We start from the raw sequence: 115,343 nt of genomic DNA, 5'->3' as shown, positions 1-115,343 counted from the left end.
CATCACAATGTTGTTTTGCGTTAACTCCGCGCCTTTTGGTAGGCCTGTTGTACCAGAGGTGTAAAGGATTACACACACGTCGTCTGCTTCACGAGGCACGTAGTCAGCAAGCGGCTCTACATTTTGGGTGAAAGTAGCAAGTGTCGGTAAACCATTGTAGTCTTGCAGGCTTTGGTCTTGAGTCATCACGATCATCTTTTCACAGCCCTCGACCGCTTCAAACGCTATTTTGCCTTCTTTCACCATTGGCAACTCGGGCGTGCCTTCAAAGCAAAAATAGAACTTAGCTTTTGAATCCTCAAGGTGGTACTTAATCTCGCGTGATTTTAACAGGACGTTAAGTGGCACTGCGACCGCTCCTGCTTTCTGAATCGCAAAGTAAACCAAAGGAAAAAACGGTAAGTTTGGACAACTGATGGCAACTCTATCACCAGCAGCTACACCATTTTGAATCATTGCATTGGCAATCTTTCCCGCCATAGCGTCAAACTGTGCGTATGTAAGTTCTATGTCACCACACACTAACGCTATTTTGTCTGATTTAGTGGCAGCGTTACGTTGTAGAGCAGCAGCTAGGTTCATCATTTTTGCTTCACCTTTTTTGTTTTTCTTGAGTTACCTTGAGGATTAATACACGCGTTTAAAATTCTCGTTTCAAAGCTATTACTCAATAGGCGAAGTTTTATGTCAACAAAACACTTCCAAAATGTTAACTAATTGTGATCTGCTCAATAAGAAATCGAATTTTACAAAATTTACCCAAGACAACCATACGCACTCAAGTCCATATTAAAAATACATTAATCGCTACCCATAAATAGATATAAGGAATAAAAAATCAATCACACCAAGCAACACGAAATTATATGCTAATACATGGCGAGTAGTAGAATTAGAGCGAAGGACGTAGATGAAAACCTAGTCCCATGTCCAGTGCCGGCGATGAAAGCCCTTCTCAGTAGAGCCATTACTCTCTATGGCTGGCGCTGTGGGTCATACATTGCAAAAGATTTAGGGAGGAAAAACTCACACGCTTGCCTGTCAGCGGTCGTAGGTTGACCCCACGCTTCACAAAGGTCTTTTACGTTGTCTTTGGTTCGGGTGAACTGCTTACAAACGCCGCAACGTGGTGCTTTTGTCGGTTTACTGGTCATTATTTTTCCTCCCACACGTACTATTACAAACTGTAATCGAACACCAGGCTTGGGTAGTTGATTTGAGCCAGATCTACAACCAATCATTCAACAAAGTCACGGATGATCACAGTGAAAGTCTATACCCTTATTTTCTATCGGTGGTTATCGCGAGCTATCAAAACTAAACTAGTAAAACCCCAACCATTAAGGAAAACGAAAATGATTCAACAAGGTCAAGCACTACCAGCAGCGACTCTCAGCCAACTGACGGCTGATGGAATGGTTAATCATCAAGTTACTGAGCTGTTTGCCAACAAAAAAGTGGTGTTGTTTGCTGTTCCGGGTGCGTTTACCCCTACCTGTTCTGAGTCTCACCTGCCCGGTTTTGTGGTTCTAGCGGACCAAATTAAGGCAAAGGGCGTCGACATTATCGCGTGTGTTTCCGTGAACGACGCATTTGTTATGCAAGCGTGGGGCGAAGCTCAAAATGCAAACGAAATCATGATGCTGGGCGATGGTGATGCGAGTTTCACTAAAGCGTTAGGTCTAGAAATGGATACAGCCGCTTTCGGTGGTATACGTTCTCAGCGCTACGCAATGGTGATTGAGAATGGCGTCGTAACACAGCTTAATGTTGAAGAGCCTAAGACATTTGAAGTGAGCAGCGCTGAAGCGATCTTCGCTAGTTTGTAGTCCTCTTCCAGAGGCCGCTGAGATGTTCAGTGGCCTTTGTCATCCCATGCTCCTCTCGCCAATACTAGCCGTGAGAACCTCTACCTTACGTATGATTTTCAGTGAGCAGCGCTCGCCCAATTGTGAATTATCCTAAGCGCAGTTTTATCTTTGATGTAGAGACCTTAAACCTTAACTTTATAAGTTAAGTCTTTGACTTCGTCGCCAGTCATGCCTCTAAATCCCCAGCAGTGTGCCGGCTGCTCTTTTATGATGATCTCGATATCCACTGGCGAGATACCGAGTGCTGATTCAATATTGCTAAACAAGGCTTTGATCAATGCTTTTTTCGTGTCGACTTGGCGCCCTTCCATCATGTTAATTTCAATGACAGTGTACGCATCTGAACGGCCGCTTGGATAAAAGAAATCGGTTTTATCCATCGGCATAAACCGGTGGGCTCGCTTGTCTTCAGGAAACCCCAATACCTGAGTCATCGACCGTTGAATCACGTCTGATAATTTGCCCGTAATGGGAGTCAACTGCTCACGTATTCCATATATGACAATCAAAATGCTTCCTTAAATATATTGTGTATAGGTACATCGATTACGTTACTACATCATCTAGCTAAAAGCGTCGGCATGCGCTTACATAAGTCACTAATGTAGCTAGGTAAGTTCTTAGATACAACGCATTCATTGGTACGTTTAGAGAATTGAATAAGGAAAGATTGGAGGTACGCAAGGGAGTGGGATGATATTCAATACATAGAACCAAATCGCTCTATGTATTGAAAGAAGTAAAGTGGTCTGCGGTTTACTTGTAAAACGCTTCGACTTCACCTTTTAATTTGATCAGCATTGGATTACCAAAGCGATCTTTTGCTTTAGGTGAAGCAATTTTTACCCAACCTTCACTAACACAGTATTCTTCAACATCTGTACGCTCTTTGCCGTTCAGACGGATACCGATGTGATGCTCAAAACACTCAGCAACAAAGTGAGGGCTACGAGGGTTACCCGCAAGGCGGTCTGGAAGTGTTGGTTTTGCGTTATTTTCGCTCATTTTAATGACCTGAAACAGTTAACTAGTGCGCCATTCTAGCCAATGCCTGCCAAGCACTCAACAAACTTCCACGCCTTTTATTAGTGCCGTTCCCAGCAAACACACAAAAAGACCAAGCAGATAGGCTAGAGTTTTTGATACTTCCAAATGAAGGAGGATTTTACTCATACGCGGTTGCGAGAATAAATCTTAGAAATCAGTCTGGAGTTTGAAAAGGAAAAGATGAAAACAACAAGGAATAGTCGCTGGATAGAGGTTAATGAGCCATAAAAGCAAAGAAATAAACGAGACCAACAATAACGTGGTCTCATTTAGCATTCACTTAAGCCGTTTCTATGTGCGATAGAGCACTTTAGTTATTAATTCAATTACCCAAACACAAAAAAATCTATCAATCAGACCAAGTACCACATTTAACTGCCCTGCCGCATTAGTCCTACCATCCACTTTAGGCTGTGCTCTGTACCTACCGTCACCTGACGGAAACCATGACAAAAATATCAGGCTCATGCAAGCATAAAGCACAGGCTTAAAGTGAATGTGAAAGAAGGCGCAGAGTCAATCACAACGGCGCACATTTATTACTTCTTTTAAGCACTCTCAATGGTAGGAAACCATGTTAAACAAGAAAGAACCCATCAAGAGCACTTAAAAGAAATGAGCCACTCGTAAACGTTGAGCAGCTCAAAGGAAGACATGTCAAGATTGATGCTTACGATAGATATCATACAGGCACCTCCGAGGAAGGTCTTGGCGTGACCAAAAGAGTGCTTGATGACTGCCATTTAAAGCATCACACAGCCCACTCATCTTGAATGAGCTGGAGGTTAGTTAGTATAGGTTTTCTTCAAGCCTTGCCCACTGCTCTTGCAGCGTAGGCTCTTCAACCTCATAAGCCGAGACATATCCATCTAGACTGTCAGGAGTCTCCATAGCCATAGCCATCGTGGCAACCCAAGCGCGGTAGTCATCACCTTGTGGGCTTTTCTCTGAGTAGCGAGGGTCACTCATTGCTTTCACGATGTCATCAGTTGTCATCTTAACGTGCTGAAGACCACTTGATGCCTGAATACGAAGGTTCTGCTGGTAGACGCTGTCTGTATAAGCAGTGTTTTCCCATGAGTCAGAGCCAATAGCTGCATGAGCTTCGCCGATGTTTATGTTGCCATTGTAATCACGCGACACGTTCATTGTTGACATAGCCATTGCCTGAGCAAACTCTGCGTGGTACTCATCATGGTCTGGGTGATTGGTTCGTGAGTAGGCTGGATGCTGCATAGCACGAAGCATGTCAGATTCAGTTTGGATTAGTAGCCCGAATACGCGGGTGCGAGGTGTTTGATTTGTCATAGTTTTGATTCTCTTAATTGATTGTTTAGATATAAAGTAAGTGAGTGAAGCTAGCCGTCGCCTGTAAAGACGCGGTATTACCTCGGTGCGGTGGCTCAGTAACGGTTCGTGTGATTGATGTAGACAAACACTTCTTCGATAAACTGAAGCCACTTATGGTGTTGAATAGAGTCGTTGATGCCGTGAGCGTTGAGCAGCTCTGAGACGTCGTTGAATGTGATTGTGTCCTTCTCCTTTAGAAACGGAATGAGGACGTGCAGAGTACGCGCAGGCATAGCTAGAGGTGACTCGCGGAGGAGCTTGTTTATAGTCCTCGTGAGTAACGCAGAGCTTGCACTTGCTGGCTTATGTAGGACACCATCTTTGTACAGCTTGTTAACCTCTTCTTGTAGACGTGCCAGTACTCGCTCTTGGTGCATGTAGGAATGAAGGACAAACATGATTAAGCAGCCTTCAGCAGTTCACTGAGTGAGACTTCATACATTGCTAGAGTGTTGAGCATCAAGCGTTCTTGAGTTGGTGTGTCAGCGTAGCACTCCGTGAAACCACTAAAGACAGTCGGAGGGACTAAGCTGCTAGGAAGAACGGCATGAAGCTCAGCTTCAAGCTGACGTGCAGATATCTCGACAGGAACCATTGAGTGTAGGATGTCGATGGTATGCTGACCGTCTATTAGTACACTCCTGCGGTGATACAGGTGAGTAGTACTACCTAGCTTCAACCAACTGATACCAGTGTCGCGGCATGTCATGCGCATTAAATACACAACAGCTTCGTCGAGCATATGCTTTTGGTAGAACCTTGCGTCACTTGCGCGCCTAATAGCTTTACCCTTTGCTGAGCGGTCGTACCTTAAACGACGAGCTTTGCCAGCGTCAGACTTGTTGTACTCGGCCTTCTTCGCTTTGGTTTTTGGATTAGCTTGATAAGCTTTCATGCATTCCACACAGCAAGCGTTGTTCGTATAGCGCTCAGCAACATGCCCTCGTTTACAAGGTTTACCTGTGAAGTAAAACGTCTTGTCAGACTCCAAAGCCTCGGCGCGTGTTACGATAGATTTAATCGGTGTTACTTGTTCTGTTGTTTGTTTCATTAATGTTCTCTTTCAAGTTAGAGCCATCGAAGCAAAGCGCACCCACGCAATAGCACAAGCAGTTAGAACAACTACTACGTGGCAATGCTTGAATGACTCTGACTTCAAAGTGCTTGTTGATGATTGGTCTGATTGACCTTGGTTGATTAAGATTGGTCGTGCGTGACCGTGGTGAGTTTCGATGTTGTAGTCTTCGAATTAACTTTAAGTGTTGCTTGGTTAACGACACCGTAGACTGCGCAAAAAGCGTTCTAGGTGTAACCTTAGATAAACTATTGGAAGTCTTGAAGATGATTTATGCGTGGCTTATCGTAGATGCTCTCGGTTTACTTTAAGCTGTTGATATGAGTATAGTGTTCTTCGTTATTAGCTAAATACCTAACCGGTACAAACCAAGGACGTGATATGGATAATTCGTTAATACTTGTAAAGTTAAGTGATGAGCAAATTGAACAAGCTAAATTGGTCAATGGACAACGCAAGAGAATAACCCATGCATTACTTTGTGGTTCTTATGGGCAAATATTCGGGACGGAACAACAGTGCTTAAAATACTACACTGCGTGGAAAGACGTCTTTCAAGAGCTGTTTATCGAATCAAAAACTGTGCAAGCTTGTGACGTGCATAATTACGAATCAACTTTTAACTTGGTTAACATCCTCATGTCTGCTTCTGATAAACGGAAACAGTCTGATAAAAGCAAGCAAGCCACTCAGATTGAGAGACCATCAAAAGTAGAAAAGAAAGGTTTTTGGGCACGTATCTTTGGATAGTTCAAGTAGAGTTATGAGTTACTACAAGAACTACCTAAACCTTACACAAAGTAGTTCTTTAAGCCTATTTAAAGAGACTATTACTTATAATGATAACAACTCATTTAAGCGTCTTTATGTATTACTATAAGTAAGCTTAATGTCTTATCTTAAAGATATTATTAATTAATAATAACAAATCATTTAAGCGTCTTTATGTATTACTATAAGTAATCTTAATGTCTTATCTTAAAGCTATTAATACTTACTGATTAATAACTATTAAGGTAAAGCTTTAAGTATCAACGCCCTATACCAACACCCACAAAACAGCCGTATCAAAGCTGAATGTCCACCTGACGTGCTCGTCTAGTAGAACCTAACCCGTCGCAACGGTTGACAACTTAATGCCTGTTAGTGTGGTGCGGATGAATGTCCTGCCTAATGTAACTTGCCCAAGGTCGCATAAGGTCTCCGTCTTCTAAGCCGACGAAGCGTGAGGTTGAAAGCCTTTCATCCTGTCACCAGCGCGTTACTCTGGTACATGAGGATTACTTGCACAGCCTTTGAGAGTGGCGCTGTGTTACCTGAAGAGTGTCTATCTCTTCTTATAATCAGGGTATATTACAGAAATTTAACACCATACAGATAAACCATTGATTTTAAGTGTTAAATATATATTGCACATACTCAATATACATCTGTGAAGTGTGTGATGCTTACTGAAGAGCTTCTATCTCTTCTTATAATCAGGGTATATTACAGAAATTTAACACCATACAGATAAGTCATTGATTTTAAATGTTAAATATATATTGCATCAGGTTAGCTATGTACCCGTTCAGAGCTGTCCTTATATGCTAACTATCTAACCGCCATCGTTAGACGCAAGCAATCAGACCATAGAGCTACATGTTATTCGTCATGCCAACCAATGAATGTTACCGTGAGAGCGTCTTAAACGCTCCCAGAGAAGCGGTAGGCTTTACCCTATGGAATCGTATGGGTTTGCATATCGCCTGACCAAACGCTTCTCAGTGCTTCTGGTGCATCAGGGGTAATTAAGGATAAGACTGACAAGACAAGCATCATATGCATTACTCAGCCAGCCGCCTCGTGAGTTGGTGGTCTTTCGTAAACAGTAAGCGCAAAGAAAAGATAGCGTGGTGTTGGAACACAAGGTTGGACATTATGGGGAGAAGAGAGAGTATTGTGTGAGCATGATGTCACGCATTGAGAATGAACTGAAGGATAGGCTTAGTAAAGGGCGTAAGCTTAAAGGATAGCTTTGAGACGCCCATTCACAATGATAGATAACCTTTGAAAAGGCAGGGGATGGAAACCTTGAGGATGACGCCAACTCAGCGAAGACCTAGAGCTTCCATCCGTCGATACACAGACTGACGAGTCGAACCTAACTGCTTAGCAATAGCTGATACTGACAGACCTTCAGCAACTAAGCGTTTTAATTCGTCCTCGTTCAGAGATGTCTTTGGCCGTCCCATATGTTTACCAAGCGCTTTCGCTGCGGCTATACCTTCACGCTGACGTTCGAGAATAAGTTCACGTTCCATCTGTGCGACAGAAGCAAGTATACCAAGAACCCCCTTTTGTGCTGCCGTCATTGAGCCGTTAAAGCTCATCCCTTCTTTATGAAAGACAACACTAACACCTTTAGCGTTAAGAGTCTCAACAAGCATAACCGCATCGCCTGCACCAGAGCGGCACACACGGTCAAGACTGTGAACATGTAGCGTATCTCCTTCACGCAGATACTGGATACAAGCTTGAAGCTCAGGACGCTCAACCGTCTTTGCGCTTGTCTTCTCGGTAAACACTCGGTCAAGCTCAACATCAACCAACTGTCGGCTTGTCGATTGCTCTAAGGTAGACACACGGATATACCCCACATGCTGACCTTTGTGCGTTGATTTAGACGAGTGAACCACTTCTTCAGCTTCCCACTTAGACAACGTTAAGCGAGCTGTTGCTGCCGATGTGCAGAACGTATCGCCTGTCACTGGGTTAGTTGCTCTGAGCAAACCTGTTGGTAGCTTTGTAAGCTCGACGCTCAGTCCATTCGCCAACTTGATGTAAACTGTTTCATTGGTCTTGATGTGATTAGCGTTAAAGTAGTTAGTCATTGTCAGTACCACAATGTGTCCGTAAGTCCTTAGAGCTTTCAGTTTATCCATGTACGAAACTACAAGTCAAGACTTTCGGACAGTTAAACGGACAATGACCGAAAGGTATACTATCGGACATGTCAGCAATGAGGTGATGACAGCGCAGCGAACAACTCGGTGGTTCATTAGTTGTTAGCTATGCGCCTACGCCTAAGAGTGTGCTTGGTGAGTGCTTAGTGTTGACATAAAGAAGAAACCACACCCCCCTTGCAAGCAAACACTATGGCCTGTCGCAGAGGGGGACGGGGGGGGAAAATGAGAAAGTATATATAGATAATACCCGCTCACATTTTATACAATTTTTTTGTTCTGACCTTTAGCTAACTCGACGCTGATAGCGGTTGATGTCTAGCTCAATCTCAGTGAATGACCCATCATCTTCCCTAACGAAACTGCTTCTATAACCTTCGCAGACTTCAATCTCAATCAGCTTGCCATTGTTTAGTTCGATGGTAATAACACCATGCATTGGCGTATTGCTAAACTCTGTTAGTTGCTGTGTATAATAACTGTCGGCCTGACTAAAAGTTATCGACTTTAGCTTCCTGTTCAACAGAGCGTTAGCTTTAAAGCGAGCACCATCGTCGTTAGCCACATCTTCCAGAACTTGTTGAATTGTCTCAAGTTCATTTTCACGAACGAGACTCTTTGCTTTCTCAGTTGTCAGCTCTTGGTTTAGTGATTCAACTAGACGTTCTAGCTCAGCTTCACGCGTCTCACATTCAGCTAATCGCTTAGCCAACCTAGCGCTGCTCGGAGCTAGCAGAAGAGCTTCTTCAGCACTCTCAGCCATCTTCTGAACGTCCACCAGCTCCGCCTTCGTTAACTCGATGCGCTGCTCCAAGTCTCGTATAGACTGCGCTGAGTCCTGCGTCGAGTTTAGTTCCCAGTCGATGTTATGCAGTGCAATCATAACAATGCTCTCAACGTTTCCGTAGTGCCAGTTCTTAGACTTACAATCAGCAGACCGAAGCTGTGAACAACGTAAAGAGCTGTACCTTTTGCCCTTCACTATAGATGAGTTAAGTGCCATACCTGAACCGCACTGACACTTAAGCAGACCACGGAAGAGGTTAGCCATTGCGTTATTGCTTAGCCGACCTGAAGATGTCGCCTTGCTTGTCCTAAGCGTCAGACATCGTGCGTACAGCTCTTTGGATATGATTGAGGGATAATAGTCTTTAATGACTTCACCATCAGGGACATCTTTACCATTCAATCTCTTCAATGGCTGTAGCTCTCCGATGACAGCTCGGTTCTTTAAAAGGTTACGGACAGTTATGTAAGTCCAAGTCTTTGAGCTTCCCCAATAAGGAATGCCCTGCTCATTCAGCTTTAATGCGATTGGTTTTGTACTATACCCCTCCGAGTATAGCTTGAAGACCATCTGTACAACCTTGACGCGTTCATCAATGAGTTCGAAATGAGACTTGTCGGCTGACACATGAAGCCATGCAGGACATTTACGAGTAACAATGACGCCCTGACGCATCAGCTCCTTAGCTTTGTCTTTGACAGCAAGGATACGCACGGACTTCATAGCGCTTTCCTCATATGCTCTCTGAGCGACCATCATCCACTGCATAAGGTCAAGCATTGCGTTCTGACCATCGTCAGTATACAGCTTGTTATCAGACAATGTATAAACGTGTACTCCTAGGTCTAATAGTTCAAGGAGTAACCGTAGTGCTTTCTGTACACCTTCACGGCTTAACCTGTCGCCATTCTCGACGATAAGAACAGAGCCTGCTTCTATAGAGCCATTACGCGCCAGTGTCAGGAACTCAGAAAGCGCCCCTGATTGTCGATTTAACCCCTTCCAAGCAGACACACCAAGGTCACTAAAGGTCTGCTCTGAGAGTGTCCAACCGTGCTCTAAACAAGCCTGTTCGATGGCTTTACGCTGACGCTCTTCGCCGTGACCTTTAAGTTGTTTCTCGGTAGAAAGGCGTGTGTAACTGTATGCTATTGTTGTCATGTCGATACCCTGATTTATTACTGACTCCTTATAAACAGTTGTTATTCAGAGTCGAAAGTTCAGGGAATACGATATAGAACTTTCACCACATGCCAACCGAACTTAGTTTTTACCAAATGCGGGACCAGTGTTTCACCAGAAAAACAAACTTTATCAAATTGAGGCACCATTTGACCGCGTTTGAATTCGCCTAGGTCGCCGCCACGTTTGCCAGACGGACAAGTTGAATATTTTTTTGCCAGCGTTTGAAACTTCGCGCCTTTTTTCAACTGCTTGATGATGTCTTCTGCCTGCTCTTTATGCTTCACAAGGATATGAAGTGCTGCTGCGGTATTCGCCATAGTATTGCCTTTGGTACCTATATTAATCGGCGCGATTGTAGCGAATTCAATGCGTATATTCACCCTTCAATGTAGGATGGCATACACTAAAAGGCGATTAAGCGCTCATTCAGCATCGAATTTCTCGCTTCTTCATTGAACAAGTCGTTAAATACATTACTATCTAATAAAACCCACAACTTTTGTGCACACGAGAATTTTCATGGCTAAGATCGCAAGCAAAGCAAATCAATCGCAAGGTATGTTGATGTTTACACTAACATCTAACAAGCAATTGTTCGCAATCGGCACGCTCAAGGTACGAGAGATTGTCCCGTTCCAACCTACGACTCAGATCCCCTACTCACACCACCATGTCGTCGGTACCATTACGCTCAGGAATAAAACCATCCCGGTAATTAATATGCCGGCAGCGATTGGTTTTAGGCCCATTCAGCCAGAGGAGTATCAGTCGTGCTATCTCATAGTGACTGATTGCTTACGTACCGTTGTAGCCTTTATGGTGCGCTCGATTGAGAAGATCATCGACTGTGACTGGAAGAGTATTGAATCCGCGCCGAAGTCGACTGGCAGCAACGTTTTTGTCACTGGTATTACACGCTACAACGATAAGATCGTTCAGATGCTAGATGTTGAATTATTACTGTCGAAGATCTACCCGCAATACGAAACAACTTATATCCCAATGCTGACGGACATCGAGCGCGAACGACTTAAAGCACTGAACATACTGTTGGTCGATGACTCGTCTATTGCACGTAAACAGCTTTCTGATGCACTAGATAGTATTAATATTCCGTATCAGGTGTGTAATAACGGCCTAGAAGCACTCGACCTAATGCGAAGCGAAGCCGCGCAGGGCAATCCGGTTAACCTTCTGGTCAGCGATATTGAAATGCCTGGGTTAGACGGTTATGAACTGTCGTTCGAAATACAAAGTGACGGTGGACTGAGCAATGCCTATATCATTCTGCACACTTCATTATCGAGCGAGATATGTGTTGAACGAGCTAAGCAAGTTGGTGCGCATGAAGCACTTGAGAAGTTTAATGCCGGTGATTTAATCAAAGCCATGTTGCGCGGTGCGGCCAAACTTGAAACAGGCTGTGTTACTGAACATATCGATGTCGACGTCTAGTCTTACCTCTCAAAGCCGCTGGCTTCGTTGCTAGCGGTTTTAACTCTACTCGGTAGAAAGTCTCATTTTTGAGTTTTAACACTGACAAATAACGTCGTTAGCGTCTATTTTATTGATATCAAATCAAGCAACTAGCTGATAAATCAGCTAACCTTATTGCGATTTCACTTCTAACTTAACTCTTATTCAGAATGACAGATGATGATTACAAGAGATCGACTGCAAATCTAAAAAAAGCGGTTCCTCTTATGATGAAGCACCACGTAGCAGCGACCCCGGCTAATTACGCTTTGTGGTATACCTATGTCGATAATGCCATTCCTCAACTGACTCGAGACCTTGATGAAGTGCTCGACTTGTATGGCGTATGTCCACCTGCAGCCGGCGCTCAGCTTTACAGCAATTACGTAGCAAAACGAGCAGATACCAACATCAAAGATTTGCGCTCAAATATCGAGCTTTTGGTTGGTCAAGTCGCGTCCACAATGGCAGACACTTTAGTCGACACTTCGCAGTTCTCAGAAATGATCGACAAAAGCTTCAAAGACATAGAAAAAGTTGAAGACGAAAACATGTCGCTTGAAGAAGTGATGAAAGTCGTTCGACAACTGGTCGATGAATCTAAAGAGATTCGCCACTCCACCAAGTTCCTCAACAACCAGCTAGAGAACGCAAGTGAAGAAATCCAGCGTCTGAAGCAGCAACTTGCAGACGTTCAGAAAGATGCATTGTTCGATAACCTGACGAGCTTATATAACCGTCAGTCATTCGATGCAGACCTTCGCACCTTATGTAACTCTGGTCGCAGCTTGAGCTTGGTTCTAACCGACGTTGATAACTTTAAGAGCTTTAATGACAATTACGGCCATCTGTTTGGTGATTCGGTTATTAAGGGCATCGCGAGACGTTTACAACTCAGTTCCCGAGACGGTATCCATGCTTATCGCTTTGGCGGTGAAGAGTTTGCTCTTATCGTACCGAACAAACCACTGCAGGTTGCCTGCAACTTCGCAGAAAACCTGCGCCGTTCGATAGAGAAACTGACCATCAAAGACCGCCGCACTGGCAAACAGGTTGCGAACATTACTGCTTCTTTCGGTGTTGCAGAGCTTCAGCCTGGAGAAGGGCCGGAAGCTCTGATTGAACGAGCAGACGATATGCTTTATGAGGCCAAAAACCTTGGCCGAAACAAAGTGATGCCAGCGTAACTCGCGTTGCTTACCATGTAATCAGCTGCTCGGTTTTTATAAAATGGAGCAGCTAATACAAATCCCACCAAAACGCACTAATCTCATTTTTAATTTCTGCTTTAGCTAACGCTTTTGACAAGCGCCAAACAAAACTTATTCACTCTCCCCTATACTGCAATTAAGTGTTTGACCCTTAACGGAGAAATAATAATGAAAAGAACACCTATTTTCTGCGCAATTGCTGGCGCGGTGTTGTTGGCGGGATGTTCAAGTGAACCGGATGAATACGAAGTAAAAGACTACCAGTCTGTGGCTAACCCAGCCTCTGTCTACTGTGTTCAGCAAGGTGGTGAGTTGGAAACGGTGAATGAAAACGAGATGCGAGTGACTTACTGCGTATTCTCTGATGAAGACCGCACCGAACAGTGGGAATACTACCGCAACAACCACGATGAAGAAGGCAATCCTAAGCAGTAATTAGTGTGCTTGAGTGACCACCTCTGGGTCCAATTGACGATTCAAGGTGGTCAGTTCTTGGTGAAACTGCGCTAAATACTCTGTGACCCTCTGCTTAGAACACGTCTCATCAACGCTCTCTATCACCTTTTGCATCACTTCTAGTCTATGAACCAACTTTGGTTCTTGGATAAGCGCAGTCAATACAGACATCGACCGCTGAGCGGTTTGAGTCACTTGGTGTAAAAGTCCTTGCTGAATAGGGAAGTAAACGCCTCTTACCACACCCTCTAAGAAAACCCGAAACACAGTCAACTCATCGAGCGCGAGGAATACCTGCCCAGCTTGGTTAGCGTGCGGATAAGGCACGCTACAGTGATGTTGAACATCAGTCGAAATCGAAACGTGTAGCCCCGCTTGCTGACACTTCTCCAGCAACACTCGCAATAAACCTTGCTCATCCATTAATTCTTGGATTTGAAAGATGCGTTGTAGGTGGTAGTCATTGCTGACAAATACCGCATTAACTCGCTGCCCTTGCTGCAATAAACCACTAGAAATCAGTTTGTGTGCGGCATTGTGGATATTTTCAATGGTATTGAGTGACTGATCTTCAAGCAGTGTTTTATAAGATGACTGAGAAGTGTGGGTATTAAGCTGTTGGTAGTACTGATACATCGCCGAGGCTTCGGAGAGCGTTTGTCCTTTGGTCACGCCGCCACAAAACACCAAAACACTAGTCGCTGTGCTAAAACGTGCGAGGAAAGCTGGTAACGCCTCCACTCGTGAACGCCCTTCCGCCGTCAATGCGTTGTTTTGTAATCTTTTGCCAAGAACCAGAATGACATCGCGAATACACTCTTTATTGCCACTTCTCAATTACGAACTCCTATTCAAAGATAGCTGTACAAAATCAACTTTTGTCTGTAGCTTAAACCGAGTTAACAGTATGTTAACTATTATTAAGAGAGCCTGACCAACAGGCCATTACGCATGTCGATAACGTAGGAAAGAAGTCAATGCTGTCAATCTTTGATATTTTCAAAGTGGGAGTCGGTCCTTCCAGCTCACACACCAATGGCCCTATGATTGCAGGGTATCATTTTACTCAACAACTTGCTCCAGCCATGAGCCAAGTTACGCGCGTTCAAGTTGATTTGTATGGTTCTTTATCTTTGACGGGTAAAGGCCACCACACAGATCGTGCCGTCATTCTTGGCTTGATGGGAAACAAGCCCGACACGATCAAAATGACCAGCGCCAAGCAAGCGCTACAAAACGTGCTAGATGGACAAGGACTCACGCTACCATGTGGACATAACATCGAGTTTTTGTACGCCAGCGACTTGCTGTTCCATAGTGAAAATCTTCCCCTGCACGAAAACGGAATGCAAATTACCGCGTTTGATGCGTCAGGCAAAGAACTGGCGAAAGAGACATATTATTCAATTGGTGGAGGCTTTATCGCAACAGCAAAAGAGCTTGAACACGGTAGCGAGGAAGAGCCCGTCAGCGTTCCTTTCCCGTTTAAAAGTGCCGATGACATGCTCGCTGCAGCGGAAAAGCACGGCTACAGCTTGGGTGGAATGATTCTACAAAACGAACTGAGCTTTAATACCCAAGATGAAATCGATCGTAAAGCTGAGCAGATTTGGAAAGTCATGTCACTTTGTATGCAGCGCGGCTTTGAAACCGAAGGCATTCTTGAAGGTGGATTAAATGTCACGCGACGTGCTCCTAACTTATTGAAAAAGCTTGAGGCTAACGCAGCGATAGAAAACGACCCGATGGAGATCATGGACTGGATTAACCTATTTGCGTTCTCTGTCAGCGAAGAAAATGCCGCAGGCGGACAGGTAGTGACCTCTCCAACCAACGGTGCAGCAGGCGTGATACCAGCCGTGCTGATGTACTACCACCGTTTCATCAAAGAGCTGGATTTAAAACAGATCAAAGACTTCCTCGCTGTCGCTGGGGCGATCGGGATTCTCTACAAAACCAACGCGTCTATCTCGGGTGCTGAAGTGGGTTGCCAGGGTGAGATTGGCGTCTCCTCATCAATGGCAGCGGCGGGTTTGACCGCTCTACGCGGCGGCAGCAACGAGCAAATCTGTATCGCTGCTGAGATTGCTATGGAACACTCGCTGGGCATGACTTGTGACCCAATCGGTGGCTTAGTTCAAGTACCTTGTATCGAACGCAATGCGATGGGCGCAATGAAAGCGATCAACGCATCACGTATGGCCTTAAAACGCACCAGCAAATGTTTGATCTCACTCGATAAGGTCATCGAGACCATGTATCAAACAGGCAAAGACATGAACAAAAAGTATCGCGAGACATCATTAGGTGGCCTAGCGGTGATCCACATGGCGCCACCGTGTGAATAAGTCATTCTTGCGGTGTGAGTTGCAGCTGTAACCATTTCACAAAGCATACCGCACTCGCTTTATGCGGCTGATGGTTAATCAAAAAGTGCCCTCCTTCTGTGGGCACTTTTTGTTGCCATAATTGTGCAAGGCTGCCTTGGGTTAAGTGCTTTTGAACCAAAATATCTTTCACCAGTAATAGACCTAAGCCGTGTATTGCCGCATCAATTGCCAGGAGTGAATGGTCAAACTGCAAGCATGGCTTATTAAATCGACCGACGTAGCCCTGCGCTTCAAACCATTGCTCCCAACCTTGACTGTAACCCGATGTGGCAATTTTTTCCGCCGCAACAATATCCTCTAAAGTGACATGTTTCCCAGTCAAGTAGTCAGGTTTTGCAACCACCAACCAAGACTCGTCCACAAGACGCAACGCGTTGTGCGGAAGTGGATGACCAATTCCATTCACGATTTCAATATCCGTGGTCATACTGCCGTTTGGAAAGGCATTCGACGTGGTAGAGACCTTTAAATCGATATCAGGGTGATGACAACGAAAGTCTGCTAACTTTGGTATCAACCACTGAGCACAAAAACTCTGCGCGATGTTCAGGCTGACCGTGTCACGCCTATCTCGCTCAAAAAGTTGCGCGGTTCCCGCCGACAAGCAGGAAAAAGTATGGGTAAGTAGCGGCAGATAATATTTAGCATCTTCTGTCAGCGACAGCTTAGCGCCAGTACGTTCAAACAACACGGCATTGAGATAGCCTTCTAGTTGCTTTACCTGCTGGCTAACCGCTGCTCTGGTGACATTTAGCTCTTCAGCCGCTTTCGTTAAGCTTTGGTGACGCGCAGCGGCTTCGAATGCGCGCAACGCGTTAAGTGGCGGTAGGAATCTCATACTAGGGCACAGTTAAAATGCTAAAAGTGCTTTGTCTATATTACAGCAATATGATTGAGCTACATTTTGTCGGCTTTGCCCGCAGCACCGGCTAGTTTCGCCAACCATTTATCCAGTATTAAAGGCGGCTCTTCGCGATCTTCCGCCGCTTCTTTACGACGTACGGCATTTCGCACCAGCATTGCTCCCATCCACCTAAATGGTTCCGGCGGAAACGTACCTAAAGGGCCTTTTGCCAATCCACATTGCGTCCACTCATTATCTAAATCCAATGCCATTGAAGAGAGAATTTTACCTCCGATGCGGGTTTGCGCCACGCCATTGCCCGAATAGCCAAAGCCATACACTATATTTTGTTGCTCTTGTAGGTTACCGAAGAATGGTAAGCCAGTGGCCGAGCGATCAGAGCCTCCCGTCCAACTGTATGCAAACTCACCGACTTTCAGTTGAGGAAAGAGTTTTTGAAACGATTGACTGAGTAAGTCCAGATAACGTGTTTGACGGTTAAACATCGGATCAACTTTATTGCCAAACGAAAAGTGGTTTCCACCTTTGCCTAACATGATGCGCCCGTCCTTAGTATCGCGGTAGTAATGAACAAAAATTCTCGAATCCACTACTGTTGCGCCTTGCTTTGGACCATGTTTTTTGAGCAACTCTGGAATCGGCTTGGTGATGACCATATCCGATGAAACAACCACAATACTGCGTTTAAACTGTTTAAAGTGTTCAACCATCCACGCATTCAGTGCGAGCACTACTTTCTTTGCGCTCACTTTGCCAAGTGGAGTATGAACGGTAGCGGGCTGACCGAAGTCCAGCTTTGTCATTGGGGTATGTTCATAGATTTCGACACCGATTTCTAAAGCGACACGTCTAAGTCCACGCACTAGCAGTGCGGGTTGAACACTGGCAGCAGCAGGAGAAAAATACCCTTCAACATGCTGTTGTGAACCCGCTAGCTCAGCAATGTCTTGATCACGGCATTTAGACCAACTGTTGATGTTGTGCTTTTTAAGTTCACTAATGACTGGCGCCATAGTGCCTTGCTGTGCCGAATTGGTGGCCGTGTAGTAAGTGCCATTGAGGCAAAGCTCGGCGTCTATCCGCTTATCACGGCAAAACTCATCAATTTCGTAAATGGCTTGCTCAGATTGTTGAACTAGCCACGCTGCTTGTTGTTCGCCAAACAGGCGCTTTAAGGTTGGAAACTTAGTTGACCAAGTCAGCATACAACCACCATTCGCACCCGATGCACCGCTGCCACATAAGCCTTTTTCTAAGATTACGACTTTCTTTTCAGGCGCTTGTTGCTTTATGAGGATTGCACTCCACAATCCAGTGTACCCACCACCAACAACCGCGATATCAGCGTCGATTTGCCCTTTGAGTGGAAGCGACTGCGAGGACACTTCAGTTTCTAATGCCTGTTTAAACCAGTAGGAAGGTCGAGATTTCATAATAATGCTCTCAGTGATCGTTTTATTCACTTTAGCCAACTTGCTCTCCTTACCATAGCGAGGATATCTAACGGTTTGCGTAAGAATTCCTAACGCGGATATTCAACTAGTCAGTTATTACCTGCTCACATATATCAGCAAAAGTGGGCTTTTATGTGCTACGCAATCGTTTTGGATCAATTCCATTACAAAAATTTATCCGAAATTAATAAAAAATCGTGCATAAAACCGGTTATCCGCGATAATTGTTTCAATTTATTACATACCAAAAATTAACAATTGATTGGTTTTTAATCCTACTAAAAAACCAAATGAGAGGCTGTTATGTGGAATAAACTCAATAAATCCATGATGTTCTGCCAAGCAATGTTTGGCCTATCCTTCTATGGTGTGATGGTTATTTTGACTCGTTTCTTCTTAGAAGATTTAGGGTATAGCGAGGCAGATACCATGATGGTTGTCGGCGCATTTTCATCAATAGGACCACTTTTTGCGATTGCAGGCGGCTTTATTACCGACAAGTTCTTGGGCGCCTATCGCTCACTCACCATCGCATACGGTACATTCGCAACTGGATATACCCTCCTTGTACTTGGTGCATCAACGACTAACGTTCCACTAAGTTTGGTTGGTATCGCTCTAGCCAGTTACGCTCGTGGCCTAATGTCTCCTTCATACCCAAGTCTTTACAAACGTACCTTTGCTTCTGAAGAAGACTTCGAGAACGGCTACCCTGTAAATTACTCTGTAAACAACGTGGGAGCGCTGTTAGGTCAGTACTTGTTCCCAATGTTCGTGCTAGTGATCGGGTTCCATGGTAGCTTCATGCTTTCTGCTGCGATGGCGGGTTTGGCGTTCATCACTCTCGTTATCTTTAACAAACAACTTGTGGGCGTAGGTGCAGATATTGATCAAAAGCCTGTCAGTGTTAAAAACTGGACTGCATTTTTGTCACTTTCTGTCGCAATGGTTGGTCTGGTATTTTTCATGTTCTCTAACATGGCGATCGGACAAAACATCGTATACGCGATTGGCGCAGCTGCGATTCTGTACTTCATCAGCTTAATGTTTAAATCGGGCAAGTCAGATGCACTCAAAATGGGAACTATTTTGATCATGACAGTGCTGACCACATGCTTCTTTGTGTACTACGGTCAGATGATGACATCAATGACCATGGTAACTATCAATACCATGCGTGGTGACTTATTTAACCTGATCCCTATCGCACCAGAAGCATCAATGGCGATGAACCCACTTTGGTGTATTGTCGCTGGCCCTGTCTTAGCGATGACGTTTTCTTCATTAGAAAAGAAAGGTATTAACTTCTCTACAGCAACCAAGATCGGCTTCGCCTTTATTCTCACTGCGATTGCGTTTGGTATTCTCACGATGGCAGTGACAAACATTGGAACAGATGTTGTAATCCGCCCTGAAATCTTCTTAGCGATTCACTTCTTCCAAGCATTTGCGGAAGTGATCGTTGGTAGCTTAGTAGTGGCGTTTATCCTATCTGTCGCGCCAAAACACATCGAAGGCTTCTCGGTTTCACTCTTCTCTGTTGCTATGGCGCTTAGTGGTATCGTGGGTGCGGTATTCTCTACGTCTATTGCGCTTGAGAAAGGCCAGGAAATCACTCAAGACATCGTCAAGAACGTGTACGGCGACTACTTCCAACTGCTGACTGTTCTCGCTGTGGTTATGGTTGTGATCGCTTTTGCCTCATCGTTCGTGATTCGCAAGATGCTGGAATCAGCAAAACAAACAACCGACGCTGAGCTGGTTGAAGCCAAAAGCTAATCCCGCCAAACAGATTTAGATACTAAAAAGCCCCAAGCAAAATGCTTGGGGCTTTTGTGTTTTAAATGCATCGAGCATTATTCGAGTTACTATTCACGCTCTCTGAAGCGATAAGTATATTTTATGTTCATAACAGGCTGATAGGCGATATCACCGTTACTTGTCATTACTTCTTTGATTGTAATCTGTGAATCAAGTAACTCTACAGATCTCTTGTCGACAAGGTCATTACTGTTTAGGTATGCGTTTTGACCCAATTCACGAGGAGATTGTGCATTGACATCTTGAAGCATCATTTTACCAGCAGCATATGCTGCCTCTTTACTTGCAACTGGTTCACCCACCATACTACTAGTTGTAACACGTGTTTCATAAGAACCGGATAACCCCGCAAATGAAGCTGTACTAACGAGAACTAAACCAGCTAAAGATAATACCTTAATCATAACTTGCTCCTTCCTTACCAATAGTTGAACTGAATCCCGCTCAACTTTCTAAATGGTACGTAACATTGGACCGTAATGGATTCGAATAAATTGCACCTATTCATCAGCTTTTTTGAACTAACTAAATAAGAGCTAAACCTCTATAATCTATCCAATTTTGGTCTACATTATGCTTAAGAAATAATGTGCATTATTTCATTCAGTTGTTGCTTTGATTCTAGAATTAAGAAAGATAACTGTTCTCATTCAATAGAGTGATTGGTTATAAGATACACACTAAATATCATATAAATACCAGTGGTATTGCACACTAAGGCACGTAAAAGGCGCACTTATTTATCGCAATGCTACTAATACCAAACCCAGCAGTATCATCACTGAACCAACCACTCGAGTAAGCAGTAACCTTTCAAACAAAAAAACGACTCCCAAAACCATGCCGATCACTATGCTCAATTGGCGTAGTGCTACGACGTAGCTAACATTCTCGGTCATCGTCATTGCAAGCAAAACCAGTCCATAGGTCGTCGACATCATAATCCCAGCAATCGTTGTTGAGCGACGTATTTGCCACGCTTCAACGATATCAACCCAAGATTTGCTCAGAGTCAGATAAATGACAAAACAAAGTGAGATCGACCAGAACTGAAGTCCTAGATAGAAAATCGCGCTGCTAACATCGCTGACTTGAGAATGAAACGTCTGGTCGAGTATTAATAACGCCTCTTTGTCGACTACAGAGTAACCCGCGGTGCCTATCGCCGCGATCACCGCCCAGACCACGCCAAGATGCGCATAGTTACGAACGTTAAGTTGACTGAACGACTCCAAAGGGACAAACAGACAGCCAATTGTGATCAGTAAAAACCCAAACCAAGCATAAGCCGTCAATGAATAGCCCAGCAAGACGGTTACCACACCGACCATTAGAACAGGTAGCGCACGAGCAATTGGATAAACCACGCCAATATCGGCTTGTTTATACGCAAACCCCAGTCCCAATAAGTAGATCATCTGAGCAATGCCACTGATGACAAGTAAATACCAAAACTTAGTTGGCATCACTGCCAGACCAACGGTATTGCAGTACCAAACGAGAAAAGGTGAGAGTAGCAAAGCTGCCGCGGTAGCACTCGATAGGAAAAATGCAGGGCCAGACGCAGTATTGCTTTTACTTAGAAGATTCCAGCCAGCATGCAGAAAAGCAGAAACCACCACCAAAATGATCGCCAAGAGCGACATATTAAATCCTTATAAAAAAGGCTTCCTTATGGAAGCCTCAATCCTATTGCTGAAAGGGTTAGCGCTGAAGCTCTGCGAGTGACTCAATACTGATTGCATCATGACGCCAGTACTCGATATCGCAGTCGATCAACTCTCCATTTTGGTTGTAGTTGATGCGCTCAACCACCATTGCAGGCGTCCCTGACGTTGCTCTCAGCGCTTGAGCTGTTTCACCTAAAAGCGTGCTGGTAGAAATCCGGTAACGCGTTTTCTGGTAAACCACACCAAAATGCTCACGATAAATATCGGTCAGTGAGTTGGAGAGGTCGAAATCTAACAGGTTAGGAAACAACTCTGGACGGATATAGTTGGTGACATAAACAACTGGACGCTCTTCCAAGAACCTCACTCGGTCAACACGATAGACGTCAGAGAAAGGCTGAAGGTTCAGTAAACTCGCGGCTTGCTTGTTAGCTAAAATCCCTTTTGCCGCGACCACTTGCGTTTTAGGCACTCGATTTTGCGCCAGCGCCATATTGGGAAAGTTCAGTGTCTGAGTTGGATCGTATTTCAAAGGCTCAGGAGAAATAAACCAACCTCTCCTATCTTCGCGATAAATTCGCCCTTCTGCTTCCAACAGGGACAACGCTTCGCGCAAAGTTACGCGTGTGGTATCAAATGATTCTGCCAACTTTCTTTCTGCTGGTAGTTTCTGTCTTGGAGACAGCAAACCCGATTCGATTTGTTCGACAATGGAGTCTTTAATTTTAACGTACTGCACTTATTGTCCTTATCTGTTACGCCACGCTTGTGTTCGATTCTCTAACCATTTGCCCAGTGTCATGTGAAGCAACTTCGCTACTGCAGCCGACAGCATAATCATCACTGCCATGGCCGCCGCTGACCCCGTTTGCCCCGCATCGTCCATATTCAAAACCGATACCGAAGCAGGAATGGTGTCTGTCGAATAGATAAATACTACCGCAGAAGTGGTGGTTAATGCATTAATAAACAGGTAGCTAGCGATATCTAGAATCGCTGGCATACAAACCGGCAGCGTTACTTTTAAGAACAACTTGTATTGCGGAAGTTTCACAGACGCGGCCGTCGCCTCTATTTCAGCAGGAATCTGCTTTAATGCTGTCAATGCCGTCATATGACCAACGGTGTAATAGTGCACCACGGTGTTGGCAACAAGAAACGCCATCGTGCCATAAAGTACATTCAACGGGTTATTCACATCATTGAAGTAAAAGATATAGCCCAGGCCTAACACCATACCGGGCACCGCCATCGGCATTACACTCAACATCTGCATCACTTGTCGAACAGGAGAAAATGCACGCCCTTTTTCAATGCAATACGCACCAACAAAAATGATCGTGGTTCCTATGATCGCCGTCCATGTCGCAAGTGATAGAGAGTTAAAGTACGGGCTCCAGCCGTAGGTACTCATTTCCGCAAAGTTATAGTTGTTGAGGGTCAATGCTGTATTCCACGGCCAGAAAGTGACTAGCGAGCCATATACCGCCATTCCTAACACAGCAATCACCGCACAAGAAATCAACGTGCAAAAGACCAAACACACACCATCACGCACTGGATTCGGTTCGGGCTGGTAAGGAACAGAGCGAGTATCGAACAAGCTCTTTTGTTTTCTCTGTACCCAACGGTCGGCGGTAAAAGCAAACAACGCTGGAATCAACAATACGATACTGGTGACAGCCCCCATCGAAAAGTTCTGCTGCCCGACAACTTGCTTAAAGATATCCGTCGCCAAAACGTTGTAACTGCCACCGATTACTTTTGGCACACCGAAATCACACACCACCAGCGTAAACACAACAATCAAAGTGCTGATAAAGCCATACTTGGCGGCAGGCAATGTCACGATAAAAAAGGTTTTGAATGAAGAGGTTTTTAACGCTCGCGCGGCTTCATACAATCTCGCATCCGATGTGCGCAGAGAGGTTGTCATGATCATCAACGCGTGTGGAAACGTCCAGAATATCAGGCCAAGAGAAATACCAATCAAACCGTAAATTGAGTGTCCAGCTAAGAGTTCTTTTGCAATCCCCTGATTACCAAACAAGAAAATCAGACTGATAGCCGGAAGCAAAGACGGAGCCAAAATTGGTGCGGTCCCCAATACGTGAAATAGACCTTTGAAAGGCATGCAGGAGCGAGTCAGTGCGTACGCATAGCCAAATGACAACACACCGACGACAACGGTCACTAAAAGCCCGACTTTGAACGTATTACCAAGTGATTGCCAAAGCGCAGCGTGTGAAAAATAGTTGGCAAAATTTGCCAAGCCGACAAAGTCCCCAGCACTGTTTTGCACACTTTTTACCATCATCGCCCATAGCGGCATAACGATAAACAGCACCATCAATACAGACAGTAGAGTCAATAGCGCAAACAACACTACATTGTCACGGCTCAAACGACTTACCCACCTAGTTTCGCCTAGTGATGAGTTCGAGACTTTCATCGTTGGGTTACTCATAGTAGAAAACTCCATTACTCTCCCCTACGCGGCTTTGCTGTTTAACTCAGCAGGGGCAGTCGCTGGATAAGCCAAGTTCCCTTGCTGTGCAAACTTCACGTATCGCAACTCACCGACCGTTAAATTCAGTTGCTGCACCGCCTCGCCTGTTATATCAGCGTAAATTGGCGCAGCGTGTTTATCGTCTTGTAGTTCGCACTCAACACGATAAAACGCACCCAAAAATTCGCATGACTTGATACGCACAGGCAGAGCATCTGTGGCGCTTTGAACAATTCGGACCCCTTCAGGGCGCACCGCAAGAGTAAAACGGTCACCGCGCGATAAGTCGTAGTTATTTACCTCAGGCAACGGCAGCAAAGACTCCGCTACACGCAGGCTGGTATCGGTGGCTAAAGAGGCGTCGATAAAGTTCATTTTGCCAACAAACCCTGCAACAAAACGCGTCGCTGGACGCTGATAGATCTCTTGCGGCGTGCCCACCTGCTCAATCACACCATGGTTCATCACCACAATGCGATCCGCCATGGTCAGCGCTTCATCTTGGTCGTGTGTGACCATAATCGTCGTGATGCCTAGTTTGCGTTGCAGCTTACAGATTTCATCACGCAGATGAACGCGCACTTTTGCATCGAGTGCAGACAAAGGCTCATCAAGGAGCAGTAACCCTGGAGATAATGCCAGCGCGCGGGCTAAAGCAACGCGCTGTTGCTGGCCACCAGAGAGTTGATTAGGAAACTTATGCGCTGAGGTTGGCAAACCTATCATCTCAAGCCAGTATTCCACTTTTTCTAACGCGTCCTTGGTCGATATCCCTTGGTTTTTCAGACCAATAGCGATGTTCTCTTGAACGGTCAGATTGGGAAACAGAGCGTAAGACTGAAAGACAATACCGAAGTCTCGCTTTTCAGGTGGTAGGAACGTGGTATCTTGGCCGTCTTGTTGAATTGCACCAGAGGTTGGTAAATCTAGGCCTGCGATTGCTCTTAGCAACGTGGTTTTACCGCAGCCTGAAGGGCCAAGAAAGCAAACAAATTCACCTTTTTCGATCGCCAGTGAGATTTGCTTTAACGCGGTGAATTGTCCAAATTGCTTCACCACATTCTCAATTTGTAGGTAAGGTTGGTTAGTTGACATAACACACTCTCCAAATGGTATATACCAACCTTAAATCCGCTTTATTGCAGTCGAATGACAAATTTATAGACGAAAGATGACAGCAAGATGAAACCGTAGGGAGAGAAAACTCGTTAGATGCTAAGCCGTTATCGCCCTAGTCGTGCCATTCAACCGACATTCTGAAATAAGGGACGTCCCCTTTATAGAAACGCTCACCACATTTATTCATGGCAAAACGTTGATACAAACCTACCGCCGTTTCGCGTGCATCACACCACAACTGACGGACCTGCTTCGCTTGTAAATCGCTGATGATACGTTGCAAAACCTGACTGCCGATACCTTTGCCTTGATAATCATGCAGTGTCGCGAACTTTCTTAACCGCGCACTGCCGTTTTCGATAAATATCGATGCAACACAAACCAATTTGTCGCCGTCAAATGCCCCATAATGCAGCCCTTGTTCGTCTTCTTCGACGCGGCAAAACTCTTCGCTTTTGCTTGGCCACAGCACAACAAATCGTATCGGCAGAGTTTCTTCTGCGCTGATCATTTTAATCTTCATAATGTTCCCTATTTAACCGAGCACTAATGTGCCTTGCTTTAACACAGAATGCAAAAAGGAGAGCACAGGCTCTCCTTTGGTTATTTGTCTTTATCTGACTAAAATGATTACGATTTAGGCTCAGATTTCGCGTCAAACTTCTCTGACCAAGTCGCTAGGATATCAGCGCGCTTACTACCCATTTGCGCAAAATCCATCTTCGCCATATTAGCTTGTACGTTCGGGAAGTTCGATACTGTCGCTTTTACGTCTTTGTGAGCAACAACTGGGTACATTTCTACGTACAGCTCGTTCGCCGCTTTTGAAATTGACCAATCGACCACGCGTTTAGCCGCATCAGACTCTTTTACCAACCCAACCGCTTCTGATTCCCAGCCAATACCTTTTGGCGTGATCACGTCCAAAGGCGCGCCCTGAGTCTTCAACTTCGCACCGCGGCTTGCCATAGAGATACCAATTGCGACTTCACCCATCCCCGCTTGAACACATGGCTTAGAACCAGAGTGCGTGTAATGTGCGATATTGTTATCGAGCTTTTTCATGTAATCCCAAGCTTTGTCTTCACCCATATTTTGCAGCCATGCAGAAACCTGCATGTAACCCGTACCTGATGATGCAGGGTTTGGCATTGCAATATGACCTTTGTAAACTGGCTTGGTTAAATCTTCCCAGCTCATTGGTTTTGGCAAGTTTAATTGCTTAGCCACCACTTCGTTGAAACACACCGCGTTAAAGAACGCATCATTGCCAAACCACGCTTGGTTCGACTGAGGGTCATTCAGGCTAGCGTTTAGCTCATTTACACCTTTTGGCGTGTATGGTTTAAGAATGCCTTCTTCTTTTAGTAACGCCATCGAAGAACCCGCCAAACCCCAAACGACTTCTGCGCGAGGGTTATTTTTCTCTGCCAGCAGCTTTGCGGTCATGATGCCTGTTGAATCACGTACCCACTTGATCGTTACGTCTGGATTTTCTTTTTCAAACGCCGATTTGTACTTGGCCAGAATGTCAGTTTCGAAAGCGGTGTAAACCGTCACTTCCTGTGCTGCGAATGCATTTGTTGCCAGCAGTGAAACCAGTGCAGCTAGCGATCCTTTCATCAAACGGTTTTTCATCATCTTCTCCAATTTAGACTGTTTCGTTTGAAGACCACTTGTTTAACGTTTCGGACTAACAATGTGGTCTGTACCAGTTGACGATACCCACCCTAAAATGTGTTTGTGACGAAAGCATGAACAAAAAATGGCAGTTGTGCGAAACAAAGGCCAAATCGATTTTCGATAAATTTCCCTGCCGATTTGATATTAAAGTTTTATGAAATCCGCTTGTGAGCTATTTACTCCGATTTTTTGCTGCTGATAAAGTACCAATAAATTCTGGTATACACCAAAAATACAAAACGGATATTGTCATGAAGAACGAATACTTATTGCTGACCCCTGGACCACTATCGACATCGGAGACGGTACGCGAAGCCATGCTTAAAGACTGGTGTACTTGGGATGACGAATACAACAAAGACGTGGTCGAGGTGATTCGCAGCAAGCTGGTGAAACTAGCGACTCAGCAAGATGGATACACCAGTGTACTCATGCAAGGTAGCGGTACAGCATCTGTAGAAGCCACCATCGGTAGCACAATTGATAACAATGGAAAGCTACTCGTGGTCGACAATGGCGCTTACGGCGCTCGTATTGCTCAGATTGCCGACTACCTAAATATCCCATGCCATGTCGTTTCTCCTGGCGAAACATCACAGCCGCACTTGAACGAGGTAGAAACGGCATTGGCATCGGATACCGCAATCACCCACGTCGCGATTGTCCACTGTGAAACCACCACCGGCATGCTGAACCCAATTGAAGCAATTGCAGCATTGGCAAAGCAACACAACAAAACCGTGATTCTCGACGCGATGTCGAGCTTTGGTGGCATTCCAATGGACATCGGCGAGCTTGGCATCGACTTTATGATCAGCTCTGCCAACAAGTGTATTCAAGGCGTACCTGGCTTTGGCTTTGTCATTGCGAAACAAGATGAACTCGAAAAATGCAAAGGCCGTGCGCGCTCACTAAGCCTAGATTTGTATGACCAATGGCACTGCATGGAGGCCAACCACGGCAAGTGGCGCTTTACCTCACCGACTCATACCGTGCGCGCGTTTTACCAAGCGCTGCTCGAACTTGAGCAAGAAGGCGGTATTGACGCCAGACACCAACGCTATAAAACGAACCAACAAACATTAGTCGAAGGCATGCGCAAACTGGGCTTCAAGCCACTGCTGAGCGATGAACTTCACTCGCCGATCATCACCTCTTTCCACTCTCCAATGAGTGACGCTTACGAATTCAAACGATTCTACGCTCAGCTCAAAGAACATGGATTTGTGATTTATCCGGGCAAAGTCTCTAACGCCGACTGTTTCCGTATCGGCAATATTGGCGAAGTCTACCCAGAAGACATCCAACGTTTAATTCAAGCGGTGAGCAAGTCTATGTACTGGAACGACAACGTGACGGCAGCGTAACCATGGATAACAACGTACAACCGACCCACTTTCGTAGCGAAGGCGATATCAATACAACGCCTGCACGCGACAAATGGAACAAATCGATTGCAGACCAAGACACTCAATCGTTGCTGAAAAGAGATAGCGATGTGTTTCTGCATCAAGCAATGTCAACGCCATGCCTAGACTCACTCGCAGGCGCAGAAGGTATTTACTTGCAAGATACCTCTGGTAAGCGCTACATGGACTTTCATGGAAACAACGTCCATCAGCTTGGTTATGCTCATCCACATGTCATTAAGAAAGTGCAAGAGCAGATCGCCAAACTGCCTTTTTCACCTCGTCGTTTCACCAATGAAATCGCGGTTCAATGCGCAGAAAAACTCACAGAAATCTGTGGTGGCGAATTAAATCGAGTGTTGTTTGCACCGGGTGGAACCTCAGCGATAGGTATGGCGCTCAAACTGGCGCGTCATATCACTGGCAACTACAAAGTCGTTTCTCTGTGGGATTCTTTTCATGGTGCATCGCTTGATGCCATTTCGGTCGGAGGTGAAGCCTGTTTTCGTCAAGGCATGGGACCATTAATGGCTGGCGTAGAGCGTATTCCACCAGCGGTTTCTTATCGTGGTACATTTCCGTTACACAACGCTTCCTCAAACGAGAATGGCGATGTTCACTATGCCGATTATCTTGAGTACGTCATCGAAAAAGAAGGTGGCGTTGGCGCTTTTATCGCGGAAGCCGTACGTAACACCGATATTCAAGTGCCAAGCAAAGCCTACTGGAAACGGATACGAGAAATCTGCGACAAACATAATGTCATGCTGATCATTGATGACATTCCTAACGGTATGGGGCGCAGTGGCGAATGGTTTACCCACCAGGCTTACGATATCGAACCCGACATCCTTTGTATTGGCAAAGGCTTAGGCGGAGGGTTAGTACCGATTGCCGCGATGATCACCAAAGACAAGTACAACACCGCAGAGCAAATCTCTATGGGTCATTACACCCATGAAAAAAGCCCAATTGGTTGTGCGGCAGCGCTTGCGACAATCGAAGCCATCGAAAACGAAAATCTAATAGAGAAAGCCAAAAACGACAGCCAACTCATGCGCGATGAGCTACTACGCATGAAAGAGCAGTACCCATTGATAGGCGACGTGCGTGGGATCGGATTGTTGTGGGGCGTGGAGTTAGTCACTGATAGAGAGTCCAAACAACGCGCCTACGACGAAGCAGAAGCCGTGCTCTACCAATGCTTGAGCAACGGCCTGAGCTTTAAAGTCTCTCAGGGTAATGTGATTCAACTTAGCCCTCCGCTGATCATTGCTCGCCAACAACTCAAACAAGCGCTGGCAATATTTGAACAAGCCATTGCTGATACATGTAAAGAATACAACTACTTATAAGGGATAAATGATGACTCTTTCCTCTTCACCGCTGCAAGCCGTCATTTTTGACTGGGCAGGCACCATTGTTGATTTCGGATCGTTCGCGCCAACCAGCATTTTTGTTGAAGCATTTAAACGTGGTTACGACTTTGACATCACACTCGACGAAGCGCGTGAGCCAATGGGCCTAGGCAAGTGGGACCATATTCAAGCCGTGGGCCGTTTACCGAGCGTCGACAAACGTTGGCAAGCTCAGTTTGGTCGTGCGATGAACAGTGATGATATCGACCGTATTTACGCCACATTTATGCCGTTGCAGAAAGCCAAAGTGGCGGATCATGCAGCGCCAATTCTTAACGCCATTGAGGTTGTCGAGGGGCTTAAGCAGCGTGGCATCAAAATTGGATCTTGCTCTGGCTATCCTCGCGAAGTAATGAACGTTCTTATCCCAGCGGCGGCCGATTACGGCTACAAGCCTGATTACGTGGTCGCGACTGATGACTTGCCACAAGGCGGTCGCCCTGCCCCGTTTATGGCGTTGAAAAACGTGATTGAACTAGGCGTCACCAACGTATCTGCCTGTATTAAAGTCGATGACGCCGCACCCGGTATCGATGAAGGCCATAACGCAGGTATGTGGACGGTAGGTTTGTTGTTGTCAGGCAACGAAGCAGGCTTAACGTTCGAAGAGTACCAAGCGGCGAGTGAAGAAACTCTGGCAATCGCACGTGAAAAAGCGCGAGTAAAACTCAGCAAAAGCGCACCGCATTACCTGATCGATACCATTGCCGATCTACCTGCGGTCGTGACTGAGATCGAACGCCGAATCGCTGCGGGTGAGCGTCCTTAAGTAACAAAACAATCGGGCGCCCTTTCTCAAGAGCGCCCGATAACTCATCTCTGTAAAACCTTAAGCTACCAAGATGTTTTTCAATTCATGCAATGAGTTTACGGTGTAGTTTGGCGCAATGCCCTGTACTTGCTCTGCGCTATGAGTATTCAACCAACAAGTCTCAATCCCAAAGTTGATCCCACCGAGGATGTCAGAATGAGGATTATCACCCACCATCAGAATCTTGCTCTTACACGGATTACCCATCACTTCCAATGCGTGGCTGAAAATACCCGCGTCCGGTTTCGCAACGCCCACCTCTTCAGAGATAATCACGTGGTCGAAAAACTCGGTCATACCGGTGCGCTCTAAACGAATCGCCTGAAGTTCAGTAAACCCATTAGTAATAATGCCCATTTTGGCTTTGCCTTGCAGCGCTTCCATTAGCTCTTTCGCACCCGGTAACAAAGTGCAAATGTCGGCCATCGCTTCTAAAAAGGCGCTGTTTAGCTCTTGAGTTGTGGTCTCAAGCTTGGTCGCCCACTCTTGAAAGCGAGTGTGTTTCAGCTCGTGCGCGGTGATTTTTCCGTCTTGGTAATCCACCCACAGCGGTTTGTTGACCTTCTGGTAATGCTCAAAATCTTGCTGGGTAAAATCCACACCTTTGCGAGAGAACATTAGCTGCATCCCTTTAAATGCGTCAAAGTGGAACAGGGTTTCGTCAGCGTCAAATAAGATCCAATCGTACTTCATTTTTCTCTCCTCAAATTTGCCCTGCTAGTGTAGATTGTTTTCCATTAGATGATAATCTAAGAATATAGAAATTAATTGTAAACCAAAACTCAACTATGCAAGCATTCTCATCCATTCCTGTTTTTGTCGCCGTCGTTGAATGTGGTGGATTTTCACCAGCGGCGAATAAGCTCAACATCACCAAATCGGCGGTGAGCAAGCGCATCAACCAGTTGGAAGATGAACTGGGAATTCGGCTGCTTAACCGTACTACCCGAAAACTGAGTCTTACCGAAGCAGGAAAACGCTACTACGAGTATGTTTCGCAATCTCTTAATCTTGCCCAGCAAGGCATTGACGCAGTTACTGAGTTGCAAGGAAATCCACGCGGAAAGCTCAAGCTCACAGCGCCGATGTCATTTGGTGTATTGCATGTCGCGCCTTTGGTTGCTGAGTTTCTCGCGCTTTATCCTGATGTGGAAATCGACCTACAACTCGAAGATCGCATGGTGGATTTGGTCCAAGATGGTTTCGATTTGGGTATCCGAATTGGCAACCTGCCGCTATCTAATCTTGTGGCAAAACGACTGACACCTTGTCGCAGTGTACTTTGTGCTTCACCAGATTACTTGCAGCAACACGGTTCACCGAGCAAACCTTCTGACTTATCCAATCACAACTGCTTGCAATACACCTATTATCGTGGCGGCTCTGAATGGGTGTTTGAGTCTATGGGAAATGAGTTCCGAGTCGTGCCTAAAGGACGCCTAACCGTCAACAACAGTGAAGCGATCCGCAGAGCGGCCATCGAAGGCGTTGGCATTGGTCAGTTACCGACATTTATCGTCGCCAAAGACATGGCGGCTGGGAATCTCATTCCAGTGATGCAAGACTATCAATTACCAATGCATGCCGTTTATGCGGTGTTCCCAGAGCGTAAACACATGCCCGTCAAAGTGCGGACGTTTATTGATTTTATTAGCGAACGTTTAGGTGCGGACAATCCTTATTGGGACAGCATGATCAAAGACACGCTTAATCTGTGATCCAATGCCCACGATTAGCAATCCAACAACTTTCTTCACCAAATCATGATGTTAAGCAAGCAGGCACAGATTAGAACCACTACCATTGAGCCGTTGTATTAAGCCAGCCAAAGTGGAGTCTGCTATGAAACACTTTCTACCATCCAGCGTTATGCTCACCCCGTTTGTAGTCAAACACTATCCCACTCAAGATGAAGAGACCGAGATTGACGTGCAACAAGAAGACGAACTGAAGCACGTTGACGAAGAGGAAGAATGAGATCCACTTCAGGTCGAAAATGCTGAAGATCATCTACCCTAGGTAGCGTTAAAGACAAAAGGAAATGTGAACAATGAAAAAAGTAGCCGTCATACTCAGTGGTTCCGGTGTATTTGATGGAGCAGAAATCCATGAAGCCGTTCTTGCGTTGCATGCGATTGAAAAGCAAGGCGCAACATGGCACTGCTTTGCGCCAAATATCGACCAGCTCCACGTCATTAACCACAAAACCGGCGAAGAGATGGACGAAACGCGCAACGTGTTGGTAGAAGCAGCACGTATCGCACGTGGTAACATTGAAGATGTCGCCAAGCTAAACCCTGACGAGTTCGATGCCCTACTACTACCGGGCGGTTTTGGCGCAGCAAAAAACCTGACTGATTTCGCGGTCCACGGCGCAGAATGTAGCATCAATACCCACGTAGCCTCGGCTTGTCGCGCTTTTGCTCAGGCCAACAAACCTGCGGGTTATTTGTGTATCGCTCCTGTGATTATCCCGATGATCTACGAAAACGGTGTCAAAGGTACGATAGGCAATGATGCTGCGACTGCTGCCGCGTTCAACATCATGGGAGGCGAACACGTAGACTGCGCAGTTGACGAGATCGTGTACGACCAAGAGAACAAAGTGCTATCGACACCCGCTTACATGCTAGCCAACTCGATTTCAGAAGCCGCTTCTGGCATTGAAAAACTCGTGAGCAAACTACTTTCCCTCGCCTAGAATTGTATATTTATTCAACAAAAGCCCTTTAAATTTCCGTTTAAAGGGCTTTTTTATTTTTACATCCATCAACAGCTCGCAACTCATCCTACCAAAAACCTGAACAAGCAACTCACATTAAGTCACTAAAAATAAATAACTTTATCAAGAAAATTATACAATCGTGCGCATATCACAATTTCACATCAAACTACTCATTAAGAAGTAGGAGATTAAGTGAGTTCATCTATACTCAGTGAAAAGATATGCAACCAAAAACTTATAAGCTCTTTCCAATAAACACATAACAATGGAGTAATACAATGACGAGTGCATTTTTCATCCCTACAGTAAATTTGATGGGCGCAGGCTGTCTTAAAGACGCAGCAGACAGTATTCAGTCAAAAGGTTTTAAAAAAGGTCTTATTGTTACCGATAAAATTCTGAACCAAATCGGTGTCGTTAAGAAAGTCCAAGACCTTTTGACTGAACGTGACGTCGAAACTGTAGTCTTTGATGGCACACAACCCAACCCTACGATTTCTAACGTTAATGACGGTCTTGCGCTGCTAAAAGCGAATGACTGTGATTTCGTTGTCTCTTTGGGCGGTGGTTCACCACACGACTGTGCAAAAGGCATTTCTTTAGTTGCGGCAAACGGCGGAAAAATCGGTGATTACGAAGGCGTTGACCAATCAGCTAAACCAATGCTACCTCTAGTTTCTATCAACACCACGGCAGGTACTGCCTCTGAAATGACTCGTTTCTGCATCATCACCGATGAAGAACGTCATATCAAAATGGCAATCGTAGATAAGCACACTACTCCGCTAATCTCGGTTAACGACCCTGAGCTAATGCTTGCTAAACCAGCGTCTTTGACTGCGGCAACTGGTATGGATGCACTGACTCACGCGGTGGAAGCGTACGTTTCAACTGCGGCAACGCCGATTACTGACGCTGTCGCAATTAAAGCGATCGAACTGATCCAAGCTCACCTACGTACTGCAGTTAAGGATGGCAGTAACCTAGAAGCTCGTGAACAAATGGCTTACGCGCAATTCATGGCGGGTATGGCATTTAACAACGCATCACTTGGCTATGTTCACGCAATGGCGCACCAACTGGGCGGTTTCTACGACCTACCACACGGTGTGTGTAATGCGATTCTTCTACCACACGTACAGCGCTACAACGCGCAAGTCGTGCCTGCTCGTCTACGTGACGTAGCAAAATCACTAGGTGTGAACGTTGAAGGTATGACACCAGAGCAAGGTGCAGACGCAGCGATTGAAGCTATCGTGTCACTAGCGAAAGATGTTGGCATCCCAGCAGGCATCCAAGAGCTAGGCGCGAAAGCGGAAGACATCCCAACGCTTGCCGACAACGCACTAAAAGATGCTTGTGGTTTCACTAACCCTAAACAAGCGACGCACGAAGAGATCACAGCGATTTTCGAAGCTGCGATGTAATCTATAGCGTAATCCGACACGGATTAATGACAGATAAAAAAGCCCTCGACGTATCTCGAGGGCTTTTTCTTTGTTGTTTCTTAGTATTTGGTATGCGCAGCTTGTTAAAGCATTTCTTTGGCAATCAAGTGCAGTAGATACGTTTCACGTTCGATGCTCATGCCTTTCTTTGGGCTTTCCGCGATGGTTTTCTCGTTGTGAGCAATCGCATCATGGATGTTGACCCAAACTGGCTTCATACCGTTTTTCACTTCGTAGTCTTCATACGCGGTTTCACCTAACTGCGCATCAATTTTGCAGCTGTAGCAGTAAGATGTCATGTGCATCACGTCCGCGTCGTCTTTGTACCAAGGGCGAAACTCTTCATAAATACCAAAAGGTTTAATGCTATGAATGTTGCGCGCACCCGTTTCTTCCTGAAGCTCTCTGACCATACCAGCAATCACATCTTCACCTTCGTCCAAGCCACCACCAGGAATGGTGTAATCGTGGTAACGCTCGGTGTAGAGCAGTAAGATATTTTCACCTTCGACGACAATCGCACGTGCCGCTTTACGCTGAAAAACGGTTTTGTCGTCCAAATGTTCAATATCCGGGTGAACGGTAGTTTTTAAATGTCTCATGACTGCTGCTTGTTAGTCGAATTTGCGCAGATTCTACCACATCACCCTGCGCTCTCAAGCTCACGAATCAAGAATGAACCCACAATAAATTGATGGTTTAATTTTTTATTATTTAGAGGTTCAATAAGAGCAATTTCCCTCCAGCATCTATTTTGAGAGGCTCTTTATGTTAGATGTCGCATTATTCAGCGCTAAATCGTACGACGAAGTGTCATTTCGTAAGGCCAATAAGCAGTTTGGCTTTAATCTCCATTTCCACGATTTCGCTTTAACACCGAAAACCGCCAAGATGGCGCAAGGTTCGCAAGTCGTCTGCCCGTTTGTGAATGACGATTTATCCGCTGAAGTGCTGAAGTCACTTGCCGAGCATGGGGTTAAGATGGTCGCAATGCGCTGCGCAGGGTTTGACCGCGTCGATTTAGACGCAGCCAAACAACTCGGCATCCAAGTCGTTCGCGTACCAGCTTATTCACCAGAGTCCGTCGCTGAGCACACGGTGGGTTTAATGATGAGCCTAAACCGTCGCTTCCATAAAGCGTACCAGAGAACCCGTGACGCCAACTTCTCGTTGGACGGCTTAGTCGGCTTTAACTTCCACGGTAAAACCGCAGGTGTCATCGGCACGGGTAAAATCGGTATCGCGACAATGCGCATTCTTAAAGGGCTAGGCATGAACATTCTCTGCTTTGACCCATATGAAAACCCGCTAGCGATTGAAATGGGTGCGACATACTGCAGCAAAGATCAGTTGTTTCAACAAAGCGATGTGATCACGCTGCATTGTCCAATGTCTGAAGAAAACTACCACTTGCTGGATGAGAAAGCCTTCAATCAAATGAAAGATGGTGTGATGATCATTAACACCAGCCGTGGTGGATTATTGGATGCATCTGCGGCGATCGAGGCGCTAAAGAAAGGCCGTATCGGCGCACTGGGTTTGGATGTGTATGAGAACGAGAAAGAGCTGTTCTTCCGTGACAAATCCAACGATGTCATCGTCGATGATGTATTCCGTCGCCTATCCGCGTGTCACAACGTGCTGTTTACTGGACATCAGGCATTCTTAACCGACGAAGCGCTCGGTAATATCGCCGACACAACACTCGGCAGTGTCGCGGCGTTCCAAGAAGGTAAGCGTTCAGGCAATGAATTGATCGAGTTTTAAACGTTACCAGATAAGCAAAGGGCTTCCAATCAGAAGCCCTTTTTCGTTACTAACTTTTTATTATTTACGTAGTGAGTTAAGTTTCGCTTGAGCAATACCAAAGACAGTATTGATCGGGTAACTGCCCTCTTCACTCAAGGTGCCGGCTGGTTTACCCATAAACAGCTCGATTGCCTCAGTCACGTGGTCTATTGCCCAGATATGAAACTCGCCTTTTTCGACCGCTTTCACCACATCTTGTCTCAACATCAGGTTGTGAGTGTTCGCACGAGGAATAATCACTCCTTGCTCGTGGCTACGGCCTTTAATGGTACACACATCGAAGAAACCTTCGATCTTCTCATTCACCCCGCCAATTGGCTGTGCTTCGCCAAACTGGTTCATTGAGCCAGTAATCGCAATATCCTGACGGTTTGGTTGTTTCGAGAACGCGGATACCACGGCACAAAACTCTGCCATACTCGCGCTGTCACCATCCACGCCACCATAAGATTGCTCGAAGGTGATGGTGGTATTGAGCGGCACCTTAGCGGTTTTGCCGAACACCGATGACAAGTAGGCACTGAGGATCATTACCCCTTTGGAGTGAATGCTACCGCCTAGGTCAACACTGCGCTCAATGTCGATCACATCACCCTCGCCGTAACAGGTCGTCGCGGTGATTCGGTTTGGCGCACCAAACATATATTCGCTAGTACTTAACACCGATAACGCGTTGACCTGACCAATCGCCGTACCTTCGGTTTGGATCAGCGTCGTGCCGTTCACAAATCCTTCCATGACGGTATCTTTCAAGCGGCTAACACGCAGCTCTTGGTTCGCTAACGCTTCCTCTACATGGCTCGAACGAATCATGTTTGAGTTCGCCTGCCTAGCCACATAATTGGACTCTCGCAACAGGTTCGCGATATGCGCGGAATGCAAAGAGAGCTTGTTCTGATCGCCCGCTAGTCGAGAGCTGTGCTCAATAATGCGCGCGATCGCTTTGCGGTCGCAATGCAGCATGTTGTTGTCATTAACGACACTGGAAATAAAGCGCGCGTAATGCAGCTCAGATTCATCGGTACGCGTCATCTCGTCTTCAAAATCTGCGGTCACTCTGAACAGTTCGCTAAACTCCGGATCGTAGTGCTGCAGCAATTGATAAGTGCGGTAATCGCCGAACAAGATGATCTTCACATCCAATGGAATCGGTTCAGGATCGAGTGATACTGTGCCGGTAAGAGTGACTTCTTTCTCCAGCGAAGTGTAACTCAACTGGCGAGCCCGCAAGGCTCGTTTTAGACCATCCCAAACATACGGCTGCTCCAATACCTTTTGCGCATCCATCAATAACACGCCGCCGTTCGCTTTGTGCAAACTGCCCGGACGAATCAATGAGAAATCCGTAAACACGGTACCTTTGAACGTTGCGGTTTCCACATAACCAAACAACGAGTGGTAGTTCGGGTTCTCTTCCACCACAATCGGGAAGTCTTCTTTTTTGCGGCTTACTAGAACGTTAATCTTGTAGCGGCGCGGCAGTTTCTTATCCAATGACGCACTGGCAATCTCCGCCTGCTCTTCGCTTTTCTCTAAGAAAATATCGGCGTTTTCAACGATATCTTTCTGTAGGTCTTTTAGGTACGCCTTAATCTCTGGGTAACGAGAATAGTCCTTCTTCAACTGTTTGATGAAATGAGCGATAACGTCGAGTGTGACTTCGTCGTTAAGCTTTTTGATCTTATCGCTGTACGACTCTTCCCATTCTGTCAGCTGTCTCACCATATCGCGCAGCTGCACTTCCAGCGCATCAATCGTATCGCTGAAATGTTCTTGTTCTTTCTTACTTAGATTGTCGAAGCTCTCTTCGGTGTGCATCTCTTCGCCATTCATAGCGACAAATTGATAGTCGCCCTGAGTGGTGATGGTCAGACTGATACCTTGCGCTTTTGCTTCTTTGGCTATCTGCGCCAGCTCCGCTTCTTGTTTTTGCGCCAGCTGATTTTTCAGCTTGTCTGCACGGCTGTAGTAAATTTCATTGTCGAACGCAAGTGGCAGTGCGTTAAGCAATTTAGAGATGAGTTTCTCGATATCTTGTCTGAACCGACTGCCCACTCCACATGGCAGTTTGAGTACTTTTGGCGTACGGACATCATCGAAATTCGCCACATAACACCAGTCGTAGAGGTCATTTACGTCGTGCTTGTGTCGATTCAGATAACGCAGGATCATAGTGCGCTTTCCAAGCCCGTTCTGGCCAATCGCATAGATGTTGTAGCCTTTCTCTTTGATCGACATCGCGAACTCTACCGCTTTCTGCGCACGTTTCTGCCCGACGATCTCATCGATTGGCGCCAACTCTTTTGTCGACTTGCTTGGCAACATTTCTAGCTCTGCAGCATGGTAAAGCTTGCTGGCTTCTAGCCGTTGAATAGCCATCTCAAATTTCCTTATTATTCTAATATTCCACTAGTTTAGGCTAGATTTGGTTATATTTTAGTGACTTACGCACTATTTAAGTTCAAGTGATTAAATATCCACCAACTTATTTTTAATTTGCAATTAAATGATAATTATTTGCAATAGAGAATTAATTGCATTTAAATATGCGAGAACGTAATTCTGGTGGAGTATAAAACATGGATCTACAGCAGTGCTGGACTCACTATCTCAAAGCTGAGCAGTTATTAGAACAAGGCCACTGGCCTGAAGCTCACTATCTGTATGATCAGGTGCTTTGCCACCTTCCAACCCATATTCAATCGGCTCTCGATTGCAAAGACACCAAACCGTGTCAGTTTAGCTGTTTGCTCACTGGCTTGCGCGATGCCGCAGTATCGCAATCGGAAATTCTCAATAAATTGGGACAACACGACCGAGCGTTTGAACTGCTCAATCAAAGCTACGCACTACTACAGTTTCTCTCGATTGAAAGCGCTGACTTAGTCAAAGCGACCTACCATATTCTGGATAAAAACAGTGAAGAGCTATTGCAGCATATGGCGGCCTTTTGTAGTGCGCAGCGTAACGCACAGTGGATGCTTGAATTCGAACGCGTACAAAGAGCGCACCACCATTTTGCCACACTGAAAGCCCATTCCCCAACACCAGAAAGCGCTCGTCTCATTAATTAAAATAAAGGAATACCCATGTCACAGGCTTCTATTTTAGAGGTAAGACACCTCTCAGTGAGCTTTACCACCAACGATGGCATCGTTGACGCGGTAAAGGATGTGAACTTTGAACTATACAAGGGTGAAACGCTGGCGATTGTTGGCGAGTCCGGCAGTGGGAAGTCTGTTTCGACTAACGCCCTAATGCAGCTTTTACCCAACAACGCGATCGTCCATTCTCAAGCAAGCATAGTGTTTGAGGGCGAAGAACTGCTCGATAAAAGTGAAAAGCAGATGCGCTCCATTCGTGGCGACCGCATCGGAATGATTTTCCAAGAGCCGATGACGTCGCTCAATCCTTATATGCGCGTAGGCATTCAGGTCGCCGAAGCGATTATGTGTCATCGCAGGGTCTCTAAATCTCAGGCAAAGCAGCGTGTGTTAGAACTGTTTGAGTTGGTTCATATGCCAAATCCAACTCAGGCTTACACTAAGTATCCACACGAGTTTTCTGGTGGCCAGCTACAGCGCATCATGATTGCGATGGCATTGATTAACGAGCCAGATATTCTGATTGCCGATGAGCCGACCACTGCGCTCGATGTAACGGTGCAGGCCGAAGTGCTCAATCTACTGAAAGAAATACAAAACAAAATGGGCATGGCGATTTTGTTTATCACCCACGACCTTGGCGTGGTAAAGCATTTGGCTGACCGAGTCATCGTAATGTGTAAAGGCGATGTGGTCGAGCAAGGTGAATGCGCAGCGCTGTTTGCTAATCCGCAGCACAGTTACACCCAAATGTTGATAGATTCGATCCCACACGGCAGCAAAGATCCCATTTGCGACAGGTCGCCATCTTTGCTCAAAGCAGACGACATCCGCGTGAAGTTTTTAACCCATACACACTTTTTGCCAAGCAAGAACCGCTACTTTGAAGCGGTAAAAGGGATTTCACTCGACCTCAAGCAAGGTGAAACACTTGGGATCGTGGGTGAGTCCGGCTCGGGCAAATCGACGCTAGGGCGCGCTCTGATTGGATTACTGCCATACAGCGGTGAGATTGAATACAAAGGGCAAAAACTTTCTCAACTGACTGAGAAACAACGCTTCGCGCTCAAAAAAGACATCCAGATGGTGTTCCAAGATCCATACGGTTCGCTGTCACCAAGAATGACCATCGGTGAAATCATTACCGAAGGCTTAACCGTCCACCAGCCTCATCTCAGCCGTAGCGAGCGAATGCAAAAAGCTCGTAAAGCATTGGAAGAAGTTCGCTTAGATCCTCATTCAATTAACCGTTACCCTCATGAGTTTTCTGGTGGGCAACGTCAACGTATCGCCATTGCACGCGCGCTGATTTTAGAACCAAGCTTTATTCTGCTGGATGAACCGACTTCTGCGCTGGATCGCTCAGTACAGTTGACCGTGATTGACCTACTAAAAGATATTCAGAAGAAGCACAACATCGGTTTCTTGTTTATCAGCCACGACTTGAGCGTGGTAAAAGCACTGTCTGACCGCGTGTTAGTGATGCAAAAAGGTGAAGTCATGGAACAAGGAACCGCAGAAGAAATCTTCCACAATCCGCAAAGTGACTACACCAAAAAGCTTATTGCGGCGTCGTTTGATTTGGAACATCCAGACAAAGTTGCCTAGAGTCAAAAGAGTTTCGGTTTGGCCGCCGATTTCTACTAATCTATCGCTTCAACCTTAGATTGGTAGCCAACACGCCGACGCAAGGATGCGTCGGCTTTATTATTTTTAGAAGTAGTGAGAAATGGCCAAGTATCGTGTGCGGATATGCTCGATAAGTAGCTTCACTTTGTTTGGTGGCTGACGGGTAAACGGATAAACCGCATACACACCCAAACGCTTACCCACCTGCTCTGGGAACAAATCAACTAGCTGGCCGTTACGTAAATCATGGTAAACCAGACACCTTGGCACGTAGGCTATGCCATGCCCGCCGAGCGCCGCTTTTCTTAGTGCTGTCGCGTTATCAGTGTTAAACGTACCCGAGACACCGACAATGTAGTTGCCCTTTTCGCCTTTAAATTCCCACTCACTCGCGCCAGTGGTTTGATACGCATATTGCAAACAGTTGTGATTGACTAAATCTTCCGGTCGAGCAGGTTTGGAGTTTCGCGCAATGTACGTTGGCGAGGCGCACACCACCCATTGAGAGTCGAGAATATGTCTGGCGATCAAGCTGGAATCTTCCAGATAACCGGTACGAATGACCAAATCGTAACCGCCTTCAATTAAGTCGACAAAGCGGTTATTGAGCGACATATCGACGGTTAAACCCGGGTGCATGTTACAAAACTCCGCCACGGCATCGGCCAAAATTAAATCACCCGAAATGCACGGCACCGACATTTTGATGTGTCCGCTTATATTCTCACCAAAGCCTGAGACCGCATCCATAGCTTCAAGAGTGGCTTGCTTCACATTTTTGGCTCCGTGTGTCAGCGCCTTTCCTGCCTCTGTGAGGGTTAATTTACGCGTAGTTCGATATAATAATTGAACGCCTAACTCCTCTTCCAGGCGGGCAATTCTTTTGCTAACTACCGAATTTGTAAGGCTATTTGCCTCTGCAACCTTACTAAAGCTGCCCATCTCTACTACCTGTGAAAACAGGATTAAATCGTCTGCACGCATCGCATTATGCCATTTTTGGAACTAATTATTTTCATTATTTCCCTATATCAAAAAAAAATAAAGGGGTAGATTCACCGCGAATTAACACAATTATCACAATCATAAAATCGAAGAGATTCTGAAGAATCCTGATTTAAGAAAGTAGTACCAATCTGGATAAGTAGTTGTACGGATAATTGCACCGAGACGAAACACTTAACGCTCAACAAAACTTGGTTAATCTTTGGTTACCATAATTTTAATTACCAAGATCAACTCAGTCCTAAGTGAAGTCTACCAGCAATGCGTGACCGAATGCTTATTTAGATTGGTATCCCAAGCGTGCAAGAGGATGTACCAATGAGTGAAACATTATTAGCCCTTGTGGCCTTCTCACCAATCGTGGTGGCGGCCATTTTACTTGTCGGCCTTAACTGGCCTGCAAAACGCGCGATGCCTGTCGCGTTCGGATTAACCGTTGTTATTGCCCTGTTCTTCTGGGATATGACAACAAACCGTGTACTTGCGTCGGTTTTCCAAGGTTTAGGTATTACTGTCTCTGTATTATGGATTGTGTTTGGCGCAATCTTCCTACTCAACACACTAAAGCATACAGGCGCGATTGCGACTATCCGTAACGGCTTTACCAATATTTCTCCAGACCGCCGTATTCAAGCGATCATCATCGCATGGTGTTTTGGTTCATTCATTGAAGGTGCATCAGGCTTCGGTACACCAGCGGCAATCGCAGCGCCTTTGTTAGTGGCGATCGGCTTCCCTGCATTAGCAGCGGTCCTAATGGGTATGATGATCCAGTCTACGCCGGTTTCATTCGGTGCGGTGGGTACACCAATTATCGTTGGTGTCAGCAAAGGTCTAGATACACACAACATTACCGAATCGCTACTGGCTAACGGTTCAACGTGGGAAGCGTACGTTCAGCAAATTACCTCTAGCGTAGCGCTTATTCACGCGACAGTTGGTACGTTAATGCCGGTTCTTATGGCGATGATGCTAACGCGTTTCTTCGGTAAGAATAAGAGCTGGACGGAAGGTCTGGATATCCTACCATTTGCTATCTTTGCAGGTCTGTCATTCACCATTCCTTACGCACTAACTGGTGTATTCCTAGGCGCTGAATTCCCATCTCTGATTGGTGGTTTGTTCGGTCTAGCGGTAGTAGTATCTGCAGCAAAACGCGGCTTCCTAGTGCCAAAATCAACGTGGGATTTCGAAGACGAGAAGAAATGGCCAGCAGAATGGCTAGGCTCTCTAAAAGTAGAGAAAGAAGAAGCCGTTGCGCAACCAATGAGCATGGCGAAAGCATGGCTACCGTACGTACTGCTTGCTGTCATCCTAGTGGCAAGCCGCGTAAGCGCAGACTTCAAAGCGATGCTAACGGGCGTAAGTATCTCATTTAGCAACATTCTTGGCGAAGCTGGCATCAGCGCTGCTATTCAGCCGCTATACCTGCCAGGTGGCATTCTGGTGTTCTCTGCTCTACTTGCGGTTCTTCTCCAGTCTCGTAGCGTGACGCCACTGATTAAAGCGGCGGGCGAATCGAGCAAAACGCTGATTGGCGCAGGCTTTGTACTGGTATTTACTATTCCGATGGTGCGTATCTTTATTAACTCGGGCATCAACGAAGCTGACCTAGCAAGTATGCCAGTAACCACCGCAAACTTTGCTGCTGGCCTAGTTGGCGAAGCCTTCCCTGCGCTAAGTGCAACAATCGGTGCGCTGGGTGCTTTCATTGCGGGATCTAACACGGTTTCAAACATGATGTTCAGCCAGTTCCAGTTTGAAGTAGCACAAACGCTGACTATCTCAAGCGCAACAGTAGTGGCTCTACAAGCAGTCGGTGCTGCGGCAGGTAACATGATTGCGATTCACAACGTGGTAGCAGCATCAGCAACTGTAGGTCTACTAGGCCGCGAAGGCGCGACGCTACGCAAGACAGTGATTCCAACATTCTACTACCTTGTAGTAACGGGCATCATCGGTATGGTCGCGATTTACGGCCTACACATTACTGATGCGTTAATGAAATAACACCAAGAGTTTTGGCGCTAATGCCTAATCCCCTGACAAGAGCGGACACTAGTGTCATTTTTAGCGGGTATTAGCGCCTTCTTCATCTTAGATATCGATTTAGCCTTCACGAGAAAGGCTTATTACTAAACTGCTGTTACACATCGCTTCTCTTAACGGATAAAGCGACATTTAAGTAAAGACCAGCTCAGCTTTCCTTGAAAGCACAGAATTAATAGGACTGATTATTATGATTATCTCTGCTTCAACAGATTACCGCAAAGCTGCTAAAGCCAAGCTACCTCCATTCCTGTTTCATTACATTGACGGTGGTTCGTACGGAGAACACACCTTAAGACGTAACACGGAAGATTTGGCAGAGATTGCCCTAAAACAGCGTGTACTTAAGAACATGTCTGATCTGAGCCTAGACACTGAAATCTTCGGCGAAAAATTTGCGCTACCAATCGCACTTTCGCCTGTTGGTCTAACAGGTATGTACGCGCGCCGTGGTGAAGTTCAGGCAGCAAAAGCGGCAGAAAAGAAAGGCATTCCTTTCACAATGTCCACCGTTTCTGTTTGTCCTATTGAAGAAGTGGCACCTGCTATCGAACGTCCTATGTGGTTCCAGCTTTACGTACTGAAAGACCGTGGCTTTATGCGCAACGTTCTTGAGCGTGCAAAAGCAGCAGGTGTTACAACGCTGGTATTTACGGTTGATATGCCAGTACCGGGCGCACGTTACCGTGACATGCACTCTGGTATGAGTGGTCCGAATGCAGCGTCACGTCGCGTTTTCCAAGCAATGCGTCACCCACAATGGGCGTTTGATGTTGGCCTGTTTGGTAAACCACACGACCTAGGTAACATCTCAACATACCGTGGTGAACCGACCAAACTAGAAGATTACATCGGTTGGTTGGGCGAAAACTTCGACCCATCCATCTCTTGGAAAGACTTGGAGTGGATTCGTGACTTCTGGGATGGCCCGATGATCATCAAAGGCATTCTTGACGTTGAAGACGCGAAAGACGCGGTGAAATTCGGCGCAGACGGTATTGTGGTATCTAACCACGGTGGTCGTCAGCTTGACGGCGTCATGTCTTCAGCGAAAGCACTACCAAGCATTGCAGACGCAGTAAAAGGTGACCTGAAGATCTTCGTTGACTCAGGTATCCGCACGGGCCTAGACGTAGTTCGTATGCTGGCGATGGGTGCAGACTGCGCAATGCTAGGCCGTTCGTACATCTACGCACTTGCGGCGCAAGGTCAGATGGGTGTTGAAAACCTTCTTGACCTGTATGAGAAAGAGATGCGTGTAGCGATGACGCTAACGGGTGCGAAGAGCATTCAAGATTTGAATCGCGACTCGCTAGTTAATATCTAAGATGTAATTGAATAGGTGTCACAGCAATCTCAACCATTGTGTGGCACCTTTTTTATCACTGGCACCAACAACTAAAAACAATCATGCCAGTGCTGCCAACCGAAATAGGTCACCAAAAACATACGCTTAAATAGGTTGGTATACACACACAACAAGGAAGCAATGATGGCGAATTCAATAACACCAGCCACCTACGAGCAATTGGAAGAACTACTCGCTCTGCATATCGAGCCAGAACGAATCATCACACAAGAAGCAAAACGCTTAGCTTACGGCACCGATGCGAGTTTTTATCGCTTGGTGCCGAAAATCGTTTTAAGACTCAAGAATCTTGACGAAGTCATCTACGCCATTCAAAGCTGCCGCGAGATGGGCGTGCATTTCACTTTCCGCGCCGCGGGAACAAGCTTGTCAGGTCAGGCGGTGTCAGATTCCGTACTGATCACTCTGACCGATGACTGGCGCGGCCACGAAATCATCGACAACGGCGATAAAATCATCCTGCAGCCGGGCGTAATCGGCGCAGACGCCAACAAATATCTCGCCCCATTCCAACGCAAAATCGGCCCAGATCCAGCGTCAATCAACACTTGTAAAATCGGTGGTATCGCCGCGAATAACGCCAGCGGCATGTGTTGTGGTACGGCGCAGAACTCTTACCGCACCATCGACAGCATCAAAGTGGTATTTAGCGACGGCACCCTACTCGATACCGCAAGCAAAGAAAGCATCGATGCGTTTAAAGTTACCCGCCCTGATATTATCGAAGGTCTACAAAGCTTGGTGGCAGAAACACAGCGCAACCAAGAGCTGAGCGAGCGCATTCGTCACAAGTACCGTCTGAAGAACACGACAGGCTACGCGCTTAACGCACTGGTCGACTTTAACGATCCAATCGAAGTGCTAGAACACCTATTGATTGGCTCGGAAGGTACGCTCGGATTTATCGCAGAAATCACCTACAACACCGTAATTGAACACGCGCACAAAGCGTCTTCATTGCTGGTATTTGCCGATATCGAAGAAGCGAGCGAAGCAGTCACCACCCTTTCAAAAACGCCAGTGGCAGCGGTTGAGTTGATGGACGGTCGCGCGCTACGCTCCGTTGCGGATAAACCAGGTATGCCAGCGTTTATTCCTGAACTGGATTTAGAAGCGGCGGCGCTACTGGTTGAGTCCCACGCCAGCAGCCATGACGAGCTGGACAAACAATGCGAGCAGATCCTTGGCTCACTAAGCGATTACACCATTATCGAATCTGTACCTTTCACCTCAGACGCTAAAACTGTCGCAACGCTGTGGGGCATTCGTAAAGGCATGTTCCCTGCTGTAGGCGCGGTACGTGAGGTCGGCACAACGGTAATCATCGAAGATGTCGCGTTCCCAGTTGAAAACCTCGCCAACGGTGTACGCGATCTACAAGCGTTGTTCGATAAATACCACTACAGCGAAGCGATCATTTTTGGCCATGCGCTAGAAGGCAACCTGCACTTTGTTTTCACCCAAGGGTTTGAATCACAAGATGAAGTTACACGCTATGGTGGCTTTATGGACGATGTGGCAGAGCTAGTTGCGGTAAAATACCAAGGCTCGTTAAAAGCAGAACATGGCACCGGACGAAACATGGCGCCGTACGTTGAGCTTGAATGGGGCAAAGATGGCTACGCACTAATGCAGCGTATTAAAAAGCTGTTTGACCCAGAAGGTTTGCTCAACCCTGGCGTTATCATTAACGACAGTCCAACCTCACATATCGAGAACCTCAAACCGATGCCGGCTGCGGATGACATTGTTGACCGCTGTATCGAGTGCGGCTTCTGTGAGCCGGTATGTCCGTCACGCACACTGACACTCTCTCCACGCCAACGTATTGTACTGTACCGCGAGCTACAAAGACGCCGTGCTCAAGGCGAGAACGTCGAAGCGTCTGAGCTTGAGAAAGTATTCGAGTACCAAGGGTTGGACACCTGTGCGGCAACTGGTCTGTGTGCTGACCGCTGTCCTGTCGGAATCAATACGGGCGATTTGGTAAAACAGCTTCGCACCGCGAAATACCAAAAATTCACCCCAATTGCGAAATGGACGGCTGACCACTTCTCGACCACCACATCACTCACGCGCGCATCGTTAAAAGCCAACCAAATTGCGGTGAAAGTGTTAGGTGAAAACGGCGTATCGAAACTGGTAAATGGCGTGCGCAAGCTGAGCCACAACAAAACACCAATCTGGCTGCCAGAAACGCCGCAATCTAATACGCATAAACTAGACAATGCGCTTGAGCTTTTGGTGCGTTCAGACAAAAAAGTGGTTTATGTCCCGTCGTGTGCCTCTCGTACTATGGGTCAGCAATCCGACGCGCAAGACCAACGCAGCCTGACCGAAGTCACATTGTCGCTGATTAAGAAAGCGGGCTTTGAGGTGATCATTCCAGACGGTATTAACGATCAATGTTGTGGTATGCCATACGACAGCAAAGGCATGACGGATATTGCGACTGCCAAATCACAGCAACTCGAGCAAGCGTTGTGGAAAGCAAGTTTCGAGGGCGAATATCCAGTACTGATGGACACCAGTCCATGTGCAAAACGCAGCATCGAGAACTTCACTCAACCGCTAGAAATCCTTGAGCCGACAGGTTTTGTCTCTAAGTACCTGTTGCCACATCTTGATATTGTCCAAAAGCAAGAGACCGTGATGCTACACGTGACTTGTAGTTCAAGAAGAATGGGACTGGAAGGTGACATGCTTAAGCTGGCTAAAGCGTGTGCGAGCGACGTTATCTTGCCCGAGCACATCGCTTGTTGTGGTTGGGCGGGCGACAAAGGTTTTACTACTCCAGAGCTTAACGCCGCGGCGGTCCATCCACTAAAAGAGCAAGTACCGAATAACTGTAGCCGTGGCTTTAGTAACAGTCGCACGTGTGAAATTGGTTTATCGCACCACAGCGGCATTCCCTACCAGTCCATTTTGTACTTGGTTGATGAAGTCAGTTCAGCACGCTAACTGCTGACTTCATAACGTTGGAGACTTGCTTGCTTCGCGCAATGTGAAGAGATCGGGCAAGTCTCCGCATTTTCTGACATTGACTTATCCCCATCCGTAGTATCAAATCATCCTTTAAACTAATTTCATATAAAGGGAAGCAATATGATACTGGATATGTTTGTGTGTGATGCATTTACTCAAGAAAGGTTCAAAGGTAATTCTGCTGCCGTCGTGCCATTACTAGACTGGCTTAGCGACGACATCATGCTCAACATAGCCAAAGAAAATAATCTCTCAGAGACCGCCTTCATCAAGCAACTTGGCGTTGGTCACTATGAGATTCGTTGGTTCTCCCCTATTTGTGAAATCGAGTTTTGTGGCCATGCGACACTCGCCGCCTCTTACGTTTTATTTCAACATTTTGCTGTCGAAGAGCGCATTCTTTTCGATACTCGCTACGTTGGCCCACTTGAGATTGAACGCGACCATTCTGGAAAAACCTTAATGGACTTCCCGTTGCGAGAACCAAGTGAAACGGAAGTACCCGCAGATCTATTACAAGGTCTATCACTGCCTCCGGTCGCTGTGCTGCGAAGCCCACAAGCCTACTTCGTGATCTATGACGATGAACAGGACGTACTAGACGTGGTATCAAGGTGTGACCGACTGAAACAACTCGCGCCGTATGATGTAGTCGTGACTGCACCTAGCAGCGATTACGACTTTGTCTCGCGTTATTTTTGGCCTGCAAATGGTGGAATCGAAGACCCCGTCACTGGCTCAATTCACGCAGGCCTTGCGCCTTACTGGGCAAAACGCTTGGGTAAAAATCACCTTATCGCGTATCAGGCGTCAGAACGCGGTGGCACGCTGTATTGCCATGTCACCGCAGATAAAGTCACCGTCGCAGGTTATGCCGTTTTGTATTCCCAAGGGCAAATTCATATTTAATCGCGCCCTTAGCTTGACTAAGTAGAGGTCTAAAGTGAAACCGGTAGAAATTGGCGAAGCGTACGACAAGATTGCGCACCTTTGGGAGCGTGCCAGCTTTAACCGCAAAAACGGTGTAGAGCAACATAGGCGAGCGTTTAAGTTTGCTAAAAACCGAGGTAAAGCACTCGATATTGGCTGCGGCTGCTCCGGGCGTTTTATCGATTTGATGATTGAAGAAGGCTTTGAACCGACAGGACTTGATGTTTCAACAAAGATGCTAGATTTGGCGAGACGACGACACCCGAATGTCGAGTTTATCCATAGCGATATTTGTATCCATCAACCACTGGAAAAGTACGACTTTATCACCGCTTGGGACAGCATATGGCATATTCCGCTTGATGAACAACGTGCAGTGATTACCAAGATCATAGGCAGCCTGAGCATTGGCGGCGTGTTTATCTTCTCATTCGGTGGCACAGACCAACCTGGGGCGCATACCGACGACTTTATGGGGCCAGAAGTCTATTATTCATCACTCGGTACGCAAGGATTCTTGAGCTTGATGCTGGAACTCGGTTGCACCATTCGTCACTTGGAATTTGACCAATATCCAGAGTTGCACACCTACATGATTGTCGAGAAGAGCTAAGACACCCAATCGACTTAGCAGCAAAACGTCCTACTCTTGGTTTTGCTGCTCATTTCCCCGTGTCGCTATTTTTAAGTAACTATTTGCATATTTTGTGCTGATACGACTGGATCACACATTCTAAAACCACGTATCTTATGCTTATCAGTTGTGCGGAGAGTTGTATGAAAATTATCATTTTACATGGGTTGTACATGCATGGGATGGTCATGCAACCTCTGAGTCGTAGCCTAAGAACGTTTAACTATCGAACCAAGGTACTGACGTACAACAGCGTTGCGATTAACAAACACAAACTGTTCAGAGAGATCGACGAGGCACTGAGTTCAGAGACACCCAACGTGTTAGTCGGCCACAGCTTAGGCGGACTTGTTATCAAGCAATACCTTGCTTCACGTAAACCCAGTGCGAAAGAGATCTCGCATGTCGTGACTATCGGCTCACCGTTAAATGGCGCCTCTATCGTGACACGTATTCAAGATTTGGGATTGGGAAACATCTTAGGGAATTCGCCAAACTTTGGTTTAAAAGAGCATTCCAGCCGCTGGGATTTTCCACAAAAGCTCGGTAGTATCGCGGGCACGATGCCAATCGGTGCGCGAGCGTTGTTTTTAATGGATAATCAACAGCCGTCAGACGGTACCGTCACGGTTGAAGAAACGAAAATTGAAGGGATGACAGATCATATTGAGACCACCAGCAGCCACACTAGCCTTATCTATGTGGCATTCACTGCAAAACAAATCGATTACTTTATTCGTCATAATCGGTTTCTACATAAGCAGGTGGGATAATTGTGACAATAATAATTAGAAGCGTTCGATCAGAAGCGACTTATAAGGGAAAATGAGTTTCCTGTATAGCCTACTTCTTTGAATTGATGAATCGTTCTGCGTTTGCGAATAGAGTGTCACACTTTTTCTTCTGCTTGGCATGCTCGGAAGTACCTTCCGGTAAAGAATCAAGAACTTCTTTAGCACTTTGATATTCGCCAACCATCAGCGCGAATCGGTCTTCAAAATCACTTTTGCGCGTTTTTTTGCTTGGTTTTCTTGCTGGTTTTCTCATATAGCCCTCTAACTTATAGATCCCATAGTTTCTTCTGTTCACGTTCTAACAGAATATCTTCGATCTTTTTCCTTATTGTATGAATACTGTCCGGACTTGCTTCTTGGACATGATTTTTCACTTTAGTTTTTTTCGAATTACAACTCGTTGATTTCTTTTTCAAAGTTTAATCTCTTTCTTTGACGAAATATAAAAGTTCCCAAGACTAAACCTTGAGAACTTTAATTTGACCAGTAGTCTACAATTCGAAAAATGAATTTTTAAATCAAAGAAGCTGGTATTTACTCTGGAGTAAAATATGACGCGTTTGCATCGCGCCATTTAACTGCTGTATAGTCGCCAACCAAATAGGTTGTGCTAAAAATACTTACAGTACAGTAACGTTAGCAGCTTGAGGGCCTTTGCCGCCTTGCTCAACGTTAAAAGAAACTTTTTGACCTTCAACTAATGTTTTAAAACCGTCATTAGCGATTGCTCTGAAGTGAACAAATAGATCAGAACTGCCATTATCTGGAGTGATAAATCCAAAGCCTTTTGATTCATTAAACCATTTAACTAAGCCAGTTGTTTTATTTGACATATATATCTCGATAGATTGATTAATTTATAAAGGAAGCTACTAAATAAGGAATGAAGAAAAAGGTATCGCAGGATAGATATGTCGAATGAATCGAAAAACTGAGAAAATCTTGAACTAAATATTTTATCAATAGCTCTCTGTTTGAGCTGACGCCACTATACACTAAGTACACGCAATAGATATACATTTCTTATTTTTATTTTAATAACCAATAAAATCAATCACTTAACAAATTATAGCAAGCCTCTATCACAGAATAGTATTAGTGCTTACATATTCACCAAACAAAAACAGCCGCTATTTAGCGGCTGTTTTATTCTTCTTACACGGCTTACTGTGCAGGTGTTAAACGATACTTGGTTTTCACTGTACCTGCACCGAAAGCTTCAGTTACACGCTGGTTGAACTCTTCTAGCGTGATTGAATCTGCCATGGCATCGACGTCTTTTAGCGCTTCAACACCATAGCCGTGGATTAGGTAGCGAGTGTAGAACCAAGTCCTTTCTACTGGGTTCTCTTTTAGCGGGTGCAGCGCGACTGTTAATTGCTTCGCGGCAATATCCAGTTCTTGCTGAGTGACGCCTTTGGCCAAGTCTGCCAGCACCGTATCAATCGCTTTGTCGATTTTATCGATGTCTTTTGGCGCAACCTGAGCGTCCACTACCCAATCGGTGGCTGGTTCTTGATCTCGGGATACCGAGTAAGCATCTGGCGCGTAATCTAAACCGAGTTCCTCACGCACGTATTCGTTCAAACGTTTCGATAGTACACGTTGCAGCATATCGTCGATAAATGCCGTGCGTGCCGTACCCGCACTGGCGTCTGAATTAATCACACTTACCGTGTAGAGCGTGTTCTGCTCATTGTTTTCTGCCACTGTGACCAGAGCTTTTGGCTCAGGGTTGTAAGCCACCTTATAGCTTGGTGCACTCGCCTCATCTAAAGGGATCGACGCGATGTAATGGCGCAATAGCGGCGTTACCTCTGCTGGAGTTAAATCACCGACAATCACAAACTTGTTACCACGATTTTTACCAAACAACTCATGATGAACCGCGCGAATATCTTCAGGCGTTACCATCGATAGCGCTGGCGCGGACTGATTGTATTTGCGACTCTCCGGCGAGAAGATGTTGCGGTTGGCGGCTTGTGTCCACTTACCGTGTGGTGTGGCTAAGTAGTTGCTCTGCTGCTGGATGTTTTCCTGACGAACCTTATCTAACTGGCGCTGATCAACATTGATGTTGGTCGTGATGTTGAAAATCACTTTAAACGCATCTGCCAACTTCTCTTTGGTTAGCGCCAGTTCAACCCCGTGGTGCGTGCTGCTAACAAATGGGAAAACTCGAATGCTGTTACGTGTTAGGTAGCTATCAAAATCTGAGCCATTGTAACCGCCTACCCCACTCTTAATTACGACAGGCACCGATAAGTCAGCGGCAGCGAACAAGTTTGGTGTCAGCGCTGCGTATCCGCCTTGGCTAGCGTAGATGACGCTGACGTGCTCTTCTGTAGTTGGGTCTGTCTCAAGCCACACTTCTACGCCGTTAGAAAGCGTCCAAACATGGAAACCGAGTTCGTTGGTTTTCTGAGCAACCACTTGGCCAGAAGCCTGTGGCCCTGCTAATTGGTTGTCACCCGCCGCTAGTGCGATTGGTTTTGCGCCTTTTTCAGCCAGCTTCGCTTTCAGAGCAGGGATTTCTGCGCTTAGTGACGCAATGGCTTGTTCGTTTTCCGCCGCGCGAAGTACGACAAACTCATCCGACAATAAGCTGTGAATCTGCGCGTTAACTTTATCGAGAGTAATCGAGTCAACAAACTGCGTGAGGGCAGCGCGGTAGTCTTGCTTAGACTGGTTAATCTCACCTGTCGATATCGAGTAAGACTTAGCTTCTGCGTAGTCTGGGGCGTCTTGCTGTGACCAGTCGTAATCAAGGTCGGTTAGTTGCTGTTTGTTCGCAGCGATAGACGCTTGGATATCGTTTTCAGTCACGCCGTAATCTCTTAGCGTTGCTAATGTTGCGATAAGCAGTTGCTCTGCGGTTTCACGCTGCTCTGGAGAAAACGATACCGAGTACAGCGCGACGTTGTTTTTATCCATATCGATTGAAGCCGCTACCAACTCTTGAACTGGCACTGCCGCATCATCAAATGCCGCATTCAGTTTGCGATTAATAAGCTCAAGTGCGAGGTTATCAAACCAATCTTCGATCTGCTTTTCACGCGATGTGTACAGTGAAGGACCGCGAGTCGACATCAACGTTAGGCTTGGCATATCGTATTGACCAACAGTATCCACGTAGTCTGTTAGCGTTAAACGCGGTTTCTCGACAGTATTGTCTGGCGCAGTTTTAGCCGCCGTCCAGTTCGCAAATTTTTGCTCAATCAACTGCTGAGCGGCTTTTGCATCCACATCACCTGTTACGATGATTTCAGCAAACTGAGGATGATACCACTGTTGGTAAAACGCTCTTAAGCTGTCACTGGTGGTGTTGCTTACCGACTCGACTGTGCCTACCGGATCGATATGTTCCAGTTTAGTACCTTGGATTAAATGGTCGTAGTAACGTTCGCTAAAGCCCTTGTTTTCAGGACGGTTACGACGGATTTCACCTTTGATTACACCAATCTCTTTTGCGACTTCCGCATCCGAAATGGTTAAGCCATCAGCGATATCACGCATCCACATCATAGCGTTTTCAAGCTGCGCGTTATCAGGTAAATCGAGCTGGTAAACCGTCTCGTAGTAACTGGTGTAGGCATTAATATCTGCACCAAACGAAAGGCCTGCAGACTCAAACATTTTGACTACATCGTTTGAGGTAAAATTCGTACTGCCATTAAATGCCATGTGCTCAAGGAAATGCGCATAGCCTTTTTGCTGTTCGGTTTCATGGGCAGAACCGATATGAACGTATAAACGTAAAGAAACGGGCTCTTTATCGGTTGGATAGATATGGTATTTCACACCATTGTCGAGTTGGCCTTGTGTCCAATTAGGATCAGGTTGAATCGGTGTTGTGGGTGATGATTGTGTGCATCCGACGATAAATATAGAAACGATTAATAATATTATTCGCATAATCATACTTCTTGTTATTTGTGTAATTGCACTATAACCCAAAGGAATGATTTTGTTGAATCCATTCCACAAATAAATAACGGTTAATTTTGTACGTATTAAGTTACACAAAAGCCGAGCTATTTTAATGACATACCACACATTTGAGAGACATCACGCAAAATAAAAAGCCCACCTAAATACTTATACTTAGGTGGGCCTTGTTGATTCATGCTTTCTAATTAGATCATTAATGCTTAGTCAGCCTGTTTAGGAAAGCGCTCTTCATATAACGCCATAAAATCCGATCTAATATCTTGCTCAAGGTGGGTCGCTTTATCCGTTGGACAGAACAGCATAAAGTGAACGATCTGCTCCCCTGTCGCCGAACTGGTAATGTGAATATGTGGCTCAGAACCTGGCAGATCGACACCAGCGTGCTTCTCGATCACCGTGTTGTAGCGCTTCGCGACTTCATGGAAGTAATGTGTACGCTCATCAATCTTTTCGATCATCAGCGGTACAAGCGGATATAGGTTAACGAAATCAGGCACCACGATGGAAAAATTATGGAACACATAGCGTTTCATAAAGTTGAGGTTTTTCACCGGATAGGTAAAAAACATGCTGTTTGGCAGCGTCGCGGTTTTACCCGTGTAATGGTATTGACCGTGGTAGAGGTCAATTTCTTGAATCACCGTCGCCATGACGTTGTGCTCGATAACTTCACCACAGATTTTGCCGACTTCAATCCAATCACCGACACGGAACGAGCGCGAACTCGCACGCTGAATAGAACCGGTAAAACAGAGAATGATCTCTTTTGACGCAACCACGATAGCCACAGCAATCGCCGTCACTGACAACGCAAACTCGCTGATCTCCGATTGCCAAAGGATAAACAGCAACAGAACCGTCAAAGCGGACGAGCCATTTTTAGTACGCGACATCCAGTTACGGCGTTCTTCCGAAACAAAAGCCACGTCACCACGAATTTTCGACAGGATCAGGCGGCGCAGCAAAGCGATCATCAAAATAATCAGCGCGGTAAACAACAATTTGTGAGTTAGAAGAAAATCGATAACGACTTGTACTTTCTCCACTCGGTACTCCTATTTATTCTTTTTGTTTTGTTAAAAAGGGGCATCATGCCCCCTTTCTCATATTTGCTAGTTTTGAGGTAATGGCTCCTCTGGCAGCTCACCCTCTTTAAAAATGACAAATGCTCGTCGGTTGAGTGCATTCGCATCCAGAGTTTGTTCCTGTGTCACAGGGTCTAGCTCACCGAACGATTTAACTTCCCACACATATTGCTTTGGATCTAGTTTCGTTTGCAAATATTGCAACACAGATTCAGCTCTTCGTTCAGCCAGCTTTTCGTTATAGCTGATTGAGCCTTGATAATCGGTGTGACCAGCGATCAAAATACGACCTTTCAAACCTTGCAGGTTGCTAGAGAAATCGTCCAACGACGGTTTATCGCGCTGTTTCAGGTCGGCTTTATCAAAGTCGAAGTGCGAGGTCATTGCCATAAAGACTTTACGATCTGGCTTTGGCGGCTCACAGAATGGGTTTTCCGCTTGAGTTTGGGTTTGTTCAAACAGCACATAGGCGCGGCGGTTTTGTGCGTTAGCTTCTAAGCTTGTACCTTCCGCAATCGGTCGGGATTTTCCGTAGAACTTCACTTCCCAATCGTAGCGGGAGGCGTCCAATTGAGTCTGCATGTACGCTTTGACTGCTTCAGCGCGTCGCAACGAGAGCTTCATGTTGTAATCGTCTGAGCCCTGATAATCAGTGTGTCCAACAATCGCAATTTGACCATGAAGATTTCGAATGCCGTTAATCAGTTTATCTACCGAAGCTTTGTCTTCCGGTTTAAGATCTGACTTATCGAAGTCAAAATGCGACGCCATCGCGATACGGATATCTCGCTCAGGCACGATACACTCGCGAATCAAAAACTTTTCTACGCGCGGATCACCAAACTTGTCGATGTTCTCTTTGCTGACGTAAGTCTCTGTTGCGCATGCAGATAGCACACCCGCGACCAACGGAATAAACAATAGGTGTTTTAGTTTCATCATTGCCCTTTAGATCTTACCAACCAAGTTAATGAACACGCCTTGAGCGTCATAATCGTCGTCATTGGCGAGGTTGCTGTCAAAACCAGAGAAGTTATAGCCCACGCCCACTTTGAAGTTGTCTGACAGGTGCTTGTTGACTGAGAGAAGTGCACCGTGTTCCAGCTCGTCATTTTGCGTATCGGTCTTCCAGTGATACTCGCCCGTTACATCCCACTCTTTGATGATGTGGTAAGACGCGCTTAAACCATACAGGTCGATATCACTTTCGACACGCGCAACGCTGCCTGATGCGCGCTCAAAGTCTTCCATTTTGTCTTTGTGAGCGTACTTAGCGCCAACATCGACTTTCGCGTTAACTGAGTAGATACCTTCTACTTCGATGATGTGTGATTCTTCGTTGGTGTAGCTGACTTCTCGGTCAAGGTTGTCTCTGTCCGCGATATAGGTATAGCGGCTCAACAGGTTCAAACGGTCATTGTAAATCGGGCGATAAGCGATACCCGCTGTCGCTTCGACGAAACGCGCTAACGTCTCATCGGTTTGGTCACTGACCGATTTTGAATAGTTGAACTTGCCGAACAAGGTGTACTCTTCCGTCAGGTGATGCGTGTAACGGTTGGTCGTCACAAACTGCTCGATTCGGCGTTTACTTGGGTCAACATTTTCGTTGCCTTTGTCTACCCTAAACTCAACCTTGTTTTTAAAGGTAATGTCGTCCACATCGACATTGGCGGTAAAGGTCACGGCTTTACGTTGCGTCACTTCAATCTGGCTTGGGTCACTCGTACTTGGCTTCTCGATTTCACCTTGCTGGTAACCGATACCGAAATCCACATCGTCGCTCATGTCGTAGCCAAAACCAAACGAGTCAATCTGACCTTTGCCGTTGTTCTCATCAACAAACTGGTTTTCTTGATAGAAATCGACACTGTCGGTTAGGTCTGCGCGCTGACCGACAATGACATTGTTCTGCCCTTCGTAATTGTCGTTTTCGTAAGTCAGGTACGTGGTGTAGTCACTGGTTACGTCGTAGCTCGCTGTCGCCTGAGTCGCGTCACCACGGTCACCTGTGGTGTATTCCGCGCCTAACGTTACATCATCAAATACACGGAATTCTGCACCAACTGTCACGCTGTCGTTGTCATCGTATTCTTCGGTTTGATCAACCGTGGTTTGTCCTTTGACGTAGACGCTGTTGTCGCTATCCCAAACGTAGTCCGCTCGTAGACCTGCCAGCGTGCCTTTACCCTTTTCGTTGTCGCGATTGAGTTCTTCAATCTGCTTACCCGCCGCAGACAGTTTAATGTGGTCAGTCAGCTTGAATTGGCCTTCTAGCTCGGCTTGTTGGGTATCCGTGGTTTTCGTGCCGTCGATTTTAGTCTCTTCCATCGACGTATAACGAGTCGCAAAGCTGAGTCTATCGGTCGCTTGAAGTCGTAACTCAGTACCGTAAGAGAGCTGCTCTAAGTCGTCGCTTTGGCTGGCATAGCTGTAGCCTGCGTCTTTGGTTTTGTACCACGCTTTTACGTCATTGCCGACCAAACCAAAAATGTTTGGAGCGATGTCGTAAAGGTTAGCGACACCTTTGACCTGAATCGAGTCACCCTCGCGCTCATCCATATCACTGCCGATTGGCGTAAAGGTTAAACCGCCGTCAAACGAGACAAAGTTTGAGTCAGTTTGACGACCTTCACTGCGTGCAAATTCGGCTTTTAAGTACGTTCCTTCTGTCGCACGTAAGGTAAGATCCGTGCCGTAAGATTGGTAGTTCTGATTATCACGGTCTTCGGTCGCGTAGTTCACGCCGATACCGATGTAGTCGTTCGCCCAACCTTTGATGCGACCACCGTAAGTCAGTGAATCAATTACATCCGAACCTTGAGGCACATATTCATAATCCACCGCTAGGTAGTTCTCGTAGCCACCCGCCGGAGAGTCATCAATCACACTACCAAAGTTATCGGAGATGATGTTACTTAACGGACGCATCAGAATAATGCGGCCTTGGTATGCGTCAATTTCATAGTCACGACCAGACTGTAATGGCACTTCCTTTTCTGAAATGCCACTGTCTTTGTTGACGACTTTTACGTATACCTTGTCGCTACCCGGTACCACTTCACCGTGACGTAAAAAGTACAGTGAGCCGCCTGTGCCGAGTAATTCATCGTGTGCAAATGCGGAATCTGCCGCCGCCGCGAAGCCCACCACGTTTAAGCGATCTTCACCAAACTGAGTGGTTGAACGCGTACGGAAGTCGCCTTTAAAACCATACAAGCTACGGTTGTAGTCGTTGTTGTCTGTGCCGGTCAAACCTGTGTTGTAGTTACCCCACAACAGTTGTGATTTGTCGTACTCCAGATCGATGTACACCTTACCCTTGGTGTTAACGACTTTATGGATGTTCGAACCGTCACCGTAGTCGGCGTAGTAAAGCTCATCATCGTCTTCAAGAATGTCGAACACATCTGAGGTTTCTGCAGCAAAAGGATGTTTAAATAGGTCTTTAACTTCGCCATCTTTGCTGTCGAAGTGGGTCGTGACACGCAGTTTGTCGCCAAACTTGCCCTGACCAAAGTAGGCGATACGGCCTTGGTTATAGATATCATCTTGGTATTGGTAGTTCACGCCCAATGCCCCCGTATTACCGGTGACATTGTTGCGACCAACATAGAAATCCGCGATACCTGCTTGTGAGTAGTAAGTGTCTGGAATACGCACGTAAAGCTGGTAACGACGTTCGTCACCGTTGTCGAAGATCACTTTCGTCGGGAACAAGTACGCGTCTGCTGGCAGGAACTGTTCTGCGTAGAGTTCGCCTTCTTCGACTTCAAATTCGTCTTCACCGATTACGACTTTATCGACGCCTTTTAAACCCGTGCCGATAAACTTCGCCAAGCCTGCATTGGTTGGGATGTTATGGCGCATCAATTTCGCTTTACCGTAGCGGCGACCGATATCTTCTTCGCCGTCGTTGCGGTCGATATCCACTTCAGAATCCGGCTTCACCAGATCGACAACACCCACGCTGGTGACATCCATATTGCCGTCTTTGTCCCACGCTTTAAAACGGAACTGAAGCTGATTGCCGACTTTAAACTGGTAGTCTAAATCGGTCGAACCGTCCCAGCTAATATCGATATCGTTCGCAAGCTCTGTGCCTTCAATCACTTTGATTGGGTGCGCCAAAGAGCGGTCTTGCCCTTGGAAGATCTCAACTTGATAACGCGACAGGTAGTAGCTGTAGTTGGTGGTAATGGTAAAGCTTGTCTCGTCTTTGAGCTTGCCCTCTTCCACTTCCAACTCTTCACTAACGCTGACATCCATCACCGGATCAAAACGCGTGATATCTCGACTCGCCCAGATAGCCCCTTCCTCAAGGTAAATGCGCGAGCTGTCTTCCTGTTTATGGAGTTCAACCTCGATCCCTGTGGTCGTGCTTTCAAGTTTTTGCATCTGGCTGGTGTCTTTTGCCGCCGCCATCACTGGGATGGCAATCAAGACACATACGGCCAAGCGAGTTTTTCTGATTTTGTGCATTTGGCTCCCATTAATCGCGGGCAATGATATTTTTTGTTGTTCCACGATTACTGTTTCTCATCTACTGCAACGCTAAAGTTAAATTTGGTGAGTTTGTTCGGTGAAATTCTCTGCACCCTTGGGTTCTCACTGATGACCTTCATTCCGGTAGGCAACGAGTCGGTGTCAACTTTCACCAAGAAGTTCTTGCCCTTCTTATCCAGTACCCACTGATCCGGCACGTGGTAACGGCCGTACTGGTCTGTTTCAATAACAATGCCTTCCACCGTCAGCAATCGAATCCCCGGGATACCGTCTTCATAGATACCCTTGTTCTCAATTACGATTTCCCATAGATACTCGTCACCGTCTTTGTATAGGTTACGCGTCACATCAAGGTTCTCTGCACTCAGTCCTTTGCTGCGATCACCCACGTGTTCGGTTGTCACTTTGCCATCTTTGTGCAGCAGTACTCGGGTTCCGCTTTTACTCTCAACGGTCAGGCTGATACCTGCATTAGTCTTGGTAGAGAACTGGAACACCATCTTATTGCTGTCTGGCAAGGTGCGGTTACGTGATACGCCGTAAAGCTTGCTGATTTCAAAACCTTGAACCAAGGCAGACTTAGCACTGTGCTGCGACGAGTGACGGTAATTCAGATGTGCGCCTTCTGTATCTTGAACGCGTTTACCAAACCATCGAGAGTCATTTGGCGCGATATCTTGCACTGGCATTTCACGCCCGTTGCGAATCACCACGGTTGAACCAGGCACGTAGTCGTGCGTTGGAATCTTCGCCGAAACGACAACATCAAACGCGGTTGCGTCAGCTTGGAAACCATCACGGTTGTGGTCTTCAAACACCTTGCCGATGATCGATGCGGTATCGAACAGTTTGTCAGGAAGAATCTCTACCGTTGCCGTAGCGGTATTAGATTTGGCGACTAAGGCACCACTCACCTGACCTTCAGGTGGTGTCATGGCAACGGCGGTATTCACATACTTGCCAAACGTCACCCCGACAGTCACGCGAAGCAGATAGCGAATGCGCACTTTCTCGGTGATGGTCTTCTCTGCGCCGCCATACGCCAGCATGTCGCCAACGTTAAACGTCATGCTGCGTGTTACAGTTGGGTCTTCTTTGCTGTAAACATCGTCTGCGGTGTCAAACTGACCATCAGGACCACTGTTGGTCATTTCTGTCGACCCTGCTACGTAGGCAAAACCCGCTGGGTAACGGTCGACCAGCTTAACGCCCTTAAACTCGGACTCGTTGTTGTTTTGGATGATCACTTCATACTCAACCACGTCACCAACTTGCGCTCCGGTCTTGAGTGCTTCTTTGGTGATAAACAAGTCGCCTTCGTTATCAGCAAACTTCTTCACGTGGATAGTCACATCGTCTGACGCACTCACACCCGTTGCAGGGTCGGTCACGGTGAAGGTGTTAGTGATGTCATCATCCAAACCTTTGTTGATTTCACCAGTAATGGTGATCACATAGCCGTTACCCATATATGGTTGCAGATCGAGTGATAGACCGCCTTGAGGCAGTTGCAGATCGACGTCTTTGTATTCACCAATCACAGTACCCGTTGGCCATTCTTCGATTTTCATCGTCCAACTGGTGAAAAGTGAATTGCCGTTCGCACCCGCGAGTTTGCTGATTTCATCCACCATCTGCGCGCCAGACACCAGAGTAGAGCCTTCGTTGCTGATACGCAGAATGTAAGTCAATTCATCGTCATCATTGGTGTACTCGGCTGCATCGCCTTTACTGGTGGTTTTATCAATCACAAAGCTGACAGACTTTGGTGTGATCATCGCGCTGACGGTTTCAACGGTCGCGTTTTTCGCGCCTGTTTGCGGTTCATCAATCTTATGCGCGGTATTAATGATCTCGCCCATTGCACGCGGGTCAACCGTACCGGTAATCACAAACTCGGCGGTATCACCCGGTGCGATATCCATCGCTACATCAACGTCGCTATTTGCTGAGATTGAACCTGAAACCAATTGCGAACGGCTGTCGTTACTCTTAACGTCAATAGTCCAATCGGTAAATGCGTTCACAACTTCGCGGTTGCCCGTGGTTAGATCCGGACGAGTCTGCACCTTAATGCGCGACATCATGTCTTTTAAGATCACATCGTTGGCAAAACCTTTACTGTCGTTAAACAGCTTGATGCGGAACGTCGCTTTCTCACCCGCGGTGTAAATCGGGTTATCCGCCACTTTGGTAATGATGACGTTGTCTGGCTCTGGCAATAGACTTGCGATAGCAGACGCATGTTGTGCGTAACCCGTATTGACCGTCATCGACGCTTTATTGTCGATTTGACCAATCGCGTAATCATTCACTTTACCTTTGATCACCAGTTCCAATGTATCCTTCGGTGCAAGATGAACCACCGCATCAATATTGCGATTGCTGCCGCTTGGATCTGGTGAGATTGAAGTCAGCTCATTGCCTTTATTCACTTCTACCGACCAACTATCAAAGACCGGCTCGACTAAACCATTGGTTGTTTCTACCGTCATTGAATCAATCATGTCACGCAGTTGAATACCTGACGCAAATGACTCATTTTGGTTGGCTAGCACCACTCGGAAAGTCGATTCTTTACCCGGTTCATACGGCTCTTGCGTATTTGTACCCGTCTCACCAACAAACTTCTCGATGGTCAGTGAGATCGGACGATTCAGAATCGTTGCATCTGCGGTCAACTGAGTTGAATCGCTTAAGTCGACAATCGCCTGGTTGTAGATGTTTGTTGTCGCGTAGCGGTTTACTACCCCATTGATGGTGAAAGTCACGTTACTCAGTGGCGCAATATCCGCGTAAGTATCGATATCTGGATTCTGTCCAGACGGAACCGAAGTCAGCGTAGTCGCTGCATTCGAACTCGATGTGGTGATAGTCCAAGACTCAAATGCTGGGCCAGTTGTGCCATCTACCAGCGTGACCAGTACGTTGCTCATGATGTCCTGAATATGGACGTCATCTGCGATACCTTCGCCGTCGTTCGACACGGTAATAGTAAACGTTGCTGGTTGACCCGCTTGATAGAACTCTCGATCCGCCGTTTTCTGCAAAGTAACCGCCGATGGCTTTGGCTTTATTACCGCACTTGGCTGGTAAACGTTGCTGTTAAACTCAACGTTCACGGTATTAGTAATTTCGCCAATCGCTTTTGCATCCACCTCACCCGCAATGACGTAAGTGATGGTGTCGTTTGGTGCGAGGTCTACCTTGTCGTTGATATCGCTGTTCCAGCTTTTCGACAATGAATCCACTTGGGTCATCGGATTGTTTGCTTCATAGCGGTAAGTCCAACGGCTAAAACCGTTTCTATCAACGCCGTCAGCGGTTTCCACCATCATGGAACTCAGTAAATCTTTAACCTTAATGTCGCTCGCAAAGGCCGCGTCTTGGTTAGTGATTTGAATAACAAAGCCGTTTAGGGTCCCCGGTGTGTAGTACTCTTCATACGGTGTTTTCGTCACCACAATAGATGGAATCATCGGTGTGCTGATCGCATCGTCTTCAACTGTTTTACCGTCATACTCAACGCTAACCACGTTGCGTACCTCACCAATAATTTCTGGCTTTAACGTCCCTTTAACCGTTATGGTCACAACATCTTCTGGTGCAATATCAACACGGTTGTCGATGTATGCACCACTCAGTGCAGGTAAGGTTGTTGTGCCATTTTTTGAGGTGGCATTGATTTCGATACTGCCGGTTTCAAATACAGAAATAGACGTACCGTAAATCGTGTCGGAAACAACGGCATTCACAAGGTCTTTCACGTACACATCGGTTGCCCATACGCGCTGGGTATTGGTTAGGGTGATGGTGTATGTCAGCGTATCTCGCGCCTGATAAATGCTCTTGTCGACTTCTTTCGAAACCGTTACTTCCGCATCAATTGGTTGGTAAGTCGCGCTGTCATGAACAGGGTCGAGATCATCTGCACTAACTTTAACCGTGTTGGTGATCTCACCAATCACGTTGCCTTTAACCGTGCCTTCTAGATGCAACTCGATTTTCGCGCCCGGTGCTAAGTTGTACTTACCAGTAAAGCCATCCGCACTATCGAAATCACTTTGCTCAATGGTGACGGTTTCACTTGCAGAAGCTGGCACGATAGTGAGGCTGCTCTTTGAAGCATCCCATGAGTCAAACGCATGACCAGGCAGCATTCCATCGACCACGCTCGCTTTGATATCAGAAGCGAGATCTTCAATCAGAACGTTTTGCAGATAACCACTGCCAGTGTTTTCAACCACAATATCGAAGCCAATCGAATCACCTGGAGCATACAAAGCAGGCGAAATCGACGCCTCTTTGGTTACGTTGAGTTGACCCGGTTGCGGATAGATAAAGTGCTCACGCAGATCGTATTGAATCGAGTCCACATACAATGTGTTGCCAAACTTGCCCACGGCATCATCACGAACTAGACCAACCACATCGATTTTCAGCACTGTTGGTTCAACGTCTGCCGCACCTAATTTGACGATCGCGTCAATATCACCACTTGCCTGGATTGCGCTTGCATCGTTGTGCATTGCTCCAACGTTTGAGATAAAGCTTGCCGTTGTTGTCCAAGACTTCAACGCTGTCTGCATGCTGCCATCTGCAGTTTCAACCATGAATTTTGAAATCGCGTCTTCAACGTGAACATCGGCGTTCGAGTCAGCAGTGTTGGCGATCAACATAGTAAAGCGTACTTCACCACCCGGTACGTAAGTCGGAGTATCGGTCGACTTCATCGCCAAAATTTCCGCTTCACCTTGGTCTAGAATGACGTCATTAGTCAGTTCATCGCCCACTTGAGCAACGTTGGTAATGGTTCCTGTCGCATCGTCATCCACTGTGCCTTGTAAGCCAAACACCACGCGGTCGCCCGGCATTAAGTCGATGGTTGCATTCAACGGCACAGAACCTGCGTAGTTACCGTTAATGTCAAAACGGTCTGCACTTGGCTGCTCTAGCACTGTGGTTGAGAAACTGCTGAACGCATCGCTGCCTGTCGAAGTTTTTATCTTGCTGAGTTCATCGATGACTGCAACATCATTGGCAATACTTTCACCGGTGTTTTTGACCGTCACTTGGTAGCTAACTAAACCACCAGGGTTGTACTCACAGTTCTCACCAGTACTGGATGGGAAGGTACAACTTCCCCCGTCTGCTGTGGTGTTGGTCACCAGCTTTTCAAATTCAAGTTGTGGCGCGATTGGCGGAATAGTTGGTGTCGATACGCTGTGGCTACCACCCAATGCGTGGTTCGCATCAATAACACCTAGTGCATCATCACGAATCGTCCCTTTGATCACAAAGTGGATTTCTTCTGACGGCGCAATATCAACCATCAAGCTTAGGTCATCATTCGCATCGTAAGGCGGTAAATAGGTATCAACGCCCAGGCCTAAACCTACCGTCGTGGTATTGGTGATAGAGAATGTGTCGAACGCTTGCTCTGTCGCCCCGCCCAACACTTCAACCGTAATATCAGAAACGATATCGCGAATCTCTGTTTGGTCAGCCCATACTTTGGCTTTGTTATTGACGTTGAAGTTGTAAATTACTTCTTCGCCCGGTTTGTAGCTGTCGCCAGATGAATAAGGACGGCCACCGATAGAGACGATGGTCTTGACCACTTCAAGCTCGTCGGCATCAGGTTTGATGGTCGACGTTTGGAATACGCTGCCGTTGTAGTACGGCTTAGCGACCACATCACCCAGTGCGTCTGGACGAATTTGTGTTTCAACCACAAACTCAACCCAGCCACCAGCGGCTAGAGACAAGGTCGCAATATCAATGTCGCTGTTTGCGCCACCAGCATAGCCCGCAATGTCTGTCACCAACTCGTCCGATTTGGTCACTTTGACGTTCCAGCCGAAGGTGTCAAACGTGGCACCTTGCTGATCGTCCACCTCACCCGCTGCGTCTTGGGCAAGGCGTGAAACAATCTTAGAGAACTGCTCTTTTAGTGACGCGCCATACTCAGTACCTTTACCCTTGTTTTCTAAACGCAGGCGGTACACCACTTTTTCACCATCCGGCTCGTGGTTGTAAGTGGCCTTCTTGGTTGCAAACGAGCTATCGGTGTACGCCACGTGGGATTTGGTTAGCTCAGCCGCCAACATATCAACACGTTCAGACGTCAGCGTATGTTTGTCGTTCACCTTGGCGACGTTTTTGATTGGACCAACGGCTTTTTCAGAAATCTTGGCTTTGATGGTGTATTTAACGTAAGTACCACCATCGGCAAAGCTGTTACCTGCAAGGTTAAAGCTGGTATTGATGTTGTCGTTGTCGGCCACTGAACCCGCGTCAGACAGCCCACTGCTATCTACCTCGGTAGTGATTTGCCACGAATCAAACGCAGCACCAATTGTGCCGTCAAAATAGTCGGTGGTGATACCACGAATATCATCGACAACGGGTACTCCTTTAAGGTGCACATTGTTTAGGTTTTTCAACAAGATCTCGTACTGGATATAACCGCCCGGCGTATAACCACCAGTGAGTTCCGTTGTACCATCCGTGTCGAAAATCTTAGTCACGTGTTTAGAGAAGTCGTACTTTTTGGTATCCGCTTTCGACTGCGCACTGACGGTATCGCCATCCACTCTGAGTAAGTTAAGGATCTCACCCACCGCGTTCTTATTCACGGTCGCGGTCACGGTGTAATCAATGGTTTCACCAGCAGGAACCGAGATGTGAGTGAAGATATCTTTGTTGTCAGCGATAGTGCCATCGAGATCAACTTCTGCAGCCGGATTGCCACCGACAACGTTTGGAACTATCGTCCAGCCATCAGGGAACGCAGGGCCTTGTGTACCATCCAGTAAGCCAACCTCAATCGTTGAAAGCTCATCAATGATTGGGATGTTGTACGCCGAACCTTTACCGTCGTTTTCTATCGTTAAGTGGTACGTCAACGGAGATCCTGGTTGATAGTTTTTCTGCTCAACGGTTTTGCTGAAAACTAAGTGGTAATCGTACGGTTCTACCGTAATACCGCCAATGGTGATGTTACCCACCGCGTCTTCACGTACAACACCTTCCACGGTGTAAAGCACATAGTCATCACCCGCAACGTCAATAGTGGTGTTGATATTTTCGTTGTCTTTGACCACCCCATCGAGCGTACCGTCGGTCGTTCCATCGCCGCCGTTGCTGTCTTCTTTTTCTACCGCGACGCTGAACACGTCTTCAAACGGATTCGCTTTGCTGCCATCAAGCAGCAATACATCAACGTCTTTGATGTTCTCAGACACTTTGTGGTTGTTGTAGTAACCCGTCTGCGAGCTGACTTTGACTTTATAAGTCAAGGTATCGCCCGGCGCGTAGTAACGGCTGCTAACGCCATTGACCAGAAGTTCGCGCGTAGTATTGCCGCCACTGCTGATTCTTCTCATCTCATGGTGAGAAACGTGGCTTTGTTGAGTCACTTCTTTGAAGTCACGGTAGATATACGCATCGTTAGCGAGGATGTTGTCGAACGAATCCGATGCATTCAAAGAGCCCACGACGTTGTCTTTAATACGCGCTCGGATCTTAAACTCGCGTGTTTCACCCGGAGCTAAAGAGAAACTGGTACTGTCCGAACCCGGTGGGTAAACCAGATCTTCCGTTGTTTGCCCTTGCCAACCTGCGCCATCTCCGTAGTCAAACTCCCAATACTCAAACGGAGATTGGTCGTAATAATCTGGGTATTGCTTGTCTTTGTCGTTGGCGAGCACCGCTTTAATTTCGGTTAGGCGGTCAACCAGCTTCAGTTCGTCTGCCGTGTTGGCACTGTTGTTTTGCACATAAATGCTGTAGATCACATCTTCGCCCGGCACAAACAGCGTCTTATCGGCGGTTTTTACGATCGATACATTAAGCTTCTCTTCGCCGCTGTCACCGATCTCGGCGGAGGCAGACTGGTTGAGCCCTGTCGCTGGGTCGCGAATATCAACCGTGTTAGAAATCTCTTCTTTGTCGTAGTCGCTACGCACTAAACCGTGAATGGTGTAAGTAATGTAACCAAAGCCTTGTGCGGTTTGTGGGTCAATATCCACCTTGGTATTGATATTGCCGTTATCCGGGTAGTTTGACTTGCTACCCGCGTAACTGCCCGTTTTAAATGGCGAGTTGTTGTCGTCCGTCGCAGACGTAATCGTCCATTCCGAAAAGGCGCTCATCCCAATGATGTCATCGTTTACCGCGACTTCATTGGCATAACCCGCACCTCGGTTAAATACCGAAACCTGAAAGTCGACCCACTCGCCTGGGACAAAGTTATCGTCGTAAGTCGTTTTCACCACCACCACATCGGGTGTTTTGGGTTTCACCAATGCGGTATCAGACAATTGTGATTGTGAATCTGAATCAGGCGTTTCAATTCTCGCGGTATTTTTGATTTCGCCATAGATGATTTCATCACCGTTGCTGCGGTCAATCTGCGCAACGATGGTGTAGATGATTTCTACGTTTGGCGGGATTTGCGCGACAGTATCGAGATCTTTGTTGTCCTCAAAAGTACCCACATCAGTATACAGTTTGTTGCCATTAAGCAATGGGTTGTCGGAAACAATCTCAGCACTGATTGTCCAAGACGAGAACGCTTGCTTAGTTGCAGTATCTGGCTCTAGTAGCTTGGCTTGGATGCTAGAGATTTCGTCAACAACGCGTACATTCGTCGCATAACCGTTCCCTTTCGGGTTTTTCACTCGAACTTGGTAAGTGACTTCAGTTTCTAGCTTCGCGTAACTGGTGTACTCACCGTGAAAGCTTGAATCATTATTGGTTTTCACCGCTTTAGACATTTGCAGCGAGAAATCACGAGGGTCAGAACCACGGTCTGCGTAAACCGTCCCATCAACCGTTACACTGTTCTGGATATGACCATTTGCCAGCGGATGAGTCTTTGCTTTGATTGTGTAGATAATGTACGAGTGCGGCTCTAGCGTCGCCAGTACATTCAAATCGTCGGGATTAGTCAGCGTGCCCGATATACCGGTGTCGGTCGATGTCGCTGCCGAACCATCAGAACGGTATGCCTCTGCTGTGATTTCCCAGCTTAAGAATGCAGGAATAAGTTTGCCTGTTGTGCTAACGGTTTCAAGAACTGAGATCTCGTCAACAACCGGAACCATATTGGCAAAACCATCACCATCGTTATCGATACGTATGGTGTAAGTCAGCGTGTCACCCGCCGAGTAATAACGGCTATCTACGTCTTTACTTGCGCGTAGGTTGTCGTCTGGCATCTGCACACCAGAGCCATCTTCACTCACGTTATCGCTACAAGCGGCATCATCTAAGATCAAGCCAACGCTTGAATCATTCACTTCTGCCGTCAGTTTGTATTGAACCGTTTTACCCGGGGCAATGTCTGGCGATACGGTGATTGGCGATGTCGTCCACGCGCCATAGTTGTAACTGCCTGGGTCTGTACCCTGATCATCCTCGCTGCTCGCGGGTTCTAACTTCCAGCGTTTAAACGCCTGCCCTACCCCAGCACCGGCAGCTTGGTCTGTGGTGACACAGGTTAGGTCATCAACCACTTTCAGGTTGTTAGCAAAATATTTAGACGAGCTGTTCGAAACGGTAATGTCGTATTCGACCGTTTGACCCGGAACATATTGAGAGGCGCTAGTCGTCTTTTTGATTGAGATTTCAGAATCATCGACGTCTAAAACGCGCTCGGCAATCATTACCGAGCTAACCTGAGCATCTTGAATAAAATCACCATGCTCGTCATAGAGTGACGCGTTCAGACCTTGAATGTCACCAATCGCGACTGGCGAAATGTCAGCGGCAATTTCATAGCTGATGGATTCATTCGGATACAGCGAGATGGTGTCGTCAAACGCTACATCGCTTTGAGTTCCGGCGTCATTGAATGACGAGTGAGAGTTGGTGCCAATATTGGTGACACGAATCGCCCAAGTCGCAAACGGGTTGCCCGTTACGTCGGTGTGATTGTGTTCAGCTTGCAGATTGTTGCCTAGGCCAAGCGTCGCTATCACGCTATCAATATTGTGTTTAACGTTAAAGTCATGGGCTACGCCAGCACCAGTATTCTTCACCTCAATATTAAATACGCGCTGTTCACCGACTAAGTACGCAGAGGTTTTGTTGACCGAGTGCGTGATACTGACTTCTGCTTTTGCTGGAGGAGTAGTACGTTCTTCACTGACAACCAAGCCATCTTTGGTCGTCGAACTTGCGGACGTGACAATGTCACCTACCAAGTCATCAGCAACCGTTGCGAGAATGGTGTAAGTCAACGATCCACCCACATCGATCTTTGCGTCCATGACGTTAAGGTTGTCATTGGTGGCAAACGTGCCTAATTCACTGTCGCTGCCCGATTCTTTACCGCTAATCGATACAGAGCTAAACGGGCTAACCGACGCACCTGCGATATTCTCAACAGCAAGCGATTTAAACGCCTGTGTAATGTCGAGACCTTGCACGGCGTATTCACCCGTATTGGTCGCGGTTAACGTGTAAGTTAAGGTTTGGCCAACAACGTACTCCGGTTTATCGACTGACAAACTCAAGCTGTACTGATAAGGGGCCGGATTGAACACGGTGGCCTGCGGCGATTCAAACTGCTCTGGAGTGCCATCACCGTCAACATCAAGGCTTACTTTGGCGTTAGGTAGCGTTATAGCGCCAGTAATATCGTCACTCACCTTTGCCTGCATGCGATAGACAATTAAACCATACGGAAACAGTTCCGCATCCATCACATCGAGATTGTCGTTCGTGCTGGCATACGTACCCGGTTCTGATGCATAGGTAAAAGAAGCGGTCGTCGTCAGGCTTGTAAATGCTTTGGCATTGCCTGATTCTGTCGAAGATAAGGTGTCCCATACCAAATATTGCACAGCGACATTTTTTATCCTTTTCGCTGTATTGTTTTTTACCGAAACTTCATACTCGACAACTTTGCCGTTTTCGTAAATCGCTTCAACAGGCGAAACACTAACGTCAATATCTGCTGCCAATGCGCGAGCTGAGAAAGCCAGCAGAAACAAAGTTAATAATGTATAAAATCTAGAAGAAAACTGATTAAACAAACTGAGTTATCCCACTGTAAATAGGTTGTTATTAACTGCAAAAAGACTTCGACAAGGATTGACGAGGTGCGAATTATTGATTGGGGTTTTATTTTCGGATGGATAATATACCAATGAATTGGTTATTTAAAGACCACCAGGATATAGAATTAAATTGATTACCATATATGTAAGAATTGACTTACAATATATGGTGCCATAAATAAGATTCTTTAAATTTAGATATATTTAAAACAGATAAAATGCATTGTTTATAAAACATTAAAATTAATTAAACTATATTTAAATTTATTAACAAATGAAGGAATGAGCTTCAAGTCAGTTGAAGCTCATTGTTTAGACGCGATGTTATTTATACTGCAAAGCAATTCGATTAGATAGCGTAACAATCACATTCACCGCCTGCTCCATGCCTTCTATCGTGATAAACTCATGAATACCATGAAAATTATACCCACCAGTAAAAATATTAGGACATGGTAGCCCCATAAAGGATAATCTCGCGCCATCGGTTCCACCACGAATCGGCTTGATTATCGGCTCAATGTCACATGCTTCCATTGCTTGTTTAGCCAAATCAATAATATGTGGGAATGGTTCAACCATTTCTTTCATATTGAAATAACTATCTGTCAATTTTAATTCAACTTTACCTCTATTTAAGGCCGAATTTAGTTCATCAACCTTTTGCTGCATAAAGGCTTTCCTTTGTGCTAAACCGTCGCGTTCAAAGTCGCGAATAATATAACTTAGCTCACTACGTGCTACCGACATACGTGCCGATTTTAAATGATAAAAACCTTGGTATCCGTCAGTGGCTTCTGGAGTTTCATCTTCCGGCATCATAAGTTGGAATTTGGCGGCGATATTCATCGAATTCACCATTTTGTCTTTCGCGGTTCCCGGATGAACATTCACACCATGGCAAATCACATCGGCGGTAGTGGCATTAAAATTCTCGTATTCCAACTCACCTACAGGGCCACCATCAATCGTGTACGCCCACTCTGCGCCAAACTTCTCGACATCAAATAAGTTTGCGCCACGGCCAATTTCTTCATCTGGCGTAAAGCCAATGCAGATATCACCATGAGCGATATCCGGGTTAGCAATAAGATGCGCGACCGCGGTAAGGATTTCCGCAATCCCAGCTTTGTTGTCTGCCCCTAGTAATGTGGTACCGTCTGCGGTAATTAAGTTGTGTCCATGAAGCTTATGAAGCTCTGGATATTGGATAGGAGACAGCACTTCGTCGCCTTTGCCTAGTGCGATATCACCGCCTTGATAGTCTTCAACAATCTGTGGTTTCACATTTTTACCCGACGCATCCGGCGCGGTGTCCATATGGGCGATGAATCCCACCGCGGGCACAGGATAATCAATATTACTCGGCAGCCTTGCCATCAAGTAACCGTTGTGATCGAGAGAAACATCGCTCAGACCGAGGTCGATCAGCTCTTGTTTTAGGTATTGCGCAAAGGTCATCTGCCCTTCACTACTTGGGCATTGGGCATTATCTGGGTTTGATTGTGTATCAAAGGTAACGTAGCGCAGAAAGCGTTGTACTAATTTATCCATCGTGTCTATCTCTTGTAATGACTCTCTTATAATGACGCTCTTATCATTCGGGCTCAGCGGCCATAGAGCACATCCTACGCTTAACAATATGAGAGGCTTTGCTGTAAATCAGGTTTCTTTCTGATTAGCAAAAACACAAAAGCTCGGCGCAAAGGCCGAGCTTTATCATATAAGTGAGTTTTACAACTTATAGCAGGATAAAAATACCCGCTAGACATGCGCTCATCAGGTTGGCTAACGTACCAGCCAAAACCGCTTTGATACCTAGATTAGCCACTTCAGAGCGACGCTCTGGGGCAATCACACCAATAGAGCCAAGCTGGATAGCAATTGAGCCAATGTTAGCAAAGCCACACAGCGCAAAAGTGATGATCACTTGGCTGTGCTCAGAAAGCAGCGCTTTGTGCTCAACAAAGTCGATGAAGGCAACAAATTCGTTCATTACGATCTTCTGACCAATGTAAGAACCCGCGGCTAGCACTTCGTGAGAAGGTACGCCGATCACCCAAGCCAGTGGCGAGAACAGGTAACCAAATAGCGCTTGCAGGGTGATACCACCGAAACCCGCTACTTCACCTAAGCTCTCAAGACCGGTGTTAACCATCGCGATCACACTGACGAAGGCAATCAACATAGTACCCACGGCAACCGCAACCTTCATACCGTTCATCGCGCCACTCGCCAGTGCATCGATAACGTTACTTTCTTGCGCTTTGTCCATTTCAACAGAGGATTGGTCAACCGGCGTATCACGTTCAGGAACGATAATTTTCGCCATCATCAAGCTACCCGGTGCAGCCATAAAACTCGCGGCAATAAGGTATTTAAGCTCAACGCCCAATCCTGCATAGCCACCAAGTACACTGCCCGCTACCGACGCCATACCACCAGCCATTACAGCGAACAATTCAGAGCGAGTCATACGAGAGAGGAATGGACGAACAAGAAGAGGAGATTCACCCTGAGAAAGGAAGATATTGCCTGTCGCAACGAGGGATTCAGCTTTACTGGTACCAAGGAATTTCTGGATGCCACCACCGATAAATTCGATGACTTTTTGCATGATACCTAAGTAATAAAGGGCAGAGATTAAAGCACTGAAGAAAATGATAATAGGGAGAACGCGAACAGCAAAGATAAAACCAGTATTAGCTAAGTCACCAAATAGGAATCGAATACCTTCATCGGCAAATCCTAATAGACTCGAAACACCACTACTTAAACTGGTTAGTGCGGCTTGTCCCCAAGGGAAATACAGCACCAAAGCAGCAAACCCGACTTGAAGCAACAATGCACGAGACACTGTTTTCCAATTAATCGACTTGCGACTTTCTGATAGTAATACTGCACACGCTAACAGTACGACTATACCGATTAAGCCAAATAAAACATTCATTTAAGATAACCTCTACAAGCATTGAGTTGGCAGCTGGTCCGGTCCGTGGGGTCATTCACCATTCCCTGTGACGGCTTGTATTGGTAGAGCACTGCTCTTAACCGGGCGGAAAGTATAACGAACAAAAATAGATATTCATCACATATTTTCAGGCAAACGTTCAACTGTTCACTCTGCAATCAATATCGGCTTTTATGAGTGTTTTATTGGCGGAAAGGATGAGAAGACGAAATAATTCCGTACGCTGTTGCACACATATTATGGAGTAGAGTCACAGTTCGGAAAATATAATCATTCTTAATTGATAAAATACTTGGCTAACGCAACTTTGGCTTCTAGTTTTATATTGAGTGGTTAAACGTACCCTTAAATAATTCCTACTCCCTAACAACGTCATTGGCTTGACACAAGCACAACCCAAAGCCCCACAATCATGTGGGGCTTTTATAATTGTGGCTTACAGGTATACAATACGCGACCGTTTTTACGTTCGAGACATCACCATGCAACGCGACTACACTTACGCTTCCCTTTCACAATCCTCTCGTGAAGAGCTCGAAGAACTGAGCCTCAGACTTGTCCATCGTCTGGTCCCAGAAGAATCCATGAACGAGCTGTTTACTTTTGAACACGATGAGAGCGAATCCGAAGACAAACTTCAAGAAGCGCAGTTTGACGCGATGCTAAGAATGAACGCTATTGCCTTGAGCGAACTTCCTGCTTTGTTTAGCGAATCAGATAACCAGCAACAAAACATTGAACGCATGCAGCGTCTGTTACTTTGGCACTTTTATGCGGTTTCTTTCCATTTAGAGCGTGCGATTCCGCTACAAACGCACTGCAATCACGTCGAAATCATCGTTAAGCAAAGTCCACAAAACGCTTTGGAGTGGGTAACCACCCTAACGGACTTGCTAAGACAATACGCTCAAATCGCCCAAAACAGCTAAGCTGCTCAGTGATTCTCTAATAAAAAGCCCGCCTTCTTCGGCGGGCTTTCTCGTCTTCCAAGTCAGTCTGTTAGCACTTTACGCGCGTTCAGCGGCTGAACCGGACGATTGTTGTGTCCCATCGCTTGTTCAAACTGGCCGATTTGCCCAGCGGACAGGCTCTTCGCTTCTTTCATCACGAACCAACGTACGCCTTCGCTACAAGGCGGCGTCGTCAACGAACCATTGAAACGATAGTAGTCATCCTCTTTTGGCAGCAACTCAGTTAGTTTAAAGCTGCTAGAGAGAGATTTAGTCTCGCCTTTTTTAGGCGCCGCTTCTAGCAAATGTGCAAGTTGAGGATTGCTCGATTGTGCCTGATCAAACATCACCGCAATGACCGCTAAGTTGCCATCTTTATCTGCGTTAACAAAGTGGGCTTCCAGCGGGTAGTGCTGACTTTTTATCGTGTTTTCCGATGGTGTATGGAAATGGAACTGTGCGAGTGAAAACTCCACACCATCCACTTTAAATGTATTTGCCCCCTCCACTTTTGCCTGCAAAGTATGGCCATTGTTGGTGATGCCCGTTACCACACCGGTGTAATTGATATTAAGATCAACCAGATCGGCTTCGACAGGCTGATGGATATCAATCGGGCTTTGATTCTTACCTTGCGCACATTCTGCTGCCACATTACCCCAATGCTCTGGTCCATGCTCACCCTCATAGCCCCAATCAGAGGCATAACTTGAAGACGCAACTGCAGTTAATAATGCCAACGCTACAACGTTTTTCTTCATCATGATTCCTTTTTGTTATGTTTGCTAATCGATGTATGTTAAGCACCCATAAACCTTACATTTACTATGGAATCTATGATTGCAGAGTAAATTTGGAAGCAGTCGCAACACTTGTACTGAGCGCGAAATTACGTCCAAATAAATCAGATAGCTTGGTTCAAAAAATCGCCTGAACTCTGTGTTGCCTTAAGCGCAACAAAAAAGCCAGTTAACCTTATTGTCCGCAATCAAAGTCGCTATTTATACTGAGTTCATTGTTAACATTTGAGTAACATCAATGATTTGGTCAGACATCAACACACAAGCGCACGGCTTAGTACGTAAAAATCCTCGTCTGCAGGATTACATCGACTCTAAAATATTCGCCTATGAAGACTTCCCTAGCGCGTTAACGGGACACTTAGCCGATAGCCTGCAAGAGCACCTTCAACGTTCGTTGCTCAAAGAGTGGTTTGATGAAATCGTCAACCATCACCCTGAAATAGCAACGGCAGCAGAAGCAGACATTAACCGCGTCGTGACATTAAACCCCGCCTGTCCTGACCACTTAACTGCGCTACTTTCTTTTCGTGGCATTGCTGCGATCCAAGCTTATCGAATCGCTCACGCTATCTGGAACAGTGGAGATATCCAAAGTGCAGTACTGTTGCAAAACTGGATATCACTGCAATGGAACATCGATATCCACCCAGCGGCTAAACTTGGACAAGGATTGTTTATTGACCACGGGATTGGTTTAGTGATTGGAGAGACAGCGGTCGTCGAAGACGAAGTCAGTATCTGGCATGGTGTCACGCTTGGCAGTACGCTGAATGAAACCGGAGACAGGCACCCCAAAATACGCCGCGGCGCTCTGATTTGTGCCAGTGCTAGCGTGCTCGGAAACATCGAAGTCGGTGAAAACGCCATCGTCGCGGCAAACTCTGTCGTGTTAAAACCGGTCTCCAATGGCGTAGTGGTCGCAGGTGCTCCCGCGAAACCTGTTGGTCAAGCACCGTCGTCACTGGCAACCCTTTCTACGCAATCAGAACAAGTTTAGGAATCAATTATGAGCGCTATCGGACAGCAAACTTACGGTATTGACCATCCATTAGTCACCGTCAAAGACCACGCGCAAGCTCTAGATCAGTTCAGAGCGCTAGGGTTTAGCCCTTCTCCAATCAGTTATCATCCTTGGGGAACCGTTACCTCATTGCTGATGTTTCCCGGCAACTTTATTGAAGTGATTGGTGTCGATGACGAGTCAAAATTTGGCACCAACTCAGTGAACGGTTTTTGTTTTGGTCGACAACTGGGTTCGTTTTTACAACGTGGTGAAGAAGGCATCTCCTTGGTTGCCTTACACAGTAAAGACGCAGATGCAGACCACGCATCCCTTATCGAGCAAGGGCTAAACAGCCAAGGGCGAATCGACTTTCGCCGCAAGATGACCTTACCCGATGGCAGCCCGGACGAAGCCGTTGTCTCACTGGCGCTGTTTATTGATGATGAAGCACCGGATGTCTCCAATTTTATCTGTCACCAACACCGCCCTGAGCTAATTTGGGTAAAAGGTTGGCAACAACACGCAAACGGAGTCACTGGGATTGCCGGATTGACCTACATTGGTGACCTCGACCTTTACCAGCAACGTTGGCAATCAATCTACCAAGATAAAGTTCAGCGTTTCGACGATAAAGTGGAAGTCGATAGCGGGTGCGGTTGGTTACGTGCAGTTTCGCGTGATAAGGCCGAAACTGTTTTTCACCCTGTGGAACTGCCAACGACGAGCAGTGAACGGCCCCACGCGGTGGCAATGACATTAAACACCACCAGCTTGACTGGGCTGAAACAATTGCTCCACGCCAACAAGGTGCCATTTTTTGACGATGAGCATCGCGTATTAATCCAGCCAGAACTGGCCGGAAACGTCATTTTAGAGTTTATTGAATCGTAGAGAATTCAGCTTCGAGATAACGACGCATATGCTCAGATTATTAATAGCTAAGCTGCCGGTGTGTCGTTGTCCAACTCTTGCTTAAAAAGCGCCACCAGGCACTTGATAAACTCACTTGGCCCAGGGCCCAATTGCCTGCCCAAACGGGTGAATACCGCCGAGCCCGTATTGTTCAAGCGTTGATTGTCAAACGGCAAACTGTTTAGTGAGGTGTACCAATCGGGCATACTTTTCAGCATAAAGTTAGGCATAATGGTCGCCCCGCCATGAGAAGCATAGCAGTGCAGCGCTGTCATGTTATTGCTGATCACATTCGGCGTGAGCGTAACGTTTTCTTCTTTCTCTACTTCTTCAATTAACTGTCTTACGCCGTGGGCCAAATCTGGCAGTGCAAGCGGATATTTCTTTAATACCGACATAGTAATTGGCGTGGCTTCATTGTTGAGCGAGTGCTGCTTTCCAACTGCAATAATCATCGGATGCATCGCGGTGTAATGGGTGCGGATCTTAGGGTGTTGCGGCGGATTAAATACCACCCCAACATGCGCATCATCCTCTACCACTTTGCGTAATACATCGTTACCACTGTGAATGGAAAGGACGATTTTGATATCTGGGTACTTTTCGGCGAACACGCACATCGCTTTGCTGACGATGTTGATGAAACCCTCCCCAATAGCCAGCTCAATCGTGCCAGATTGCAACCCCTGCAAAGACTTTAAATTGTCCAGCAACAACTCTTGTTGGATCAGGTAGTGCTTGTAGTATTTCAGCAGCTCTTCACCCGCTTCTGTGGGTTTAATTCCACGTCGATGACGCTCTATCAGCACCGTATCCAGCTCATTTTCCAGTTGACTGATTTGACGACTGACCGCAGATGGCGCGACGTTGAGAAAGTCAGCTGCCGCCCTAACACTTCCGTGTTGCACGGCTTCGTAAAAGAACTTGATTCGGTTTTCCTGCAAGAAGCTCATACACCACCCATTGTGCGTTGCCGTCATCGCAACATTTTTAAAAATTGAGTTTATTGTTCAGAACACTATGCCTACTTATACTCCAAATCAAAGCAAAAACACTCATATTTATTAACAAAATCACAATCAATTCGTTTCATTCAGAGTTCGATTCACTCTGCTATTGAATACAAGTTGGCAGTTCTCTCTGCGTGGTTTAGGGACAAAACTAAGGATATGGATATGAAAATTGGCGTTATCGGCCTAGGAAATATGGGCTCAGGAATGGCAGCCACGCTGGCGAGCAAAGGTGAACAAGTGTACGGCTATGACCTATCAACACAAGCGCTTGACGCAATTGCGACAAAAGGCGTCACGCCGATTCATTCGCTCGAAGAGTTCACCGCACTTTGTAATGTCATCATCCTTTCCTTACCGAAAGCCGAGCATGTTGAGCAGCTTTGCTTAGCGGATAATGGGCTTCTCGCGCTCGGACACGCCGGACTGACTATCATCGACACCACAACTTCTGAAGCCGAGGTGAGTCGTAAGGTTGCTAAAGCATTACAAAGCAAAGGCATTGAGTTTATTGATGCGCCCGTCTCAGGCGGCCCTGCGGGCGCGGCGTCTGGCACGATGAGTATGGTACTCGGTGGCAATGAAGCGACAGTAAACAAAGTAATGCCGGTTCTTGAAAAAATCAGCGCGGTGCAGGTCCACATCGGTGATGTTGGAGCAGGCAACATTGCCAAAATCGCTAACAACATGTTGTGTGCAGCGCACCTGATTACTAACGCTGAAGTGATCAGCATGGCAGCCAAAGCCGGAGTCGACCCGCATAAAGTGTTGGCCGGAATTAACGCGGGCTCAGGGCGCAGCGGCGTCAGCCAAGTGAACTTCGAGAAATGGATTCTTAACCGCGCTTATGACTCGGGTTTTACCATGGGACTAATGCGCAAAGATGTTGGCTTAGCAGAAAAGCTTGCTGACCAGTTAGGGCTGGACTTCCTTCTCTGCCGACAAGTGATTCAAATGTGGCAACAGAGCCAGCAGCTTTCCGATCACGATGACTTCAACCAGATCGTCAAACAATCAGACCGCGACCTCTATTAATCAAGGATGAAGCAATGAATAACGAACAGATTAGCGCATCACTAAACAAGTACCTGGCGACAGAACACATCGGTAGCTGGGTAAACGGCGAGATTATCCTTGGTCATGGACATCAAATCGACCTAGTACAAGCCCACGATGAACAAGTACTACTGTCGTATCAAGATGCCGATAACGAGCTGGTTGCGACTCTTAACGAAGCAACGGACATCGCTCAGCAAGCTTGGTGGCAACTTCCCGCCAAAGAGCGTGGTCGCGTGATGTATCAAATCGGCGCTGAGATTCGCAAAGAAGCGGAAGCGTTGGCGTGGATAGAATGTCTTACCGCCAACAAACCACTGGCGAACGCCAAAGGCGAAATTGCTGCGGTAGCGGAAATGTTTGAGTACTACGCGGGATGGACGGATAAACTGCACGGCGAAGTGATTCCCGTCCCTACCTCGCATCTCAACTATGTTAAGTACGAAGCGATTGGCACCATCTTGCAAATCACGCCTTGGAATGCACCGATTTTCACCGCTGGTTGGCAAATCGCTCCGGCTATCGCGGCGGGAAATGCAGTGATTTTGAAGCCGTCAGAGCTCACGCCTGTTAGCTCGTTGATTCTTGCATCACTAATTGAACGTGCTGGCGCACCTAAAGGATTGGTAAACGTCGTTGCTGGCTACGGGCATACCATCGGACAACAAATTATTGCTAGCGCGGATATTGGCAAAGTGTGTTTTGTCGGCTCACCAATGACTGGCAGCCACATCGCGAGCGCAGCAGCCAAACGTACTATTCCTTGCGTCCTTGAATTGGGCGGCAAATCCGCCAATATCGTGTTTGAAGACGCCGATTTAGACAAAGCAATGAAAGGGGCGATGTCCGCAATCTTTGGCGGTTCAGGGCAAAGTTGCGTTTCTGGTTCGCGCCTTTTGGTTCAAGAGACCATCTTCGATAAGTTTGTCGCTTCAGTTGCTGCTGCCGCTGAGCAAATCAAGGTAGGCAATCCTACAGATCCTTCCAGCGAGATTGGTCCAATCAACAACCAGAAACAATACCAACACGTTACCAATATGCTTGAAGTCGCCAAAGCCGAAGGCGCACGTGTTATTGGTGAGCGAACGCCTACCCCAGACGCCAGTGGCTTTTACATTAACCCAACGGTACTGAGCGGTGATAACGGCATGCAGGTAGCGCAACAAGAAGTCTTCGGCCCTGTGGTGATTGCGATTCCGTTTAAAGATGAAGCGGATGCAATACGTATTGCCAACGACAGTGCGTTTGGATTAGCTGGCGCAGTTTGGACCAATAACGTTGCAAGAGCGCATCGTGTGGCGGATAAAGTCAAAGCTGGCACGTTCTGGATCAACAGCTACAAAACCATTCATGTTAGCTCTCCATTTGGTGGTTACAAACAGAGTGGTTATGGCCGTTCGTCCGGCATTGATGTGTTGCGCGAGTACAGCGAAACCAAGAGTGTTTGGGTAGAAACTTCAGACTCTCCCGCGTTCAGTTTCAATTACGGTACTGTCGAAAGCTGAATAACAATTGCGGCTTAACAACACATTAAACATAAATCCCCCTGAGAGCCTTTCAACCGCTCAGGGGATTTTTTCGTCCAACAATATTGAAGTTAAGCGCCCAGCTCCGTTCTATTTCGACCATTCTCTTTGGCTTTGTACAACGCTTTGTCTGCTTCTTTCATCACGCTTTCGATCGACTCAGGCTGACCAGCCCAATGTGAAACACCGATAGAGATAGTGATACTACTTACGACAGCAAAGTTATGGGTCTCCATTGATTTACGTATTCTTTCTGCGACTTCAAACGCTTGGCTTACATCGGTGTTCGCAAGGAAAATCATAAACTCTTCACCGCCAGAGCGACAAACTATATCAAGGTCTCTCGCCTGCACTTTCATTAGCTGCGCCACTTCTCTCAGCAGTTCATCACCCGCATTATGGCCAAAGGTATCGTTGACCTTTTTGAAATAGTCGATATCCAACGCCAGCAATGAAAAAGGCACGTTGTGCTCGCGTAAGTTTTCGACCGCTTTTTCCAAGCCGCGTCGGTTAAGCAGACCTGTCATTGCATCCGTCATGCTGTCTGAATGGAGCTTATCAATGGTACTTGAGACTATATTGAATGCCTTTAGGAAGCTGCTCTTTAAATGAGAGGCCTCAAAATACCACGGCTTGATTGCTTTTAGCTCTTCGATAGTCGACGCATGGTTGTCAAAAGCCTTCACTGCACTTGCCAGTTGCCAGAGCGGTCGCGAAATATAGATGGCCGAGATCCAAATCAGTAGCAGCGTGAGCATGCCGATTGGAATCGACTCCCAAAACACTTTCCACATCTGTTCATCCAATAGCGTTAGCGTTAGTGCTTTTGGTTTTTGCGCGACAACCCCCCAGCCTGAACCATGTACTGGCGCGTAACCTGCCAACATATCTATGCCTAATGCATTCACGATATCTTGCCCGCCATGTTCGCCTTCAATGACCGCGTTAATCGCTTTATTGGTCACGATAACCTGCCCTATACGATTTTTATCTGGGTGATAAATCAGCGTTCGGTGTCTATCGACGACATACAAATAAGAACCATCTTTGTAACCGTGCTGCCCAAGCAAGGTGGTCAGAATATTTTTCTTCTCGAGATAGATGGTTCCGCCAATGTAGCCTAGGTACTCACCATCGGCAGAAAAAATAGGATAAGACAAACTGGTTAGATAGTTGCCTGCTGGCGACACAAACGGGTCGGTAATCAAAGGACGTTGCGCTTTGAGTGATTGCAGCGAACGTTCACTCTTAAGCTTCACCCCTTTGATGCGCAAATTCTCAGGTGAGATAGAGACGATGACACCATCAGCACCTACGACTACCACTGAGTTAAATGAGTTCGTTTGCGCACGAAGACGATCTACTTCGGTAGTCAACGCCGTGTCGTCGTCCATTTTCGTCGACAAATATTGAGCACTGTATTCCAGTTGGCTCATGGCTGACTCAATAAAAGCATCGGTCATCTCAGCCATTTTTTCTGCGTAAACACGGTTAGACTCAATGGTATTGCTGATTATCAGCTCTCGTTGCACGCGATAAATGGAATAAAAGGAGTTAAACAGAGTGACAACGACACTGAACACGCACAGCAGGAGAATCAGCTTTCTTAAGTTAATTTTTTCTTGAGCTCTTTTGCGCATCCGGCGGTGCCATTCCATATTCGTACGATTGAACAATAAATCTAATTCACCTAGATTCTAATCGCAACCCGTATAAATCCCCACAAAAACAATCAGTTTAAGTAACCAAAACGTTAATCAGGTACAAGAAAACATAGTTTTAAGAGTTATGCCTTGATATTCATATGCTTGATACATCAGCAACTCACCATCCGAATAAAGAGTAAACATCATCTAATATTTGAACTTTGTTTATCTCGAAGCCTCGTATTTAAAACAAATAGCTTTTAGTTTTCACTTATTGTTGAGGTTTTCAGACCCGAATGACACTTAAAAATATACTGTTAGCACTGGTATTAATACTGAACACCGTGGTTGCGATGCACGTACAAGCCTCCACAAACTTCACACTACAAAGAACAGATAAGACTTACATAAACTATTACTTGCACGAATCGATTCCCTCTAGCGATACCCTTTTGGTTTTAATTCAAGGCTCAGATTGCAACAGTGTCTATCACAACAAACTGATCAACGATAAGTTTGCTAAGGTACTCCCTCAAGCCGACGTTCTGACGGTTGAAAAGTACGGAATCGATAAGAACCTTGAGTGGGATAAAGATCCGGAAAGACAGGATTGTCCCAACGCTTATCTTATTAATGACTCACCAGCACAGCGAGTAAAAGACTACACCCAGGTGCTAAACACACTTAATCAGAATCGCAGATATAACAAGATCGTTTTAATCGGTGGGAGTGAAGGTGCATTAATCGCCAATATCCTTGCTTCGCAATTAAGTGATATAAGCGCGACCATTTCGCTCAATGGCGGTGGGCGAAAATTTGTTGATGATGTATTACATAATATAAGGTCACAATCTCCCTCTGACGAAGCTTATAAACAAGCATCAAACGGCTTTATTGGATTTTACAACCATATATTAAATAGCGAACCGTTCGAATTGAACATGAGTGGACATGGCTATCAATGGTGGAAAGAGATGTTTGAAATCGACCAAACTCAAGTTTTGTCGAAAATTGCCACGCCAGTATTACTGATCCAATCCGGTCAAGATAAAAATGTCTCGGTAGACTTGGCTATCGCTCAAGCAAAGCAAATCTCTAAGAACCAACCCAATGTATCGTTTAAAGTATTCGAGCAACTTGATCACTCTTTTGAAGCAGCCGATGGGACTAGCCAAGTAGATACGGTGATTAAAGGTATCCAACACTGGTTAGCTCAGTATTTGTAAGGTTTTTAGAGACAAAAAAAAGCGCCCCATCTGGAGCGCTTTTCTTATTTGAATTTGTTATTCCCAATCAAGGATAACTTTGCCGGAAGCGCCGCTGCGCATAACATCGAAGCCTTTCTGGAAATCATCAATCTTGTAATGGTGAGTGATGATTGGCGTTAGATCTAGGCCAGATTGAATCAGTGAAGCCATCTTGTACCAAGTTTCGAACATTTCGCGGCCGTAGATACCTTTGATCACTAGGCCTTTGAAAATCACTTGGTTCCAGTCGATACCCATGTCTGATGGCGGAATACCCAGTAGCGCGATGCGGCCACCGTGGTTCATCGTCGTCAGCATTGAGTTAAACGCTGATGGATTACCTGACATTTCAAGGCCTACGTCGAAGCCTTCTGTCATGCCTAGTTCCGCCATTACGTCGTCAAGCTTCTGCTCAGCAACGTTGACAGCGCGAGTTACGCCCATCTTACGAGCTAGGTCCAGACGGTATTCGTTTACATCAGTAATCACCACGTGACGAGCACCAACGTGTTTCGCAACCGCTGCAGCCATGATGCCAATCGGGCCAGCACCTGTGATTAGCACGTCTTCACCCACTAGGTCGAATGACAGCGCAGTGTGTACTGCGTTACCAAACGGGTCAAAGATAGACGCTAGATCGTCAGAGATACCTTCAGGGATCTTGAACGCGTTAAACGCCGGAATCACTAGGTATTCTGCGAATGCACCTTCACGGTTTACGCCCACCCCCACAGTGTTACGACACAAGTGAGTACGGCCGCCACGGCAGTTACGGCAGTGACCACAAGTGATGTGACCTTCGCCTGAAACGCGGTCACCAATTTCAAAACCGCGAACTTCCTGGCCGATACCAACCACTTCACCTACATATTCGTGGCCGACAACCATAGGTACTGGAATTGTCTTTTGTGACCATTCGTCCCAGTTGTAGATATGAACGTCAGTACCACAGATAGCGGTTTTCTTAATACGGATCAGTAGATCGTTGTGGCCAAGCTCAGGCTTGTCCACTTCAGTCATCCAAATGCCTTCTTCAGGCTTTAGTTTCGAAAGTGCTTTGATTTTCATTACTTGATGATCTCCATGTCACGACCAACTTCAATGAACGCGTCGATTGCGCGGTCTAGTTGCTCACGAGAGTGCGCCGCTGACATTTGTGTACGGATACGCGCTTGACCTTTTGGCACAACCGGGAATGAGAAGCCGATAACGTAGATGCCTTTTTCAAGTGCACGTTCAGCAAACTCTGCTGCGACTTTCGCATCACCAAGCATAATTGGGATGATAGCGTGGTCTGCGCCTGCAAGCGTAAAGCCTGCTTCTGTCATACGCGCGCGGAAGTGTGCTGCGTTTTCCCATAGACGGTCACGTAGGTCGCCGCTTTCTTCAAGCAAATCCAATACACGGATAGACGCGTTAACAATTGCCGGTGCAACCGAGTTAGAGAATAGGTACGGACGAGAACGCTGACGTAACCACTCGATCACTTCTTTCTTACCAGACGTGTAGCCGCCTGACGCGCCGCCCATTGCTTTACCCAGCGTACCTGTGATGATGTCGATACGGTCCATTACGTCGTGGTACTCGTGTGTACCCGCGCCAGTTTTGCCCATAAAGCCGACTGCGTGAGAATCATCAACCATCACAAGCGCACCGTATTTATCTGCTAGGTCACAGATAGCTGGCAGGTTAGCAACCACACCGTCCATAGAGAACACACCGTCAGTCACGATAAGCGTGTTACGAGCACCCGCTTCTTTCGCTGCGATAAGTTGCTGCTCTAGTTCTTCCATGTTGTTGTTTGAGTAACGGAAACGCATCGCTTTACATAGGCGAACACCGTCGATGATAGACGCATGGTTCAGCGCATCAGAAATGATTGCATCTTCTTTGTCTAGGATGGTTTCAAACAGACCTGCGTTTGCATCAAAGCAAGAGGTGTAAAGAATCGTATCTTCTTTACCTAGGAATTTAGAAAGCTTTTGCTCAAGCTCTTTGTGGATATCTTGAGTACCACAGATAAAGCGTACAGACGCCATACCAAAACCGTGCTGATCCATACCCGCTTTACCCGCTTCAATTAGCGCTGGGTGGTTAGCTAGACCAAGGTAGTTGTTCGCACAGAAGTTCAGAACTTCTTCACCAGTAGAGATTTTAACAGCGGCTTGCTGTTGAGAAGTGATAACACGCTCTGATTTGTATAGGCCTTCAGCCTTTACTTCTTCGATCTGATTTTGAATCTGTTCGTAGAATGCAGAAGTCATTTCAAATTCCTTCCTAGTTATAATTATTAAGCTTAATGCTTGCGTTAGTTCTGTGGCTTAGCGCCAACAGTGTATTAACTTAAGTGTAAACGAAGCGTCGTGAATCCATTATCCCACTGGGTGGAAAAACATTATTGAACCTGAGGCACAAATAAGCTCTACTAGAGGTAATTGATGACTTCGTTAACAGTGAGCCTATGAACAATACTAAGCTGATTGCGCTACTGCCTGATTTGGCGAGTTTTATTCTGATCGTAGAGGAAGGTAGCTTTACCGCCGCGGCAAAAAAACTCGAAGTGACTCCTTCCGCGTTGAGTAAGATGGTGACTCGTTTAGAGGCGTCATTCTCGGTCAAACTGTTTGAGCGAACCACTCGCACTTTAATCATCACTCGCGCCGGACAGCAGGTGTATGACCAAGCGGTGATTATGGTCAACGCGGCTAAACAAGCGGTGGAACTGTCCGTTTCTGACCACACCGAGATAAGTGGTGCGCTAACGGTGGCAGCGCCAGAAGCGTTTTTAAACTCTGTGTTGCAACCTTTTGTGGTTCCTTTCCTAAAGCAATATCCGGATATCCAACTCAAATTGCGTGTCGCAGACGGTGAAATCGACCTAATCCGCGACAATATTGATATTGCGTTTAAGCTGACTGATAAACCCGACGAGAATTTGGTACTCAAAGAGATCGGCAGCACCAACTTGGTTCTGTGCGCGAGTCCAGACTACATTCAGCAACGTGGTATGCCGTCACATCCGAATCAACTTGTCGAGCACGACTGCCTTTATCTGGCAGAAAACGACCGTGACCATATTTGGGATTTCTTCAAAGACGATGAGTTTCATTCAGTTTCTGTCTCTGGCCGCTACGCGGTTAATCACTCACAAATGCGCCTAACGGGGGTTAAGAACGCGTTGGGAATTGGCATTTTCCATGATTTCGTGATTGCAGATGCAGTAAAAAATGGCGAAGTGGTGCCCGTACTCGCTAACTGGACGATTAAAAGTAACTATCACGGCGGTGTGGCGATGCAATACGCACAAACCAAATACATGCCCGCACGATTAAGAGCGTTTATTGATTATGTGAGTGATGAATTGACAGCGAAATTAAAATAGGACGTAGATGTGAGGGTTGATAGTAGATAACTGACTGGCGGAGCACGCGGGACTGCAATCTGGTAGCGTACGCTTAGAGCCAAAAAAGCGTACGGCTCGACTACGGTCAGTGTGTGTCGTGATGTGTAGAGAGGTGTTGGAAGTGAATCTTGGTGAAAACTTGAGAAATGACTAAAAGGACACGGTTTGCTGTGCTGGGTTTCAACCTCACCCTCTTCAACTTGTATCAACTCAAAACCGTTGATAGTACACAGTGTCGCCCAGACACCCGCGCTGGCGCCATGAGCATTGATGACAGGCATCAAAGTAACAAGCACCCAGCTAAGGGCGCTTGCTAGTAACATGGTTCGGTTAAACTTCGCTGCGCGTATCATTGTCACTCTCTCGTGGAATAGCGAAACTATATAACGAGTCGCTAACCATTTCCGCAACGAAAGCAGCAAAACTAAACCATGGTCATAACTTTATGTCGCGTATTGTAAACATAAGACACGACATAACAAATTAACCGAACAACTTACTCCAAATACTTGGATTTTTCTTATCGTGATACTCTTCGCGCAGCGCATCAACTTGTTGAAGTTCTGCTTTCGCCGCATCGATATCACCAGCATCAAGCTTGGCTTCTACTGAATCCAACGCAATCGAAAGCTTGTTAAAACCTTCTAGGTAGATGTCGAATTTCTCAGGCGCGTACTCACCACGTTTCGACTGTTCAACCAGTTCAGACAGGTTCTCGATTGCGGTTTTCATGCTAGCAACTTCGGTTGCTTCTGCAGCGTGTTTAAATTCGATTTTCATCTGTTTCATATTTGCTTTCAGGTCAACGTCTGCAGCAAACGCATGAGCAGAGACAAAAAGAGCCAGAGCTGGAATTAACTTTCTCATTGTAATGTTCTTCTTTTATTGGGCTGTAAAACGGCAATGTTACTGAATTTTGTACCGAAAGTTGAGCGGCATTTTTGTATCAAACTATAAACTTTGATAATCCGAGATCGGCTCACGCCCACGTAGTTCGAGAAAGTCTAAGAATTGACGGCAGCTATGGGTGATCACTTTATCGCTACTCACTCCAACGCTGTCGAGTAGCTCAGAGACTAAACCCAAGTTACCCACATCGTCGCAGAAATGCGCATCACTGCCCGTGGTAAAGTAAACACCCAGCTCTTTACCCATCTCAGCGATTTCATAACAGCGCTCAACACTGCCTACACGGCTGTTGCCTCTTAATGTGGAGTTATTGATTTCAATCGCGACGTTGTGCTCTTTCGCGCACTCAAGCACAGCTTTAAAATCAAAATCGAAATTAGGATTGCCCAAGTGCCCCAACGCATCCACCCGGCCACCTTTGATGGTGTTGATAAGCGCCTGAGTGTGCGACTTAACGTCTGAAGGACGAAAGACTGGCTCATGGAAGCTGGCAATCGCCCAGTCTAGATTACGGTCACTCGTAGGGTGGATATCAACGTCGCCTTCGATATTGAGAATGTTGGACTCAACGCCGCGAACAACCGCGACACCTTCTAAGAATCTTGGCAGCACTCGTTGATTAGAGAAAAACCAATAATGTGGCGCGCCAGGCATTGACTCCGCATGGTCGGTCGTACAAAACATCTGCAGACCATTTTTCTTCGCAAGTTGGGCATTTTCGATTAGCGTGCTGTAGGCGTGTCCACTGGCGTACGTGTGAGTATGGGTATCAATAACTAGCTTCATTTCTGCGATTACACTTTTGGTTAGTTGCTCACCTAATAGCCTATCGTTGTTCAAGCGCCGAGATCAACACAATCTTTGATCTCGCTCACGCGCGAGTACCGTATTCAAACGCCCGTTCCGGATACGACTCTGTTGTCATTTTTTGCGCATTTGACAGAAAACCTGTTCAAAACAGATGTTCTAGAAGCCACTTTCTGGTCCCTTTGAAAAATTCGTGGTGCTCTAATCTCCGCAAGACGTACAGCGTACCAGTACGCTAAAGAAAGGCGGTTTATTTGTTTAATTTATGAACAGATTTTTTGCATGTTGCCAAGATTGAATAATACTTATTGAGTCACTTATAAATGGGTTGAACATGAGAAAGCACCGCTACTCACTGAGTATTCACATCACTAGCTTGTTCCTAATTCTGACCACAATCGTTGGTGCTGTACTTATCACTATCAGTTACCGACACGCGCAAGAATTGTTGACGAGTAGTGCCAAAGAAGTCGGCCGCGAAAACAGCCGCAAGCTAGAGTCGACCTTTCAACAACAAATAGGGCCGATTCTGACTACGCTCGACTTTATGGCGATGAGTGAAACCATTGAGCAGCAAGAAACCCCGGTCGCCAAACCACGCTTGCTCAGCTATCTCAGCTTGATCTTCAAACGCAACCCAAGCCTAGTTGCACTTTACTATGCCAACGATGAAGGTGACTTCACGCTGTTGAGAAGTTTACGCAACACGCAAGACAGACAACGCTTCGCCGCGCCGATGGACGCACACCTGATGGTCAACATCACCAAGACCGACGGACAAAATGACTTTTACTTCCTCAGTGAAGATTATGAAGTGCGTAAAGTGACCGAGAGTCAAGATAACCAGTTTGACCCTAGAGTTAGGCCATGGTACCTCAATGCCGATGTAGACGGAGAAATTCGACTGACAGAGCCATACTTCTTCTACTTCCTACAAACCAACGGCGTCACACTTTCACGACGCACTCTCAACGGAAATAGCGTCGTTGGCGCTGATTTCACTCTCGGTTCTCTCTCCGCACAAATCGCTCAAATGGGCTATTCCGACAACAGTAAATTGGTGCTATTCGACAACCAATTTAAAGTGCTGGCGCAGCACCAAAGTGGCGCAACATTAGCCGCCAGTGAAGGACAAATCCGTTCAGAGTTGGAAAACAGTGTATTCGCCAGCGTACTTGACCGAATTTCCAGCCAGCCGATATACGCCAACGTGGAAGACGATGAGAATAACTGGTCGGTGACACTGACACCGGTCAACCTCAACCAACATGCCCGACTGCTACTCGCAGAAGCCACCCCGCAAAGTGATCTATTGGCAAATCTACTTTCACTCCGCGACAAGCAGGTTTTGGTCGCGGTGACACTATTGGTGTTCTGCTTCTTTGTCGTGTGGTTTGTTGCCCATCGCCTTGCGAGTCCGTTAAAGAATTTGATGTACCAAACCGACAGCATTGCGCGCTTTGATTTCAAGAAGACCCGCTATCCTAAGAGCGTGATTAAAGAAGTCGCCAACCTGACTCAGTCCATTGAATTAATGGAACACACGTTGCACGACTTGCTCAGTTTGCTGCGTGAGACGGCAAGTAATCAGGATTTCTCTGTATTGGCGAAAACCATTACTCACCAAAGTTACTTGGTAACCAAAGCCGAAACGATAGTTCTCTACACCCGTAATTCAAGTGAGGGCGATTACGAGATCGCGGCCAACCATGCAATCATTCCGTTCAAAATCGACTTGAACGAGTTCTTTAGTTCAACCGCTTGGATTCAAAAAGACCTCGCTAAAGGGGAAATGCTGCACTTTAATCGCGAAGACAACTGCTTGGCTAAGTTCCGCGATATTTTCTACAACTCGGACATTTTCCTGTTCCCACTGCTCAACCGACAACAACAACTCGTCGGGATATTGTTACTTGGTTATGAGCGTGCGATAACACCGGCGCAAAACGACAAACACGCGTTCCTACGTGAGCTACTAAGCTTTGCAGAATTAGCAAAAGAGAACATTGATAAGATCCGCGAGCAGAAAGAAATGCTCAACGCGTTTGTCGAGCTAATCGCGTCGGCAATCGATACCAAGTCGCCATACACAGGCAGCCATTGTCAGCGTGTACCAAAACTCAGTGAAATGCTCACTAAAGCGGCAGACAAAGATAAAAACTACTTTGCCGCGTTCTCTATGTCCCAATCGGATTGGGAAGCGCTTTATCTCGCCTCTTGGTTACACGACTGCGGTAAAGTTACAACGCCAGAATATGTGATAGACAAAGCGACCAAGCTCGAAACTATCTACGACCGTATCCATGAAGTCAGAATGCGTTTTGAGCTACTAAAAGCACAGGCGGAAATTGACTACTGGCAAGCGCTCTATGAAGGCAATGGCGATACCGCCGAACTAAAAGCGCAGTTATCATCAAAACATCAACAACTCGATGACGATTTCGCGTTTGTCGCTAAGTGCAACATTGGCGGCGAGTTTATGAATGAGGAAGACATCGAGCGATTACACGCAATTGGGCGTTATCAATGGAAACGCACTTTGGATGATCAGCTTGGCGTGTCTTGGCTTGAAAAAGAACGTGCAGGCTCGCTTGTTCCCCTACCCGTTATGGAACCCTTGTTAAGCGATAAGCCAGTACATCAGATCCGCTGGCCGCAAGGCGTGAATCCGAAAGAAATGTGGTCTGAGCCGTTTGTACTTGAACCAGGCGAGCTGAAATATAACCGTGGTGAGCTTTATAACCTAGCGATACAGCGCGGCACACTTAACGATGAAGAGCGGTTCATCATCAATGACCACATTATCCAAACCATTACTATGTTGCAGCGCTTGCCTTATCCTGAACATCTAAAAAGTGTGCCGGAAATTGCCTGTGGTCACCACGAACGAATGGACGGCAAAGGCTATCCAAAAGGGCTTTCCGAGCAAAACTTGTCGATACCAGCGCGTGTCATGGCGATAGCCGATGTATTTGAAGCGCTCACCTCGAACGACAGACCTTACAAGAAAGCGAAAACGTTAACTGAGTCCATCGATATCATGACCGCGATGGCGACATCAGGCCACATTGATCCTAAGCTGTATTTACTGTTCTTGGAGCAAGAACTGGATCTCAAGTACGCCGAACTCTATCTCAGTTCGGAACAAAAAACCGAATTCGACCGAAAAGCTCACATCATGAAAGTGAAGAGTTATCTCAAATCTCTATTCTGAAGAATCAGTCAGAACCACTGGCCTACATTAGAATTAAAGCTCTAATTTTGTCTTGTCGTGGTTCTGAGTCATCACTTATAACAATCAATAACTTAGACGAAAATCAGTCATTATTTAATCGATTGCGTCTTCAAAGGTTGATGTAAGTCAAATACTCATGGACAATACGCTGCCAAATTGACAATAGTCTCGATATTTTGGCAAGCAGTTGCATAGATATTGCTTTTGCCTAAGCCGTTTTAATGTTTTTGCCTATTTAAGTAATAGGTAAAACCTATTTTTATTATTTTTGTGCCGCTGATAGCTTGGCTGCGCATTAGAGCCTTTTATAGGCGCAGAACAACTACCTCGTTTTGAAGGGAAAGATGATGGTAATACCAGAGAATAGCAGCATCGTGATTTTTGGTGCTTCGGGTGACTTAACTTATCGTAAGTTAATCCCAGCTTTATACCACCTTTACGCGAGTAAGCAGCTCCCAGACAACTTTGCGATTCTGGGCGTTAGCCGAACTGAGTACAGTGACGACTCTTACCGCGCGAAACTGAAGAAATCACTTCAGGAAATGGAAAAAACTGAGCCTGCAACATTAGATGCGTTCATTAATCATCTTCATTACCAAGCCATCAATACCTCAGATACCGCAGACTACAGCAAACTGGTAAGCCGTCTTGACCAACTTTCTGACCAATACCAGTTCGAGCAACGCAATACGCTATTCTACTTAGCGACTCCACCTAGCCTTTACAGTGTTATCCCAGCAAGCCTTGCTGCTCACGGCCTAAACAGCGAAGAAGACGGCTGGAAACGCCTCATCATCGAAAAACCGTTTGGCTATGACTTAGAGTCAGCACGCACGCTGGATAAAGAAATCCACGAGCACTTCCTAGAACACCAGATCTACCGTATTGACCACTACCTAGGTAAAGAAACGGTACAAAACCTGTTGGTGTTCCGCTTCTCAAACGCGATGTTCGAACCACTGTGGAACCGCAACTTTATTGATTACGTTGAAATCACAGGTGCAGAGTTCTTAGGTGTGGAAGAGCGTGGCGGTTACTACGACAACTCTGGCGCAGTGCGCGACATGTTCCAGAACCACCTACTCCAAGTATTGGCAATGGTTGGTATGGAACCACCTGCGCAAATCAACGCAGATTCAATGCGTGATGAAGTGGTTAAAGTTCTACAGTGTCTGAAGCCATTAGACGAACAAGCGCTACGTAACGATCTAGTGCTAGGCCAGTACACAGCGTCTGACGTACGTGGTCAGCATCTATTGGGCTACCGTGAAGAAAACGGCGTGGCGGATGATTCTCGTACCGAGACTTACATCGGCCTGAAAGCTTACATCAACAACTGGCGCTGGAACGGTGTGCCTTTCTACGTACGTACAGGTAAACGCCTGCCAACACGCGTAACAGAAGTGGTTATTCACTTTAAAGCGACACCACACCCAGTGTTTGGTCAAAACGCACCAGAAAACAAACTGATCATCCGAATTCAGCCAGACGAAGGCATCCAGATGAGCTTTGGTTTGAAAGAACCAGGTGCAGGCTTCAAAGCCAAAGAAGTGAAGATGAACTTCCACTACACTTCTCTAGAAGAAACGCAAATGCTGACGGCTTACGAACGTCTGCTGCTTGACGCACTAAACGGCGACGCGACACTATTCGCACGCAGCGATGCAGTTGAAGCGTGCTGGCAGTACGTGCAGCCAATTCTGGACTTCAAGCAAGATCCACAATCGCTGTTTGGTTACGCGTGTGGTACTTGGGGACCAAAAGAAGCAGACGATTTGCTGCAACGCGACAACCGCGCATGGCGTTTCCCTTGTAAAAACCTAACAGATACGGACTACTGCGAACTATGATCAACCATAAGATCTTCGACACAGCACAGCAGGTTGTGGAAAGCTTGGCCAACGACATGAAAGCGCTGAGCGAACAAGGACGACCTGTTCATATCTCACTATCTGGTGGTAGCACACCAAAAATGTTGTTTAAGCTTCTAGCAAGCGACGCGTACGCAGAGTCAATTCAATGGCAAAACCTTCACTTCTGGTGGGGTGATGAGCGTTGCGTTGCACCCGATGACGCAGAGAGCAACTACGGCGAAGCAAACGCGCTGCTGTTTAGCAAAGTGAACCTACCAGCGGAGAACATTCACCGCATTCTTGGTGAGAACGACCCGCAAGGCGAAGCAGAACGTTTCGCAAAAGAGATGGCGGACGTTATCCCTTGTGAAAACGGCACACCAGTATTTGACTGGATTCTGCTAGGCGTTGGCGCCGATGGTCACACAGCTTCTCTGTTCCCAGGTCAAACTAACTACGCAGACGAGAACCTATCTCTGGTTGCGTCTCATCCTGAATCTGGTCAGCTTCGCGTGTCTAAAACCGCGAAAGTGCTCGAAGCAGCAAAACGAATCAGCTACCTAGTGCTTGGCTCAGGTAAAGTTGAAATCGTTCACGAAATTCACACCACTCCAGCAAGCGAGCTGCCTTACCCTGCAGCAAAAATCCAGTCTAATACTGGTGAAACGGAGTGGTACTTAGATTTAGATGCAGCGGCGAAAATCGTCTAGTACGGTCGCTCGTCCATTAGAGAAAATTGGAGAGAAATAATGAAAGGTGATATCGGTGTAATTGGCCTAGCGGTAATGGGTCAAAACCTTATCCTAAACATGAATGACCACGGCTTTAAAGTTGTGGCGCACAACCGTACGGCTGCAAAAGTAGACGAGTTCCTAGAAGGTCCAGCAAAAGGCACCAACATCGTTGGCGCATACTCTCTTGAAGAACTAGTAGAAAAGCTAGAAACGCCACGTAAAGTGATGCTAATGGTTCGCGCAGGTGACGTGGTAGACAAGTTCATCGACGCTCTAGTCCCTCTACTAGACAAAGGCGACATCATCATCGACGGTGGTAACACGAACTACCCAGATACAAACCGTCGCGTTGCAGCACTACGTGAAAAAGGCATCCACTTCATCGGTACTGGTGTATCTGGTGGTGAAGAAGGTGCACGTTTTGGTCCATCTATCATGCCTGGCGGCGCAGCTGAAGCTTGGGAAGCGGTTAAGCCTATCTTCCAAGGTATCTCGGCAAAAACTGACGCTGGCGAGCCTTGCTGTGACTGGGTTGGTAACGACGGTGCAGGTCACTTCGTTAAGATGGTTCACAACGGCATCGAATACGGTGACATGCAGCTGATCACTGAAGCTTACCAGTTCATGAAAGACGGCCTTGGTATGTCTGCAGACGAGATGCAAGCAGTATTCGCTGACTGGAACAAAACGGAACTAGACAGCTACCTAGTCGAAATCACAGCTGACATCCTTGGCTACAAAGATGAAGACGGTGAAGCACTGGTAGAGAAGATCCTAGACACTGCTGGCCAAAAAGGTACGGGTAAATGGACAGGTATCAACGCGCTAGACCTAGGTATTCCTCTAACGCTAATCTCTGAATCTGTATTCTCTCGTTGTCTATCTGCACTGAAAGACCAACGTGTTGAAGCTGAGAAACTGTTCGGTAAAACAATCACTCCAGTTGAAGGCGACAAGCAAGAATGGGTTGATGCACTGCGTCAGGCTCTTTTAGCGTCTAAGATCATCTCTTACGCTCAAGGCTTTATGCTAATGCGCGAAGCGTCTAACGAAAACGGCTGGGACCTAAACTACGGTAACGTTGCTCTTATGTGGCGTGGTGGTTGTATCATCCGCTCTGCATTCCTAGGCAACATTCGTGATGCATACGAAGCGAACCCAGATCTAGCATTCCTAGGTTCTGATGATTACTTCAAAGGCATCCTACAAAACAGCCTAGTAGCATGGCGTAAAGTAGCAGCTAAGTCTCTAGAAGCAGGCATCCCAATGCCATGTACGACTTCTGCCCTGACTTTCCTAGACGGCTACACAACAGCGCGTCTACCAGCTAACCTGCTTCAAGCTCAACGTGACTACTTTGGTGCTCACACTTACGAGCGTATCGACCGTGAACGTGGTGAGTTCTTCCACACGAACTGGACAGGTACAGGCGGCAACACAGCGTCAACGACTTACGACGTTTAATCGCCGAGTCACTAAGCAGTTAATGAAAACGCACTATTCGTAGTGCGTTTTTTGATTCAACGTAATTTGGAGTCTCTATGATTCACTGGCCTTGTATTTTGAAACTCGCTGGCGACGATGAGTTAATTTTCATCAAAAATCATGATGCCTTTATCGCTGACTGTGGCGACATGATTCTTCAAAACGAAGATCGCCTCATCGACTCACAAGGGAATACATATTCCATAGAAAATACGACATCATCCCTTACTCTACGCCCTACTGACGTGAAAATAGACGCAGCACAAGCATCAACTCTGATTCAAGAACACGAGTTTGCAAATGCTCAGGTATGCATAATAAAAATGCATTTCACCAGCGTCGCACAAGCAATTAAAGCGATTGAAAACTAATTTTACACTTTTTTCTTATCGAAAATTTATTGATAAAACTAACTCCATCATTCTGAATTTATTCAAGTAATCACCATTTCCAGCGAATCATTCTGTATATATCTTCACCAAAACCTGACCTTACAGGCTTTTCAAATCCCTATTTACTGGAGTAGAATCCGTGACGTTCATCACATTAGAGTATTTAGTCAACCGGTTACATAGGGTTAGACACCGTGATGATAGGAAAGCAAAAGGTGGAGAATTTGCATACAGGTAATACCAGCTACTCCTCCTAAAATAAATTCCAAACGGAGGATGTTTGCCAATCGCAACTCCTCTAATTTGATGATGCGGACATAACGCGGTGTTGTGATTCGCAATGACTTAACGCTTACGGACGGTGTATTAACTAACTGAGGTTCTACGATGACTATTAATAAGTACTTTGTTTTTGTTCCACAAGCACAGGAACACAAATTCGAAAAGGAAAATGAAGTGGTTTTAGAGAAGGAAACTCAACGCCAGGCACTTGTAAAGCAAGCACAGCAAGAAGGCGGTCTATAAGACTTTCCTTCACCGTTTAGTTTGGCGAGGCTAGCCCTAACAGGCCTGCTGATCACTCGCTAAATACTGGCATTTAAAAAGGAGTACATTGCGTACTCCTTTTTACTTTCTATCGGTTAATCGACTTAGTGGTTTTACGCATACTGTGCATGCTTCTCTTGCACGACATTGGTTATCGCGTTTACCACATCCATACTAGCGTGTTCAGCGCCCTCAACGACAGAGAGAAGCTCTGCCAGAACATCATCGTCACCTAACCAATCTTCCTTAACTAAGTCCATCGCAACGCGCATGTTTTTATGCACCACCGCGTGACTGCTCTCCATTAGTTTGAACGAGCTAAGATGACTGAATGTGTCGCTACCTTCACCGTTGTAGTACCACTGTCCTAAGCGGCAGTTAAAGTGATCAACTTGAACGGCGTCTGCTTCTGTACCAACACCGTTTTTCTCCAGTGCGATATAACCGTTTTGCATGTAGACGATATGGTCAAGCTTAACCAATGAGGCAAACGACATATCTTTAGTCTCATTCGCCAGTTTGATCGTTGCTTCAGATGCGGTCGCGACTTTATCAAAGCTATCATGGAAGTGATCCACTTCATTCGCCACAATACTGGTTTGCTGAGACACCTCTGAGGTTTGAGATACCACTTCGTGAATACGCCCGGTAATCGAATGGATCGTCTGACTGATATTATGAGTAGACTCACGGGTTCTATCAGCAAGCAAACGGACTTCATCTGCAACAACCGCAAAGCCACGCCCAACTTCACCCGCTCGTGCTGCTTCAATCGCCGCATTAAGCGCCAACAAGTTGGTCTGCTCAGCAATGCCAGTAATCACATCGATGGTTTCAGAGATGCGGCCACTTTCTTCACCTAGTTCTTGCGCGGTTGACTCCATGTTTTGCATACATTCGGTCATACTCGCCAACGCAATACGGATCTTCTCAACCAGCGCACGACTCTCTTCTGCACCATCGCGGCTTTCGGTCGCAATGTTAAGTACGTCGTCCATCTTGCTCGATAGATTCACTAACTCAGCTTGGTTGTTTTTCAGGTTACCGAGCAAGTTGCCGGTATTAATCCGGTGAAGCTCACTCTTCAGGCGATTTTGGCGCGCAAAGATATGGACCTTATTCATCGAATCTACTGCCTGATTAACCTCATGCATAGTACGTGCAAAGCCTTTTGGCATGCCGTCCGTCATCAACTTACGGTAGTACTTTCCTTTGCCCGTCGCTTCAAAGCTGTTAGAAAGTTCACGTGAGTTCGTTTCGATAATATCGAGGAAATCGTTGAGCGCCCAAGCGACAAAGCCAACTTCACCCAAACCTTTCGTCTCTGTAATACGAACATGCGTCTTGCCATTCTTGGCCTGAACAAGCGCATCATGAATACGTTCTAACGTTGAAAGGTGGCGGGTGTAATCTCGATATGCATAAGCCGAAAATGCAAGTGCGACAAATGCGAGTAGCACTTCATTTAAGGAAAAACCGTGATAATAGAAACTAAAACCTAGCATGCCCAACGTAATGGCGAGAAACACTAAACAAACTAGGAGGAACTTTTGCCTCAGAAGAGGCACATTTTTACTGACGTGATTTTTTTGCATGATGAGACCTCTTAGCGATGTTTATTAAACAAGTTAATGACGAACTCTTCATAACTCATATGATGGAGCTGCTTAACTTTATCGACCATCGCGTTCCATGATGCCTCCGGCGCTGAACCGCGATCGTGCTTACGCTCTATCTCTCTCATCTCATCGTAGATTTTTTCAATCTCCTCTCGCGCTACGGCTGGCGCGTGACGACGAACTGAAAAATACCCTTCTAGCTTACCTTCGTCCACATCAGGTGTAACGTTGGCAAACACCCAGTAATACCCGCCATCAGCCGTAGTATTTTTTACAAATCCAAAAAACTCTTCACCCGATTTCAGCGTTTTCCACAATCCATAGAAAACACCTCTTGGCATGTCAGGGTGACGAATAATTTTATGGTGTTGTCCGAGCAGATCACTCTCTGGATAGTTAGAAACGCGCATAAATACGCGATTGGCATAGACGATACGTCCTTGAGTGTCAGTTTTAGAGACGATGAATTCGTCGTCTGCAAAAGTGACTTCTTTATTAGAATGTTGAATAGACAAGGTATTGGCCCTAGCAAACTTATGGTTTATATGAATCAATGATAGTAAAAAGACCATCATTCGCAAATAATAACATCTATCTCAGTAACACTAGGCAACTATTTGATAATGTTATTAATATCCATAAAACCTACTAGTTAACCCATGTCACAATTACCCAATGTAACGAGTCTATTTATTTCAGAATTTCGAGAAAAGTGAGTTGGAATGTATAACGCTATTCTTATTATCCGCAGCGCGCATACCTTAGTGTAGCGGCGATTATTTCCAAACAAACATCATAGATAAGCTCGAACGAAAACTTCGCCACTTCGAATAGTTTCATCACCGTCGTTGCCTTAGGTTGGTATTGCATCGAATGTCGACTAAATCAGGAAAAACGCATATACACTGCTTAATAACGCATATTATTTACACGATAAAGTGACCAATATGCTGATATTGAATTTTAATAAACGCAAACGCCATAAAGTGTGAAGCCGCTATACACACGCCACTAATAAACACATTATTTTCAAAGATACGTTTATTCCATAACATTCATAATAACTATGGAGAGTTAATGCATGTTGAAAATAATAACAACAATAAAAGCTAGGCTAATTGCCGGTGTGATGGTGTTAATGTTGCTGCTATCTGCCACCGCTGGTGTAGGTCTCTATTATATATTTGAGCTAGATGACAACATTAATTTGCTAAGCGACGATATCGCACCCACGATTGAGTCGACTGATGACATGATCGCGTCATTATGGGAAAAAGGAACGGTTGCCAATGAAATTATGGCTTCTGAAAACATTGATGAGATAAAAGCGCTGTATCCGAAGTTTGAGGAGCTCAACAATACTTTTCACACTTCATACAACGAGCTAGAGAAATTGTTATCCAAAACTGAAGCTGAATTAGCAAACCAAGCAATGGACGCCAACAAAAATCTCTCTTTAGCCATCGATAAAATGTATCAAGCACACACCACTGAACTAATGGAAGAAATAGCAGCGAAGCGTCTGTTAGTTCAATTCGATAACAGCGGCTCAGAGCTTATTACTGCTTTGGACGAGTTTGCCGAAGAAAACGAAGCAGAGATGGCCACGGCTGAAGAGCAAGGCGATAAGCTGGAAGCAACTTTCGGCAGTACGGCCGCACAGGTAAACGCCATTCTTGGAGAGCTGTTTGAACGAGACTACCCCGTCGTTGAGGCAGCCCTAAAACTTCAACGCCTCGTGGTTGAGATGCAAGACACCGCTGGCGAATATCTCGCAGAAGAAGACATAACAAGGCTTGATGCCATACGTCAAGAGTTTGATAAGCTCTCAGAAAATGTCACGTCTTTGATGAAAGTGCTCGATGACCTCGCTGAGACACAAGAAGATAAAGATGACGCAGTAAACTTACGATCAAACTTTGCCCAGTGGTACAAGCTCGCTACAGATGACGAAAAGTTATTCGACAATTATCGTGATCTACTAAAAGCTGAATCACTCGCAGACGACTACATTCAAGAAGCAGGATCATACATCGCTATCGCAGATAAAGCGCTAGAAGAACTGTCAAACTCTGCCGATGCTATTTCAGATTCAGCCGATCAGGTCGCGGCGAATTCAGTCTCTACTGCAGTATCCACAATGGGGGTTGTCTGGATAGCGGCATTGGTTATTGGAGTTGTGGTCATTGTCGTCCTTATTAAGGCAATCATTAACCCAATCAATGATCTATTAGTAAGACTGACCGACATTGCTCAAGGAGAAGGCGATCTAACACAACGAGTCAACGAACATGGAGGAGACGAAATTGCCAATCTGGGGAAAGCGTTCAATATGTTTGTTGCCAAGTTACAGGCACTGATTGCACAAATCGCCACAGAATCTAAAGACATCAACCAATCTATTGACGCCATTTCAGGTTTGTCGGTGACGGTCAACGACAGAGTGGCACAGCAAAGCGAAGATATTGACGTCGTAGTCCAAGCAATAGACCAAGTGAGTACCGCTGCAGATAGTATCAGTTCCAACGCAATAAGCTGTTCTGACGCCTCACGCAGCGCGAGTGCTGATGGTGAGTCGGCTCGCCAAGTCGTTAACCAAGCGGTCAGTTCCGTTCAAGGACTAGCAAAAGATATTGAAAGTAGCTCCAAAGTCATCGACCAACTGAGCATGGAAGTCGAACGCATCGTTTCGGTACTGGATGTGATTCGTGGTATCGCGGAACAAACTAACCTACTGGCGCTAAATGCCGCAATAGAGGCCGCCCGAGCCGGAGAACAAGGACGAGGATTTGCGGTCGTAGCAGATGAAGTTCGTACCCTTGCCTCTCGAACTCAAAATAGCACTAATGAGATTCAAGGCATGATAGAAAGCCTTCAACGCGGAGCCAGTGAAGCAGTAACCTCAATGAGTCGTTCTAAAGAGGGAGGCGAAACCACAGTGAAGCTAGCAGGTGATGCGGGAGACGCTTTAACACGAATCTCAGCAGCCATTAACCAGCTAAACGAAATGAACGAACAAATCGCCACTGCCGCGACAGAACAACAAGCGGTCGTCGGTTCGGCCAATGAGAGTTCAAAGCAATTGCAATACGTGGTGGATGAAAGCCTTCAGTCGGCGACAGAAAACCTTAACTACGCCCGCTCAGTGAGTGAGTCATTAGGTCGTTTAAACCATTTGGTTGGTCAATTTAAAATATAAACTGCTTGAGCTAAGACGGAGGCTTGCACCTCCATTTGCAAAGAAGCAAGGAAGAGAGTTACCTATTGTGATTGAAGGGACTGAACTACAAATCAGAAGTCACAAAGGTAACCCTCAGTGAACGCCCCTATCTTGTAGAGCTCGCTATTGTTTATCTCCTTAATGATTGGTCCCGTTTGAAAAACGGATACTCATTAAGGAGACTCAGGCTATTTCAACATTCCAAGCGCTTTTAGCTTTCTGTATATCGTATTGCGACTGACACCCAGCACTCGTGACACTTTGCTTATGTTGCCGTCATGCTCCTTGTAAACATCAATCAGAGTATTATTCACCGCGGATTTGAGGTCTAAGCACTCCGGCTTTTTGCTTTCTGGTTCGCTGTTCTCAAGCAGCGGCTTCGCTAAGTGAACAGGAATGTGCTCTAGACGCAGCTCTGCTTCGTCATCACCAATCAAACAACTTACCTTAAGTAGATTATCGAGTTCTCTTAAATTACCCGGCCAATCATAGTTGCACAGCAGCGCCAATAACGAAGAAGAGATCACCTGCTCACCTTCACTGTGCTTACTGTGTACGGCTTGGATAACTTCGGTTTTGTCCGCGCGTGCTCTTAAAGCCGGTAGCTTAATCACTAAGCCGTTAAGGCGATAATAGAGATCCTGACGGAACTTACCTTGCTCCACCAACTGAAATAGGTCTTGGTGCGTTGCCGCAATAATCTGGATATCAACGTTATGGCTTTGCGTCGATCCAACAGGCACAACCGTTTTCTCTTGCAGAACGGTCAATAAGCGGCACTGAGCATCCAGCGGCATCTCACCAATTTCATCAAGGAAGAGAATCCCTTTATCCGCTTGGCGAATACGCCCTAAGTAACCTTTCGAACTTGCGCCGGTAAATGCTCCTGGCGCATGACCAAACAACTCCGACTCAATCAAATCTTTTGGCAACGCACCGCAGTTCACCGTCACCAACGCTTGTTTATTACGGCTGCTATTTTGATGCAGAGCCTTAACAAACTCACCCTTACCGACCCCAGTTTCACCTAGGATAAGCAGGCTAATATCTTTACCAATAACTCGGTTAGCTTGCTGCCACGCTTGTTCAATCAAATGGTCGCCATAGTGCAGGTCGCTGGATGCGCTGATGGATTTACGACTTTTCGACTTTTTACCCAGTGGGTATTTTTCGATGATTAAACCTGAGCCCGACTTGCTTTCCTCGATGATCTCTTCCACCGACAGACCAAGTAATCCAGGTCTTGAGATAAGTTGTGAAGCCAATTGGTTGTGCGCCACCACCTGTCCACCTTCATTGGCGATAATGATTCCTTGCCAACCGGAGCTGAGCACCGATTTATCCATCGCGAGATCGATCTGTAGCGCACCTTCAGGGATTTGCGACAATAGGCGGTTTTCAACCAACTGCACCATGTTTTGCACCAGCAGTTTCACCGTTACATCGTGTTCAGACTGTTCGCTGGTAATGTCCAACACGCCGACTAACTCACCTTTGTGATTAAACAGTGGGCTGGCTGAACAACTAATGAAGCGGTGTTGCTTGATGTAGTGCTGCGCGCCAACAATGGTGACGGCCTTTTGTTCATGCAGCGCGGTACCAATAGCATTGGTACCTTTCAGGCGTTCTTGCCAACACGAACCAGATGACAGTGCGATAGCCATTAGCTTCTCACGAAAATGCTCTTGTCCCCAACTGGCGAGGATCACCCCTTCAGCATCGGTTAACAGCAAACGACTGTCGGTTCGCGCAAACACTTGATTGAACAACGGCAAAGCGCACTGCTCAACAGCTTCAATGACGTTCTGTGCCGCGTAACAACGCTGCTGCATCGCTGCGCCGCTGAGTACTACGTCATCCGGCTTTTTAATCTCTCTCAGACCCGCTTCTTTGCTTCGATTCCATGAAGAAGCTAACCAATCATTGTTCTTTAACGTCTGCAATTCCATACCTGTCCCACTTCTGAACATTTTGAGTGTGTCATTTTGGAACACTTGAACATCTTATTAACAACTTAAACGACCGAGACGTTCACCAAGCTACACCACCTATCCTTTGATAACTCTAGCCTCACAACAAAATCACAACAAGTCGCTAACATCTGGTCTGTGATTTGCGTTGTTGATTAGGAAACAAAAACAACGGCACCCAGTGTGCTGTTACCGAATTAACCCAGTCGTTGCTCAGTCATCTCGAATGCTTACTGAACAAATATTGGCTTAGTTCGGTGACCTAATAAGTTAAATGAAAAACAATAACTTGAACGAGAAACAATAAGGATATTTCTATGATTTACGCACAACCAGGCAGCCCTGAATCTGTAGTTCAGTTTAAGTCTCATTACGATAATTTTATCGGTGGTGAATGGGTGAAACCGGTGGGTGGAGAATACTTTGATAATATCTCTCCGGTAAATGGTCAGCCTTACTGTAAAGTTGCACGTTCTGGCGAAGCCGATATCAGCTTGGCGCTAGACGCAGCACACAACGTCAGAGCATCTTGGGCAGCAACCAGCGTAGCAGAACGTTCAAACATTCTTCTAAAAATCGCGGACCGCATTGAAGAACATCTAGAAGAGTTAGCGGTTGCTGAAACTTGGGAAAACGGCAAACCGGTTCGTGAAACCCTAGCCGCTGACTTGCCTCTGGTTGTCGACCACTTCCGTTACTTTGCGGGTTGTATCCGTGCGCAGGAAGGCAGCGCGGCAGAGCTAGACGCAACAACCGCAAGTTACCACTTCCCAGAACCAATTGGTGTGGTTGGTCAGATCATCCCTTGGAACTTCCCTATGCTAATGGCGGCCTGGAAACTGGCTCCAGCATTAGCGGCTGGCTGTTGTATCGTGCTGAAACCAGCAGAGCAAACACCAACCTCTATCCTCGTTCTGATGGAAAAAATCGGTGATCTATTGCCAGCGGGTGTTATCAACGTGGTCAACGGTTTTGGTAATGAAGCAGGCCAAGCGCTTGCAACCAGCAACCGTATCGCTAAGTTGGCATTTACGGGTTCAACTCAGGTAGGTAACCACATTCTGAAATGTGCGGCGGATAACCTTATCCCATCTACAGTTGAGCTAGGTGGTAAGTCACCAAACATCTACTTCCCAGATGTGTTTGACTTTGAAGATGAATACCTAGACAAGTGTATCGAAGGTACCCTACTAGGCTTCTTCAACCAAGGCGAGGTCTGTACCTGTCCGTCTCGCGTTCTGGTCCATGAAGACATCTATGACGAGTTTGTAGCGAAACTAGCGGCACGCGCCAAAGTTATTAAGCAAGGCAACCCACTGGACACTGATACCCAAGTTGGTGCGCAGGCGTCACAAGAGCAATTTGACAAGATCCTCAGCTACCTAGAGATCGGCCGCCAAGAAGGAGCAAAAGTGGTCTTTGGTGGTGGTGTTTCTGAGCAACCTGAGTTGATCAATCAAGGTTACTACATTCAGCCAACGATGCTTGAAGGCCATAACAAGATGCGTATTTTCCAAGAGGAAATCTTCGGTCCGGTTATCGCTATTACTAAATTCAAAGATGAAGCAGAAGCGCTTGAAATCGCAAACGATACTGAATATGGCTTAGGTGCTGGTGTTTGGACACGTGACGCGAACGTCGCGTACCGCATGGGTCGTAAGATTGAAGCAGGTCGTGTTTGGATTAACTGTTACCACGCATACCCAGCTCACGCAGCGTTTGGCGGTTACAAGAAATCCGGTATTGGTCGTGAAACTCACAAGATGATGTTGGATCATTACCAAAACACCAAGAACTTGCTGATCAGCTACGATGTTAACCCACTAGGTTTCTTCTAAGCGAAACAGCTGCAAGGGGCGTCTTTCTTTAAGACGCCCTTTTTTTCTTCGATTCTTTGTATTTGTCCGAAAGATACAACACGGCACTCGCGGCAAGTGCTAGTAAGGAAACAGTAAACAAAGCGGGCATGTTTAATACCCACGCCAACGTAGCTGCCAAGAATGCAACGAATGACACCATTCGACTGCTAGACATAATGCGACCGAGTTTTCTGCTCATAACGCCTCCTATAAACAGGAATCGAGAGGTAATAACGTGTGGTGAGTTTGCCTCTATCCACACTTTGATTGTCTCATTGGGCGAACAAAAAACGACCTAAATTAATCTCAAATCTTCTCACTGCGTGATACAGCACTTACGTTTGGTATTGGCCAGAGTGACTAGCACGCAATGGCTTGATTTGGATCGACCTTATCTAAGTATTTTTGGCGAATGGTGAGAAACTGGTCGAGATTAGTTGTCAGTACATCAACACATAGTGGATCAAACATTATTCCGCTCTGCTGAATCACATACTCAACCACACGCTCGACGCTCCATGCCGGTTTATACGCTCGGCGACTAAGTAGCGCGTCGAATACATCGGCTAAGGTAACAATGCGCGCTTCGAGCGGAATCTCATCACCAGCTAACGCGTCGGGTAAGCCTGTACCATCGTAGTATTCATGGTGATGGCGAATGATATTCTTGATAAAACGCACCTCTTGCTCAGACACCGTATTCGGACCACAAAGTCCGACAACATCTTCGATGATCCGCTCGCCATAAATCGTGTGGTTGTTCATCACCAAGCGTTCTTCAGGTGTAAATTGATTGGTGCTGAATAGGATCTCATCTGGGATCATATATTTGCCAATATCATGCAGCGGTGCGTACTGGCGAATCTGGTGGATGAACTGATGGTTGATGTCTAAACCACGCTCTGATAGCAGCCTAGCGATCAACTCACTGTACATTCCCATCCGAGTGAGGTGCTCTTTGGTTTCAGGGTCTCTTGCGTGTCCCATGCTTAGGGCAATGTTTAACGAAGAGCGAAAATGCCTTTGGCTATCAAACAACTGCACAAATAAGTTGCTGACAGTCTGAGACAAGTAAGCAAAATCTTTGGCGACTGAATCTTGATTAAAGAAACGCGATTGGGAGGCGTTAATAAACACAAAGCCAATGGTTTTTTCTTGATAGGAAATAGGAAAAGTATAACTGCTGCGGTGCCCCAAACTCACTAGCTCGCTGATACGCTCGGCACTTGTCATCTTACCTAGGTCGTCGATCACTCGAATATCAGACAAACGCGCCACGTTTCCCAACGATGAATCGGGGTTGAGTTCTTGCTCTTTGAAGTCGTAATTTCCCGCCTCTGACAACTTATCTTTGACGTAGTAGTTCGAGACGACTTTGTTGTCGATAAGCGCAATTGAGAAGCGAGATAACTCGCCATAGCTTCCCGTCGCCAACTGATAAACGAGATCAAGTTTGGTCAGGATTCCGTTGTTCTTGGCAGCAATCCTGTTCAATTCAGAATAGTCAAGCATACGCTATCTAGCCCTAACGTTGAGTTTCAATTTATTGGAGTAATACCTCAAACCTAGACTAGAAAGTATCAAATTTGTAACAATTAAATCATAGCGACATGCCGAAAGTTAGAAATCCATCATAAAATTTTGACTAATTTTTAATCTATACACCAAATGCACTTTAGCTCATATCGATGCCATATTCAGCCAGCTAAGAGATAAACGTCAGTAAAGAAGTAAATAGTCATAGCGCTGCTGGATAACGCGACGAACCTGCGCACATGTGCCTGCTTGACTTGCCTAGAAACTCGCGCGGCTGCGTAACCACCTAATAGCGTACCGAGCATAACAACTAGGCCTCGGCTCCAGTCGATCGAACCTTGCGAGACGAAAATGACAATCGCTATTAACGATACGCAGGAAGACACCAGCAACTTAAGGCCATTCATCTGGTTGATATCTTTGTACCCTGCCAGTACCAAATAACTCAAGACGATGACGCCTAAGCCCGCATTAAAAAAGCCGCCGTATGCCGACACCGCCATAAGACACAAAGCTAACGCCAAGGTCGACCACCGTGAGCTGAGCGAAGCACCAGTCGCTATTTTTGTCGCGAGATAACTGACTTTTTCACCAAAGATAAACAACAAGGTCGCAAATAGAAGTAACCAAGGAATCGCTTCAAGGAACATCGATTCTGAAATGTTAAGCAGTAGATATGCACCAATTGCGCCGCCGACTAGACTCCAAAATACGGTAAATGTGATCGCTTCTGGGTGCTTGGCGATATCCTGCCTGAAGCCATAAGCGCCGCTTAAGTAGCCGGCACAGGCAGCAAACGTATTGGTCGCATTAGCGATAATTGGCGGTACGCCAACAAACAACAGTGTCGGGAAAGTGATAAAGCTACCGCCACCCGCAACACTGTTTAATACGCCACCTAGCACACCGGCGATAAATAATAGAATCCATTCCATAATCATTGCTTTATAAGTATTTGTTAAAGCAATGTAACCTATTGTAATTGGTCAGTAAACGTCCGCTACCCGGTTTAGTTATGCGCGTCTACATCACGCCGACGTTGCTGGCTATCCGTCGCTATATACTGAACACTGAATGTCTGTTGCTTCGTACCCGTTATTTAATATCCAAGGCAATTTCTTTCCAGTCCTGTAGTTCTTGGCGATAGAACTTGATCTGTTTTGGTGTGGTGGAGTGGAGTATCTGCACTAAGTAGCGGTCATTGACCTGTTTGTTGAACTGCAACTTTTGTTGCAAACCATCATCAAAAAAGCTCTCCGAGTTAAACAACATCTGGTTGAGTTTGGATTCGAAATAGCCTTTGTCGCTGCGCTTTGCAAGCAGATCGTTAATCTGGATCCGCATCTTAGTTTGATGTTCAATCCAGTCGGGCGCAGTAATCATAAGCTCTTGGCTCCATTGAGCGATCAACGCTTGCTGTTCATCTGTCACCGAGCCAAACCAATCATCCAAGTTTTCTTCAATACGCTCAGCGTATTTCTCACGTTGTTCTTGTTCGGTTCTTGCTAGCGTACGTTTCTTGTAGCGGGTATGCCTGACGCGGATGTTGCTCATCAACTCTTCGGTTTGCTCGTCCGATAGCTGCTGGGCGATTTCAAACACTTCCGGCTCTATCCGCTCTAGCAGCCGCTCACTGTGACGGCGAAACTTGTCTTGCTGCTGGTGTAGCTCTTTCAACGTAAAGGTATGCGGGTCAAGAGCAATTAACTCATCCAAATGTTGAATGTAGTTTGGGATCTCTTCGCTTTTATGCCATTCACTTAATACTTGTAACTTATCGCTGATCTGCGTTTCTTGGTTATCATCAAGTTCAACAAAATCCTCAACGTATTCAATCAGAATCCAATCGAGGTTGTCGTAAACTAGCTTTGTACTACAACCAAGCAGCAATAAACAAATGACGCTAACGATTCCCCAACGTTTCATAACACCTTCCTGTTTTGCACAAACTTAAGCATGAGCTGTATGTGTTTCGTTTCTCACTAACTCTGAACCAAAAACCAACGTTTAGCCACCCCAACGATGTCTTAAGTTCGCTTCTGAATAAAAAATTTACATTACAGTGTAATCCCATGATTTTGTTTGGGTTACTTGTGATATCGCTTGATAAAAACTGTTAATAGCATGCAACTTGCTTGCTATTGATAGAATTAATTTGTAATACTCCGCGTTCCATCTTTGTTCAACTGATAGTTTACTAAGGCTCTTCTACACTTCCATGGATGTTTTGACCGACAAAAAGTTGCTTAACTTAATCACCTACGCACCTGCAACGATCGTCGGCGCCTTCACTTTGCTCTGGCTTGCCCTTTCCGTCACTGACATCGTGCTCAACTCCAAGCAAGAGCTGATAGATTTCCAAAATGACTATCAGCAGCGACAAGACACCATCCTTACTAAACAAGTCGAATACATCGCTCAACAAGTCAAGTTCGCCCGCGAGCAAACCGAATCTCAACTTCAAGAGACTATTCGTGACCGCATTTACGAAGCACACCGAATCGCGACTCGTCTTTATGAAAGCAACCGCAATCTACCAGAAGAAAGGGTGACTCGTATTATTACCGACGCGCTACGCGTAATGAGTTTCAACGAGGGCCGCGGTTACTTCTTTATCTACAAAATTAACGGCCTCAGTGTCATGCATCCACTGTTCCCTAATGTGGAGGGCAGTTCACTCTGGGATTACCAAGACTCGCGCGGTAACTACATCGTGCAAGATATGGGCGCGAAGGTAAAAGTAGACGGCGAAGGTTTCTATCGTTGGTGGTTTGCCAAACCTGAGCAGCAAAACGAACAGTTCGAGAAAATTGGTTTTGGTAAGTACTTTGCTCCATACGACTGGTTTATTGGCACTGGCGAATACGTCGTGGACGTTGAAGCGGACATCAAAAAAACCGTACTTGAGTGGATAAGAAATTTAAGGTTTGGTCAGTTTGGTTACGTTTTGGTATTGGACGCGGATGGCACAATACTTTCGCATGTTGACTCAAATTTGATTGGTAAAAACGCGTTAGAACTTGGCACTCAAGCCAACATCGATGGGGCTAAACAGTTGCTTAACGCAGATAACGAGTTTGTTCGTTACTCAGCATCCTATAAACCGGAAGGCGTAAGCGAGAGTGCTAAGATCAGCTACGTAATGAAAGAGCCTTCTTGGGGCTGGAGCATCAGCGCGGGCGTCTACGCAGAAGAATACAATCGAGCGCTTAAAGAACGCCAAAGCAAGTTGGAGGAAGAACAAAACGACGCCGTAGTGCAGATGATCATCCTCAGCACCATAACCACACTGTTCGTCGCGCTATGTTCTTTATGGCTCAGTCGAGGCATTGCCCAGAGGTTCAAACGCTTTCAGTCACGCATCAGCACTAACTTCAACCAGTTGGAAGATACCAAGAACAAGCTAGAGCACCTAGCACGCCATGATGAGTTGACTGGATTACCGAATCGTTCGTTATTGCACGAACAAATCTCGGTGGGCATCTGTAATTCTCGCCTCAACGATCGTCAGCTGGCGGTAATGTTTGTCGATTTAGACGACTTTAAGAAAGTGAATGATCTCTACGGTCACAGCGCGGGTGACCAGTTGCTGAGCCAAATTAGTAAGAAATTCGAAGCTTTCCTTAAGCCCGATGAATTCGTTGCCCGTTTTGGCGGCGATGAGTTTATCTTTAGCTTCCCGAATTTAGACAGTTTGGTCGAGACAGAGAGCAAAGTCGAACAGATCAAAGCGGTTTTTGCACAACCATTCATCGTGGGTGGCCGCACACTTCACGCAAGCTGCTCGATTGGCGTATCAATGTTCCCGACCGATGGCGATGACCCAGAAGATCTGATTTCTAAAGCCGATATCGTGCTCTACAAATCCAAAGCACGCCATAAAGGTGATGTACTGTTTTTCGACAACACTATTAATCAACAGGTACAACACGACTTCCTTGTCGAGCGCGAGTTACGCCGTGCCATCGAACACAATGAGCTCACTATCGCTTATCAGCCACAACTTGAGGCAAAAACGGACAAGCTTTACGGTGTGGAAGCCTTACTGAGATGGCACAACCCACTGCTTGGGCACGTATCGCCACTCGAGTTTATTTCTCTTGCAGAAGAAAACGGCTTAATCCACCGCTTAGGGGAGTTTGCTATCGACCGCGCCTGTGAAGAAATAGGCCGTCTGTTCCCGGATTCTCACAACGACTTGAGACTGTCGATCAATATTTCTCCGACTCAGTTGATGGACAACGGTTTCGTGGAGCTGCTGGAGAGCACCGTTTCTAAGCACCAGCTTCCTAGCCGTCGCATCACTTTAGAGATCACGGAAAACGTACTAATTAACGATTTACCTAAAGTGACACCGATCATCGGGCGTTTAAAATCACTCGGTTACACCGTTTCTCTCGATGATTTTGGTACGGGCTACTCATCGCTTAGTTATCTAAGTGCCTTGCCACTGGATGAGCTAAAAATTGACCAAATTTTCATCGATAAAATGTTGAGTTCTGAACATAGTGACTCGTTGGTGAAAGCGATATTGGCCATCGCAGAATCGTCAGATATGACCGTCGTCGCGGAGGGTGTCGAAACCCAAGCCCAGAAGGATGTTTTGATTCAATACGGCTGTGATGTTTTGCAAGGTTACTTTATCGAACGACCAATCAGCATTGATCAACTGGCTCAAAAATACTCAGAGAAATATTTAGAGTTCGAATAATTACAATTCGTAGTAAATTCGGGGCGATTTTTGAAAAACGCTGTGCTAACATAGCTCGCTTTTTGACGCACCTCACAAATTATCGCAAATTTAGTGGGGATAAATGCACGTTTTGTTGTTAAAAACAAACCACAAAATAGCGAACTTTTAGATGTCTAATATTACGCAGTCAGTCAACGGTATCCCAAGTCATACAACCGTTGCTCCGACAGCTGACACAACTTCTCAATCTCCAAGCTTCTTCCATAAACTTGAACTGAATAATCCGGTTTTCTGGATAAGCGGCAGCTTTCTTACTCTGTTTGTTTTGCTTGCCATTACGAACTCATCAGGACTGACCCACCTTGTAAATACCGGGTTTGGCTACGCCACTGAATACTTCGGCGCCTTTTGGCAGGTGCTGCTTCTTGCAAACTTTCTGATTGGTTTAGTGCTAGCACTTGGCCGCACTGGCTACGTCTGTTTGGGTGGCCTTTCAGCGCCGGATATCGACACCTTCAAATGGTTGTCGATTGTCCTCTGTACTCTGCTTGCGGGTGGCGGCGTGTTCTGGGCGGCAGCTGAGCCTATCGCGCACTTCGTGACAGCGCCACCGCTATACGGCGAAGCATCGCCAAAAACAACGGCGATCAACGCCCTATCGCAATCTTTCATGCACTGGGGTTTCCTAGCATGGGCTATTCTCGGTTGCCTGTCTTCTGTGGTGCTGATGCACTTGCACTACGACAAAGGCTTACCGCTCAAACCGCGTACCTTGCTCTACCCAATCTTTGGTGACAAAGCGATCAACGGTTGGATTGGTACAGTAGCTGACGCATGTAGCATCATCGCTGTAGCAGCGGGTACCATCGGTCCTATCGGCTTCTTGGGTTTGCAAATCAGCTACGCTCTGAACGCGCTGTTTGGTATCCCAGATACCTTTGTCACCCAATGCATGGTCGTACTGTTTGCGATTGCAATGTACACCTTATCGGCGCTGAGTGGCGTAAGTCGCGGGATTCAACTTGTCAGTCGTTACAACATCATCCTATCGGTGGTATTGATCGCTTACATCCTGTTCTTTGGCCCAACTAGCTTTATCGTAGATGGGTATGTACAAGGCGTAGGTCGTATGGTCGATAACTTTATCCCAATGGCGCTCTACCGTGGTGATACCGGTTGGTTGAGCTGGTGGACCGTATTTTTCTGGGGCTGGTTTATCGGCTATGGACCGATGATGGCGATTTTTATCGCGCGAATTTCACGTGGTCGTACTATTCGTCAGTTGATTCTATCGGTCAGCATCGCTGCGCCGCTTATCACGTGTTTCTGGTTTAGCATCGTTGGTGGTAGTGGTTTGGCATTTGAGCTAGCGAACCCAGGTTTGATCTCTAGTGCATTTGAAGGCTTCAATCTTCCGGCTGTACTGTTGGCGATCACCTCGGAACTGCCGTTCCCATTGATTATCTCGGTACTGTTCCTGATCCTGACCACTACATTTATCGTCACCACTGGTGACTCGATGACTTACACCATCAGCGTCGTGATGACAGGTTCCACTGAACCAAACGCGGTCATTCGCTCTTTCTGGGGCGTCATCATGGGTATGGTGGCAATCGCCTTGATTTCGATGGGTTCAGGCGGAATTTCTGCGCTGCAGTCGTTCATCGTCATTACCGCAGTGCCGGTTTCATTCATTCTGCTGCCGAGCATTTGGAAAGCGCCGAAGATGGCGAACCAAATGGCAAAAGACCAAGGCATTATCTAGTGTGAAAGCCTCTTCTGATTTCAGAAGAGGCTTTCTTCTTTTTCACTGTCGATTCTAATCACGACAGCATCCGGTCGCCAATATTCAAACTCAACATCCATGAGTTCCCAATCTTGTTTGTAGTTCACGCGGCAAATCTTTAGCACCGGTTGCCCTTCGACCAAGTTCAACGCCTTAGCTACATGCGCAGGCGCGGCGGTGGGAATCACGTCAAAGCGCGAACGTCTGGTCTCATAGCCGTATTTCTGCTTGAACAATCCGGTCAAGGAACAAGTTAAGTTCTCCTCAAGAATCCCCTCAAACAAATTGGCCTGTAGAACGTTTTCCACAAACAACACCGCCCGACCATCAATAAAGCGCTGACGCTCTATCACATGAATTTGCGCCATGTGATTCAGCTCCAAAGCTCGAGAATACACCTCGGTTGCGATCTCAGTCCGAACGCTGATAAGGCGTGTTTCGGCAATTCTGTCTTGTTCACGGATCATTTGATGAAAGTGAGAACGTGATAAGGGGTTATAGCAAATACGCTCTGGCGAAACGTACCAA

The 115,343-nt window shown here is 46.3% G+C and carries 89 protein-coding genes (2 of these 89 cut by a window edge); 40 read left to right on the top strand and 49 right to left on the bottom strand.

The window, feature by feature from the left end; translation table 11 throughout:
* Positions 1–585: the 5' portion of a long-chain-fatty-acid--CoA ligase gene (locus AKJ31_RS02065; protein ID WP_053407423.1), read on the bottom strand. Its footprint begins 963 nt before the window's first position; the window shows 585 of its 1,548 coding nt (coding positions 1–585); its start codon is at positions 583–585; its stop codon lies beyond the left edge, outside the window.
* 389 nt (positions 586–974) lie between these two features.
* Complete coding sequence (locus tag AKJ31_RS02060) at positions 975–1,154, bottom strand: hypothetical protein (RefSeq protein ID WP_053407422.1); 180 nt, start codon at positions 1,152–1,154, stop codon at positions 975–977.
* A gap of 201 nt (positions 1,155–1,355) precedes the next feature.
* On the opposite strand from AKJ31_RS02060, the gene AKJ31_RS02055 reads away from it, so the two are divergent.
* A complete protein-coding gene (locus tag AKJ31_RS02055; protein WP_053407421.1) occupies positions 1,356–1,829 on the top strand; it encodes a peroxiredoxin in 474 nt (157 codons plus the stop codon).
* 164 nt (positions 1,830–1,993) lie between these two features.
* Here AKJ31_RS02055 and AKJ31_RS02050 read toward each other — a convergent pair whose 3' ends face one another.
* From AKJ31_RS02050 to AKJ31_RS02030, 5 genes are all read right to left on the bottom strand, one after another.
* Complete coding sequence (locus tag AKJ31_RS02050; RefSeq protein ID WP_053407420.1) at positions 1,994–2,380, bottom strand: tautomerase family protein; 387 nt, start codon at positions 2,378–2,380, stop codon at positions 1,994–1,996.
* A 247-nt stretch (positions 2,381–2,627) separates the two neighbouring features.
* A complete protein-coding gene (locus AKJ31_RS02045; protein ID WP_053407419.1) occupies positions 2,628–2,876 on the bottom strand; it encodes a DUF3297 family protein in 249 nt (82 codons plus the stop codon).
* Between the two features lie 831 nt (positions 2,877–3,707).
* Positions 3,708–4,226 carry a hypothetical protein gene (locus AKJ31_RS02040; RefSeq protein ID WP_053407418.1) on the bottom strand — a complete coding sequence of 173 codons (519 nt, stop codon included), beginning with the start codon at positions 4,224–4,226 and terminating at the stop codon, positions 3,708–3,710.
* A 95-nt stretch (positions 4,227–4,321) separates the two neighbouring features.
* Positions 4,322–4,666, bottom strand: a complete 345-nt coding sequence (locus AKJ31_RS02035; protein WP_053407417.1) for a hypothetical protein — start codon at positions 4,664–4,666, stop codon at positions 4,322–4,324.
* Between the two features lie 2 nt (positions 4,667–4,668).
* On the bottom strand, positions 4,669–5,319 hold the full coding sequence (locus AKJ31_RS02030; RefSeq protein ID WP_053407416.1) for a hypothetical protein: 651 nt from the start codon (positions 5,317–5,319) through the stop codon (positions 4,669–4,671).
* Between the two features lie 405 nt (positions 5,320–5,724).
* Here AKJ31_RS02030 and AKJ31_RS02025 point away from each other — a divergent pair, with 405 nt between their 5' ends.
* On the top strand, positions 5,725–6,093 hold the full coding sequence (locus AKJ31_RS02025) for a hypothetical protein (RefSeq protein ID WP_053407415.1): 369 nt from the start codon (positions 5,725–5,727) through the stop codon (positions 6,091–6,093).
* Positions 6,094–7,433: 1,340 nt separating this feature from the next.
* On the opposite strand, the gene AKJ31_RS02020 is transcribed toward AKJ31_RS02025, so the two are convergent.
* The 3 genes from AKJ31_RS02020 to ppiC form a co-directional block, all read right to left on the bottom strand.
* Complete coding sequence (locus AKJ31_RS02020) at positions 7,434–8,267, bottom strand: recombinase family protein (protein ID WP_245639013.1); 834 nt, start codon at positions 8,265–8,267, stop codon at positions 7,434–7,436.
* Between the two features lie 307 nt (positions 8,268–8,574).
* Positions 8,575–10,236 (bottom strand): recombinase family protein, encoded by a 1,662-nt coding sequence (locus AKJ31_RS02015; RefSeq protein WP_053407414.1) that lies wholly within the window; start codon positions 10,234–10,236, stop codon positions 8,575–8,577.
* 59 nt (positions 10,237–10,295) lie between these two features.
* A complete protein-coding gene (gene ppiC, locus AKJ31_RS02010; protein WP_053407413.1) occupies positions 10,296–10,577 on the bottom strand; it encodes a peptidylprolyl isomerase PpiC in 282 nt (93 codons plus the stop codon).
* Positions 10,578–10,779: 202 nt separating this feature from the next.
* Here ppiC and AKJ31_RS02005 point away from each other — a divergent pair, with 202 nt between their 5' ends.
* The 3 genes from AKJ31_RS02005 to AKJ31_RS01995 all read left to right on the top strand — a co-directional run bounded on the left by AKJ31_RS02005 (position 10,780) and on the right by AKJ31_RS01995 (position 13,382).
* Positions 10,780–11,715: a chemotaxis protein gene (locus AKJ31_RS02005; protein ID WP_053407412.1), complete on the top strand. Its 936-nt coding sequence runs from the start codon at positions 10,780–10,782 to the stop codon at positions 11,713–11,715.
* Between the two features lie 191 nt (positions 11,716–11,906).
* Positions 11,907–12,923 (top strand): diguanylate cyclase, encoded by a 1,017-nt coding sequence (locus AKJ31_RS02000; RefSeq protein WP_053407411.1) that lies wholly within the window; start codon positions 11,907–11,909, stop codon positions 12,921–12,923.
* 192 nt (positions 12,924–13,115) lie between these two features.
* Positions 13,116–13,382, top strand: coding sequence for a putative hemolysin (locus AKJ31_RS01995; RefSeq protein ID WP_053407410.1), 267 nt, complete (start codon positions 13,116–13,118; stop codon positions 13,380–13,382).
* On the opposite strand, the gene AKJ31_RS01990 is transcribed toward AKJ31_RS01995, so the two are convergent.
* On the bottom strand, positions 13,383–14,240 hold the full coding sequence (locus AKJ31_RS01990; RefSeq protein WP_053407409.1) for a YdcF family protein: 858 nt from the start codon (positions 14,238–14,240) through the stop codon (positions 13,383–13,385).
* A 140-nt stretch (positions 14,241–14,380) separates the two neighbouring features.
* Here AKJ31_RS01990 and AKJ31_RS01985 point away from each other — a divergent pair, with 140 nt between their 5' ends.
* The gene (locus AKJ31_RS01985) at positions 14,381–15,751 is read left to right on the top strand and encodes an L-serine ammonia-lyase (RefSeq protein WP_053407408.1); all 1,371 of its coding nucleotides are present in this window, start codon (positions 14,381–14,383) and stop codon (positions 15,749–15,751) included.
* Between the two features lies 1 nt (position 15,752).
* Here AKJ31_RS01985 and AKJ31_RS01980 read toward each other — a convergent pair whose 3' ends face one another.
* Positions 15,753–16,631 (bottom strand): LysR substrate-binding domain-containing protein, encoded by an 879-nt coding sequence (locus tag AKJ31_RS01980; RefSeq protein WP_053407407.1) that lies wholly within the window; start codon positions 16,629–16,631, stop codon positions 15,753–15,755.
* A gap of 59 nt (positions 16,632–16,690) precedes the next feature.
* Positions 16,691–18,091 carry an FAD-dependent oxidoreductase gene (locus tag AKJ31_RS01975; protein WP_053407973.1) on the bottom strand — a complete coding sequence of 467 codons (1,401 nt, stop codon included), beginning with the start codon at positions 18,089–18,091 and terminating at the stop codon, positions 16,691–16,693.
* Between the two features lie 324 nt (positions 18,092–18,415).
* On the opposite strand from AKJ31_RS01975, the gene AKJ31_RS01970 reads away from it, so the two are divergent.
* On the top strand, positions 18,416–19,891 hold the full coding sequence (locus AKJ31_RS01970) for a peptide MFS transporter (RefSeq protein ID WP_053407406.1): 1,476 nt from the start codon (positions 18,416–18,418) through the stop codon (positions 19,889–19,891).
* Between the two features lie 89 nt (positions 19,892–19,980).
* On the opposite strand, the gene AKJ31_RS01965 is transcribed toward AKJ31_RS01970, so the two are convergent.
* The 7 genes from AKJ31_RS01965 to AKJ31_RS01935 all read right to left on the bottom strand — a co-directional run bounded on the left by AKJ31_RS01965 (position 19,981) and on the right by AKJ31_RS01935 (position 26,872).
* Positions 19,981–20,337: a DUF3316 domain-containing protein gene (locus tag AKJ31_RS01965; RefSeq protein WP_053407405.1), complete on the bottom strand. Its 357-nt coding sequence runs from the start codon at positions 20,335–20,337 to the stop codon at positions 19,981–19,983.
* Positions 20,338–20,673: 336 nt separating this feature from the next.
* A complete protein-coding gene (locus AKJ31_RS01960; RefSeq protein ID WP_053407404.1) occupies positions 20,674–21,579 on the bottom strand; it encodes an EamA family transporter in 906 nt (301 codons plus the stop codon).
* Positions 21,580–21,637: 58 nt separating this feature from the next.
* The gene (phnR, locus tag AKJ31_RS01955) at positions 21,638–22,342 is read right to left on the bottom strand and encodes a phosphonate utilization transcriptional regulator PhnR (RefSeq protein WP_053407403.1); all 705 of its coding nucleotides are present in this window, start codon (positions 22,340–22,342) and stop codon (positions 21,638–21,640) included.
* A 9-nt stretch (positions 22,343–22,351) separates the two neighbouring features.
* Positions 22,352–24,070 carry a putative 2-aminoethylphosphonate ABC transporter permease subunit gene (locus AKJ31_RS01950; protein ID WP_245639012.1) on the bottom strand — a complete coding sequence of 573 codons (1,719 nt, stop codon included), beginning with the start codon at positions 24,068–24,070 and terminating at the stop codon, positions 22,352–22,354.
* A gap of 24 nt (positions 24,071–24,094) precedes the next feature.
* Positions 24,095–25,207, bottom strand: coding sequence for a putative 2-aminoethylphosphonate ABC transporter ATP-binding protein (locus AKJ31_RS01945; RefSeq protein WP_053407401.1), 1,113 nt, complete (start codon positions 25,205–25,207; stop codon positions 24,095–24,097).
* A gap of 136 nt (positions 25,208–25,343) precedes the next feature.
* A complete protein-coding gene (locus tag AKJ31_RS01940) occupies positions 25,344–25,754 on the bottom strand; it encodes a GNAT family N-acetyltransferase (protein ID WP_053407400.1) in 411 nt (136 codons plus the stop codon).
* 107 nt (positions 25,755–25,861) lie between these two features.
* Positions 25,862–26,872, bottom strand: a complete 1,011-nt coding sequence (locus AKJ31_RS01935; RefSeq protein WP_053407399.1) for a putative 2-aminoethylphosphonate ABC transporter substrate-binding protein — start codon at positions 26,870–26,872, stop codon at positions 25,862–25,864.
* Between the two features lie 293 nt (positions 26,873–27,165).
* Here AKJ31_RS01935 and phnW point away from each other — a divergent pair, with 293 nt between their 5' ends.
* The 3 genes from phnW to phnX are packed head-to-tail and all read left to right on the top strand — an operon-like array spanning position 27,166 to position 30,510.
* Entirely contained in the window at positions 27,166–28,281 is a 1,116-nt protein-coding gene (phnW, locus tag AKJ31_RS01930; RefSeq protein WP_053407398.1) for a 2-aminoethylphosphonate--pyruvate transaminase, read from the top strand.
* Positions 28,282–28,283: 2 nt separating this feature from the next.
* Entirely contained in the window at positions 28,284–29,678 is a 1,395-nt protein-coding gene (locus AKJ31_RS01925; RefSeq protein WP_053407397.1) for an aspartate aminotransferase family protein, read from the top strand.
* Positions 29,679–29,688: 10 nt separating this feature from the next.
* A complete protein-coding gene (gene phnX / locus AKJ31_RS01920; protein ID WP_053407396.1) occupies positions 29,689–30,510 on the top strand; it encodes a phosphonoacetaldehyde hydrolase in 822 nt (273 codons plus the stop codon).
* Between the two features lie 60 nt (positions 30,511–30,570).
* Here the strand turns inward: phnX and yjjG are convergent, their stop codons facing one another.
* Positions 30,571–31,245, bottom strand: a complete 675-nt coding sequence (gene yjjG, locus AKJ31_RS01915; RefSeq protein ID WP_053407395.1) for a pyrimidine 5'-nucleotidase — start codon at positions 31,243–31,245, stop codon at positions 30,571–30,573.
* Between the two features lie 95 nt (positions 31,246–31,340).
* Between yjjG and AKJ31_RS01910 the strand changes: the two genes are divergently transcribed.
* From AKJ31_RS01910 to yiaY, 4 genes are all read left to right on the top strand, one after another.
* Positions 31,341–32,270, top strand: coding sequence for a LysR family transcriptional regulator (locus tag AKJ31_RS01910; RefSeq protein ID WP_053407394.1), 930 nt, complete (start codon positions 31,341–31,343; stop codon positions 32,268–32,270).
* A 124-nt stretch (positions 32,271–32,394) separates the two neighbouring features.
* Positions 32,395–32,529: a hypothetical protein gene (locus AKJ31_RS23510; protein WP_281173326.1), complete on the top strand. Its 135-nt coding sequence runs from the start codon at positions 32,395–32,397 to the stop codon at positions 32,527–32,529.
* 73 nt (positions 32,530–32,602) lie between these two features.
* Positions 32,603–33,253 (top strand): isoprenoid biosynthesis glyoxalase ElbB, encoded by a 651-nt coding sequence (gene elbB / locus AKJ31_RS01905; protein WP_053407393.1) that lies wholly within the window; start codon positions 32,603–32,605, stop codon positions 33,251–33,253.
* Positions 33,254–33,555: 302 nt separating this feature from the next.
* Positions 33,556–34,704 carry an L-threonine dehydrogenase gene (yiaY, locus tag AKJ31_RS01900; RefSeq protein ID WP_053407392.1) on the top strand — a complete coding sequence of 383 codons (1,149 nt, stop codon included), beginning with the start codon at positions 33,556–33,558 and terminating at the stop codon, positions 34,702–34,704.
* Between the two features lie 104 nt (positions 34,705–34,808).
* Here yiaY and AKJ31_RS01895 read toward each other — a convergent pair whose 3' ends face one another.
* Positions 34,809–35,327 carry an NUDIX hydrolase gene (locus AKJ31_RS01895; protein ID WP_053407391.1) on the bottom strand — a complete coding sequence of 173 codons (519 nt, stop codon included), beginning with the start codon at positions 35,325–35,327 and terminating at the stop codon, positions 34,809–34,811.
* Between the two features lie 166 nt (positions 35,328–35,493).
* Between AKJ31_RS01895 and AKJ31_RS01890 the strand changes: the two genes are divergently transcribed.
* A complete protein-coding gene (locus AKJ31_RS01890; protein ID WP_053407390.1) occupies positions 35,494–36,492 on the top strand; it encodes a 2-hydroxyacid dehydrogenase in 999 nt (332 codons plus the stop codon).
* Positions 36,493–36,552: 60 nt separating this feature from the next.
* Here AKJ31_RS01890 and AKJ31_RS01885 read toward each other — a convergent pair whose 3' ends face one another.
* Positions 36,553–38,913, bottom strand: a complete 2,361-nt coding sequence (locus AKJ31_RS01885; protein WP_053407389.1) for a Lon protease family protein — start codon at positions 38,911–38,913, stop codon at positions 36,553–36,555.
* 200 nt (positions 38,914–39,113) lie between these two features.
* Here AKJ31_RS01885 and AKJ31_RS01880 point away from each other — a divergent pair, with 200 nt between their 5' ends.
* Together AKJ31_RS01880 and AKJ31_RS01875 are read left to right on the top strand one after the other, a co-directional pair.
* On the top strand, positions 39,114–39,608 hold the full coding sequence (locus AKJ31_RS01880; protein WP_053407388.1) for a hypothetical protein: 495 nt from the start codon (positions 39,114–39,116) through the stop codon (positions 39,606–39,608).
* 15 nt (positions 39,609–39,623) lie between these two features.
* Positions 39,624–41,246: an ABC transporter ATP-binding protein gene (locus tag AKJ31_RS01875; RefSeq protein WP_053407387.1), complete on the top strand. Its 1,623-nt coding sequence runs from the start codon at positions 39,624–39,626 to the stop codon at positions 41,244–41,246.
* Positions 41,247–41,351: 105 nt separating this feature from the next.
* On the opposite strand, the gene AKJ31_RS01870 is transcribed toward AKJ31_RS01875, so the two are convergent.
* The gene (locus AKJ31_RS01870; RefSeq protein ID WP_053407386.1) at positions 41,352–42,251 is read right to left on the bottom strand and encodes a LysR family transcriptional regulator; all 900 of its coding nucleotides are present in this window, start codon (positions 42,249–42,251) and stop codon (positions 41,352–41,354) included.
* A 339-nt stretch (positions 42,252–42,590) separates the two neighbouring features.
* On the opposite strand from AKJ31_RS01870, the gene AKJ31_RS01865 reads away from it, so the two are divergent.
* The 6 genes from AKJ31_RS01865 to AKJ31_RS01840 all read left to right on the top strand — a co-directional run bounded on the left by AKJ31_RS01865 (position 42,591) and on the right by AKJ31_RS01840 (position 51,012).
* A complete protein-coding gene (locus AKJ31_RS01865; RefSeq protein WP_053407385.1) occupies positions 42,591–44,282 on the top strand; it encodes an L-lactate permease in 1,692 nt (563 codons plus the stop codon).
* A 229-nt stretch (positions 44,283–44,511) separates the two neighbouring features.
* The gene (gene lldD, locus AKJ31_RS01860) at positions 44,512–45,648 is read left to right on the top strand and encodes an FMN-dependent L-lactate dehydrogenase LldD (RefSeq protein WP_053407384.1); all 1,137 of its coding nucleotides are present in this window, start codon (positions 44,512–44,514) and stop codon (positions 45,646–45,648) included.
* Positions 45,649–45,813: 165 nt separating this feature from the next.
* Positions 45,814–48,651, top strand: coding sequence for an FAD-binding and (Fe-S)-binding domain-containing protein (locus AKJ31_RS01855; protein ID WP_053407383.1), 2,838 nt, complete (start codon positions 45,814–45,816; stop codon positions 48,649–48,651).
* Between the two features lie 144 nt (positions 48,652–48,795).
* A complete protein-coding gene (locus AKJ31_RS01850) occupies positions 48,796–49,584 on the top strand; it encodes a PhzF family phenazine biosynthesis protein (RefSeq protein WP_053407382.1) in 789 nt (262 codons plus the stop codon).
* Positions 49,585–49,618: 34 nt separating this feature from the next.
* Entirely contained in the window at positions 49,619–50,218 is a 600-nt protein-coding gene (locus AKJ31_RS01845) for a class I SAM-dependent methyltransferase (RefSeq protein WP_053407381.1), read from the top strand.
* Positions 50,219–50,382: 164 nt separating this feature from the next.
* On the top strand, positions 50,383–51,012 hold the full coding sequence (locus tag AKJ31_RS01840; RefSeq protein WP_053407380.1) for a PGAP1-like alpha/beta domain-containing protein: 630 nt from the start codon (positions 50,383–50,385) through the stop codon (positions 51,010–51,012).
* A gap of 70 nt (positions 51,013–51,082) precedes the next feature.
* Here the strand turns inward: AKJ31_RS01840 and AKJ31_RS01835 are convergent, their stop codons facing one another.
* The 9 genes from AKJ31_RS01835 to AKJ31_RS01795 all read right to left on the bottom strand — a co-directional run bounded on the left by AKJ31_RS01835 (position 51,083) and on the right by AKJ31_RS01795 (position 74,594).
* A complete protein-coding gene (locus tag AKJ31_RS01835) occupies positions 51,083–51,286 on the bottom strand; it encodes a hypothetical protein (RefSeq protein WP_053407379.1) in 204 nt (67 codons plus the stop codon).
* Positions 51,287–51,653: 367 nt separating this feature from the next.
* Positions 51,654–51,866: a transcription antiterminator/RNA stability regulator CspE gene (gene cspE, locus AKJ31_RS01830; protein ID WP_053407378.1), complete on the bottom strand. Its 213-nt coding sequence runs from the start codon at positions 51,864–51,866 to the stop codon at positions 51,654–51,656.
* A 331-nt stretch (positions 51,867–52,197) separates the two neighbouring features.
* Positions 52,198–54,948, bottom strand: coding sequence for a M16 family metallopeptidase (locus AKJ31_RS01825; RefSeq protein ID WP_053407377.1), 2,751 nt, complete (start codon positions 54,946–54,948; stop codon positions 52,198–52,200).
* Between the two features lie 236 nt (positions 54,949–55,184).
* Positions 55,185–56,030, bottom strand: a complete 846-nt coding sequence (locus AKJ31_RS01820; protein ID WP_053407376.1) for a mechanosensitive ion channel family protein — start codon at positions 56,028–56,030, stop codon at positions 55,185–55,187.
* 66 nt (positions 56,031–56,096) lie between these two features.
* Complete coding sequence (locus AKJ31_RS01815; RefSeq protein WP_053407972.1) at positions 56,097–57,008, bottom strand: OmpA family protein; 912 nt, start codon at positions 57,006–57,008, stop codon at positions 56,097–56,099.
* Positions 57,009–57,017: 9 nt separating this feature from the next.
* On the bottom strand, positions 57,018–60,551 hold the full coding sequence (locus AKJ31_RS01810) for a TonB-dependent receptor (RefSeq protein WP_053407375.1): 3,534 nt from the start codon (positions 60,549–60,551) through the stop codon (positions 57,018–57,020).
* A gap of 47 nt (positions 60,552–60,598) precedes the next feature.
* The gene (locus tag AKJ31_RS01805) at positions 60,599–71,548 is read right to left on the bottom strand and encodes a DUF11 domain-containing protein (RefSeq protein WP_245639011.1); all 10,950 of its coding nucleotides are present in this window, start codon (positions 71,546–71,548) and stop codon (positions 60,599–60,601) included.
* 420 nt (positions 71,549–71,968) lie between these two features.
* On the bottom strand, positions 71,969–73,198 hold the full coding sequence (gene pepT / locus AKJ31_RS01800; protein WP_053407374.1) for a peptidase T: 1,230 nt from the start codon (positions 73,196–73,198) through the stop codon (positions 71,969–71,971).
* Between the two features lie 187 nt (positions 73,199–73,385).
* Entirely contained in the window at positions 73,386–74,594 is a 1,209-nt protein-coding gene (locus AKJ31_RS01795) for a NupC/NupG family nucleoside CNT transporter (protein ID WP_053407373.1), read from the bottom strand.
* A gap of 503 nt (positions 74,595–75,097) precedes the next feature.
* On the opposite strand from AKJ31_RS01795, the gene AKJ31_RS01790 reads away from it, so the two are divergent.
* Entirely contained in the window at positions 75,098–75,544 is a 447-nt protein-coding gene (locus tag AKJ31_RS01790; RefSeq protein ID WP_053407372.1) for a hypothetical protein, read from the top strand.
* 62 nt (positions 75,545–75,606) lie between these two features.
* On the opposite strand, the gene AKJ31_RS01785 is transcribed toward AKJ31_RS01790, so the two are convergent.
* Positions 75,607–76,326, bottom strand: coding sequence for a carbonic anhydrase (locus AKJ31_RS01785; RefSeq protein WP_053407371.1), 720 nt, complete (start codon positions 76,324–76,326; stop codon positions 75,607–75,609).
* A gap of 277 nt (positions 76,327–76,603) precedes the next feature.
* On the opposite strand from AKJ31_RS01785, the gene epsC reads away from it, so the two are divergent.
* The gene (gene epsC / locus AKJ31_RS01780; RefSeq protein ID WP_053407370.1) at positions 76,604–77,365 is read left to right on the top strand and encodes a serine O-acetyltransferase EpsC; all 762 of its coding nucleotides are present in this window, start codon (positions 76,604–76,606) and stop codon (positions 77,363–77,365) included.
* Positions 77,366–77,374: 9 nt separating this feature from the next.
* On the top strand, positions 77,375–78,262 hold the full coding sequence (locus AKJ31_RS01775; protein WP_053407369.1) for a VOC family protein: 888 nt from the start codon (positions 77,375–77,377) through the stop codon (positions 78,260–78,262).
* Between the two features lie 47 nt (positions 78,263–78,309).
* On the opposite strand, the gene AKJ31_RS01770 is transcribed toward AKJ31_RS01775, so the two are convergent.
* Positions 78,310–79,236 carry a LysR family transcriptional regulator gene (locus tag AKJ31_RS01770; RefSeq protein ID WP_053407368.1) on the bottom strand — a complete coding sequence of 309 codons (927 nt, stop codon included), beginning with the start codon at positions 79,234–79,236 and terminating at the stop codon, positions 78,310–78,312.
* A 222-nt stretch (positions 79,237–79,458) separates the two neighbouring features.
* On the opposite strand from AKJ31_RS01770, the gene AKJ31_RS01765 reads away from it, so the two are divergent.
* Positions 79,459–80,328, top strand: a complete 870-nt coding sequence (locus AKJ31_RS01765; protein ID WP_211263029.1) for an NAD(P)-dependent oxidoreductase — start codon at positions 79,459–79,461, stop codon at positions 80,326–80,328.
* A 14-nt stretch (positions 80,329–80,342) separates the two neighbouring features.
* Entirely contained in the window at positions 80,343–81,854 is a 1,512-nt protein-coding gene (locus tag AKJ31_RS01760) for an aldehyde dehydrogenase family protein (RefSeq protein ID WP_053407366.1), read from the top strand.
* Positions 81,855–81,946: 92 nt separating this feature from the next.
* On the opposite strand, the gene AKJ31_RS01755 is transcribed toward AKJ31_RS01760, so the two are convergent.
* Positions 81,947–83,515, bottom strand: a complete 1,569-nt coding sequence (locus AKJ31_RS01755; protein ID WP_053407365.1) for a sensor domain-containing diguanylate cyclase — start codon at positions 83,513–83,515, stop codon at positions 81,947–81,949.
* A 302-nt stretch (positions 83,516–83,817) separates the two neighbouring features.
* Between AKJ31_RS01755 and AKJ31_RS01750 the strand changes: the two genes are divergently transcribed.
* On the top strand, positions 83,818–84,747 hold the full coding sequence (locus tag AKJ31_RS01750; protein ID WP_053407364.1) for an alpha/beta hydrolase family protein: 930 nt from the start codon (positions 83,818–83,820) through the stop codon (positions 84,745–84,747).
* A gap of 57 nt (positions 84,748–84,804) precedes the next feature.
* Here the strand turns inward: AKJ31_RS01750 and tdh are convergent, their stop codons facing one another.
* Both tdh and AKJ31_RS01740 read right to left on the bottom strand, forming a co-directional pair.
* A complete protein-coding gene (gene tdh, locus AKJ31_RS01745; protein ID WP_053407363.1) occupies positions 84,805–85,836 on the bottom strand; it encodes an L-threonine 3-dehydrogenase in 1,032 nt (343 codons plus the stop codon).
* On the bottom strand, positions 85,836–87,032 hold the full coding sequence (locus AKJ31_RS01740; RefSeq protein WP_053407362.1) for a glycine C-acetyltransferase: 1,197 nt from the start codon (positions 87,030–87,032) through the stop codon (positions 85,836–85,838). The genes tdh and AKJ31_RS01740 overlap by 1 nt, the downstream gene beginning before the upstream one ends.
* Positions 87,033–87,229: 197 nt before the next feature.
* On the opposite strand from AKJ31_RS01740, the gene AKJ31_RS01735 reads away from it, so the two are divergent.
* Positions 87,230–88,150 carry a LysR family transcriptional regulator gene (locus tag AKJ31_RS01735; protein WP_053407361.1) on the top strand — a complete coding sequence of 307 codons (921 nt, stop codon included), beginning with the start codon at positions 87,230–87,232 and terminating at the stop codon, positions 88,148–88,150.
* On the opposite strand, the gene AKJ31_RS23390 is transcribed toward AKJ31_RS01735, so the two are convergent.
* The 3 genes from AKJ31_RS23390 to AKJ31_RS01720 form a co-directional block, all read right to left on the bottom strand.
* A complete protein-coding gene (locus AKJ31_RS23390) occupies positions 88,114–88,524 on the bottom strand; it encodes a hypothetical protein (RefSeq protein ID WP_053407360.1) in 411 nt (136 codons plus the stop codon). The two genes, AKJ31_RS01735 and AKJ31_RS23390, sit on opposite strands and share 37 nt — an antisense overlap.
* 130 nt (positions 88,525–88,654) lie before the next feature.
* Complete coding sequence (locus tag AKJ31_RS01725; protein ID WP_053407359.1) at positions 88,655–89,038, bottom strand: cytochrome b562; 384 nt, start codon at positions 89,036–89,038, stop codon at positions 88,655–88,657.
* 84 nt (positions 89,039–89,122) lie between these two features.
* The gene (locus AKJ31_RS01720) at positions 89,123–89,866 is read right to left on the bottom strand and encodes a phosphatase (RefSeq protein WP_053407970.1); all 744 of its coding nucleotides are present in this window, start codon (positions 89,864–89,866) and stop codon (positions 89,123–89,125) included.
* 355 nt (positions 89,867–90,221) lie between these two features.
* Between AKJ31_RS01720 and AKJ31_RS01715 the strand changes: the two genes are divergently transcribed.
* The 6 genes from AKJ31_RS01715 to AKJ31_RS23165 all read left to right on the top strand — a co-directional run bounded on the left by AKJ31_RS01715 (position 90,222) and on the right by AKJ31_RS23165 (position 98,111).
* On the top strand, positions 90,222–93,101 hold the full coding sequence (locus tag AKJ31_RS01715) for an HD domain-containing phosphohydrolase (protein ID WP_053407358.1): 2,880 nt from the start codon (positions 90,222–90,224) through the stop codon (positions 93,099–93,101).
* A 368-nt stretch (positions 93,102–93,469) separates the two neighbouring features.
* Positions 93,470–94,972, top strand: a complete 1,503-nt coding sequence (zwf, locus tag AKJ31_RS01710) for a glucose-6-phosphate dehydrogenase (RefSeq protein ID WP_053407357.1) — start codon at positions 93,470–93,472, stop codon at positions 94,970–94,972.
* Positions 94,969–95,685, top strand: coding sequence for a 6-phosphogluconolactonase (gene pgl, locus AKJ31_RS01705; protein ID WP_053407356.1), 717 nt, complete (start codon positions 94,969–94,971; stop codon positions 95,683–95,685). The genes zwf and pgl overlap by 4 nt, the downstream gene beginning before the upstream one ends.
* Before the next feature lie 39 nt (positions 95,686–95,724).
* Positions 95,725–97,173 (top strand): decarboxylating NADP(+)-dependent phosphogluconate dehydrogenase, encoded by a 1,449-nt coding sequence (gene gnd, locus AKJ31_RS01700; RefSeq protein WP_053407355.1) that lies wholly within the window; start codon positions 95,725–95,727, stop codon positions 97,171–97,173.
* A gap of 77 nt (positions 97,174–97,250) precedes the next feature.
* Positions 97,251–97,565, top strand: coding sequence for a DUF4144 family protein (locus AKJ31_RS01695; protein WP_053407354.1), 315 nt, complete (start codon positions 97,251–97,253; stop codon positions 97,563–97,565).
* 408 nt (positions 97,566–97,973) lie between these two features.
* Positions 97,974–98,111, top strand: a complete 138-nt coding sequence (locus AKJ31_RS23165; RefSeq protein ID WP_169780620.1) for a hypothetical protein — start codon at positions 97,974–97,976, stop codon at positions 98,109–98,111.
* Between the two features lie 134 nt (positions 98,112–98,245).
* On the opposite strand, the gene AKJ31_RS01690 is transcribed toward AKJ31_RS23165, so the two are convergent.
* Entirely contained in the window at positions 98,246–99,727 is a 1,482-nt protein-coding gene (locus AKJ31_RS01690) for a methyl-accepting chemotaxis protein (RefSeq protein ID WP_053407353.1), read from the bottom strand.
* Positions 99,728–99,738: 11 nt separating this feature from the next.
* Positions 99,739–100,266, bottom strand: coding sequence for a PAS domain-containing protein (locus AKJ31_RS01685; protein ID WP_053407969.1), 528 nt, complete (start codon positions 100,264–100,266; stop codon positions 99,739–99,741).
* Between the two features lie 566 nt (positions 100,267–100,832).
* On the opposite strand from AKJ31_RS01685, the gene AKJ31_RS01680 reads away from it, so the two are divergent.
* Positions 100,833–102,950, top strand: a complete 2,118-nt coding sequence (locus AKJ31_RS01680) for a HAMP domain-containing methyl-accepting chemotaxis protein (RefSeq protein ID WP_072161202.1) — start codon at positions 100,833–100,835, stop codon at positions 102,948–102,950.
* A 209-nt stretch (positions 102,951–103,159) separates the two neighbouring features.
* Here the strand turns inward: AKJ31_RS01680 and AKJ31_RS01675 are convergent, their stop codons facing one another.
* Positions 103,160–104,920 (bottom strand): sigma-54-dependent Fis family transcriptional regulator, encoded by a 1,761-nt coding sequence (locus AKJ31_RS01675; protein ID WP_053407351.1) that lies wholly within the window; start codon positions 104,918–104,920, stop codon positions 103,160–103,162.
* Positions 104,921–105,258: 338 nt separating this feature from the next.
* Here AKJ31_RS01675 and exaC point away from each other — a divergent pair, with 338 nt between their 5' ends.
* Positions 105,259–106,779 carry an acetaldehyde dehydrogenase ExaC gene (exaC, locus tag AKJ31_RS01670; RefSeq protein ID WP_053407350.1) on the top strand — a complete coding sequence of 507 codons (1,521 nt, stop codon included), beginning with the start codon at positions 105,259–105,261 and terminating at the stop codon, positions 106,777–106,779.
* 28 nt (positions 106,780–106,807) lie between these two features.
* On the opposite strand, the gene AKJ31_RS01665 is transcribed toward exaC, so the two are convergent.
* The 4 genes from AKJ31_RS01665 to AKJ31_RS01650 form a co-directional block, all read right to left on the bottom strand.
* Positions 106,808–106,999, bottom strand: a complete 192-nt coding sequence (locus AKJ31_RS01665; RefSeq protein ID WP_053407349.1) for a hypothetical protein — start codon at positions 106,997–106,999, stop codon at positions 106,808–106,810.
* 161 nt (positions 107,000–107,160) lie between these two features.
* The gene (locus AKJ31_RS01660; RefSeq protein WP_053407348.1) at positions 107,161–108,312 is read right to left on the bottom strand and encodes an HD-GYP domain-containing protein; all 1,152 of its coding nucleotides are present in this window, start codon (positions 108,310–108,312) and stop codon (positions 107,161–107,163) included.
* A 185-nt stretch (positions 108,313–108,497) separates the two neighbouring features.
* Entirely contained in the window at positions 108,498–109,277 is a 780-nt protein-coding gene (locus AKJ31_RS01655; RefSeq protein WP_211263028.1) for a sulfite exporter TauE/SafE family protein, read from the bottom strand.
* A 154-nt stretch (positions 109,278–109,431) separates the two neighbouring features.
* Complete coding sequence (locus tag AKJ31_RS01650) at positions 109,432–110,262, bottom strand: DUF6279 family lipoprotein (protein ID WP_053407346.1); 831 nt, start codon at positions 110,260–110,262, stop codon at positions 109,432–109,434.
* 292 nt (positions 110,263–110,554) lie between these two features.
* On the opposite strand from AKJ31_RS01650, the gene AKJ31_RS01645 reads away from it, so the two are divergent.
* Entirely contained in the window at positions 110,555–113,047 is a 2,493-nt protein-coding gene (locus AKJ31_RS01645; protein ID WP_053407345.1) for a bifunctional diguanylate cyclase/phosphodiesterase, read from the top strand.
* Between the two features lie 151 nt (positions 113,048–113,198).
* Positions 113,199–114,794 carry a BCCT family transporter gene (locus tag AKJ31_RS01640; protein WP_053407344.1) on the top strand — a complete coding sequence of 532 codons (1,596 nt, stop codon included), beginning with the start codon at positions 113,199–113,201 and terminating at the stop codon, positions 114,792–114,794.
* 20 nt (positions 114,795–114,814) lie between these two features.
* Here the strand turns inward: AKJ31_RS01640 and AKJ31_RS01635 are convergent, their stop codons facing one another.
* Positions 114,815–115,343, bottom strand: the 3' portion of a protein-coding gene (locus AKJ31_RS01635) for a UTRA domain-containing protein (RefSeq protein ID WP_245639010.1). The gene runs 206 nt beyond the window's last position; only the last 529 of its 735 coding nucleotides appear in the window; the start codon falls outside the window, past its right edge — the gene reads right to left on this strand; it ends in the stop codon at positions 114,815–114,817.

The organism is Vibrio hepatarius (assembly GCF_001274785.1).
In the GTDB taxonomy this organism is placed as follows: Bacteria; Pseudomonadota; Gammaproteobacteria; order Enterobacterales; family Vibrionaceae; genus Vibrio; species Vibrio hepatarius.
The sequence above is the reverse complement of the archived record's forward strand: the minus strand, read 5'-3'. Positions and strand labels throughout refer to the sequence as shown.

Excerpts from the sequence above, each read along its gene's own strand:
- AKJ31_RS02060 (WP_053407422.1), bottom strand. The coding sequence starts at position 1,154 with ATGACCAGTAAACCGACAAAAGCACCACGTTGCGGCGTTTGTAAGCAG.
- AKJ31_RS02055 (WP_053407421.1), top strand. The coding sequence starts at position 1,356 with ATGATTCAACAAGGTCAAGCACTACCAGCAGCGACTCTCAGCCAACTG.
- AKJ31_RS02045 (WP_053407419.1), bottom strand. The coding sequence starts at position 2,876 with ATGAGCGAAAATAACGCAAAACCAACACTTCCAGACCGCCTTGCGGGT.
- AKJ31_RS02040 (WP_053407418.1), bottom strand. The coding sequence starts at position 4,226 with ATGACAAATCAAACACCTCGCACCCGCGTATTCGGGCTACTAATCCAA.
- AKJ31_RS02035 (WP_053407417.1), bottom strand. The coding sequence starts at position 4,666 with ATGTTTGTCCTTCATTCCTACATGCACCAAGAGCGAGTACTGGCACGT.
- AKJ31_RS02030 (WP_053407416.1), bottom strand. The coding sequence starts at position 5,319 with ATGAAACAAACAACAGAACAAGTAACACCGATTAAATCTATCGTAACA.
- AKJ31_RS02025 (WP_053407415.1), top strand. The coding sequence starts at position 5,725 with ATGGATAATTCGTTAATACTTGTAAAGTTAAGTGATGAGCAAATTGAA.
- AKJ31_RS02020 (WP_245639013.1), bottom strand. The coding sequence starts at position 8,267 with ATGGATAAACTGAAAGCTCTAAGGACTTACGGACACATTGTGGTACTG.
- AKJ31_RS02015 (WP_053407414.1), bottom strand. The coding sequence starts at position 10,236 with ATGACAACAATAGCATACAGTTACACACGCCTTTCTACCGAGAAACAA.
- ppiC (WP_053407413.1), bottom strand. The coding sequence starts at position 10,577 with ATGGCGAATACCGCAGCAGCACTTCATATCCTTGTGAAGCATAAAGAG.
- AKJ31_RS02005 (WP_053407412.1), top strand. The coding sequence starts at position 10,780 with ATGGCTAAGATCGCAAGCAAAGCAAATCAATCGCAAGGTATGTTGATG.
- AKJ31_RS02000 (WP_053407411.1), top strand. The coding sequence starts at position 11,907 with ATGACAGATGATGATTACAAGAGATCGACTGCAAATCTAAAAAAAGCG.
- AKJ31_RS01995 (WP_053407410.1), top strand. The coding sequence starts at position 13,116 with ATGAAAAGAACACCTATTTTCTGCGCAATTGCTGGCGCGGTGTTGTTG.
- AKJ31_RS01985 (WP_053407408.1), top strand. The coding sequence starts at position 14,381 with ATGCTGTCAATCTTTGATATTTTCAAAGTGGGAGTCGGTCCTTCCAGC.
- AKJ31_RS01980 (WP_053407407.1), bottom strand. The coding sequence starts at position 16,631 with ATGAGATTCCTACCGCCACTTAACGCGTTGCGCGCATTCGAAGCCGCT.
- AKJ31_RS01975 (WP_053407973.1), bottom strand. The coding sequence starts at position 18,091 with ATGAAATCTCGACCTTCCTACTGGTTTAAACAGGCATTAGAAACTGAA.
- AKJ31_RS01970 (WP_053407406.1), top strand. The coding sequence starts at position 18,416 with ATGTGGAATAAACTCAATAAATCCATGATGTTCTGCCAAGCAATGTTT.
- AKJ31_RS01965 (WP_053407405.1), bottom strand. The coding sequence starts at position 20,337 with ATGATTAAGGTATTATCTTTAGCTGGTTTAGTTCTCGTTAGTACAGCT.
- AKJ31_RS01960 (WP_053407404.1), bottom strand. The coding sequence starts at position 21,579 with ATGTCGCTCTTGGCGATCATTTTGGTGGTGGTTTCTGCTTTTCTGCAT.
- AKJ31_RS01950 (WP_245639012.1), bottom strand. The coding sequence starts at position 24,070 with ATGAGTAACCCAACGATGAAAGTCTCGAACTCATCACTAGGCGAAACT.
- AKJ31_RS01945 (WP_053407401.1), bottom strand. The coding sequence starts at position 25,207 with ATGTCAACTAACCAACCTTACCTACAAATTGAGAATGTGGTGAAGCAA.
- AKJ31_RS01940 (WP_053407400.1), bottom strand. The coding sequence starts at position 25,754 with ATGAAGATTAAAATGATCAGCGCAGAAGAAACTCTGCCGATACGATTT.
- AKJ31_RS01935 (WP_053407399.1), bottom strand. The coding sequence starts at position 26,872 with ATGATGAAAAACCGTTTGATGAAAGGATCGCTAGCTGCACTGGTTTCA.
- phnW (WP_053407398.1), top strand. The coding sequence starts at position 27,166 with ATGAAGAACGAATACTTATTGCTGACCCCTGGACCACTATCGACATCG.
- AKJ31_RS01925 (WP_053407397.1), top strand. The coding sequence starts at position 28,284 with ATGGATAACAACGTACAACCGACCCACTTTCGTAGCGAAGGCGATATC.
- phnX (WP_053407396.1), top strand. The coding sequence starts at position 29,689 with ATGACTCTTTCCTCTTCACCGCTGCAAGCCGTCATTTTTGACTGGGCA.
- yjjG (WP_053407395.1), bottom strand. The coding sequence starts at position 31,245 with ATGAAGTACGATTGGATCTTATTTGACGCTGACGAAACCCTGTTCCAC.
- AKJ31_RS01910 (WP_053407394.1), top strand. The coding sequence starts at position 31,341 with ATGCAAGCATTCTCATCCATTCCTGTTTTTGTCGCCGTCGTTGAATGT.
- AKJ31_RS23510 (WP_281173326.1), top strand. The coding sequence starts at position 32,395 with ATGAAACACTTTCTACCATCCAGCGTTATGCTCACCCCGTTTGTAGTC.
- elbB (WP_053407393.1), top strand. The coding sequence starts at position 32,603 with ATGAAAAAAGTAGCCGTCATACTCAGTGGTTCCGGTGTATTTGATGGA.
- yiaY (WP_053407392.1), top strand. The coding sequence starts at position 33,556 with ATGACGAGTGCATTTTTCATCCCTACAGTAAATTTGATGGGCGCAGGC.
- AKJ31_RS01895 (WP_053407391.1), bottom strand. The coding sequence starts at position 35,327 with ATGAGACATTTAAAAACTACCGTTCACCCGGATATTGAACATTTGGAC.
- AKJ31_RS01890 (WP_053407390.1), top strand. The coding sequence starts at position 35,494 with ATGTTAGATGTCGCATTATTCAGCGCTAAATCGTACGACGAAGTGTCA.
- AKJ31_RS01885 (WP_053407389.1), bottom strand. The coding sequence starts at position 38,913 with ATGGCTATTCAACGGCTAGAAGCCAGCAAGCTTTACCATGCTGCAGAG.
- AKJ31_RS01880 (WP_053407388.1), top strand. The coding sequence starts at position 39,114 with ATGGATCTACAGCAGTGCTGGACTCACTATCTCAAAGCTGAGCAGTTA.
- AKJ31_RS01875 (WP_053407387.1), top strand. The coding sequence starts at position 39,624 with ATGTCACAGGCTTCTATTTTAGAGGTAAGACACCTCTCAGTGAGCTTT.
- AKJ31_RS01870 (WP_053407386.1), bottom strand. The coding sequence starts at position 42,251 with ATGCGTGCAGACGATTTAATCCTGTTTTCACAGGTAGTAGAGATGGGC.
- AKJ31_RS01865 (WP_053407385.1), top strand. The coding sequence starts at position 42,591 with ATGAGTGAAACATTATTAGCCCTTGTGGCCTTCTCACCAATCGTGGTG.
- lldD (WP_053407384.1), top strand. The coding sequence starts at position 44,512 with ATGATTATCTCTGCTTCAACAGATTACCGCAAAGCTGCTAAAGCCAAG.
- AKJ31_RS01855 (WP_053407383.1), top strand. The coding sequence starts at position 45,814 with ATGGCGAATTCAATAACACCAGCCACCTACGAGCAATTGGAAGAACTA.
- AKJ31_RS01850 (WP_053407382.1), top strand. The coding sequence starts at position 48,796 with ATGATACTGGATATGTTTGTGTGTGATGCATTTACTCAAGAAAGGTTC.
- AKJ31_RS01840 (WP_053407380.1), top strand. The coding sequence starts at position 50,383 with ATGAAAATTATCATTTTACATGGGTTGTACATGCATGGGATGGTCATG.
- AKJ31_RS01835 (WP_053407379.1), bottom strand. The coding sequence starts at position 51,286 with ATGAGAAAACCAGCAAGAAAACCAAGCAAAAAAACGCGCAAAAGTGAT.
- cspE (WP_053407378.1), bottom strand. The coding sequence starts at position 51,866 with ATGTCAAATAAAACAACTGGCTTAGTTAAATGGTTTAATGAATCAAAA.
- AKJ31_RS01825 (WP_053407377.1), bottom strand. The coding sequence starts at position 54,948 with ATGCGAATAATATTATTAATCGTTTCTATATTTATCGTCGGATGCACA.
- AKJ31_RS01815 (WP_053407972.1), bottom strand. The coding sequence starts at position 57,008 with ATGAAACTAAAACACCTATTGTTTATTCCGTTGGTCGCGGGTGTGCTA.
- AKJ31_RS01810 (WP_053407375.1), bottom strand. The coding sequence starts at position 60,551 with ATGCACAAAATCAGAAAAACTCGCTTGGCCGTATGTGTCTTGATTGCC.
- pepT (WP_053407374.1), bottom strand. The coding sequence starts at position 73,198 with ATGGATAAATTAGTACAACGCTTTCTGCGCTACGTTACCTTTGATACA.
- AKJ31_RS01795 (WP_053407373.1), bottom strand. The coding sequence starts at position 74,594 with ATGAATGTTTTATTTGGCTTAATCGGTATAGTCGTACTGTTAGCGTGT.
- AKJ31_RS01790 (WP_053407372.1), top strand. The coding sequence starts at position 75,098 with ATGCAACGCGACTACACTTACGCTTCCCTTTCACAATCCTCTCGTGAA.
- AKJ31_RS01785 (WP_053407371.1), bottom strand. The coding sequence starts at position 76,326 with ATGAAGAAAAACGTTGTAGCGTTGGCATTATTAACTGCAGTTGCGTCT.
- epsC (WP_053407370.1), top strand. The coding sequence starts at position 76,604 with ATGATTTGGTCAGACATCAACACACAAGCGCACGGCTTAGTACGTAAA.
- AKJ31_RS01775 (WP_053407369.1), top strand. The coding sequence starts at position 77,375 with ATGAGCGCTATCGGACAGCAAACTTACGGTATTGACCATCCATTAGTC.
- AKJ31_RS01770 (WP_053407368.1), bottom strand. The coding sequence starts at position 79,236 with ATGAGCTTCTTGCAGGAAAACCGAATCAAGTTCTTTTACGAAGCCGTG.
- AKJ31_RS01765 (WP_211263029.1), top strand. The coding sequence starts at position 79,459 with ATGAAAATTGGCGTTATCGGCCTAGGAAATATGGGCTCAGGAATGGCA.
- AKJ31_RS01760 (WP_053407366.1), top strand. The coding sequence starts at position 80,343 with ATGAATAACGAACAGATTAGCGCATCACTAAACAAGTACCTGGCGACA.
- AKJ31_RS01755 (WP_053407365.1), bottom strand. The coding sequence starts at position 83,515 with ATGCGCAAAAGAGCTCAAGAAAAAATTAACTTAAGAAAGCTGATTCTC.
- AKJ31_RS01750 (WP_053407364.1), top strand. The coding sequence starts at position 83,818 with ATGACACTTAAAAATATACTGTTAGCACTGGTATTAATACTGAACACC.
- tdh (WP_053407363.1), bottom strand. The coding sequence starts at position 85,836 with ATGAAAATCAAAGCACTTTCGAAACTAAAGCCTGAAGAAGGCATTTGG.
- AKJ31_RS01740 (WP_053407362.1), bottom strand. The coding sequence starts at position 87,032 with ATGACTTCTGCATTCTACGAACAGATTCAAAATCAGATCGAAGAAGTA.
- AKJ31_RS01735 (WP_053407361.1), top strand. The coding sequence starts at position 87,230 with ATGAACAATACTAAGCTGATTGCGCTACTGCCTGATTTGGCGAGTTTT.
- AKJ31_RS23390 (WP_053407360.1), bottom strand. The coding sequence starts at position 88,524 with ATGATACGCGCAGCGAAGTTTAACCGAACCATGTTACTAGCAAGCGCC.
- AKJ31_RS01725 (WP_053407359.1), bottom strand. The coding sequence starts at position 89,038 with ATGAGAAAGTTAATTCCAGCTCTGGCTCTTTTTGTCTCTGCTCATGCG.
- AKJ31_RS01720 (WP_053407970.1), bottom strand. The coding sequence starts at position 89,866 with ATGAAGCTAGTTATTGATACCCATACTCACACGTACGCCAGTGGACAC.
- AKJ31_RS01715 (WP_053407358.1), top strand. The coding sequence starts at position 90,222 with ATGAGAAAGCACCGCTACTCACTGAGTATTCACATCACTAGCTTGTTC.
- zwf (WP_053407357.1), top strand. The coding sequence starts at position 93,470 with ATGGTAATACCAGAGAATAGCAGCATCGTGATTTTTGGTGCTTCGGGT.
- pgl (WP_053407356.1), top strand. The coding sequence starts at position 94,969 with ATGATCAACCATAAGATCTTCGACACAGCACAGCAGGTTGTGGAAAGC.
- gnd (WP_053407355.1), top strand. The coding sequence starts at position 95,725 with ATGAAAGGTGATATCGGTGTAATTGGCCTAGCGGTAATGGGTCAAAAC.
- AKJ31_RS01695 (WP_053407354.1), top strand. The coding sequence starts at position 97,251 with ATGATTCACTGGCCTTGTATTTTGAAACTCGCTGGCGACGATGAGTTA.
- AKJ31_RS23165 (WP_169780620.1), top strand. The coding sequence starts at position 97,974 with ATGACTATTAATAAGTACTTTGTTTTTGTTCCACAAGCACAGGAACAC.
- AKJ31_RS01690 (WP_053407353.1), bottom strand. The coding sequence starts at position 99,727 with ATGCAAAAAAATCACGTCAGTAAAAATGTGCCTCTTCTGAGGCAAAAG.
- AKJ31_RS01680 (WP_072161202.1), top strand. The coding sequence starts at position 100,833 with ATGTTGAAAATAATAACAACAATAAAAGCTAGGCTAATTGCCGGTGTG.
- AKJ31_RS01675 (WP_053407351.1), bottom strand. The coding sequence starts at position 104,920 with ATGGAATTGCAGACGTTAAAGAACAATGATTGGTTAGCTTCTTCATGG.
- exaC (WP_053407350.1), top strand. The coding sequence starts at position 105,259 with ATGATTTACGCACAACCAGGCAGCCCTGAATCTGTAGTTCAGTTTAAG.
- AKJ31_RS01665 (WP_053407349.1), bottom strand. The coding sequence starts at position 106,999 with ATGAGCAGAAAACTCGGTCGCATTATGTCTAGCAGTCGAATGGTGTCA.
- AKJ31_RS01660 (WP_053407348.1), bottom strand. The coding sequence starts at position 108,312 with ATGCTTGACTATTCTGAATTGAACAGGATTGCTGCCAAGAACAACGGA.
- AKJ31_RS01655 (WP_211263028.1), bottom strand. The coding sequence starts at position 109,277 with ATGATTATGGAATGGATTCTATTATTTATCGCCGGTGTGCTAGGTGGC.
- AKJ31_RS01650 (WP_053407346.1), bottom strand. The coding sequence starts at position 110,262 with ATGAAACGTTGGGGAATCGTTAGCGTCATTTGTTTATTGCTGCTTGGT.
- AKJ31_RS01645 (WP_053407345.1), top strand. The coding sequence starts at position 110,555 with ATGGATGTTTTGACCGACAAAAAGTTGCTTAACTTAATCACCTACGCA.
- AKJ31_RS01640 (WP_053407344.1), top strand. The coding sequence starts at position 113,199 with ATGTCTAATATTACGCAGTCAGTCAACGGTATCCCAAGTCATACAACC.